Genomic DNA, 115343 nt, shown 5'->3' on the forward strand with positions numbered 1-115343 from the left:
CATAAAGGCGACACGCTTGAAAAAGGTGAAGAGATGGCATATTTTACGTTCGGCTCAACTGTCGTCCTTCTGTTTGAAAAAGACACGTTTGTAACAACAGGGAAACTGAAACTTCCACTTCCAATAAAAATGGGTGAAAAGCTAGGCTTCCTAAAGCCATAAGTAAGAAAAGCGAAAGCGCCCGTTAATGCGCGATAAAGGAAACACGAAAAGCGAAAGCGCCCATTAAGCGGCGTATGAGCTGGAGCGTTAAGGATTGAAACGAAAGAGTAAATGCTATCCTATAAAAAGAAAACGCCTTCTAGGCGTAGAGGTTTTAGGAAGTATATCTGATTTTATGAGATAATGAACGTCTCTGGATTTCCGACTCAATAAGGCGTATAAAATCAAGGTTTAAGTTTAGTTCTCTTGCTTTATAATATGACTCAATCAACAGGTCATCAGAAAGCTTTCGCATACCAGCCATTCACCCCCAAACTAAAGTCGTACAACTGTTGTCGTATACATGAAATGGTAAGCTAATAAGTTGTACCCATACTCTATCAAAATTAAACGAATAGAACAACTGTTCTTTTATCCACAGAAGGCCGTGGATAACCTGTGATTAGTTTGTTCATAATTGGGAAAATACTAAACAATTCACTCTTTAAAATGTGAATAAAGTTATCCACAGGAAGAGGGTAGCGAACTTTTTGTCGAAAAATTTATTTCTCGGAAAATTCATGAAAACAAACCTTTTGTGGCGCATGATGATTGCTTTGAAACAAGCGCCAAAATTGGTATGATGATAACGGTGCAACAGGAATCTTTTTAATGAGGTGTAATGACATTGCTAAAGCATTTTTTGCCTGACCAGCATGTGAAAAGTATATTTGAGATCACGCCGGAAAGTTTAAAAGAAAAAGGGATAAAAGGGATCATCACCGATCTTGACAACACACTTGTCGAATGGGACCGACCATCCGCGACACCGAAATTGATAGGCTGGTTTGAAGAAATAAAACTGAGTGGTATCCAGGTTACTATTGTTTCAAATAATAGTGAAAACCGGGTTAAGTTCTTTTCGGATCCGCTTGGCATCCCCTATATTTTTCAGGCGAGAAAACCTATGCGCAGAGCATTCCACAGGGCAATCAAGGAAATGGGCCTGAAAAGAGAAGAAACTGTGGTAATTGGGGACCAGCTTCTTACGGATGTCCTCGGCGGAAACCGCGGTGGATTCCATACCATTCTTGTCGTGCCTGTTGCACAGACGGATGGCTACTGGACGAGGTTCAACCGGAAAATAGAAAGAAGGATTCTGAAGTCGTTCAGAAAACAAGGAAAGCTTAATTGGGAGGACTAAGTCTTGAGTGAACAACAAATGATCTGCACAGGATGCGGTGTGAAGATTCAAACAGGCGATATGGATGGTCTTGGCTATGCACCTCCATCGTCCCTGGAAAAAGAAGTAATTGTCTGCCAACGATGCTTCCGTCTAAAACACTATAATGAAGTCCAGGATGTCAGCCTAACAGATGACGATTTCCTGAAAATCTTGAATGGAATTGGTACAAAAGATGCGCTGATTGTCAAGATTATTGATATTTTTGATTTCAATGGGAGCTGGCTCCCGGGAATCCAGCGTTTTGCGGGGAAAAATCCAGTCATCTTGATTGGAAATAAAGCTGATATTCTTCCGAAGTCTGTCAAACAGAATAAGGTAATTGACTGGATGAAGAAGGAAGCAAAAGAAAACGGGCTTGTTGCAAAAGATGTATTTCTTGTCAGCGCCTCAAGAGGGCATAATATGAGGGAAGCAGCAGAAATGATTGACAAATACCGGAACGGCAAGGATGTATTTGTTGTCGGCTGTACGAATGTGGGAAAATCAACGTTTATTAACCGGATTATCAAGGAAGTAACTGGGGAAGGCGACGTGATTACCACTTCACACTTTCCGGGAACGACGCTCGATATTATAGAAATCCCTCTTGATGACGGGAAGTCTCTCACTGATACTCCGGGAATCATTAACCACCATCAAATGGCTCATTATATTGATAAGAGGGATTTAAAAATCATTACGCCTAAAAAAGAGATCAAGCCGAGGGTATTTCAGCTGAATGAACAGCAAACGCTGTTTTTCGGCGGTCTTGCAAGATTTGATTATCTTTCCGGAGGAAGAAAATCATTTACCTGCTATTTATCAAACGAACTTGCGATTCACCGTACGAAGCTTGAGAACGCGGATTCGCTCTATGAAAAGCACGCAGGGGAAATGCTGACACCTCCAAGGCCTGAACAGCTTGGAGATTTTCCTGAACTCGTCAGGCACGAATTTACCATCAAGCAAGCAAAGACAGATGTTGTTTTTTCAGGTCTGGGCTGGGTTACGGTCAATGACCCGGGAACAATCATCGCTGCACATGTTCCAAAAGGGGTACAAGTCCTCTTAAGAAAATCACTAATTTAGGGGGATAAAGTGTTGAAAAAGCTGTACGGGGTGATCGGTGATCCGATTGCCCATTCTATGTCGCCAGTCATGCACAACGACTTGTTCAGCTTCTATAACATTGACGCACACTATTTTCCCTTCAAGGTTAGCGAGAGAAATCTCCGGGAGACTGTGTTGGGATTCAAAGCCATCGGTGCAGGAGGATTCAATGTCACCATTCCGCACAAAACAAGAGTGATGGATTGTCTTGACAGGATCGATCCCCTTGCCGAAAGTATTGGTGCAGTGAATACAGTGGTGGCGGAAAATGGGGAGCTGACAGGCTATAACACAGACGGTCCAGGGTTTGTCAGGGGTCTGGAAGAGCAACTCTCTGACCTTACCGGCAAAAAGACGCTTATCATTGGTGCTGGCGGAGCTGCCAAAGGGATTTACTATTCCCTTGCAAAGGCAGGCGTCAATGAAATCGACATTTGCAACAGGACGCTAATAAAAGCAGAGGAAATGGCTTCCGCTTGTCCGTTTGATGTAAATTCAACGATCCTGGAACCCAACAGCGCTGAACTTAAAATGGGGGAGTATGAGCTTGTGATCCAGACGACATCCATAGGCATGAGCCCTAAAACGGGTGTCACGCCTCTCTCCCTTGACAGGCTGCAACCAGGAAGCTTTGTCAGCGATATTATATATAATCCATCCGCCACTGCCTTTCTTGCAGAAGCAATAAGCAAGGGGGCCGGGGTACAGAACGGGCTTGATATGTTTGTCTACCAGGGGGCTCTTGCGTTTGAGAAGTGGACAGGGATTTTCCCGGATACTGTAAGGATGAAAAACAATGTTATGAACCAACTAGGAGGACCATCATGTTAACAGGTAAACAAAAGCGTTTTTTAAGATCGAAAGCCCACAATCTCAGCCCTATTTTTCAAGTCGGCAAAGGCGGGGTAAATGAAAATATGGTAAGCCAGATTGCTGATGCGCTTGAAGCACGTGAGTTGATTAAAGTCAGTATCCTGCAGAATTGCGATGAAGACAGGGACACTGTCGCAGCGCATATTTCCAAAGGGGCCGGCGCTGAGCTTGCCCAGGTAATCGGAAATACAATTGTCCTTTATAAAGAATCGAGGGAAAACAAGCAGCTTGAACTACCTCGCTCTTAGGATGGAGGTGCACATTTGCGAAGAATTGGCATACTTGGTGGCACTTTTAACCCGCCCCATACAGGCCATCTCGTCATTGCCAATGAAGTATTAAGTATGATTGGCTTGGACAAAGTTTGGTTTATGCCCAACCAGGAGCCGCCGCACAAAACAATGGCAGGGAACACAACGAGTAAAGACCGCTTGGCGATGCTGAAACTTGCCATCGAGGGAAATCCCGGTTTTTGTATCGAGACGATCGAACTCGAGAGAAAAGGGCCTTCCTATACACATGAAACCATGAAGGTTTTGAGTGAAAGACACCCTGATTGCGAGTTTTATTTCATTATTGGTGCGGATATGGTTGAATATCTTCCAAAGTGGAAGAATATTGATGAACTTGTGGAACTCGTGAAATTCGTTGGGATAAACAGGCCTTCCTACCGCAGAGAAACACAGTATGACATCCAATCTGTGAACACACCCTTGATTGATATTTCATCAAGCGATATCAGAAAGCGGCTGAAAGAGAAAAGGACCGTCCGCTACCTTATCCCGGAACCTGTCAGAAGGTATATAGAGGAGAATGGTTTATATGATTCGTGAAACAGCACTCGCGCTTGTAAAGGAACAGCTGACAGAGCATCGCTACAAGCATACTATCGGCGTGATGGAAACGGCCATCAAGCTTGCGGAAAAGTACGGTGCTGACTGTCAAAAGGCTGAACTTGCAGCAATATTCCATGATTATGCCAAGTTCCGCCCAAAAGATGAAATGAACAAAGTAATTCTTGAGCAGTCTATGCCAAAAGAGCTGCTGAATTTTAACAGTGAACTATGGCATGCGCCTGTAGGAGCTTACCTTGTTGAAAAAGAAGCCGGTATTTCGGACAGGGAAATACTTGATGCTATTCGGTATCATACTTCCGGAAGGCCCGGCATGACACTTCTTGAAAAAATTGTGTATCTTGCCGATTACATCGAGCCCGGAAGGCATTTTCCAGGGGTCGAGGATGTCAGGCAACTGGCGGAATCTGATCTTGATGGTGCTTTGATCCAGGCAATGAAAAATACGATTTCATTCTTGATGAAAAAAAACCAGCCAGTATATCCCGATACATTTCATACTTATAACAGTCTTATACAATCTGGGAGGATTGATTGAATGAAGGAACGCCAATTGCTAGAGACGGCAGTGAAAGCTGCAGATGACAAAAGGGCCGAGGATATTTTGGTCCTGAACATGAAAGGGATTTCCCTTGTTTCCGACTATTTCATCATTTGTCACGGTAATTCTGATAGGCAGGTGCAGGCAATTGCCCGCGAGATTAAGGAAAAAGCCGAAGAACTTGGCTATACAATCAAACGGATGGAGGGCTTTGAAGAAGCACGATGGATCCTGATAGACATTGGTGATGTTGTTGTCCATGTCTTCCACCGTGACGAAAGAGGCTATTACAATCTTGAAAGGCTGTGGGGAGATGCTCCGCAGGAACGAGTCGGTCAATGAGTTATGCCGGTTTCGCCTATCTCTATGATGAACTGATGGACGATGTTCCATATGGAGACTGGGTTAAATGGACAGAGTGTGCAGCTGCGCAGCATAAGGCTGAAGGAAAGCGCCTGCTCGAAATTGCCTGCGGTACCGGAGAGCTTTCCGTCCGGTTTGCAGAAGCCGGATATACGGTTACCGGATTGGATTTGTCTGAAGATATGCTTGCCGTTGCAAGGAGCAAAGCTGATGAGTCAGGGTATAATATCCCTTTTTATAGGCAGGATATGTCAGAGATGGAAGGGCTCGGCGAATTTGATGTTGCCGTTATTTTTTGTGATTCTTTGAATTATCTGGAAAGTGAAGAACAAGTCCTTAAGACCTTTGAAGGCGCCTTCGTTCATCTGAAAAAGGGCGGCCTGCTATTATTTGATGTACATTCTGTTTTTAAAATGAATCATATTTTTGCAGACAGTACTTTTACCCTGAATGATGAGCATATTTCTTATATATGGAACAGCTTCCAGGGTGAATTTCCTGACAGTGTTGAGCATGAACTTACTTTTTTCGTACAGGATGAAAAGACAGGGCTTTACAGAAGGCTGGATGAAAGCCATTTTCAGCGAACCTATTCCCCCGAAAATTACTGTAAGCTGCTGGAAAAGGCGGGATTCAATGTCTTTTCTGTTACAGCTGATTTTAAGGCTGAATCTCCAAGTGAGTGTTCGGAACGGATATTCTTTGCTGCCGGGAAGCCATCTGCTTAAGTGGAAAACTGGAGGCGTCAGTTTGCCGACTTTTATATGGTGATTTTGCCGCAGCTCTTTCGGGCTGCGGTATTTTTGTGAGAGAAAATGAATAACCCGTTTTGCAGATGTCGCACCCAAAAAAAAATCCGGCAGCACAATCGTTGCCCGGCCGGATTTTTTTCATGATCAGGGATTCGCCAACTCGCTATTGATACAGCTTTGAAAGGGTGATAAGATGAAAATAGAGGCTGCATGTCAGCTGTTAATATTTGATCCGAATTGTTCACTGGATTTATTAAGGTCCTCCCTGAATTTTAAATGGGTTGCCCTGAACAAAAGCTCGAACATATCCTCTGTTTCTTGCTCCAGCACCTTTATTCCTTCCCCTGTGATGCCACCTTTGACACATACTTTTTCCTGCAATGCCGGCAATGTAAAGAATCCTTTTCTCAGAAGCTCTCCAAGCCCTATCAGCATCTCACCCGCAAGGTTTGTCGCCGTCTCCTTATCAATCTCTGTTTCGTTTACAGCCGCGTCAATAAACCGCTGTGTCAAATAGCTGAAAAATGCTGGCCCGCAGCTGACGATATCCGACGCCACCCTTGTAATATTTCCGTTTATCTCTAAAGGCTTTGATATCTTCTCAAACATCTTGTTGATTTCATGTTTCCAGTATGGACTGCAGTTTTTCCCATAGGTGAATAGTGTTACGCCTGCCAGCGCCCTGTTCGTAATGCTCGGAATTACCCTTGCAGATGAACATTCCACAACGCTCTCGATTTCCTCCACACTGATTGGACTGGTAATAGAAATCACGCATTTCTCTCTGTCCAAAACCCCTTTAATCTCCTGAAGGACGCCATATACATCATGCGGTTTCACGCATATAAAAATGAGGTCTGAGCAGGCTGCTGCTTCTACTGCCCCTTTTGCCACGCGTATTTCAGGATAGATCCTCTGGATTTCCTTAGCTTTTGACAATGTGCGGTTTGTAATAATCATCGAGGAGGGGGAAATGGCATTCCCGTCCATCAGGGCCTCAGCCAATATCCTTCCCATGTTTCCGGTACCAATCATCCCTATTCTCATAATCCCTTCCCTCCTTATTGCATTCATTTCTCGTATAAAAGTATGAATGAAACTGTTTATTTATTACTGAATGAAAGGTGGTTTTCGAATGGCTGACTGGTTGAAAGAGCATAAAATCCACATCCTTGCTGGAACTGTGGCTCTGATGTTTGTGCTTGTTGGATATTTTAAAGACGAGGGGGGACTAGAGGCTCCCTCAGCATGGACTGGAGAGGACAGGCCAATAGAGGCATTTGCCTCAAATGGTGATGGGCAGCAGCCAGCTCCGGCTGGTGACGCAAACAATGATCCCGGACAATCCAGCCCCATGGAAGTGGCATCGCAGGCAGATATGATGGCAGATATAAAAGGCGCGGTCAGAAAGCCAGGAGTCTACAATATCCGCTCCGGAGACAGGATGGCTGACCTTGTAGAAAAAGCTGGAGGAGTAACAGAGGATGCAGAGACTGCAGCGATCAACTTTGCCATGAAGGTAACTGACGAAATGGCTGTTTATATCCCAAGGAAGGGAGAAGAAAGCATAATGCCTGCACCTGGCGGAGAAGCATCCCCGCAGGGAGGCGGAGGGCAGCAAGTTAACCTAAATACAGCAACCGAAACCGAGTTGGATACACTGCCGGGAATCGGACCCGCAAAAGCAGCTGCCATTATTGAATACAGGGAGACAAATGGTCCATTTAAAAGTACGGAAGGCTTAAAGGAAATCAGCGGAATCGGAGATAAGACGTTTGAGAAACTGGCCAGCCAGATTACGGTGAACTAATTTCAAATTGCAGCATGCAGAGGAAAGCATTAAACTGATAAAGTATGATATATAAGATCAAAGCTAAAGAAGGGAAGAAGCGCAGTGGACCGCATTTCATGGAATGAGTACTTTATGGCACAAAGCCGCCTGCTGTCATTCAGGAGCACTTGTACAAGGCTGGCGGTAGGGGCAACAATTGTAAGGGACAAACGGATCATAGCAGGAGGATATAATGGCTCCATTGCTGGAGGAGACCATTGTATTGATGAAGGCTGCTATGTGATTGACAATCATTGTGTCCGGACCATTCATGCTGAAATGAACGCCCTTTTGCAATGTGCGAAGTTTGGGGTTCCGGCATCCGGAGCAGATATTTATGTTACGCACTTTCCTTGCCTGCAATGCTGCAAGGCTATCATCCAAGCAGGGATCAAGACCGTTTTTTATGCAATGGATTATAAAAACCACCCTTACGCAATTGAACTATTCAACAAGGCCGGGGTGAAAGTAGAACAGGTTGCCAGTCTGCCAATTACGATTGGAGGAAATGATGAAGAAAAGCAGAAGCTAGTCGAATCATTGATCGGCCTGTTGAAGGAAAATGGTTTGGACGAAACGACCGCGGCATATTTCGATGATAAGTCAAAGAGCTTATTTCACACCTAATACGGAAGCAGGCATCCTACCGGAATGAGGGGAGGAGCAATGAAAGGGAAGCTCATTTATTTTTCTGCGGCTGCCCTAGCTGGGCTGCTAAGTGTTTTTGAAAACATGTTCATGTTTTCGGCTTTTTTCATGATTGTAAGTCTTTATATCATCCTGGCAAAAAAAATCCCTGCCCAGGCTCTTTTTCTGCTTTTTATCGTATATATAGTCTTTTTTGGGACTGCCAGTTTTTCTGTAGCTTCTTTAAAATCTGGGTTTAAAGGTTCGGAAAAGGAATTAGAGGTCCAGATTGACGAGGCAGCAGCAGACGGCGATATGTTAAAAGGCATCGGGAGGGCCGGGCCTTATGGCGAGAAGATTGTTTTTCGCTACAGGATTAAATCAAAAAATGAAAAAGCGTGGTTGAAGAAAAATGCACTCCCAGGAACCTCGCTCCGATTGACTGGGAAGCTGCAGGTTCCGGAAACAGCTACGAATCCAAATGCTTTTGACTATCGTACTTACCTTGCCAGGAAACAAATTTTTTGGGTTTTCCGTACTAGCTCTTTGAACGTAAATCCTTATTCACAGAGTCATAGCAGCATAGTGACAAGCATAAAACGACTCCGGCAGAGACAGGTTATCAGTCTTGAAGAAAATTTGAGCAAGGATACTGCAGCGATATCTGCCGCCCTGCTTTTTGGGAACCGGGAACTGATGGATTCGGAACTCCAGAAGTCCTACCAGAAAACAGGGACCATACATCTTTTATCTATTTCGGGACTTCATGTCGGATTGCTGGCAGGTTTGGTATATTACCTGCTCATTCGTATCGGGTTCACAAGAGAAAAGGCGCAAATCCTTTTAATCGCGGCATTGCCATTCTACGCGGTACTCACGGGGCTTGCTCCCCCGGTCAACAGGGCGGTAATCATGCTCTTGATTTATTTAGCAGGGCAGAGGTTTAGCGTTAAAATATCGTCACTTGATTCTCTGTCACTTGCCTTTATGCTGCTGCTTCTTGCTGATCCATTCTCCTTATATAACCCCGGTTTCCAGCTATCGTTTTTGGTAAGCTTTTCAATCATTGTCTCGTCTTCCTCAATATTAAAGACCTTTAAATCAGCTGCAGGAAAACTGGCAGGGGTTTCTGTCATTGCCCAGTTGTCCGGCACCCCTGTTATCCTTTTCTCTTTCTATGAATTTTCTTTTATTTCCTTCGCTGCAAACCTAGTATTTGTCCCCCTGTTTTCTTATGTCATCCTTCCGCTTGTCATTGCTGATTATCTGCTCGCCTGCACTTTTCCTGTTGCTGCCATATTCGTAGAGGGAATTCTTGAATTGAGCGTTCGTTTTGCTGGTAAGCTGTCGGGGCTGCTCGCTTCGCTGCCGTGGTCTTCAGTGGTCTTTGGAAAACCCTCGTTCTTGATGCTGACATTCCAGTCAGCCGCCATTTTGCTTTTTTTTCTGCTGCTGGAAAAGGACCCCGTTCCAGTGCGGATGGCAAGGTTAATGATTTTGCCTGCAATTCCGCTTGCCTTCCAGTTTTTCCTTCCTTATTCCTCGTCCGAAGGGAAAATTGTCTTTCTGGATGTCGGACAAGGCGACAGTATCCTCATTGAACTTCCTTACCGGCATGGGACGTACATGATTGATACCGGAGGAAGTCTGGCTTTCAGCAGGGAAGCATGGCAGGAAAAACGGAATTCTTTCAATACAGGCGAAGATATCCTCCTCCCTTATTTAAAAAGCGAAGGTATTAGATCTATAGACAAGCTGGTATTAACACATGGGGATGCCGATCATGTCGGAGGGGCTGTTTCTCTTATGTCAGGTATGGATGTAAAAGAAGTCTTGCTCCCGCAATTTGCACAGGAGAGCGATCTTGAAAGAAAGATTATTGCGGCTGCAAGGGAAGATACCCGTATGGCGAGGATTGAGGCCGGAAATAAATGGGTGGCCGGAAATGCTCAGTTCCAGGCGCTTTGGCCTGCATCAAAACAAAAAGATAAGAATGATGGCTCCATTGTTCTATGGGCGAGCATTGGCGGAAAAACATGGCTCTTCACTGGTGATCTCGGTGAAAAGGGAGAACAGCAGCTGCTGAAAAACTACCCTGACCTTAATATTGACGTTCTGAAAGCAGGACATCACGGAAGCCGCCATTCAAGTTCAGAAGCATTTATAAACCAGGTTACCCCAAATATTGCTGTTATTTCGGCGGGCAGGAACAACCGTTATGGACATCCCCATAAGGAAGTCCTCATGGAGCTTCAAGCAAGGAATGCCCGCGTTTTAAGGACAGATACTAACGGAGCAGTTATATTTTCTTTCAGGGGAGAATCTGGAACCTTTTCATCATGGAACCCATAGGATGATATCAGGAAAATGAAAAAGGGACCGCAATGATGCAGTCCCCCAGATTTCCTCTTATGTAGCCGTCCTTATCTTCCGATGACTTGAACGACTGTCGCAATGATGAACATGGTTGCAAAAAAACCAAATGAAACGATGAAACCGACAGCGGAGTCTGTCGCATCATTACGCTTGATGATCTCCTTTTCAAACTGATTCACAGTCAATCCCCCCTATTTCCATTATAGTATAAGCGATTTCATTTAAAAAAGCCAGCAAGCTAATATACCTTTTATCCGTAAAAGATAAAAGCGGCCTGCGTCAAAATTAAAGCGGTCGAATCTTGCAACCTCATACATGTTGTACCGCTTCTCTATAGGATTCCCGGGCCTTATGGAGCAGCGTTCAAATATAAAGGAGCCGTCCTCGTGGCCGGCTCCCATGAAAGAACACGGTGGACAAGCAAGGTTCCAGCATTTTCTGTTGCTAAAACTCCGTGTCTTCTTTACCATAGTAATTAAGCAAATAGCATGTGATCGGAGAGAAGGCATTGGTGCTGGATATTTGGAAACAAATCAAACAAAAACAGATACAGCCAATCTATTTGGTTTATGGAACAGAGTCATTTCTCATAAATGAAACAAAGCAGCTTCTGATAGGAAATATACTGGATGACGAAGAATTGGATTTCAACCTGTCAGTGTACGACCTTGAAGAAACTGCTCTTGAAGAAGCGCTTGAAGATGCTGAGACATTGCCCTTTATTGGAGAAAAGCGTCTGGTCATCCTTCAAAACCCGGTTTTTTTGACCTCGGAGAAATCAAAGAAAGCGGAGCATAACGTTTCGAAGCTTGAAGCGTATATTAAGGAACCTGCTCCTTACACTGTTCTCGTCTTTTTAGCGCCGTATGAAAAGCTCGATGAAAGGAAAAAAGTAACAAAGGAGCTTAAGCGAAATGCTGTTGTAGCAGAAGCCAAGCGTCTGACAGAGCCAGAGTTGAAGAAGTGGATAAAAGAGAGAGCTGTACAAAATTCCGTGGAATTTTCAGAAGGCGCGATTGAATTGATGCTGACGCTTGCAGGGACGAATTTATCGATGCTCACAAGTGAAGTGGACAAGCTTGCACTCTATGCGGGGAAAGGTTCCAGGATTGAAGCAGATGTTGTTGACAAGCTGGTTTCAAGATCTCTTGAGCAAAATATTTTCAATCTCGTTGAAAAAGTGGTCCACCGGAAAATCGGGGATGCATTGATCATCTATCATGACCTTTTAAAGCAAAACGAGGAACCATTAAAAATCCTTTCAATAATAGCCGGCCAATTCAGGCTGATTTATCAGGTCAAAGAGCTGACCCGCAAAGGGTACGGGCAGCAGCAGGCTGCTGGGATTTTGAAGGTTCACCCATTCCGGGTAAAGCTGGCGGCAGGACAGGCACGGTATTTTTCTGAGCAGGAGCTTGCCGAGATCATGGGAATGCTGGCGGATGGAGATTACCAAATGAAAACTGGAGGATTGAAAAAAGAGCTGATCATCGAAATGATTCTCTTTAAACTCAATCACGCATAATATTAGCTCAATAAAAGGAGCAAACAAAAAAACGGCCTGACAGGGCCGTTTTTTGTTTCGCAACGATTAGCCGTTAGCGTTCATTTTTTTCATCATGCGGGACTTTTTGCGAGCAGCTGCATTTTTATGGATAAGACCTTTAGTAGCAGCTTTGTCAAGCTTGCTGGCCGCAGTAGTGAATGCTGCAGTTGCTTCGCTGTCGTTGTTCATGATAGCTGCATCAGCTTTTTTGACTGCTGTACGCATTGCTGATTTTACAGTTGTGTTTTGGACATTTGCAGCTTCGCTTGTTTTCACACGCTTAATTGCAGATTTAATGTTTGGCATTCCGTTCACCTCCTAAAAAGCATCGAGATTTTATGGAACTCGATTTCCAGTACATTTTCTTATTTTAATAAAATTAGGAACAAATGATATTCTATCAAACACCTGTTGATATTGCAATACTCTTGATTAATTTCATCATGCTGGCAGAATGTTTTGGAAGGTCTATGGGAAAGATAGGAAATAAATAGTGAAGGAGGAAGCCGCCAATGAAGGAAGTTGATCTCAGTCAATATTCAATAAGGACCGATCTGGCTGTGGAAGCCCGAGAAATGGTGATTGCCGAAAAGGGCGGATCCGTAAATGAAGGCAAAAATCTGTCTGAGCTTGAAGGGGTAATCATCAAGGAAAAAGAGGAAAATGGCATTAAAGTTTCCCTTGTCCATGTTACCGAGCAAGGAGAAAAAACACTTGGAAAGAAGAAGGGGCAATACTTAACGATTGAGGGCCTTGGAATCCGCCAGCAGGACAGCAGTTTCCAAATGGATGTAGAGAGGGTGTTTGCATCAGAATTTGCCCATTTTCTCAAGTACCAAGGCATTAATAAGGACGCTTCGTGCCTGGTCGTTGGTCTTGGAAACTGGAATGTAACGCCCGATGCGCTGGGTCCGCTTGTTTGTGAAAATGTAATGGTAACCAGGCACTTGTTTGAACTGCAGCCGGGTAATGTGGAGGATGGCTATCGGCCAGTCAGTGCACTGGCACCAGGGGTAATGGGGATTACCGGAATTGAGACGAGCGATATTATCTTCGGAGTTGTGGAGAATACAAAACCGGATTTTGTCATCGTAATTGATGCGCTTGCATCAAGGTCAATCGAAAGGGTCAATAGCACAATCCAGATATCTGATACAGGCATTCATCCAGGGTCGGGAGTCGGGAATAAGCGAAAAGAAATCAGCCAAGAAACGCTTGGAATACCGGTTATAGCAATTGGTGTCCCGACAGTTGTTGATGCAGTATCGATTACCAGTGATACGATTGACTTTATCCTGAAGCATTTTGGGAGGGAATTGAGAGAAGGCGGCAAACCTTCAAGGGCGCTGATTCCCGCCGGTATGACGTTTGGAGAACGAAAAAAGCTGACTGACGAAGACATGCCTGAAGAAGAGCAACGCAACACGTTCCTTGGTATGGTGGGAACGCTCGATGAGGAAGAAAAGCGAAAGCTGATCTATGAAGTGCTTGCTCCGCTTGGGCATAATCTGATGGTTACTCCTAAAGAAATTGACGTATTCATTGAAGATATGGCCAACTTGCTTGCGTCGGGGCTGAACGCAGCGCTCCACCAGGCTGTTGACCAGGGGAATGCCGGTTTTACGGCGCACTAGGCCTGCAAACCGCTTCTATGTATTGACTAAAAGCATTTACTGAATATGAAAGAGAAGGTTCTACCTTTTTCAGCATGGTCATATGATTTACTAGACTTGCTGAAAGAGGTGGATGTTTTGAAACTGACGAGGGGTACAGGATTGATTGTATCGATCCAGGGGACAAGCCTTCTGAAAATCGCGCTCGGGCTAATGCTGTTTTTGGTAACCGTTTTTTCTTTGAGCGGACTATTGACATCAATCAGGCCTGAATATCGGCCAGCTTCCGTTTCGGTCAACCATGCGGCAAACCAAATAAATGGGAAATGGCTATACCGTTTGATTGGAATGGAAAACCACTCTTTCCTGGCAGCTCTTCCAGAAAAAGAGGATTCATTAAAACTTACAAATTTAGTATTTAGGCTATCGACTAATATCAGCCTCGATGACCCAAGAAGCCTGTTGGGCAGGGAACTCCCAGGTTTTTCATTGTTTGATGGGAAAATACTAGTGGCAGGGGAAGGGACAAATTATACTAATATGCCGATGGAGTCGGCTCCTCCTATTGAAGTTTTAAAAGCAGAACGGGAAGCGGCCCTCCAGAATACAGAGAACATTCCGGATGGAGAGAAAGGGACGGACACTCCAGCTCCGCCTACTACAACCGGTGACCGGAAAGTAGTCTACCTGTACTTTACGCATAACAGGGAATCCTACCTTCCCTATTTAAAAGGCGTAACAGATCCAGACAAAGCCTATCATACGCAAGTGAATGTAACCAAAATTGGGGACAGGCTGAAATCAACCCTTGAAAGCAAAGGGATAGGAACCACGGTAGACAAAACGGATATCACGAATAAGCTTAATGAGAAAAATCTTGGGTTCGGGAGATCTTACCAGGAATCGAGGTCAGTAGTCGCAGCGGCTATGAACCAGGATAAAAACCTGACTTATTTTATTGATATTCACAGGGATGGCTACCGAAAAGATAAAACGACTATTAGTCTTAATGGCCAACCGTACGCAAAGCTTGCCTTCGTTATTGGCGGGGAACACGCGAATTATGAGAAAAATCTCCGTCTGGCAACGGAACTCCACAAGCGCCTTGAGGAAAAATACAAAGGATTGAGCCGTGGTGTTATCGAAAAAAGGGGCGTTGATACAAATGGGAAGTTCAATCAGGATTTATCCCAGAATGCTTTGCTGATTGAGTTCGGAGGAGTGGACAATACATTTGAAGAGCTGTACCGCTCAGCGGATGCTCTTTCAGATGTGTTCAGTGAGATGTACTGGCAGGTGGAAAAAGTCAATGGACAGGTTTCTGATTAACCATTCTAAAAGCGGGGGCGTGTTAAATGAAAATGTTCATGTTAAAAGCATTTCTGCTCGCTTCCGTCATGTTTTTATGCGTGCTAGCGGGAATGCAGCTTGCAAATGACGGAATGGATAAAATGAGAGGCTATGAAGATCCTGAGTTCAAAAACGCTTTTACCGTTAATAAGGCTGCTGACGGCAAAGAGGAGGCAGCTATTCTTGGAACTGAGGTGTCATCAAATAATTTTGAAGAGAAAAAAGAAAAGCTCGAACAAATGGAGACGTACAACTTTTTTTCCAATCTAGGAAAAAACCTTGCCAACTTTGTATCAGCAGTAGTTGAAAATACAATTGAAGTGATAACGGGCAAAGATAAATCAGACTAGCGGGCTAATCATGCCCGTTTTTTATATGACTGCCAATTCGGCAGTCTCACTTTTTTTAAATTGAATCTTCATATCCGTACTGCTATAATCAATAGCAGTGTACATGTGCGAGTTTAACAGGAGTGAACCTAATGAATAGAGAAGAAAAACTGGCAAGGCAATCGAAAATACGCAATTTTTCCATTATTGCTCATATAGACCATGGTAAATCTACGCTGGCTGACAGGATCCTTGAAAAGACCAACGCGCTTACAGCGAGAGAAATGAAGGACCAGCTGCTGGATTCCATGGACTTAGAGCGCGAGCGCGGGATTACGATTAAGCTGAATTCCGTTCAGTTAAAGTACAATGCAAAAGATGGTGAATTATATACTTTCCATCTAATAGATACACCAGGGCACGTCGACTTCACCTATGAGGTATCCCGAAGCCTTGCAGCATGCGAGGGTGCAGTCCTTGTTGTGGATGCCGCCCAGGGAATTGAAGCCCAGACACTGGCAAATGTGTATCTTGCACTGGACAATAATCTTGAAATTGTCCCGGTTATCAACAAAATTGACCTCCCGAGCGCAGATCCCGAACGCGTAAGGGGAGAGATTGAAGATGTAATTGGCCTTGATGCCTCCGAGGCAGTCCTTGCCTCTGCAAAGGCTGGCATCGGCATTGAGGACATTCTTGAGCAAATCGTCGAGAAAGTCCCTGCGCCGGACGGAGATCCCGAGGCGCCTCTTAAGGCATTGATTTTTGACTCGCTTTACGATGCTTATCGAGGCGTTGTTGCCTATATCCGAGTGGTCGATGGTACTGTGAAGGTCGGAGACAAAGTGAAAATGATGGCGACTGGAAAAGAGTTCGAAGTCACAGAAGTCGGTGTATTCACACCAAAAGCGATTCCTGTTGATGCATTGTCCGCAGGCGATGTCGGATTCCTGACAGCTGCAATTAAAAACGTTGGCGATACACGTGTCGGCGATACGATCACCAATGCGAAAAAAGGCGCAACAGAGCCGCTCCCGGGCTATCGCAAGCTAAACCCGATGGTATATTGCGGTCTCTACCCAATTGATTCTGCACGATTCAATGATTTAAGGGAAGCACTCGAAAAGCTCGAACTGAATGATTCCGCACTCCAATTTGAGCCGGAAACTTCCCAGGCTCTTGGCTTTGGATTCCGCTGCGGCTTCCTTGGACTCCTTCATATGGAGATTATCCAGGAGCGGATTGAGCGCGAGTTTAAAATTGATTTAATTACAACGGCACCAAGCGTTATTTACCATGTGATCATGACGGATGGGACAGAGATTAAGGTGGACAACCCTTCCGATATGCCGGACCCGCAAAAAGTAGATAGAATTGAAGAGCCGTACGTTAAAGCATCGATGATGGCCCCGAATGATTATGTCGGGCCAATCATGGAGCTTTGCCAGGATAAACGCGGCATCTTTGTAGATATGCAATACCTTGATGAAACGCGAGTTAGTATCGTTTACGAAATTCCGTTATCGGAAATTGTGTACGACTTCTTCGACCAGCTGAAATCGAGCACGAAGGGCTATGCGTCATTTGACTACGAACTCATTGGTTATAAGCAATCGAAGCTAGTCAAAATGGACATCCTGCTCAATGCCGAAAAGGTGGATGCACTCAGCTTTATTGTCCATAATGATTTTGCCTATGAAAGAGGCAAAATCATTGTTGAAAAACTGAAGGAGCTCATTCCCCGCCAGCAGTTCGAAGTGCCGATCCAGGCTGCTATCGGCCAGAAGATCGTTGCCCGCTCCACAATCAAGGCAATGCGTAAAAACGTCCTTGCCAAATGTTATGGCGGCGATATTTCCAGGAAGCGAAAGCTATTGGAAAAGCAGAAAGAAGGGAAAAAGCGGATGAAGCAGGTTGGATCCGTCGAGGTACCTCAGGAAGCGTTCATGGCCGTACTGAAAATGGACGACAACACTCCGAAAAAATAATGTATGGAGGTTAGAAGACCTTGTTTCGCGACAGGGTACTCTAGCCTCTTTTTTCTCAATAGCAAGCTTTACAGGGTAAAGCACTGACAGGAAGTGATGAAGTTGGTCAAGGCAGCGTATATCCATATTCCCTTTTGCCAGCACATCTGCCATTATTGCGATTTTAATAAAGTACTGATGGACAGACAGCCAGTCGGGGAATATCTAGCCTCACTAAAAAAAGAATTTGCAATCACACTCGCTGAAACACCAGTATCTCCCCTTAGGTCCATTTTTGTGGGAGGAGGAACCCCTACAGCGCTTAACGAACATCAGCTGGAGTATCTTGTTGCTGCTGTCCGTGAACACCTGCCTTTTAACAGCGAAACCGAGTATACATTTGAAGCAAACCCTGGTGACTTATCTAAGGAAAAACTAAAAGTATTAAAGGCGGCTGGTGTGAACCGGCTCAGCTTCGGTGTCCAGTCTTTCAGTGATGAATTGCTTCGTTCAATCGGAAGGAGCCACAGGGCGGCCGATGTGTATAAGGCCATCAGTGATGCCCAGGACACTGGTTTTGAAAATATCAGCATTGATATTATTTACAGCCTGCCTGGCCAGACGATGAATGATTTTAAAGAAACGCTTGATGCAGCGCTAAGCCTGAATCTTGTCCATTATTCCGGCTACTCACTTATCATTGAGCCAAAAACTGTTTTTTATAATTTGATGAACAGAGGAAAGCTGGTTCTTCCTGCGGAGGAAACAGAAGCTGAAATGTATGAAATTTTAATGGAAGAAATGGATAGACATGGACTTAAACAATACGAAATCAGTAATTTTGCGATTCCGGGCTACGAGAGCAGGCACAATCTTACGTATTGGAACAATGAGGAGTACTTTGGATTCGGTGCTGGCGCGCACAGCTATGTAAATGGCTGCCGCAATTCCAATTACGGGCCTTTGAAAAAATATATGGAACCTCTTTATAAGGGGGGGTTACCTGTAATGGATACTCATAAAGTGACATTAACCGAAATGATGGAAGAAGAGATGTTCCTTGGCCTTCGAAAAGTGAAGGGTGTCTCCTTTCGACACTTTAATGAAAAATTTGGCAAAGATGCGGATGAGTTATTTAAGAACGAAATCGATAGGCTCAAATCTGCGGGACTGCTTGTAGAGGAAGATGGCTATATCAGCCTGACCAGAAAAGGCAGGCTGCTAGGGAATGAAGTTTTCCAGTCATTTCTATCATGATGAATGTTTTTATGAACTTTTATCAAGTATGTAATCATTGACATTGCCGCGCATTATTGATAATTTATTATTAGATTTAGCACTCATGTTGCCAGAGTGCTAACAGGGGTGATGAGTGTTGTTAACAGACCGGCAAGTGCTGATCCTACAGGTAATTGTTGATGACTTTATTCGTTATGCCCTTCCAGTAGGTTCGAGAAGCCTGTCGAAGAAAGAAGAAATTTCTTTCAGTTCTGCGACAATCAGAAATGAGATGGCAGATTTGGAGGAATTGGGATTTATTGAAAAAACCCATACTTCGTCCGGCAGGATTCCATCTGAGAAAGGGTACAGATATTACGTCGATCATTTGCTTGCTCCCCAAAAGGTAAAAACAGCAGACGTCCAGATCATCAAATCCATTTATGCAGAACGGATATATGAGCTGGAGAAAATCGTCCAAAAGTCTGCAAGAATCCTTTCGGAGATGACGAGCTATACATCGATTGTGCTAGGTCCTGCAGTTAAGGACAACAGGCTTAGAAGGCTTCAAATCGTACCGTTGAATGCTGATACAGCCATTGCTATCATTGTTACAGATACGGGCCATGTTGAAAACAGGACGTTCCATTTTCCGGCTAACATCAGTCCCGGTGAAGTGGAGAAAATGGTCAATATCTTAAATGAAAGGCTGGCTGGGGTCCCGCTTGTCGATTTGAACGCTAAAATTTATAAAGAAATTGCCGTGCTTCTGCGCCAGCATATCCAAAACTATGATTTAATGACAGAAGTACTGGCAGAAACATTCAAAATTCCTTCCAATGAGAAAGTATTTTTCGGCGGAAAGACAAATATGCTGAAGCAGCCTGATTTTACAGATCTGGATAAGGTAAGGGGATTGATGGCGATGATTGAGCAGGAAGAAGGCATTTCCGAAATGATCCGCCGCAACCCCGAAGGAATCAATGTGAAAATCGGACGGGAAAACAATAACTCAGTTATGGAGAATTGCAGCCTTATTACCGCCACCTATTCCATTGGGGCGGAAAAAATCGGCACCATTGCTTTGCTAGGTCCGACAAGGATGGAGTATTCCCGTGTTATCCCACTGCTTAAATTCATCAGTGCAGATATGTCAGCTGTTCTGACGACGCTGTATCAAAACGATTGACCATGGAAATAGTGGTAAGGGCTGAGGCGTATGCCCCGTCCCTTGTTCTTAAGGTGGAAAAGCAGCCGGCTTCATCTCGTTATGACCGATTCGCTTTTTTATATATTTATTTTTAATGATTTCTGGGAGGTGACTTACATGGAAAAAGAACAAAATTTGGAGCAGGAAGAAATGGTGGCAGCTGAAATCGATCCAGAGGAAACTGCAGAAGAAACAGTGCAGCAAAGTGAAAAGGGCAGCGAGGAGAATGGTAGAATCGCTGAACTTGAAAGCAAGCTTGAGGAAGCTGAAAACCGCTATCTCCGTCTCCAGGCTGATTTTGACAATTTCCGCCGCCGTTCAAGGCTGGACCTTGAGGCTGGCGCAAAATATAGAGCACAAAGCCTGATTTCAGACTTGCTTCCGGCCATGGACAATTTTGAGCGTGCTTTAAAAATGGAAGCTGACAATGACCAAGCTAAATCCCTTATGCAGGGAGTGGAAATGGTATATCGCAGCATTCTTGAAGCACTTAAAAAAGAAGGTGCCGAGCCGATTGAAGCAGAGGGAAAAGAATTTGACCCGAATATGCACCAGGCGGTCATGCAGGTCCAAGAAGAAAACTTTGGATCAAACATCGTTGTCGAAGAATTTCAAAAAGGCTATATCCTGAAGGACAGAGTGATCCGCCCTTCAATGGTGAAGGTCAATCAATAGGACTACATATCACAATTTGGAGGTATGAACATGAGCAAAATTATCGGAATTGACTTAGGAACAACAAACTCCTGCGTCGCTGTTCTTGAAGGCGGCGAGCCAAAAGTAATCCCAAATCCTGAAGGAAACAGAACAACTCCATCCGTTGTTGCATTTAAAAATGGAGAACGCCAGGTTGGAGAAGTAGCAAAACGCCAAAGCATCACTAACCCAAATACAATCATGTCCATCAAACGCCATATGGGTACATCCCATACGGAAGAAATTGAAGGCAAAAAGTATACACCGCAAGAAGTTTCAGCTATCATTCTCCAACATTTGAAAGCATATGCGGAAGATTACCTCGGCGAACCAGTAACGAAAGCTGTTGTTACTGTACCCGCTTATTTTAACGATGCTGAACGCCAGGCAACAAAAGATGCCGGTAAAGTAGCAGGTCTTGAAGTAGAGCGGATCATCAATGAGCCTACAGCAGCGGCTCTAGCTTACGGCCTCGACAAAATGGAAGAAGACCAAACTATCCTTGTCTATGACTTGGGCGGCGGAACATTTGACGTCTCTATTCTTGAACTTGGCGATGGCGTATTTGAAGTAAAAGCGACTGCTGGTGACAACAGGCTTGGCGGCGATGACTTCGACCAAGTCATCATCGACTATCTTGTTGAGCAGTTCAAAAAAGAAAACGGCATTGACCTTTCAAAAGATAAAATGGCTCTCCAGCGTTTAAAAGATGCGGCGGAAAAGGCGAAAAAAGACTTATCCGGTGTAGCATCCACGCAGATTTCCCTTCCGTTCATCACTGCAGGCGAAGCAGGCCCGCTTCACCTTGAAGTGAATTTGACAAGAGCTAAATTCGAAGAGATTTCTTCAAGCCTTGTTGAACGCACAATGGGACCGACTCGCCAGGCGATGAGAGACGCAGGCCTGAACGCTTCCGAAATTGACAAGATTATCCTTGTCGGCGGCTCAACCCGTATTCCTGCTGTACAGGAAGCAATCAAGAAAGAAACTGGAAAAGAGCCGCATCGCGGCGTCAACCCTGATGAGGTTGTTGCAATGGGAGCTGCCATCCAGGGCGGCGTTATTACTGGAGATGTGAAGGATGTTGTCCTTCTGGACGTTACCCCGCTGTCACTTGGAATAGAAACAATGGGCGGAGTATTCACAAAGCTGATCGAACGGAATACAACAATTCCGACATCCAAATCACAGGTATTCTCGACTGCTGCTGATAATCAGACAGCAGTTGACATTCATGTTCTTCAGGGTGAGCGCCAGATGGCTGCCGACAACAAAACGCTCGGCCGTTTCCAATTGTCGGATATTCCTCCTGCACCGCGCGGAATTCCACAAGTCGAAGTTACTTTTGATATCGACAAAAACGGTATCGTCAACGTTAAAGCAAAAGACTTGGGTACCAACAAAGAGCAGGCTATTACAATCAAATCTTCAACTGGATTGTCTGACGAAGAAATTGACAGAATGGTAAGGGAAGCGGAAGAAAACGCTGAAGCAGATAAAAAGCTCAAGGAAGAAGTTGAGCTTCGTAATGAAGCAGACCAGCTGGTTTTTGCTACCGAAAAGACATTAAAGGATCTTGAAGGTAAAGCGGATGAAGCTGAAGTTGCAAAAGCGAATGAAGCTAAAGAGGAACTGAAGGCTGCCATCGAGAAAAATGACCTTGAAGAAATCCGTGCGAAGAAGGACGTTTTACAAGAAATTGTTCAGAACCTGACGGTTAAGCTTTATGAGGAAGCAGCAAAGCAGGCACAGGCGCAACAGGGTGACCAAGGTGCTGAAAAAGCTAAAGACGACAATGTCGTTGATGCTGAATTCGAAGAAGTAGACGATAACAAGTAAGAAACAAGGAAACATCTAAGTCAAAGTCAGGACGTTCTTGGCTTTGACTTTTTCTTTGAACTCCGGAGGCAAGTTCATTCGGGAAAATGTTCTTCCTCATGAAATCATTGCGTTATTTCAAAGTTGAGTGTTAAAATAATTTTTATGTGAAAAGATGCGGGAGTGGTAATCATGTCCAAAAGGGATTACTATGACGTTCTTGGTGTCAGCAAGAGTGCGTCCAAGGACGAAATAAAAAAGGCTTATCGAAAGCTGTCCAAAAAATATCATCCGGATATCAACAAAGAGTCGGATGCCGATGAGAAATTTAAAGAAGTTAAAGAAGCATACGAAGTATTAAGTGACGAACAGAAGCGCGCGCACTACGACCAGTTCGGCCATACTGATCCCAATCAGGGCTTTGGGGGCGGAGATTTTGGCGGTGGCTTCGGCGGGTTTGAAGACATTTTTAACACGTTTTTTGGCGGTGGAGGAGGAAGGCGCCGGGATCCCAATGCACCAAGGCAGGGGGCAGACCTTCAATATACAATGACCCTAAAGTTCGAGGAAGCTGTGTTTGGCAAAGAAACAGAGATTGAAATTCCTCGTGAAGAAACATGTGACACATGCGGCGGGTCAGGGGCAAAGCCTGGTACAAAGCCTGAAACCTGTAAACATTGCCAAGGTAGCGGCCAGCTCAATGTAGAACAGAATACGCCGTTTGGAAGGATTGTAAACCGTCGTTCCTGTCCATACTGTGAAGGGACCGGAAAAGAAATCAAGCACAAGTGCACAACGTGCTCAGGTTCTGGCATGGTACAGAAGAGACGCAAAATCACTGTCAAAATCCCAGCAGGCGTTGACGATGGCCAGCAGCTGAGAGTTGCGGGCAAAGGTGAACCTGGTATAAATGGGGGGCCTCAAGGCGACCTGTATATTGTTTTCCATATTCGGACTCATGAGTTTTTCGAAAGGGATGGGGACGATATTTACTGCGAAATGCCAATCACGTTTGTGCAGGCATCGCTTGGGGATGAAATTGAGGTTCCAACCCTGCATGGAAAAGTCAAACTGAAAATTCCTGCAGGAACACAAACAGGCACCAGATTCCGATTAAAAGGCAAAGGCGTACCAAATGTAAGAGGATACGGAACTGGTGACCAGCATGTAATTGTCCGGATTATGACACCTACAAAGCTTACCGATAAACAGAAGGATCTCCTCAGGGAATTTGCGGATGTCAGCGGGCAGACACCACTTGGTGAGCATGAAGAAAGCTTCTTTTCGAAAGTGAAGCGTGCCTTTAAAGGTGACTAAGATTGGAGCTGCGTTTTAATGAAATGGTCAGAAATCAGCATATTGACGGCAAATGAAGCGGTTGAACCTATCTCGAATATCCTGCATGAGGCAGGGGCAAGCGGGGTTGTAATTGAAGACCCGTTTGAACTTCATAAGGAGAGGGAAGATCAATTCGGTGAGATTTATCAGCTTGACCCTGCAGATTATCCTGCTGAAGGAGTCATCGTAAAGGCTTACTTGTCGGTAAACAGTTTTCTTGGAGAAACAGTTGAAGAAATTAAAGAAGCGATCAATAATTTGATCCTCTATAATATTGATATTGGGAAGAATAAGGTGACCATCAGCGAGGTCAACGAAGAAGAATGGGCTACAGCCTGGAAAAAGTACTATAATCCTGTGAAAATATCGGAAAAGTTTACGATTGTTCCGACATGGGAAGAGTACACGCCCGTAAACAGCGATGAGCTCATTATCGAACTTGACCCGGGAATGGCTTTTGGCACAGGTACTCACCCCACAACTGTGATGTGCATCCAGGCGCTTGAACGGTCTGTTCGCCAAGGAGACAGAGTTGTTGATGTAGGAACAGGTTCAGGAGTATTGAGCATTGCGGCAGCCAAACTTGGAGCAAGCAAAGTGGAGGCACTTGATCTTGATGAGGTCGCAGTCAATGTCGCGCGGCTCAATATAAAGCTGAACAAGGCTCAAAATGTGACGACAGTCCGCCAGAACAATCTCCTCGATGGAGTGGAAGACGGAGCGGATATCGTTGTGGCCAATATCCTTCCGGAAGTGATTCTTCGGTTTGCCGATGAAGCTGGCAAAGTGGTCAGGCCGGGCGGTAAGTTTATTGCTTCTGGCATTATTCAGCCAAAAAAGGAATTGGTAAAAGAAGCGCTTATTAATGCTGGTTTTGTGATTGAGGAAGTCCTTTCGATGGAAGACTGGGTCGCAGTCATTGCGGCCAGAAAATAAGCTTATGCAGAAAAGGGGCATTGCTTTACCCCTTTTTTCTGTGTTTAAAGCGTTGTTCTGAACTTCTGCGGTCAGCAGCCATTATGTTTGTGGAGGTGTTTTTCAATGCAGCGATATTTTGCAAAACAAGGTTCTGAAGACGGGCGTTTCACCATCTCAGGCGATGATGCCCGCCATATTGCGAAGGTAATGCGAATGGAGAAAGGTGACCGTATATTTTGCGTAAGCCCAGACGGCCGGACAGCGCTTTGCGAGATTGAAAATATTACCGGTGAAAACGTAGAAGCAGCCGTTGTAAAATGGGAGGAAGGGTCTTCCGAGCTTCCGATTTTGATTACCATTGCGAGCGGTCTGCCTAAAGGGGATAAACTTGAATATATTATCCAAAAAGGCACAGAGCTAGGGGCTTTTGCATTTGTCCCTTTCATTGCATCCCGCTCGGTCGTGAAATGGGATGAAAAAAAGGCAGCAAAAAAGACAGAACGGCTTATGAAAATCGCCAAGGAAGCTGCGGAACAGTCGCACCGCAGCCATGTTCCAGACGTAGCATCCCCCACAGGGCTGAAGGAGCTTGCCGAAATGGCAAAATCATATTCACACAAACTGGTTGCTTACGAAGAGGAAGCGAAGCGGGGAGAAAAATCCGCACTCGCCGAGGTGCTAGGAAATATGTCGTCAGGTCAAACCCTTTTTACGGTCTTTGGGCCTGAAGGTGGGCTTTCTGAACAAGAAGTCTCTTTCCTTAAGGAACAGGGCTTCCGAGAGTGCAGCCTTGGCCCCCGTATACTGCGGACAGAAACAGCACCGTTATATTTGCTTTCAGCCGCATCCTACCAAACTGAATTAATGAGGTGAAGAATATGCCCAACGTGGCTTTCCATACACTTGGCTGTAAAGTCAACCACTATGAAACCGAAGCAATCTGGCAGCTGTTTAAAGACCAGGGCTATGACCGGGTCGAGTTTGACTCTGCCGCAGATGTTTATATCATCAATACATGTACTGTAACGAACACTGGCGATAAAAAGAGCCGCCAGGTAATACGCAGGGCTGTCCGCAAAAATCCGGACGCTGTCATTTGCGTAACAGGCTGCTATGCACAGACATCACCTGCTGAAATCATGGCAATTCCGGGAGTGGACATTGTTGTAGGTACTCAGGACAGGACTAAGATGCTCGATTATATCGAACAGTTTAAAAAAGAACGCCAGCCAATCAATGGCGTGCGCAATATCATGAAAAACCGCGTTTACGAAGAGCTTGATGTTCCGGCATTTACAGACCGTACAAGGGCCTCACTTAAGATTCAGGAAGGCTGCAACAATTTCTGTACTTTCTGTATCATTCCTTGGGCTCGCGGCCTCATGCGATCCCGCGATCCGCAGGAAGTCATCCGCCAGGCACAGCAGCTAGTCGACGCTGGATATAAGGAAATTGTCCTGACTGGAATTCATACAGGCGGATATGGAGAAGACATGAAGGATTATAACTTTGCTTCGCTTCTCCGCGATCTTGAAGCTGAAGTGAAAGGACTAAAGCGGCTTCGCATATCGTCAATTGAAGCAAGCCAAATCACTGATGAAGTAATTGAAGTAATCGACCAGTCAAACATTATCGTTCGTCATCTCCACATTCCTCTTCAATCGGGTTCAAATACCGTTTTGAAAAGGATGAGGCGCAAATACACAATGGAATTTTTTGCAGAGCGCATCGACAGGCTGAAAGAAGCCCTTCCTGGCCTTGCAGTGACTTCTGATGTAATTGTCGGATTCCCGGGAGAAACGGAAGAAGAATTTATGGAAACTTATGATTTTATTAAAAAACATCAGTTTTCCGAACTTCATGTCTTCCCATATTCAAAAAGGACGGGCACTCCTGCTGCGAGGATGGAAGACCAGATCGATGAGGATGTGAAAAATGACAGGGTACACAGGCTCATAGCCCTTTCAGACCAGCTCGCAAAGGAATATGCATCCAAATTTGAGGACGAGGTGCTTGAAGTCATTCCGGAAGAGCCATTCAAGGAAGGCGAAGCAGGCCTTTATGCGGGATATACCGACAACTACCTGAAGGTTGTCTTCCCGGCAACCGAGGAAATGGTAGGGAGTATCGTGAAGGTGAAAATCACTGAAGCGGGCTATCCGTATAATGCGGGCGAATTTTTGCGAGTCGTTGAAGACCGCCATGACAAAACAGGAGCAATACTATAAAGAGAGAAAGGGAATGCTCTTAGCAAACCCTTTCTTTTTTTGCTGAAATACTAGGATGTAATGAAATTCACTGCTGATTTTGTGCCCTCAAAATGAATAAAAAATAGAGCACATCCAAAATACTCGCGGTGGAGTCAATCATTTTTCTTTCTGCCATGGAGCAGCACCACCATTTTCGCGAACTTGTCCGCAAACGGCAGGACGGCGAGGGATGATACAAGGTTGAAAAAGACACTTGCATGTGCGAGCTGGACTTCTGGCCTGTCTGCTGTCACTGGGGCAAAGGCTGCGTAGCTGTCAATGAAGGGATAGAAGAAGAGCATGCCACCGATGTTCAGCCATAGGTGGGCATAAGCGGTGAGCCTTGCTTCCTTTCCAGACCCGGCTGCTGCGAGCAGGGCTGTTGCGCACGTACCAACATTGGCTCCAAGCATTGCAGCGAGAGCGGCATCGAATCCTAACAATCCCTGTGAAAGAAAACCCATAACAATTCCTGTCATCGCCGTACTGGACTGAATGATAGCCGTAATGACAGCAGCACAGAGGATGGCCCAGAAGTGGCTGCTGTCCATTTTTTCGAGCAAGGCCCCTACGGCAGGCAAATTGGTCAGAGGACCGGCAAGATAAGAAAACCCTCTCATTGCTGCAAACACTGCAGCTATTCCGAAAGAAATTTTTCCGGTATTCCTGACAGTGGCTTTGCTGGCAAGCATAAGGCCCGCTCCCAAGACGGCAAGCGGAACAATAAATATATCAATATTGATTGTGATAAGTTCAAGGGTGAAAGTTGTTCCGATATTCGATCCCAGTATTACCCCGATCGACTGGCGGAAAGTGAGCATGCCTGCAGATATGAGGCTGATGGTGATCACCATAACAGCGGAGCTGCTGTGCAGGAATGCTGTAACAAGGCTTCCGGCAGCCAGTCCCTTTAAAGGGGTGCCGGTGACCCTAGCCAGATGTTTCTTCAGCGAGCTTTCCGAAAGGTTGAACAGTCCCAGTCGTAAAAGTGACATCCCGCCGATAAAAACAAGCACGAAAATAATGAATAGTGAAAAATGAATCATAGATATCATCCTCTCCCTTTATATTTCTATGAAAACTTTGTACAGACATGCAGCGATTTGAAAAAGTGGGAAAAATGCTATATAAACTTTCAGGAAAGGGCTAATTTCAGTTGACCTGACAATGGTGTTATATTATAATTGCAAAGTACATGGTTTCCATGTTTTTTGATGTAAGTGTGTTGTGCTCGGAGGGAGGGAAAGAGAATGTCTAAAACTGTCGTTCGCAAAAACGAATCGCTTGAAGATGCTCTTCGACGCTTCAAACGTACTGTTTCTAAATCCGGTACTATTCAAGAAGCTAGAAAGCGCGAATTCTATGAAAAGCCTAGTGTAAAGCGGAAGAAAAAATCTGAAGCTGCAAGAAAACGCAAGTTCTAAGAGAGGGTGGGAATTAATTGAGTCTTCTCGAGCGTTTAAATAAAGATATGGTCCAAGCGATGAAGAACAAAGAAAAAGACAAACTCACAACAATTCGGATGATTAAGTCTTCTTTGCAAAACGAAGCTATCAAGCTCGGGAAGCAAGAGCTGTCCGAAGAGGAAGAGTTGACCGTACTTTCTCGCGAAATGAAACAGCGCAAAGATTCCCTCCAGGAATTTGAAAAAGCAGGTCGCGAAGACCTTGTGGAAAAGTTGCGAACAGAAATAACCCATGTGGAAGTTTATATGCCGCAACAGCTCAGCGAAGAGGAATTAACGGAAATCGTTAAGGAATCCATTGCCGAGACAGGTGCAGCTTCAAAAGCAGATATGGGAAGAGTGATGGCGGCAATCATGCCTAAAGTTAAAGGCAAGTCTGACGGCTCACTCGTAAACAAACTTGTACAACAACACCTTTCATAAAAAATGCGCACAAAGGCCTCAAGCATTAGCTTGGGGCCTTTTTACAAACAATCATTCATTCAAAGAAATGAAAAGCTTTATTCTGGAGTATATGCTATATTGAGACTATACATAATTTTACAGAGTCGCAAAGAATTTGTAAAATAGGCGGAACCTTTTTGGATGAAATACGTATGGAAAGATAACACAATTCATCTTAGAAAGGGGAGGTGTGGGTGAAAACCAAAAAACTGCTGGCCCTTTTATTTTTTGGGGTTATGCTGGCAGTCTCCGTGTTCCAGGGGACTGTGGAAGCTAACAGGGAGAAAGTCTATGTCATCCCGGTTGAGGATACAGTAGAAAAGGGAATGTACGCTTATTTAAAAAGGGCAGTTAACACCGCGGAAGAAGAAGGCGCGGCTGCTGTTGTTCTGGATATCAACACGCCGGGTGGGGCAGTTGATGCAGCAGCGGAAATAGGGAAGCTGCTTTCAGACACAGAAATACGTACCGTTGCGTTCGTCCATAAGCAGGCGCTTTCCGCAGGGGCCTATATTGCACTTAATGCAGATGAAATCTATATGGTCCCCGGTTCAGTAATGGGGTCAGCCGCAATTATTGACCAAAATGGGAATACTGCGGGAAAAAAAGCGGAGTCATACTGGCTTGCTGCGATGAAGACGGCGGCAGAAGAGCAAGGCAGAGATCCTATCTATGCTCTTGCGATGGCAGACGAGAGCATTGATCTGCCAGAATACGGAGCCGGAAAAGGTAAGCTTTTGACGCTGACATCAAACCAGGCATTGAAGGCAGGCTATTCGGAGGGAACGGTCAATAATCTTGACGGATTGCTGGAGAAACTCGACCTGGAGGGGGCAGATGTTAAAAAAGTGGATGAAAGCTTTGCCGAGAAAGTGGCAAGATTTCTGACCCATCCTGTTGTCATCCCGATACTTATGACGATCGGAAGCCTAGGCCTTGTACTTGAACTGTATTCCCCAGGCTTTGGAATCCCGGGCTTTATGGGTTTGACAGCACTTCTTTTGTTCTTTTACGGCCACCTGGTCGCCGGTCTTGCGGGATATGAATCGATCATCATGTTTGCTGTTGGCATAGGGCTGGTGATTCTGGAGTTCTTTGTTGCGGGCGGCATTGCGGGGGCGATAGGCCTTATCTCAATTGTTTCAAGCTTTTTTCTTGCATCCGGAGATGTTGTCCAAATGGGAATATCGCTTTTAATTGCATTGGTGGCATCCATTCTTGTAAGCATATTGATGATAAAGGTGTTGGGAAAGAGAATGAGGCTATTTGGAAAAATCGTCCTGGCTGACTCGACCAGTACGGAAAAAGGTTATGTTTCTAACGCAAACAGACATGAACTGGTAGGTATTGAAGGAGTTACACTTACCCCGCTCCGTCCTGCCGGGACAATCAGGATAGGGGATGAGCGGATTGATGCTGTCAGTGAAGGCGCATTTATTCAAATGGGTAGAAGAATCACTGTTGTCAAAACAGAAGGGGCCAGAATCGTGGTCAGGGAAAATGAGGAAGAACCAAAACAATAACAGTAATGGGGGACAACTACAATGATAACAACAAGCAGTGCTTTTATTATCATCGCAGTAGTGCTAGGCTTGATCTTGCTCGGCATACTGTTCACTTTTGTGCCGGTAATGCTTTGGGTATCAGCCCTTGCCGCTGGTGTGAAAGTTAGCATATTTACTCTGATCGGAATGCGTTTGCGCCGGGTTATTCCAAGCAGGGTGATCAACCCGCTGATCAAAGCGCATAAAGCGGGCTTAAACGTGACAACGAATCAGCTTGAAAGCCATTACCTTGCAGGGGGAAATGTCGACAGGGTCGTGAATGCCCTGATTGCTGCACACCGTGCGAATATCGAGCTTTCATTTGAAAGGACCGCGGCAATTGACCTTGCAGGCCGGGATGTCCTGGAAGCAGTCCAAATGAGCGTCAACCCTAAAGTGATTGAAACTCCATTTATTGCCGGTGTTGCAATGAATGGTATTGAAGTGAAGGCAAAGGCAAGAATTACGGTACGAGCCAATATTGAACGCCTTGTGGGCGGAGCTGGTGAAGAAACAGTTGTTGCCCGTGTAGGTGAAGGGATTGTCTCCACAATTGGTTCATCAGAAGACCATAAAAAAGTATTGGAAAATCCTGATTTGATTTCCCAGACGGTCCTTGCAAAAGGCCTTGATGCTGGAACAGCATTTGAAATTCTCTCGATCGATATCGCGGATGTTGATGTTGGCAAGAACATTGGAGCCGAGCTTCAGACCGAGCAGGCTGAAGCAGATAAAAATATTGCCCAGGCGAAGGCGGAAGAACGGCGTGCAATGGCTGTGGCGCAGGAACAGGAAATGAAGGCCCGAGTCCAGGAGATGAGGGCAAAAGTGGTCGAGGCGGAAGCCACAGTACCGCTTGCGATGGCTGAAGCACTTCGTGAAGGCAATATCGGCGTGATGGACTATATGAACTTCCAGAACATCTCTGCTGATACAGATATGAGAGGATCCATAGGCAAACTCGGAGGCGGCAAAAAAGGCGATAGCAAGGATGAGTAGCAAAGTGGCTGTATCATGCAAAGGAGGGCTGATCCATGGAGGAACTGCTTGATAATCCAATAATCATTGCAATCGTTATCGGATTTATTTCAACCATTTACAGCAAATTCAAACAAGCTGGCCAGGATCAGCCTCCTGCGCGAAAAGAAGAAAAAGTGCCGCAAGTAAATAAGGTAGAGCGGGCTGAGCACTCAGCGAAAAAACAAAAAAACGTCAATAGAACGGGAAATCTTAATCCAAGAGCTACTGCTACCAGAGCGGATATCAGCAGGAATATCGAAGAGAAAATGCGGGTTTCTGAGCAGAGGTCAAGGATAATGGCTGCGGAACCCAAAGTTTCGGTTAAAGAATCTTCTTATAAGCCTCAGCTTGAATTCAAATCTGATTCCGATAGTCTTGTGAACGGATTGATCTGGTCGGAGGTCCTTGGTCCCCCGCGGTCGAAAAGTCCGCGCAGGACGCATCGATAGAAGATAGGCGCCTGTAGGGCGGAGAGTTAAAAATAAGTGCTAGAACCCCCTTTCATTTCATACATATGAGATGAAAGGGGGTTCTTTTTTATGGCAAAAAAATGGGGCCAGCGAATAAGGAACTGGATGACCCAAAAGATGGACCTTCCGCAAGATGTCATGATGGATCTCCCCCGCGTCACAATGATTGGGCAAATCCATATTTATATTGAAAACCACCGCGGCCTTTTGGCTTTCTCCGACCGTGAATTGCGGCTGCTCTTGAAACAGGGGCAATTGATCGTAAAGGGGAAAGCGTTTGTCATAAAGACCATTATGCCCGAAGAAATCCTGCTTGAAGGGAAAATCGACCAGGTAATATATATAAATGATAATCCGGGAGGCTCTTAATGAAAAATCAATGGTCGGCAATTTTTACGGGGACAACGAAAGTGAAGGTATCTGGAAGAGGAATTGAACGGTTTTTGAATCAGCTGACAAGAAGCGGAATCAGTATATGGAATGTAAAACGGCATGGTGCAGAAGCAATTACTTTTCAAATGGGCCTTAAAGATATAAATCAGCTGCGGGGACCAGCTAGAACCAGTAAATGCAAAATACGCTTTATCGAACGGGCTGGAGGCCCTTTCTTTTTAAAGAAACTTTGGACAAACAGCGGTTTTCTGCTGGGAGGGGCAGCATTCCTGGCAGTCATTATCATCCTCTCGAACATGGTTTGGGGTATCGAGATTAACGGTGCAAGCCCGGCGACTGAGCATAAAATCCGGAAAGAATTATCCCAGCTGGGCGTGGAGAAAGGGAAGCTTCAGTTTACGGTGGAAGGCGTTGATGAAATCCAGCGTGACCTGACTGACAACATTAAGGCTTTGACTTGGGTAGGAGTTGAACTGCAGGGGACAACCTATCATTTACAGGTCGTGGAGAAAAAAGAGCCGGAGAAACCGGAAGTCCTCAAGCCGCAAAACCTGGTTGCCAAAAAGAAAGCGCTCGTTGTCAAGATGTTTGTCGAGGAAGGCGAACCTGCTGTGGAGCTAAATGAATATGTCCGGCCTGGCCAGCTGCTGGTGTCCGGGACAATTGGGAAAGAAGATGAGACAAAGTCTGTTCCGGCCCGCGGGGAGATACTTGGGGAGACATGGTACAAGACACATGTAGATCTTCCGCTTAACAGTACTTTCAAGGTGTTCAGCGGCAAAGAGAAGCGGAACTATTATTTGGGAACCGGGGGGAAGGATTTAAAAGTATGGGGATTCGGGAAGCATCAATTCAAACAGTCTGAAACGGAATCAAACCAAAATCCCATTAAAATTTTCAAATGGGAGCTCCCGCTTTCGGTGAAGAAAGAGACGATCCGGGAGCGGGAGGTGGTGGTTCGCATATACAGCGAAAAACAGGCTGTCCAAGTGGCGAAGGAATTGGCCAGGAGAGATATAAAAAGCCGCCTGCCTGAAGATGCTATAATAAAAGGGGAAAAAATTTTACATCAGTCAATCGAGAATGATAAAGTAAAACTAATCACATATTTTCGAATCATAGAGGATATTGCAGCAGGACAACCAATTACTCAAGGAGACGAATGAATGACAGAAGACTTGACAACCATGGATGTACAAATTAAAAATACAGAGGAAGCAGTTTCTCTGTTCGGTAACGCTGATGCGAACCTGAAGGTGCTTGAACAAGAACTAGGCGTTGCTGTTATAACAAGAGGAGGAAGCCTGAATGTAACGGGGCCGCAGGAAGCCGTTGAAACAGCACACGCGGTCCTTAAGAACCTCCTTTCAGTTGTCCGCAGGGGAATCAGCATCAGTCAGAGGGATGTCATCTACGCACTTGAGATGGCCAGAAAAGGTGCACTTGATTTTTTTGATGACCTCTACAATGAAGAAATCACGAAAAACGTAAAAGGCAAGGCAATCAGAGTGAAAACGCTTGGCCAAAGCCACTATATCAATGCAATCAAAAAGCATGACCTGGTATTTGGCATGGGGCCTGCCGGGACAGGCAAAACGTATCTTGCAGTTGTCATGGCTGTCAACGCTCTTAAAAACGGGAACGTAACGAAGATTATCCTGACAAGGCCTGCAGTTGAAGCGGGAGAAAGCTTAGGCTTCCTGCCGGGAGACCTGAAGGAAAAAGTGGACCCTTACCTTCGTCCGCTGTACGATGCTTTGCACGATATTCTGGGGATGGAGCATACCGCCCGACTGATTGAACGTGGAACCATCGAAATTGCTCCGTTGGCGTATATGAGGGGCAGAACTCTCGATGATGCTTTCGTCATTCTTGATGAAGCACAGAATACAACTCCAGCGCAAATGAAAATGTTTTTGACAAGGCTGGGGTTTGGATCCAAGATGGTGGTGACAGGCGACAGCACACAGGTCGACCTTCCAAAAGGAATTAAATCTGGATTGCTTGTCGCAGCGGATATACTGGATGGGGTCAAAGGCATCTCGTTCATCAGGATGGAGCAATCAGATGTGGTCCGCCACCCGCTTGTCGGCAGAATTATCTCTGCTTACGAAAAAAATGAATAACACAATGAAAGAGTTCCGCCGCCCTCGAAGATTGCAGGGCGGTGTTTTTTTGCCTCTCTTTGTCCTATCGCCCTTCATGTGTTTAGTTTCGAAGGTGAAAGTTGCGGTAAAAACTGATATGATGTAACATAATCCCAGTTTATTTAACGAACGATGGGTGATAATAGAATGTTTTGCCGGGACAGGAGGACAAGGAATGGAGAAGCTGCAGCGGCAAATGTCGGCAGTTTTAAACCTATTGAAGCTAACACCTTTCAAGATCCTATTATTTGCATTGCTTGGAATGATCATGTTTTTTGCCATGTACAGCAATGTTAAGCCTGAAAAGCTGGACCTTTCGCTTTTTTCGGTTGCAGACAAGACAATCCGCTCCCCAATCACGGTAGAAGACAGGGCTCAAACAGAGAAAAAGAGGAAAGAAGCAGTGGATCAGGTCGAGGATGTGTATATCTTGAAAAAGGAATATACACAAAACCGCGTAGACTTGCTGAATTCCATTTTTGACTCAGTCTCCGAAGTGGATGATGAAGCAAATAAAAGCATAAAACCAAAAGAAGATGGCAGTCTCCCGGACCAGGGATCACCTGAAGTCAGGCTGGACAGTTTTAAGAAAAAACTGACGGACAACGTCACCAAAAACATTTCAGACCAGTCGTTATTATCAATCCTTGCCGCGGCTAAAGACGAACTGGACATTGCCCGCGATCTTTCAGTGACTGCGGTCAATAATGTCATGGGCAAACGCATACCAGCCGATGATGTGGAGAATGCAAAAAAACGCGTGGAAGAGGAATTGAAATATACAAGTTTGAACACGGATTTAAAGGATGCCGTAATTGAACTTGGCCGCTATGCGGTAATCCAGAACGAATTCTATGATCCAGCTGCTACTGATGAATTGCGCCAGCAGGCAAGGGACAATGTGGATCCTGTGAAAATTCTTGAAGGACAAATTATTGTTGAAGAGGGTCAGTTGATCAGCAGGGATATGTACAAACAGTTAAAGCTTACAGGACTTCTTGAAAGCGAAAACTCCATCCTGCCCTTTGCCGGTCTGGGAATGCTGATTTTTATTATCCTTGCCGCGCTTTATTTCATTTTTGCAGAGAAGGAAACAAATGATAAGTCGCAGAAGGACTTGCTGATTTTCAGTATTCTTTTTATCCTGTCACTTTTGATCATGAAGCTTTTGAGTATCTTTGAGGAATTCAATTATACAGAAACGGGATATTTATTTCCCGCGGCAATGGGAGCCATGCTAGTGAAGCTTCTTATAGACGAGCGGGTTGCAATTTTTCATACTGTTGCTTTAGGTATTTGCGGAAGCATCATCTATAATCAAGGAATAACTGGTGCATTGAATGTAACTGTAGCAATTTATATCGTAGCCAGTGGGCTGTCTGCAGTCCTTTTTCTTAGGAAACATAACCAAAGAGACAAGATTTTGCAGGCAGGGCTTGTCGTGTCCCTTGTTAATATTTTTGTTCTTATGGCACTTATGTTTATTCGCAACACCCACTTATCCGGAGGTGAATACGGATTTTACTTACTGGTTGCATCGTTGTCGGGTATCAGTTCAGCAGTTTTGACAATAGGGCTGCTCCCTTTCTTTGAAGCCGGATTCGGTTTTCTTTCAACCATGAAGCTGATTGAATTAGCCAATCCGAACCACCCGCTTATCAGAAAAATCCTAACAGAAGCCCCGGGGACATACCACCACAGCGTAATGGTGGCGAACCTTGCTGAAGCTGCCTGTGAGGCAGTAGGCGCTGACGGGCTTCTTGCCAGAGTGGGATGCTATTATCATGACATTGGAAAAACAAAACGTCCCCAATTTTTTATTGAGAACCAGATGAATATTGAAAATCCGCACGACCATCTGCCGCCTCTGACAAGCAGGGACATCATCATTGCCCATGCAGTAGACGGAGCCGAAATGCTGCGGAAGCACAAGCTGCCTAAAGAAATCATCGACATCGCCGAGCAGCACCACGGGACAACGCTGCTGAAGTTTTTTTACTATAAAGCCAAACAGGCAGAGATGGAAGTAAAGGAAAGCGATTTCCGGTATCCCGGGCCAAGGGCGCAAACAAAAGAAACGGCTATCATTGGCATTGCTGATAGTGTGGAAGCGGCGGTCCGGTCGTTATCGCATCCGACCAGCGAACAAATTGAGTCGCTTGTGAAAAATATTATTTCTGACAGGCTCCAGGACGGGCAGCTGAATGAATGCGATCTTACATTGAAAGAGCTTGACAAGGTGGCCCATTCCCTGTGCGAGACTTTAAAAGGAATTTTTCACTCGCGGATTGAATATCCAGAAATGACAAAACAGAAGGTGAAAGAGGCATGAGTTTGGAAATTGATCTTTTTGACGAAGTGAATGCGCTGTCTGACGAGGAGCAGAACATAGTTCTTGAGCTCTTGAATTTAGCAGCGAGAATGGAAAAGGTAGAAGAAGGAAGCGAGGTTTCACTGACGATTGTGAGCAATGAGCGCATCCGGGAAATCAACCGCGATTACAGGGGGAAAGACATGCCTACGGATGTCATTTCGTTTGCGCTAGAAGAGGCGGGAGAAGGCGAAATGACAGTGATCGGGGAGGGACTTCCCAGAGTGCTTGGCGATATTGTGATTTCCGCAGCAAAAGCAAGGGAACAGGCAGCTGAGTACGAACACTCTTATATACGTGAACTTGGATTTCTTGCAGTCCATGGTTTTTTGCATCTGCTCGGGTATGACCATATGACAGATGCGGAAGAAAAGGAAATGTTCTCCAGGCAAAAGGAGATTTTAGATGAATATGGACTCACGCGGTGATCAGGAGGAGAAAAGTCACAGCTTGCACGTGACCTTTGGCTTTGCCCTTTCAGGCATTGTTTCAGCCGTAAGAAACGAAAGGAATATGAAGATCCACTTGTTTATTTCTGTGATGGTGGTGGTGCTTGGAGCAGTCCTCACCCTCACTAGGCTCGAATGGCTATTCATTTTGCTCGCTATTGGCGGGATGCTCGCAGCAGAAATGATGAATACCGCAGTGGAGAGGACTGTGGATCTTTGTACAAAAGAAATACACCCTCTCGCAAAGCAGGCTAAGGATATAGCGGCTGGAGCAGTGCTGATTTATGCCATTATGTGCGTTATGATCGGTCTGATTATTTTTATCCCGAAAATTTCAAGATTGATTCATTTATAGCTGTCCTTAAAGGACAGCTGTTTTTGCTGCCAAACCAACTTGTTTTTCGGTTCGTTGAAAAGGGATGATAATTTCAGTACAATGGCATAGCGGTACATAAGAAGAAGAATGTTTTTAGAAAATTTAAAATTTTTTATCTTATTTTTTGCTAAAGACAGTGAAATCAGAGGGAGAATAAGGTAAAATGAATGGAAGGAAGTTGAAGTATGAAACATCATTTTATTACAGAAGAAAGCAAAAAAAATTTGGCAATGGTTTTGGCCAGCCTTAAAGTGGATATTAAAGAGCTAATAATGATGCAGCACGAAGCTCGTTCTATGGAGGCTCTCCATGAATAATCAGAACAGCCAAGGTTTTAAATCTGGATTTGTTTCCATTATTGGCAGGCCAAATGTAGGAAAGTCGACATTCCTGAATCAGGTGATCGGACAAAAAATCGCCATCATGAGCGACAAGCCGCAGACAACCAGGAATAAAGTACAGGGTGTGCTTACGCAGGACGATTCCCAGCTGGTGTTTATTGATACGCCGGGCATTCATAAACCAAAGCATAAACTCGGCGATTTCATGATGAAGGTGGCCCAGAATACATTAAGGGAAGTTGACCTGATCCTGTTCATGGTCAATGCAGCGGAAGGGTTCGGACGGGGCGAGGAATTTATCATTGATAAATTGGAGTCTGTGAAGACACCGGTCTTTCTAGTGATCAACAAAATCGACCTTGTCAGTCCTGATGAATTGCTGTCATTGATTGATGGCTATAAAGAGAGATACAGCTTTAAAGAAATCGTGCCAATCTCTGCGCTGGAAGGAAACAATATCGACCGACTCCTTGAGCAGATTAAAGAATACATGCCAGAGGGGCCTCAATATTATCCTGCGGACCAGGTCACAGACCATCCAGAAAGGTTTATTGTTTCGGAACTCATCAGGGAAAAAGCATTGCATTTAACCAGGGAGGAAATTCCTCATTCCCTGGCTGTAGTAATTGAAAAGATGGAACGGGACCATGGCAGAGACTTGATCCATGTAATGGCGACAGTCATCGTGGAAAGAGATTCACAAAAAGGGATTGTCATTGGGAAGCAAGGAAAACTGCTGAAGGAAATAGGCCAGCGTGCCCGGGCTGACATTGAGAACCTTCTCGGTTCTAAGGTATACCTGGAACTATGGGTCAAGGTTCAGAAAGACTGGAGGAACAGGCCGTCCCATTTGCGGGATTTTGGGTTTCGTGTTGACGAATACTGATTTAGCTTTAACAGCCTGAAATGAGGGAGCCATCCATAACTTATTTGGAAAAACGAGGATTTATTCACGAAAGTCATTGACAAATTTTTTTCAACATGAAAATCTGGCTTGCAGGCAAATATATTGGTAAGGATTTGGGATGAAAACGCTAGTGAATATTTGAAAGGTGGGGTTTTCGATGTTGGATTTTACCTGGAAATTCTTTGTCCAGACAGGTAATATTGACACATATCTTCTCTTCAAGGAAATGGAGAAAGAAAGAACAGAAATACCCGGAAATCATGAGGAAGAGCTAGCTGAAATCGATTTTCCCATCTCGTAGCTTTTCCTGCAGCACTGGACGGTGAGTGAAGAAGATGCTCGAAAAATGCGAAGGAATTGTAATCAGAACGACTGATTATGGAGAAACAAATAAAATTGTAACTTTATATACGCGTGAATGGGGAAAAGTTGGCGTGATGGCAAGAGGCGCAAAAAAGCCAAATAGCAGGCTCTCCGCTGTCACCCAGCTTTTTACATACGGTTATTTTCTAGTCCAGCGGGGCAGCGGGCTAGGCACCTTACAGCAAGGTGACATGGTTTCATCGATGAGAAGCATACGCGAGGATATTTTTTTGACGGCTTACGCCAGCTATATTGCTGAATTAACGGATAAGAGTACAGACGAAAAAAAACCCAATCCTTTTTTATTCGAACTTTTGTACCAAACGCTTCAATATGTTAATGAAGAGTATGATCCGGAGATACTGGCAAACATTTATGAAATGAAGATGCTGAATGTTTTAGGACTGTATCCTGTTCTTGATAAATGTGTGAATTGCGGAAACAGGGAAGGGGTCTTCGCTTTTTCCATCAGGGAAGGCGGATTGCTCTGCCACCAGTGTCTTGGAATAGACCCGTATCACTTTAAGATTTCGTCGGGTGCTGTGAAGCTCTTGCGCCTTTTCTATATGCTGGACCTTTCCCGCCTCGGGAATATATCGGTAAAGGAAGAGACGAAGGCGGAATTGAAGAAGGTCATAACAGCTTATTACGAAGAATATTCAGGCCTTCATTTAAAGACCAAAAGGTTTCTTAACCAGATGGGCGGTTTAAAAGGTAAGCTTTAGCGTATTGACAACGCTTCAGGTTTTCGTTATGATTCAAAGTAATATTGCATATGTTGCTGAGATGGAGAAGAGTACTTATCCACCCTGTAAAAGCGATCCCGGGATGGTGTGAGCCGGGTTGCAGAGGAATAAGGAAGGCGTTCCGGAGCGACTGGTATTTAAAGAGGCTGCATTTGCAGCAAATAGGGTGGAACCGCGGGTAACTCTCGTCCCTATGCCATAACTGGCATAGAGACGGGAGTTTTTTGATTTTAAAAAAATTTTTGGTTCTGCTATTGCAACATAAAACCCTATGGAGGTGTCACAATGAATATCCAGAATATGATTCTAACATTGCAGAAGCACTGGTCCCAACAAGGCTGTATATTAATGCAGGCATATGACGTCGAAAAGGGTGCCGGAACAATGAGCCCTTATACTTTTCTTCGTGCGATAGGCCCTGAGCCATGGAGCGTGGCCTATGTTGAACCATCTCGAAGGCCTGCAGATGGACGTTACGGTGAAAACCCGAACCGCCTGTACCAGCACCACCAGTTCCAGGTCATCATCAAGCCATCTCCTGACAATATTCAGGAACTTTATCTTGATTCCCTTAAGGCGCTGGGCATTGATCCGCTTGAGCATGATATCCGGTTTGTTGAGGATAATTGGGAGAACCCTTCCCTCGGCTGTGCTGGATTGGGCTGGGAAGTATGGCTGGACGGAATGGAAATTACCCAGTTTACGTATTTTCAACAAGTAGGAGGGCTTGAATGCCGGCCTGTTTCTGTAGAAATTACTTATGGAATTGAGCGTCTTGCGTCCTATATTCAGGACAAAGAGAATGTGTTTGACTTGGAGTGGACGAATGGCTTCACGGTCAGGGACATTTTTGGACAGCCTGAATATGAACATTCCAAATACACATTTGAAACGTCTGATATGGAAATGCTCTTTAACCTCTTTAACACCTATGAGAAAGAAGCGCACAGGCAAATGGATGAAGGACTTGTCCATCCAGCGTATGACTATGTCCTGAAGTGTTCCCATGTGTTCAACCTGCTTGATGCGAGGGGAGCCATCTCTGTGACCGAAAGAACGGGCTACATTGCCAGATGCCGAAACCTTGCAAAGAAAATTGCAAAGACTTTTTATGAGGAAAGGGAAAAGCTTGGTTTTCCTATTTTAAAGCGGAAGGAGCAGGCAGAGCATGAATAAGCGAAATTTGTTGCTTGAAGTAGGCCTTGAAGAAATGCCGGCCAGATTTATCGATAACTCAATCCGTCAGCTTGGAGAGAAAATGACAGGCTGGCTGGATAAAAAAAATATCAGCTACGGCAAGGTTCAGTTGTTTTCTTCTCCTCGCCGCCTCGCTGTCCTTGTATCTGACGTTGCTGAACGGCAGGAAGACAGCCATGAGGAAGCAAAAGGACCGGCTAAAAAAATTGCCGTTACTCCCGATGGACAATGGTCGAAGGCCGCTGAAGGGTTTACCCGCGGACAGGGAATGACTGTTGAAGATATTTTTTTCAAAGAAATCAATGGGGTTGAATACGCCCATGTGAAAAAATTTATTGAGGGACAGGAGACATTTAGTCTTCTCGCTGAAATAAAAGGATTGATTACTTCCCTGAATTTTCCTAAAAACATGCGGTGGGGTGATGAAGAACTCCGGTTCATTCGCCCGATCAAATGGATTGTGGCATTATTTGGCCAGGAAGTCATTCCTTTTTCAGTTGCCGGCGTAAATACCGGGAAAGTAACGAGAGGCCATCGGTTCCTTGGCTCAGAAACGGTTCTGGATTTGCCGGAAGGCTATGAAGAGGCATTGCTGGGCCAGTATGTTGTCGCGGACGCAGAAAGCCGCAAGCAAGCTATCTTGTCGCAGCTTGAAAAGATCGAAGAAGAAAACGGCTGGGTTATTCCAATCGATGCCGATTTGCTTCAGGAGGTCACGAACCTTGTGGAATATCCAACCGCACTTTATGGGAAATTTGAGGAAGAATATCTGGAAATCCCGGAGGAAGTACTTATTACATCAATGAAGGAGCATCAACGCTACTTCCCGGTTAAGTCAAAGAGCGGTGACCTGCTTCCTCGCTTTGTGACAGTAAGGAATGGAGACCATCTCCATATAGAGACTGTTGCACGAGGGAATGAAAAGGTTCTTAGGGCAAGGCTTTCAGATGCCGCTTTCTTCTACCGTGAGGATAAAAAGCTACGGATTGAAGATGCATTAAAGAAATTAGGAAACATTGTTTACCATGAAGAAATCGGAACTCTTTCCGAAAAGACAGCAAGAGTCAGGAAATTGGCCAATCTGATCGCGGAACGTACAGGCATTGATGAGGAAGCTGCAAAAGCTGCAGACAGGGCAGCTAAAATCTGCAAATTCGACTTGGTCACGCAAATGGTGTATGAATTTCCTGAACTGCAGGGAATCATGGGTGAAAAATACGCTGTCCAAAAGGGAGAGTCTGAAGCAGTTGCTCATGCAATCAATGAACACTATATGCCACGGAATGCCGATGACAGCACGGCAGAAAGTGATGCTGGCGCTGTAGTGGCCATCTCTGACAAATTAGATACAATTGTATCTTTCTTTGCAATTGGGGTGATTCCGAGCGGGTCACAGGATCCTTACGCTTTGCGGAGGCAGGCGGCCGGTATTGCCCAGACACTGGTAGGGAAAAACTGGGGTGTTCCGCTAGAGTCCCTGATCGGGCTTTCACTCAGCCTGGTTAGCGAAGCAGGCATAGCCAAGAGAGATAACGAGGAAATTTATAAGGATTTATGCCAATTCTTTAAGCTGAGAATCAAGCATCTGCTTCAGGAGCAGGGCATTAGTTATGATATTATTGATGCTGTTTTGGGCGGAGAGCTTGGTTCAATACCAGGACTGATGAAAAAAGCGGCTGTCATCCAGGAGCACAAAGACGAAGCCGGATTTAAAGAGAGTATGGAATCATTGAGCAGGGTGCTGAATATTGCCGCCAAAGCAGAAGTAATGGGGGATATAGATCCTAATCTGTTTGAAAATCCTTCCGAAAATGTTTTGCATGATAAATATATCGATGCAGCCCGAAAAGCAGAAGCGGGAATCGAAGCCGGAGATCTCTATCAAACATTGATTGAACTTAAGCCATTTATAAATGATTATTTTGATCAGAATATGATTATGGCTGACAATCAGGGTGTAAGGGAAAACCGTTTGAATTTGATGGCAGCAATCTCGGTGCTGATTATGAAGCTTGCAAAAGTGAATGAAATCATCGTGAAGTAAAACGGTTATGCGCCTGCCTCTTAAAGGCAGGCCTTTCCGTACAGGAAGTATGTTTTTGGGTGAAAAATGTGGCCTGTTATTGAAACATACGGTCAGGTGGTGAGTCAAATAGAACTGAATAAGCGCCAAGAACTAATTCTGGAAATTGTCAAGGAAAGCGGTCCAATTACAGGCGAGCATATTGCTGACAGATTAAACCTTACCAGGGCAACACTAAGGCCGGACCTGGCGATTTTAACAATGGCTGGGTTTCTTGATGCAAGGCCGAGAGTAGGTTATTTTTACACAGGGAAATCAGGGACCCAGCTTTTAACAGAAAATCTGAAAAAGCTGTTTGTGAAGGACTATCAGTCAATCCCGGTCGTTATCAGCGAAAATGTATCAGTTTACGATGCGATTTGTACGATGTTCCTTGAGGATGTGGGGACACTCTTTGTTGCTGATGGAGCATCCCATTTGGCAGGTGTTCTTTCAAGAAAGGATTTGCTGAGGGCGAGTATTGGCAAACAGGATCTGAATCATTTGCCTGTCAATATAATCATGACAAGGATGCCGAATATTACCTTCTGTGAGCGCGATGATCTCCTGATAGAGGCTGCGAAAAAGCTGATTGAACGGCAGATAGATGCATTGCCTGTCGTCAAGGAATCTCCAGGAGGCCTCGAAATCGTTGGAAGGCTGACCAAGACAAACATTACGAAAGCTTTTGTAACGCTCGCCGATGAATAAAGGATGCCATGAAATGAGGAGCTGGGTCTGGAAATGAATCAACAGACAACTATTTATGTCGTTTCCGATTCTGTCGGAGAAACGGCTGAACTGGTAACGAAAGCCGCTGCCAGCCAATTTGCGGCTTCAAATATTATTATAAAAAGGTTTCCGTTTGTTGAAGATACTTCAAACGTAGAAGAAGTCATCACGCTGGCGAAACTGGATGGCGGGATGATTGCATATACCCTTGTGAAACCTGAAATCAACGAACATATGAGATCAGCGTCATTAAGGGAAGGAGTTCCTGCTGTCGATATTCTTGGTCCCTTAATGAAAAAAGTTTCGGATTTAAGCGGAGAGGTTCCGATGTTTGAACCAGGACTTGTCCGCAAGCTTGACGAGGATTACTTCAGAAAAGTCGAAGCGGTAGAATTTGCCGTAAAGTATGATGATGGAAGAGACCCGAGGGGAATCATGAAGGCGGATATCGTTTTGATCGGAGTTTCAAGGACATCTAAAACGCCATTGTCCCAATACCTTGCTCATAAAAGGCTGAAGGTTGCCAATGTGCCAATCGTTCCCGAGGTCGACCCGCCTGAAGAGCTATTCCGGGTACCGAAGGAGAAATGCTTTGGTTTGAGAATTTCAGCCGGCAAGCTAAACGAAATACGGCGCGAAAGACTTATATCCCTCGGACTGAATGATACAGCAAGTTATGCAACTATCGAACGTATCAATGAAGAAGCAGTATATTTCGAAAGTGTTGCCAGCCGGATTGGGTGCCCGGTTATCGATGTAACCAATAAAGCTGTGGAAGAAACAGCCAATGTAATTTTATCCCTAATACACAAAAAAACTTCGACTATCTAGCACATTTTTCTATGTGCTCTTCTTTTTGCAGAAAAGTCTTTTTGTCAAGAAAAAATAATAGCTATTTTGCCTTTTCTATACTATAATAAAAAATTGTGATAAAAAGGCCAAGATAGGGTTTAGACTTGGCAAATAACGAATAAACTATTTATTGTCACATGTCAAGAAAATAGCGACAAAAAAAATCGACAAAATTCTATTCTAAAATTTCCGGGCTTAAAGAAGGAGTTTGCGGAGTGATGTAGAATAAATACTAGTAAATTAAAGAGCCGGACTATTTTGGTTGATGCTGATTCGTGTCCGGTAAAAAAAGAAATTGTCGAAATAGCTTCATTGCATAATGTTCAACCTGTCTTTGTTGCTTCATATGACCATATGCTGACTGAATCCGGTCCAGAAACATGGATATACGTGGACCCTGGAAGCGATGCAGCGGACCTGTATATTATGAACCATGCAAACAGGGGAGACATTGCAGTAACTCAGGATATTGGGCTGGCTGCTGCCTTGCTTGGGAAAAAGGTTTATGTCCTTTCACCAAGGGGGATGTTGTATGAGGAAGATGAGATTCAATTGCAGCTCGAGATTCGCCACCTGTCAGCAAAGGCTAGGAGGCAGGGGCATTTCGGGAAAGGGCCCAGAGCTTTCCGTTCGGAAGACAGGGAAAGATTTGTGAAGGAATTGGCAAAGCTTTTGTCGAATAGTGACTAATACACCTGGGAAATGAGTAACAACTGAAAATGGAGCGGTGATCATGGCGGAGAGGATTGCCGAAGAAAAACTGAATGAAGTCCGGCAGGCAGTAGAAATTGTTGATATTGTGGGTGAATACGTCCAGCTCAAAAAGCAGGGCCGCAACTATTTTGGACTCTGTCCTTTTCATGGGGAAAATTCACCATCGTTTTCTGTTTCTCCAGATAAGCAAATTTATCACTGTTTTGGCTGCGGTGCGGGTGGAAATGTTTTTTCTTTTTTAATGGAGATTGAAGGGCTTTCTTTTCAGGAAGCAGCAATCAAGCTTGCTGAAAGGGCAAATATCCAGCTTGGCCTTGAAGCAGCAGCTCCAGCGGGGAAGAGGAAAGTTCCTGAAAATATTCGCTCAATGCTGGATGCACATGAACTGCTGAAGAAGTTTTACCATCACTTGCTTGTCAATACCGCGGAAGGCCAGCATGCGCTTGAGTATCTTCTTAACCGCGGCTTTTCAAAAGAGTCCATTGAGAAATTTCAGATTGGATATTCTCTTCCATCATGGGACTTTGCAGCAAACCTCTTGAAGAAAAGAGGTTTTGAGCAGGACGTGATGGAGAAATCCGGCCTTGTCATCAAAAAGGAACGGGACGGGACTTACTTTGACAGGTTCAGGGACAGAATTATGTTCCCGATTTTCGACCATCAGGGCAGTACGATTGCTTTTTCCGGAAGATCCCTTGGGGCCGATGAGCCCAAATATTTAAATAGTCCGGAAACAGCGATCTTTAATAAAAGCAAAATTTTATACAACTTCAGCCGTGCCCGTCCAAGCATAAGAAAGCAGCAGCAAGCCGTCTTGTTTGAAGGGTTTGCCGATGTAATTGCGGCGGACAGGTCAGGAGTTGAAAACGGTGTTGCCACAATGGGAACATCTCTCACAGACGAGCATATTTCAATTCTAAAACGAAATGTCGAGTCTGTAATAATCTGCTACGATTCCGATAACGCCGGAATTGAGGCTGCCTACCGGGCTGCAACAGCGCTCGGGGAAGCAGGCTGTACTGTAAAGGTCGCCGTTATGCCAGAAGGGCTTGATCCTGATGACTACATCAGAAGGCATGGCGACGATAAGTTCAAGAAAGATGTAATTGGTTCAAGCCTTACGCTAATGTCTTTCAAAATGCTGTACTTCAGGCGGGGAAAAAACCTTCAAAATGAAGGAGATCGCCTGCAGTATATAGAAGAAGTATTAGCTGAAATTGCAAGGCTTGAAAAAGCGGTTGAGAAGGATTTGTACCTTCGGCAGCTGGCGGGCGAGTTCTCGTTATCGCTTGATGCGCTTAGCCAGCAGGTCAAAGAAGTACAGAGCCCGCCTTCCGGGAAGGAGAAAGGCTCCCGGCGGGAAAAGGTAAGTTTCGCCCCTGTCAGGCAGACCGGCTTAAAACCGGCCTTTTATAATGCTGAAAGGCATCTGATCGCACACATGATGAGAGATGCCGACATTGCTTATAAAGCCAGGGAAATGCTTGGGGGCAGCGTATTCAATATTGATGAACATCAGGCAATCATTACCTACTTATTTGGTTTTTATGAAAAAGGGCTTGACCCCGACCCGGCAGCGTTCTTAAATTATCTTCAGGATAATAAGCTAAAAAGGGTTGTTGCTGACATTGAAATGATGTCCATCTGCCCGGAAATCAGTGAGCAGGAGTTATCTGATTATATCAAGCAGGTGTTGAATTATCAAAAAATGTTAAAAATAAAAGAAAAAGAAGCAGAGGAAAAAGCAGCGGAACGAGAGAATGACTTTGTGCGCGCAGCCTCAATCGCAATGGAAATCATCCAGATGCGAAAAACATTATAGATGATGCGGATTATGTTTTGATTCTTGGAAGGAGGGGGACATATGGCTGAAAAGTCAGCCCGTTCTAAAGAGGTCGACCCAGAAGTGACCCTTGAACATGCAAAAGACCAGTTAACGGAACTGGGCAAAAAAACCGGAGTCCTTGCTTATGATGATATTGCCGAAAGACTGGCAAGTTTTGAACTCGATTCGGATCAGATGGATGAGTTCTATGAGTTCCTTGGCGATCAGGGAGTGGAGCTAGTCGGGGAGAGTGAAGAGGCTGACCCCAACGTACAGCAACTTGCGAAAAACGAAGAGGAATTTGATCTCAATGATTTGAGCGTTCCTCCGGGTGTGAAAATCAATGACCCTGTAAGAATGTACCTGAAAGAAATCGGGCGCGTCGACCTTCTTTCTGCTGAGGAAGAAATTAGCCTTGCAAAGCGGATAGAACAAGGGGACGAGGAAGCAAAACGCCGTCTCGCGGAAGCAAACCTGCGTCTCGTTGTCAGTATTGCCAAGCGCTATGTTGGCCGCGGAATGCTGTTTCTTGATTTGATTCAGGAAGGAAATATGGGGTTGATCAAAGCTGTTGAAAAGTTTGACTATAGAAAAGGCTACAAGTTCAGCACATACGCTACTTGGTGGATCCGTCAGGCTATCACTAGGGCGATTGCGGACCAGGCCAGGACAATCAGGATTCCGGTCCATATGGTTGAAACGATCAATAAGTTGATTAGAGTCCAAAGACAGCTTCTGCAGGATCTTGGAAGAGAGCCTTCTCCGGAAGAAATTGCAGAAGATATGGATCTAACGCCTGAAAAAGTGAGGGAGATTCTGAAAATTGCGCAGGAGCCTGTATCTCTTGAAACGCCTATCGGCGAAGAGGATGATTCCCATCTGGGGGATTTCATCGAGGACCAGGACGCAACATCACCTTCAGAACATGCTGCTTATGAGCTGTTAAAAGAGCAACTTGAAGATGTTCTTGACACGCTGACGGATCGGGAAGAAAATGTTCTCAGGCTTCGTTTCGGGCTTGATGACGGACGCACACGTACACTTGAAGAAGTAGGAAAAGTATTCGGTGTTACCCGTGAGCGGATCCGCCAGATTGAAGCAAAGGCATTAAGAAAGCTAAGGCATCCAAGCCGCAGCAAACGTTTAAAAGACTTTTTAGAATAGAATGATGACAGGGAATAATTTGCTTTCGTATGGAAAGCAAATTATTCCTTTTTTATTTTCTTTACATTGCTCCGTTAGATGGCTGCAGGATGTAGCAGCGCTTGCAATTTTCTTTTTATCGAACTTTCATCGTGTTATTCTGCATTTTTACTCTATTTTACTGAATTGTCTCTCATTTTGCAAATGGAGATTAAATTTGAGTGCTGAATTCACGTTTAAATTAATATATATTTTTCATGTTATTGTTATCGTTAAATAATGATTTAATATTTGAATATTTTTAAATGTTGAGAAAAGTTAGTCAACCCTTATATAATAGAATTGCAAACGCATTCATACAGCTTAAGGGGGATGGAAATGAATTTTGATTTAACACAGGAACAGGAAATGATCAGACGGACTATCAGAGAATTTGCCGTTGAGGAAGTTGCTCCCGGAGCTCTCGAACGTGACCGTACAAAGGCATTTCCTAAGGAAATATTCAAAAAATTAGGCGATATGGGCATGCTTGGCCTTCCTTTTCCGGAAGAGTATGGCGGTGCCGGTGCAGATACAATTAGCTTTGCCATTGTGACTGAGGAATTGAGTAAAGCATGTGCTTCAACAGGGATCACTTATTCGGCTCATATATCTCTTGGCGGTGCTCCGCTCAACTTGTTTGGCACAGAAGAACAGAAGCAGCGATACCTTGCTCCAATATGTAACGGTGAATCCCTTGGAGCATTTGGCCTTACAGAACCGGGTGCGGGGTCCGATGCAGGGGGAACAAGAACAAGGGCGATAGAGGAAAATGGCGAATTCATCATCAATGGAAATAAATGCTTCATCACCAATGCCAGTTACGCGAAACACCTGGCACTTACAGCTGTCACTGATGAGAAAGAGGGAAGGAAAGAAATCAGTGCCATCATAGTCCCAACTGATGCCGATGGGTTTTCTGTCATCGACAACTACGAGAAAATGGGATTGCACAGCTCTAACACAACAGAGCTGGTGCTTGAGGATGTCAGGGTTCCTGTTGGCAATCTTCTGGGGAAGAAAGGGGAAGGCTTTAAACAGTTCCTCATCACTCTTGACGGTGGCAGGATTGGCATCGGTGCCATGGCTGTGGGCATTGCGGCGGCGGCATTAGAAAAAGCGCTCCAGTATTCTAGTGAAAGAAGGCAGTTTGGCCGTTCTTTATCCGAATTCCAGGCAATCCAGTTCAAGCTGGCAGATATGGCGATGAAAGTTGAGCTTGCGAGAAACATGGTGCATAAAGCAGCGTGGCTGAAAGACCAGGGCCGCCCTTTCACAAAGGAAGCTTCCATGTGCAAGCTCTATGCCTCTGAGATTGCCATGGAAGTCGCTGATCAAGCTGTACAGATCCACGGGGGGTATGGCTATATGAAAGAGTACCATGTGGAACGTTATATGAGAGATGCAAAGTTGTTGGAAATTGGCGAAGGAACTTCCGAAGTTCAAAGGATGGTCATTGCTAGGCTTTTAGGCTGTTAATCTGAAAAACTTCATCCTCGGATGAGGTTTTTTTGTCTAAATTATGAACTAGTGTGACAAAGTTTGCTTTTTTGCTTTTCCTCGCAACATTTTTCAAGTAAAATAAAAGTGTTTGCAATTGTTATAGAACGATGGGAAAGCCATACATAAAAAAGGAGGGGTATATTATGAACCGGAATCCAATCATGCCGTTTGTTGTAATTATGGTAATGGGGATCGTCCTAATGTTCGCGCTGTCATTTAAAGGTCTTGGAGATGCCAAGCAAGTGGCGGAAGAAAAGAAGGATGGGGGAAAGAAAACTGAAGAGGTTGCTGCTAATCCTGAGGATATTTACAAGCAGTCCTGTGCAAGCTGCCACGGAGATCAGTACCAGGGTGTTGTCGGTCCTAGCCTGAAAAAGGTCGGCGGAAAATATTCCAAGGATCAAGTTAAGGATATCCTTGTTAATGGTAAAGGCTCTGGCATGCCAGGCGGCCTTGTTGCTGGTAAAGAAGAAGAAATGGCAAAATGGCTTTCTAAAATGAAATAATTTATTTTGTCACGTCCTTTGCAACTGCAAAGGACTTTTTTTATACTAGTATAAAGCGGGGAATGCTGTCCGGCGCTTTATTTTGGGATTAGTAGGTGGAATTAATGAATACGGAAAAGTTATCAGAGCGGCTGACAGCAGTCGCAGAATATATTCCTTCAGGGAGCAGGATTGCTGATATAGGATCGGACCATGCCTATTTGCCGTGTTATGCTGTCAAAACAGGGGCAGTTTCTTTTGCTGTGGCAGGAGAAGTAGCAAAGGGGCCTTATCTGTCAGCAGCCAGCCAGGTCAAGAAGGAAGGGCTGACCAAGAAAATTGATGTTAGGAAAGGGGATGGCCTTGAGGTTGTAACCCCCGGAGAAGTGGACTGCATAACAATCGCCGGAATGGGGGGCGCCCTTATTGCCAGCATCCTTGAGAATGGAAAGGATAAGCTTGGAGAAGTTAAGAGGCTGATTCTGCAGCCCAACGTAGGCGCATTCGCTGTAAGGGAATGGCTGATCAGAAACAAATGGGAACTGATATCTGAAAGAATTTTGAAAGAAGACGGAAAGATTTATGAAATCCTTGCAGCCGAAAGAGGCGAGCCTCTACGGCCTTACACTGAGGAGAATTTTACGGCGGAAAAATTTTTCGGCCCGTTCCTGCTGAAGGAATGCAATGAATCATTTAGGGAAAAGTGGAATGCTGAATTGTTGAATTGGGAGAGAATCCTGGAGCAGCTGAAGGAAGCGGGACACAGCGAAGGTACGGAAAATAAAAAGCAGGAAATTCAGGCGAAAATCTTGATGACAGAGGAGGCCCTAAGCCAGTGAAAAAAGTGAATGGACATGAAATCATTGCCCTTTTTGAACAGTTTGCGCCAAAAGCATATGCAATGGAAGGCGATAAAGTGGGCCTTCAGGTTGGTTCCCTTAAGGGAACCGTAAAGAATGTCATGGTAACGCTGGACGTTCTTGAAGATGTTATTGATGAAGCGATTGAAAAAAATGTCCAGCTAATCATTGCCCACCATCCGCCTATTTTCAGGCCGCTTCAGAAAGTAACTTCCGATACTGCCGCCGGCCGAATTGTAACCAAGCTAATTAAACACGACATCGCGGTATACGCTGCGCACACGAATCTCGATGTTGCGCCAGGAGGAGTCAATGATCTGCTAGCATCAGCGCTGGGGCTCCGTGATGCGGAGGTTCTTGTCCCTACTTTTGAGGATAAACTGAAGAAGCTAGTGGTTTACGTACCCAATGAACATGCAGAAACGCTGCGTGAAGCGCTCGGAAGGGCTGGTGCAGGAGCTATAGGGGACTACAGCCACTGTTCGTTCTCCGCCGATGGAACAGGAAGATTCCTTCCGGGGGAAGGAACAAATCCTTACATCGGAGAAAAGGGAAAGATTGAAGCTGTAGGTGAAACAAGGATTGAGACCATTTATCCTGAAAGCATCGAAAAGAGAGTGCTGGGGTCCATTCTCCGCGCCCATCCTTATGAAGAGGCAGCATACGATGTGTATCACCTCGGAAACAAAGGTGAGGAACTTGGGCTTGGCCGGATTGGAAAAGTAGACGAAATGACACTGCAAGAATTTGCCGAGCATGTGAAGCAGGCGCTTGATGTGGAATCCCTCCGGGTTGTCGGTGACCTAAATGCAAAAATCAACAAAGTTGCTGTGCTTGGCGGAGATGGAAACAAATATTTTTCGCAAGCAAAGTTCAGGGGTGCCGACGTATATGTCACAGGGGACATTTATTATCATACTGCTCACGATGCGCTCATGGCAGGATTGAATATGGTTGACTCGGGGCATCACGTGGAAAAAGTCATGAAGGCCGGGACGGCAAAAGTGCTCACCGATTTGTGCATTGAAAAAGGGTACGATGTTTTTATCTTTCCTTCGCAAATAAATACCGATCCATTCAAGTTTCTTTGACATTATGACAAAAAAAATCCCGGACCATTCATTTGGCCGGGATTTTTTTTAGTTACGGGTAACGTTTTTTTAGACTTCCTTTAGTCGTGACGGTGTGCTCCAGTCCATACGGCGCTTAACGTGCGCTTCCGCTTTTCTTTGTCTAGCTATAGCGCCCAGCGCCTAGTGGACTTCGCCCACCTCCCTACGATAAGTCAACATCGAATCGCTCCGCTCTTCGTGTTTCCTTTATCTCAGTCATTAAAAGGCGAGGCGACTGTCCAGCCCCGACAAGCATAAGATGGACTGCGGCGTGGCGTAGTTTGCCACAAAGCAGTACAGCTTATGACCTCGAGGGGCTAGGAGCCGCAGCTAGATTGGGTGTGCTCCAGTCCATACGGCGCTTAACGGGCGCTTTCGCTTTTCTTTGTCCAGCTGTAGCGCCCAGCGCCTAGTGGACTTCGCCCACCTTCCTACGATAAGTCAACATCGAATCGCGCTGCTCTTCGTGTTTCCTTTATCTCAGTCGGTGTGCTCCAGTCCATACGGCGCTTAACGGGCGCTTTCGCTTTTCTTGACTTTCGGTAGGATTTTATTCAGTGGCACTTTCTTTTCCTTTGCCCATGTACTTTCATCTTCCTCACTGTACTGTTCCAGAAAAGTGATGACTTCCTTCGTGATTGGCGTCGGGGTAGAGGCGCCTGCTGTTACGGCGACTGTTTTTGCGCCTTTTAGCCAATCCAGTTTCAGTTCGGATATATCGGCAATCCTGTAAGCTTTTGTACCTGCTATTTCTTCCGAGACCTGGGCAAGCCTGTTGGAGTTGTTGCTCTTAGGGTCTCCAACCACTATTAGCACGTCGGCATTTTCAGCCTGTTGGGCTACCGCTTCTTGGCGGACTTGGGTGGCCATGCATATTTCCCTGTGGACTTCGGCCTGAGGGTATTTTTCTTTCACCCTTTCCATAATGTCCGCGACATCCCATTGGCTCATTGTTGTCTGGTTCGTCACAATGAGTTTTGGTGACTGAACATCGAGTGCCGAAGCATCGGCCTCCGTTTCTACAAGATGCACGTGATCAGGAGAAACGCCTATCGCACCTTCCGGCTCTGGATGGCCTTTTTTACCGATATATATAACCTCATATCCCTCTGCTGTTTTTTCAAGGATTAAATCATGGGTTTTGGTTACATCCGGGCATGTGGCATCAATTGTAACAAGTCCCTTTTTAACAGCAAGCTCCCTTACTTCAGGGGAGATTCCGTGTGCGGTGAAAATCACTGTCCCGTTCTCAACTTGGTCAAGAATTTCCATTCGGTTATTTCCGTCGAGCGTGATGATTCCTTCTTCTGCGAACGCATCGGTCACATGTTTGTTATGAACGATCATTCCAAGTATATAAATAGGCCTCGGCAGGCTTTTATCCAATGCCGCGTTCCTAGCTATAACCATGGCGTCTACAACCCCATAGCAATAGCCTCGCGGCGAAATTTTGATTACATTCATTGGCCATCCTCCTGGAGATAACTCTGTTTCCATGCCCTTATTATATAAAACTTAAAAACAGAATACAAAAATACTTTTCTCCAGGCGGGAATTGCAGGTTTTTAAACGTAAAGTTTAGGAAGAGAAGCTCCTCTTGCCTTAGCTTGTGTTTTTCCTTTTTTTTTCGGGGATTCCATTTTATGCACTTCTTTGCTATGTGCTATCTCGGCTATGTCAGGGCTTAATGTTTCTGCCCCTTTATCCTCATTGTCCTGGCCTTCACTATCATGATCGGGAGCGTTCTTCAGCTCTCTGTAAAGCTTCCACATCGATGGCAGGTTTCGTACAAGCGGCCCGTATTGCTTAACCATGGGGCCGAATGTCTGTGCTGTCCTCAAAACCTGCTGGGTATTTGCCAAAAATCCATTGATGGATCCAGGATTGGCAAATGCTTGCAACAACCCTCCGCCTGTTCTTCCTGCCGCGCCCGCGCCAGGGAAACTTGCCATTCCTCCTGACGGGTTCCCCCTTCCGAGCAGTCTTGCAAGAAGGCCTCCGCCTTGTCTTGCCCGCCTGCCCATCCCCGCCAGGGGACCTGCTCCTGGCATCCTGCCTGAGGGGAAGCCTAGTCTTGCGCTGCCTGGGCCAAACCCGGTATAACCCGGTCCAATGAAGCCTGGAGACGGGCTCATCATCCCTGGCCCTATTTGCATCCGGGGTCCGTATCGCATCTTCACTCCTCCTTTTCAAAATGTCTCTCATTTTAGAATATGCATTTTCATCCATTTGGTTTGGGAAAATGAGGGACAGCAGTGGATATATAGGTTTGTTTTTTTCGGGATAACGGTTAAGATAAACTTAATTGGAGATTTCCTCAGTTGTTTATTATAATGATGTGATGGACCTGCAAAATTCGACCAGTGCATGAACTCCAGAAACGAATTAAAAGGAGCTTGTAATATGAATGATACAAAGTTTGAGAAATACCGGTTTCAGCCATTTATCATAGAGGCAGTCAGAGAGCTTGGCTTTTATGAACCAACCGAAATCCAAGAACGGATAATTCCAGTCATTTTAAAAGGCGTCAGCGCGATTGGCCAGTCACAGACGGGGACAGGGAAGACCCACGCATATATTCTCCCGGTCATTGAAGGGATTGACCCTTCTAAAAATGAGGTTCAGGCTGTAATTACTGCACCGACAAGGGAGCTTGCAAACCAGATTTACCAGGAAATCCTGAAGATAACAGAGTTTGCGCCGGAGAGTGGCAAAATTACGGCACGTTGTTTTGTAGGCGGTACGGATAAGCAGAGAATGATCGACAAGCTGAAGACTCAGCCGCATATCGTCGTTGGAACGCCGGGAAGGATCAATGACCTTGTGAAAGAACAGGCACTAAATCTCCATAAGGCATCGTTTCTAATCGTGGACGAAGCGGATCTGATGCTCGACATGGGATTTATTCATGATGTTGACCAATTTGCCGCGAGGATGCCAGAAAAGCTGCAAATGCTTGTTTTTTCTGCAACTATCCCTGAAAAGCTGAAGCCTTTCCTGAAAAAGTACATGGAGAACCCTAAATACATTCAAATAGATCCGAGCCAGGCGGCAGCCCAAAATATTGAGCACTTGATCATGCCGACAAGGCACAGGAATAAAACAAGCCTTATCCATTCTGCTCTTACAGCATTCAATCCATATCTGGCAATTGTGTTCACAAACACGAAGAAAAAAGCAGATGAAGTAGCAGATGCGCTGCTTGCACAGGGAGTGAAGGTCGGCAGAATCCATGGTGACTTAAATCCGCGTGAACGCAAAAGAGTCATGAAACAGGTCAAAGACCTGGAGTTTCAATATATTGTCGCAACAGACCTTGCTGCAAGGGGAATCGACATTGAAGGCGTCAGCCATATCATCAACTACGAGCTTCCTCCTGATCTTGATTTTTATATTCACAGGGTGGGAAGGACAGCAAGGGCAGGTCAATCTGGGATTGCCCTCACCGTTTATGAAACCTCTGATGAGGATGCCCTAAACAGGCTGGAAAAAATGGGAATCACCTTTAAGAGCGTTGATATCCAAAAAGGTGAATGGGTAGAAATCGGTGAAAGAAACAAGCGGAAAAAGCGGAAAAAGCAGGATGACGAAACAGATGCGCGGGCGCAATCCCTTGTCCGGAAACCGGCAAAAGTTAAGCCAGGTTACAAAAAGAAAATGCAGGCTGATATTAAGAAAATAAAAAAACGTGCGAGACGGCTTCAAAATAGAAAATAGGCGACAAACAAACGCCTTCCAGTAAAAGGGAGAGATGGAATAGTGAAAATCGGTTCGCATGTATCAATGAGCGGAAAGAAAATGCTCCTTGCCGCAAGTGAAGAAGCGGTATCCTATGGTGCCAACACCTTCATGATTTACACTGGGGCACCTCAAAACACTAGACGAAAAAAGATAGAAGACCTTAATATTGAAGCTGGAAGAAGGCATATGGAGGAAAATGGGATTGAAGAAATCATCGTCCATGCCCCTTACATCATCAATATTGGAAACAGTGAAAATGCCAGTACATTTGAGTTGGGCGTCCGTTTCTTGCGCAGTGAAATAGAACGGACGGAAGCCATCGGCGCCAAGCAGATCGTTCTCCATCCAGGAGCACATATCGGCGCGGGCACTGAGACTGGGATTAAAAAGATCGTTGAAGGGATCAATGAGGTGCTGACAGGAAATGAAAAGCTCCAGATTGCCCTCGAAACGATGGCCGGAAAAGGATCGGAGTGTGGAAAAAACTTTGAAGAGCTTGCCATGATTATGGATGGGGTTACCTATAATGATAAGCTTTCGGTTTGTTTCGACACCTGCCATACGCATGATGCAGGATATGATATTGTTGGCGATTTTGACGGTGTTTTGGAAGAATTCGATAAAATCATCGGTCTTGACAGGCTGAAGGTCCTTCATATCAATGACAGCAAAAATGCGAGGGGAATGAAAAAAGACCGCCACGAAAACATTGGTTTCGGTCACATCGGGTTTGAGGCATTAAGCTATATCGTTCATCATCCCCGGCTTGAGAATATCCCGAAAATCCTTGAGACTCCGTATGTCGGAGAGGATAAAAATAATAAAAAAGCACCATATAAAAATGAAATTGAAATGCTTAAGAACAAGAAATTCGAAGAGAACCTGCTGAATTTGATTCTGCAGGGATAAAGATAACCAAAAGGGAAAAGGTGCCTGTTGGCAGCTTTTCCCTTTTTTTTGTCGCTTTATTGCTTTTTTGCAAACTGAAGAAACAGTTTGTTCACTTCTCTGGCTGTTTGGGGGCCGGCAACGACGGCAATTTGTTTAACAAGAGAAGTCCGTTCCTGGTCATCAAAAATATTGACGTCTTTCCCCCTGAGATAATCAGCAAGTTTCACTGCCTGCAGCCTGGTAATCTTAACATCGAATTGGGAAGCATACTTCAACAATTCTTCTGCAGTAATGGTGTTTATTTTATGATTAATGATGGTCTCAAAAATTTTCAATATCATCACTCCTCATAGAAGCGTATGATGCGTTTGGTGATTGCGTGACTAAAAAAGCAAGCCTGGTAAAAAATTTTTCTGTTTGGCCGATAGACCGGGCCAGACAGTTTACAAACAGTGCTTATTCCGTTATACTACAGAATGTAAATCGTAATGATTCTTATTTTGCGGGTGAATGATATGAAAAAGAAATACCCATTGATCGAGATAAAAGGTTTATCGTACCGTTATGATAAAGAAAACGTACTTGAAAATGTAAATCTTGAAATAGAAAGAGGAACCTTTCTTGCGGTTGTCGGACCGAATGGCTCCGGGAAATCAACGCTGTTAAAGCTGATTCTGGGACTTCTGAAGCCGCAAAAAGGTGAAATCAGGATGTTTGGTAAAGATATCAGCCAATTCAGGGAAAGGCAAAAAATAGGTTTTGTATCCCAAAAAGCGAATTCTTTCAATTCTGGTTTTCCTGCAACGGTTTTTGAAGTTGTTTCCAGTGGTTTGACAAAGAAAATGGGGCTGTTTCGCTTCATGAAAAGGGCGGACCGCGAAAAGGTTGACCTGTCCATTTCAGCTGTTGGAATGGAGAAATTCGCCGACAGGAATATCGGGGAACTCTCGGGAGGACAGCAGCAAAGAGTGTTTATTGCCAGGGCGCTTGTGAGCGAGCCTGAACTGCTCGTTCTGGATGAACCTACAGTGGGTGTTGATGCCAAAAGTGTGCAGTCGTTTTATGAATTGCTTGGCAAGCTAAACAAGGATAAAGGCCTTACGCTGTTGATGGTAACCCATGACATAGGAGCTGTATCCGACAAAGTAACAACCGTCGCTTGTTTGAACAAGGAACTGTTTTTCCACGGAAGCACGAGGGAGTTTGAGGAGCAGAAGATGGAGGATTTGTCTGGAATTTACGGACACGGTGTCCGTGTTCTCTCTCATGACCATCATAATGGGAAAAATGGGGAGGACATAAAGTGATTACAGGATTAATGGAATATGAATTTTTGCAAAATGCTTTTTTGGCAGGCATGGTCATTGGGGTAGTTGCCCCGCTTTTAGGTGTTTTTGTTGTCGTACGAAGGCTTTCGCTTATTGCTGATGCCTTAAGTCATGTGACGCTTGCAGGAATTGCGTTCAGTCTTCTTCTCGGCAAACAAACAGTCGTTTTCAGCGGCATTAACCCGCTGTACATGGGTATGGCTTTCTCTGTTGCAGGTTCGCTTTTTATAGAAAAATTGCGTACTGTTTACAAGCACTACCAGGAGCTTGCAATACCGATCATTCTGTCAAGCGGAATTGGACTTGGGGTTATATTCATATCCCTTGCAGACGGCTTCAATACAGATTTATTCAGCTATTTGTTTGGCAGTGTGAGTGCCGTCAGCAGGACAGACCTGTGGACAGTTGTGCTGATCAGCATCGCTGTCATTGCGGTTATCGGTTTATTGTATAAAGAACTGTTCCTGCTTTCATTTGATGAAGAATATGCACGCGCAACGGGAATTCCAGCAAAAGCTATCCACTTTATTTTTATTGTAATGGTTGCGCTGGTCATTGCGGCATCTATGAGGATCGTCGGTGTCCTTCTTGTTTCATCTCTTATGACCCTCCCAGTTGCGGCCAGTATCAGGATTGCCAAAGGATTCCGTCAGGCCATTCTCTATTCCGTATTGTTCGGGGAAGCTGCGGTGCTAGGCGGACTTGTCCTTTCCTACAATCTCGACCTTGCACCAGGAGGAACGATTGTCATGATAGCCGTGCTGATTCTGGTCATTACGGTATTGTGGAAAAAAATGCGAACCTCAAGTGCTGTATAAAACGGGGGTGATGAAATGAATGTAAATGAAGCGATGAACCTGCTGAAAGATAAAGGCTATAAACACACCGGGAAAAGGGAGGAAATGCTCCAGCTGTTCTCGGAAAGCAATAAATATTTAACAGCGAGAGATGTGCTAGAGAAAATGAAGGATCAGTACCCTGGCCTGAGCTTTGATACCATCTACCGGAATCTTTCTTTATTTGCTGAACTTGGCGTCCTGGAGATGACAGAGCTGTCGGGGGAAAAGCACTTCCGCTTTACATGTTCTCATGATCTTCATCATCATCATTTTATTTGCCTTGACTGTGGAAAAACGAAAGAAATTGAAATGTGCCCTATGAAGGCGCTGCCTGATAATCTTGGTGGTTACGATATCTCGGGACATAAGTTTGAGATTTACGGACGCTGTCCTGAGTGTCATTCTTGATTTTAAGGCCATTCTAAAAGCCGCACATTAAATAAAACAGCCCTTGCCATGAAGTTGGCAAGGGCGTTTTTATATTCTTAAGTGTTATTGCGCAACCAGTTTTCAACCCAAACATTCGCTTCCTCCCAATTATTCACTCTTGCTACTCCATCTGGAATTGGCTCCTGGTTATAGGGAGTATTAAAGAGAATGACTGGAATGTTGCATTCTTCATTGATTGTAACAGCGTTATCGTGCTTGTCTTCAAAAAAGATGTCTACTTCAAAAGTTTTAGCAGCCGCGACTTTATCGTGGCTCCCAATCAGTTCAATATGGTGATACAGCAGTTCATTGCTGCTGAACCAATCTTTTGTCAGTTCAAGGAGGTGATTGCCCCTTGCGCTTATAAAGTACAGTTCGTGCTGTTTTTCCCAGGATCGCAAGGTTTGTTTCGCTCCCTTGGCTAAAGGGGAAGTACTGTAGATGGCTGGTTCGTTTTTCACGAACCATTCCGCAAATTCTTTCCGGCTTACTGTCACTAATGGCAGCAAATCATATTGTTTGATGTCCTGGAGTGTGATATTCAACTGGAAGTCCCTGTTAAGAAACGGAACCATGGAAGAGGGGCAGGTTACTGTTCCGTCAATATCGATGCCAAACCTTTTTTTCATCCGAGATGTCTCCTTGAATGTATGTTTTAGTCTATTTTATCAAAAAAACCTGCTGTCCCATACAAAGTCTTCCGCTTTTCTTCAAACGAGTTAAACATTGACATATTAAATCAATGACGGTCTGTAAACAATAAGACTGCTCCACAATGAAAGCGAGGGATTAGAGTGGCAGATCAAAACCGGAACAATGATAAGCAGCAATATATAAACGAACCAAAACTTTCCAGCGGTAGAACTTGGGGCACTGAACCGGGTGCAGGCTACCAGTCTTCAGACACTGGATATGGCACAGGCAATTATGACACAAGCAGCACTGACTCAGGCAAGAGCTCTTCTTCAATTGGCAAGGGCTCTAATAACTCAAGATCTGGGACAAATAATAGTTCTGGACGCATGGGTTCAGGCTTTGACTCAAACAACCGTTCATCAACGGGCGGTGGCGGCTTTGGCACAAGTAGCTCATCCGGGACGGATTTTAGCTCTGGGCGGATGAGTTCAAGCTCTGATTCAGGCAGCCGTTCATCCGCTGGGGACAACTCAGGAGCGAGCCAATTGTCATCAGGGACCGGCTCAAACATAAGCTATACGTCATCTAGTATGTCCGGGAGAAATATCTCTTCAGAATCTGATATACCTGATTCAGCAGAATTTGATCAAATCTCTGTTACGAACCAAAATGGAATTCGTGACCGCCAAGATGGGTACCGAGAAGAGACTGCAGCCGAAATCGCTGCGCCTGTAAGCGGCCTGCGGGAAAGAACAGCAAAACAAGAAGGATCAGCTGAAACAGATACCGAGAACAGCGGCATGATAATGGGATTTTCCGCACTTGCGCTGTCTATCCTTTCTTTATTCGTATTGCCTGTTTTTCTTGGAATCGCAGGGATGGTGCTTGGTTACGTTGCTATAAAAAGAGGAGCACGTTCACTTGGAGGTTGGGCTATTGGGGTTGGGGCAGTATCAATTATTATTGGTCTGTTCATCCTGCCGTTTTACCGATAGATAATGTGGAGCAAAAAAAGCCCGGGATTGTTCTCCGGGCTTTCTTTTATGAATTAGCCATTTCTGCCAGCTTTTCTGCTGCAATCTTGTCAATTTCCTTTTTCAATTCATCAACAAGCTGATCTTCAGGAACCTTTCGGACAATCTCTCCTTTGCGGAACAGAAGGCCTTCTCCACGCGCACCTGCAATGCCTATATCCGCCTCACGGGCTTCCCCCGGGCCGTTTACGGCACAACCAAGTACAGCGACTTTTATAGGTGCTTTAATCGTACTGATATACTCTTCCACTTCATTGGCAATACTGATCAAGTCAATCTCAATTCTGCCGCATGTCGGGCAGGAAATGAGGGTAGCGGCGTTTGCAGCAAGACCGAAGCTTTTCAGCAGCTCCCGGGCCACTTTTACTTCCTCGACAGGATCAGCGCTCAGACTGATGCGGAGCGTATTTCCAATCCCCTTACTTAGAATGGCACCTAAACCGGCTGCACTTTTTACAGTTCCGGCAAACAGTGTGCCTGACTCCGTAATGCCAAGGTGAAGCGGATAATCAAAAGCTTTGGCTGCCTTTTCATATGCTTCGATGGCCAGATTAACGTCTGATGCCTTCATCGAAACGATAATGTCATGAAAGTCGAGGTCTTCAAGAATCTTAATATGATGAAGGGCGCTTTCAACCATTCCGTCAGCCGTTGGGTAGCCGTATTTTTCAAGAATCCGGCGTTCCAGCGATCCGGCATTCACGCCAATCCGGATAGGGATTCCGCGCTCTTTTGCAGCATTGACCACTGCTTCAACCTTTTCGCGCTTACCGATATTGCCGGGATTAATCCGGATTTTGTCGGCACCGCCTTCAATTGCTTTCAATGCCAGCCTGTAATCGAAATGGATATCGACTACGAGCGGGATATTGATCTGCTTCTTGATGTCTGCAATGGCGTTTGCTGCCCGTTCATCGGGGCAAGCAACTCTGACAATCTGACAGCCGGCTTCTTCGAGGCGCTTGATTTCAGCAACCGTTGCCTCGACGTCATGTGTTTTGGTGGTAGTCATGCTTTGGATGATCACTTCATTATTCCCGCCTATCGTAAGGTTTCCTACTTTGACAGGCCGTGTCTTGGTTCGATGTATGATTTCACTCAATGGTGATTCGCTCCTTTGTGAACGTTAAATGGACTTAAAGATAAATGTCCTGACTCTATTTTATCAGTGTATCCCAAACCTTGACAAGGAATGTTAACTGCGTCCCTCTTTAGTCGGCCTGGCCGTAATCTGGAAATTTGTATGTCTTACCGAAATTTATATTCTCAGGTCTTTTCCCGTTTAATTTTTGGAAATCATCTACCGCTTTCGTCACAGGTACGGGAAGTGGCCCGCCGATTTGTTTTTCGAGAACGGAAAGAACAGTATCGCCGGGCTTTACTTTATAATTGAAGTAGGCTAAATTGCTTGTTCCTTCAGGCTTTGCATCCGTTTGTTGGATGCTTGCAGGTTTAGAGCCGCCCACGACTGTTGGAATGGTGCCAACGGTTAAATCGATATATATTGAATAAATTAGCATCAACAGTAATAAAAGGCCGCCAATCCGCTTCATCGAAAATTACCTCCTAAATGGGGTTTGTCCATTTTATGCAGGAGGGAGGAAAAATAGAACAAAAAAACACCCGAAATTCGGGTGCGTTTATTGCTTTTTAGCTTTTTTTGAAGCTGGAACTTCCTTTATAGCCAGCAATAAAATGGTCGCTGAAACAAACCAGTTAATCATGAAGCCTGACGGCACCTGCGTTTTCAGCAGTGCCATAATGGTGAAAAATGTGGTGGACATGGTGATGCTGTATGCAGACATTCTCCAGAGATGCCTGTATTGGAGTTTTCGGCCCGCAAGGTTTTTTAACAGCAGTCCGAAAAATGCCAGGAATGTCACTTCGATGAATTTCATCCCTAAGTATGTAATATAGAGCGTCAGAACCAGAATGGGAATGAAAATAGCCAGGGAATCATTTGCGAACGTGAAAAAGCTTTCGACGTCTTTATTGCTGAATGGCGCACCTGCAAACATAGTATAGGGAATGGTTTCATTCTTACCGCCAACAGTCCAAACCAATTCATTCTTTAAAAAAGCGAGTGTCTCACCCATTGCCCGAATATCGGAAGGCTCCAGGGCTCCGCTGGAATCAACGACAATGCCAAGGTCTCCTTTTCTTTCACTGTAAGGTTCCTTGTTCTCTGAACTCAGCACGCCATCTTCAATGACGAAGGAAGGGACATCTTCGCTGAAGGACTCTTTAACCGCCGACACACTTGTCGCAACTTCTTTGCTGTAATATACCATGTCGGGAAGAGAGAATATGAGTGTGAGAAGGAAAACGTAAAGGATTGACTTTCCAATCCCCTGAAAACGAAACATAGCTATATCTTTTGGGGAGAAAAGGCTTTTATAATACTGTTTGAAGATATTCAATCATTTCACGTCCTTTACTAGATTCAGGCTTTATTTTATCCCTAAGGGGGCGGATTAACAAGTAATAAATGGGTGTTCAAACTTCTTGGTAAAATAAGCGGAGACTGATAAAATAATGTTGTGCTGTGTCCTGTTTGAAAATGGAAACGCAGCTTAATACGGTATGAGGAGTATGGAATGGATTATCTTTATTGGGGTATAATCATCATTTTGTTTATTGCAGCGTTTGCAGCGCTTGTTATTCCCATTATTCCGGGGGTTCTGGCTTTGCTGGGCGGTTTTATTCTTTACGGGGTATTTTTTACTTTCGAACCATTTAACTGGCTGTTCTGGACAATACAGGGGCTGTTTGTCATCCTGTTATTCGGCGTGGACTATGCGGCTAATATGCTTGGGGTGAAAAAGTTCGGTGGATCAAAGGCCGGGATATGGGGAAGCACGATTGGGCTACTCATCGGCCCGTTTGTGGTCCCGCTTGCGGGAATCATAATTGGTCCATTTCTCGGGGCCACACTTGCGGAAATGATTGTCCATAAAAAAGGGATCACTGAAGCGGCCCAAATTGGTATTGGATCTGTTGTCGGGTTTATCAGCAGTGTTGTGACAAAGGGTGTCATCCAGGCTGCCATGCTGATTTATTTCTTTATACTCGTTCTCTAAGCAGAAAAGGATCGCCCTAATGGGTGATCCTTTTTTAAGGGGATTAATTCAATCCGCAAATTTCATACGGACAGTTCTGGCAATCCACTTCCCGTTTCAGGTAGGCCAGATCTTTAACTGTGAATTTAAGCTGGTCGTAGGAGATTACCCCAAGTTCCCTTAGTTCTTTCAGCATTCGCTGGACAACTTCCCTTGTCCCAAATGTAAGGTTGGCTAGTTCCTGGTGGGTCAATGGCAAATCGATGAGAATGCCGTCGCTGGTCATAACACCATAGCTGTTACAAAGCCTGATTAAGATGGAGTATAGGCCGCCTTTTTTCCCATTCATAATCAGGTCCTGGCATTTCATCTGTGCTTTCAGGTAACGAGTGCCAAGCCAGCTGACAAGTGCATTCATAGCAATTTTTTCACTTTGGACGAATTCCTCGAAAAGCTCTCTTTTCACCGTGATCACTTCACAGTCGGTTAAAGCCTTGGCGGAGAAAAAGTAGCGTGGGGAATGTTTGAAAAGGTCGTACTCGAGCATCATTTCTTCCCCGTTCAGGATCTTCATGATGAATTCCTTTCCTTTCATATGAACACGTCCAATGGAGATTGCTCCGCTCACAATGACATAGACATGCTGGACGGGTTCACCTTCCTGGAAAAGGATTGTATCGCCTTTTATCTTCTGGATAGGTTCCTTATCTATAAAGTGCTGCAGCATTAGGCTGTATAAAGATATGCTTTTTTCCATGAGGATCTTCTCCTTACATTATGCTTTACAATTATGATTTAAAAGAATTGTTCGTACTATGTCAATAGTGTTATGGCAATATGTGGGAGATCATTTCCTTTCCTTGCGACATAAATCATTGACAGTGCTAGCGTGGGTATAATATTGACAACTTTCCGAAATGTAATTACGGCTTCTTAAATCGTATCATTTGTAATCAGTTATTGTTCTTTGGTAATCTAAAGCTAAGATCCTTAGAACAATTCTAATGTCAGAATTGATGACAAAAGGCTTGTTGCGAAGGAAATACACACAATACATAGGAGGATGTTAAAATGGCTTTTGAACTTCCACAATTACCTTATGCTTATGATGCCCTAGAACCAAACATTGATAAGGAAACAATGAATATCCACCACACAAAGCACCACAATACGTATGTAACTAACCTGAACAACGCATTGGAAGGAAACACAGAACTTTCTTCAAAGTCTGTTGAAGAAGTCATTTCGAATCTTGACAGCGTTCCAGAAGCTGTCCGTACGGCAGTTAGGAACAACGGCGGCGGCCACGCAAACCATTCTCTTTTCTGGCAAATTCTTTCTCCTAATGGCGGCGGCGAACCAACAGGCGAAATCGCTGAAGCAATCAACCAAAAATTCGGCGGATTTGAAGGATTTAAAGAAGAATTCGCAAAGGCTGCAACAACCCGTTTCGGATCTGGCTGGGCTTGGCTTGCTGTTAACAATGGCGAACTTGAAGTTACAAGCACTCCAAACCAGGACTCTCCGCTAATGGATGGTAAAACACCAGTACTAGGTCTTGACGTATGGGAGCATGCCTACTATTTGAAATATCAAAACAGAAGACCAGAATACATCAATTCATTCTGGAATGTCATCAACTGGGATGAAGTGAATAAGCGTTACGCTTCTGCGAAATAAATCTTCCCTTCGTGGAATGGGGGCAGGCCGTAAAACGGTCTGTCCTTTTTTATTTCTCTGTGAATAGAGCTACCTCTATTGTAGGAAACTACCTCTTGAAGAAAAGGGGAGTCGAACAATGAAAAAAATGCAAAATCTGCTCGGTGATATTAAACTGACAAGGGAATTAGGCCTGCTATTGTTTATTGGGGGCCTTTATTCATTAAGCGTTGCCTTATCGAACACTTTTGTGAATATTTACTTATGGAAGCAATCCGGAGATTTCAAGGATCTTGGCCTTTATAATCTGTCAATTGTCGTTCTCCAGCCGCTAACCTTTATTCTTGCCGGAAGATGGGCCAAAAAAATTGACCGGGTGATCGTTTTGCGGATTGGGGTCATTTTTTTAGCTATCTTTTATCTTGCTGTACTGTTTTTTGGAACGAGAGCTTCTGACTTTATTTGCGTGCTAGGTGGGCTGCTTGGGATAGGCTATGGTTTTTACTGGCTGGCTTTCAATGTCCTTACATTTGAAATTACGGAACCTGAAACGAGGGATTTTTTTAATGGTTTCCTTGGAATTCTTTCTTCCATTGGGGGAATGGTAGGTCCAGTAGCGGCAGGGCTGATTATATCAAGGCTCGAAAAGTTCACTGGGTATAAAGTTATATTCGGCCTTTCCCTTTCTTTGTTTTCGGTAGCTGTCTTTCTCAGTTTTTTCCTGAAGCGCCGACCCGCAAGCGGGAGCTATTTATTTACGTCCATCATTAAGGAGCGGAGCAATAACAAAAACTGGAGGATGATCACAAACGCACATTTTTTTCAGGGGCTTCGTGAAGGAACCTTCGTTTTTATCATTTCTGTTTTTGTATTTATTGCCAAAGGAAGTGAAATGGCACTTGGGACGTTTGGGTTGATTAATTCGAGTGTAGCTTTTATTACATATTATTTTGCTTCAAGGCTATTGAAAAAAGAATATAGAAAAAAAGCGATTCTCTTTGGCGGCTTGCTGCTTTATATGGCGATTTTCCTAATTGTATTCGAGCCTACATACTCTAGGCTCCTTCTCTATGCTGCTGTCATTGCTGTGGGATATCCATTGCTTCTTGTCCCTTACATGTCGCTTACATATGATGTAATTGGGAGAGGACGGAATGCTGCTGACATGAGGATAGAATATATCGTCGTGAGGGAATTGTTTTTAAATTCGGGTCGGATTATTTCTATTCTGCTTTTTCTTGCGAGTGTTCTCTTGTTCAACCAGGAGGAAAGCATCCCCATCCTGCTATTGATTCTTGGAAGCGGCCATGCGGTTATTTATTACTTTATCAGGCAAATCCACTTTTCTCCGGCTTCCTGACAAGATACAAGTCCTGCTTTTAGAAGGAAAATTAAACCACTAAGGATTATGATAGCAAAAAAGGGCGTTTTCCTTTAAAATAACAGGTAGTGAAATTTGTCATGTACAAGCGTCATATAGAAGGGTGAGGGGAAGCCTTGAATAATAAGAAAAAAAAGAGAGCACAGGTGCCGTTCAGGCTGAACATGCTTTTCTTTGTTGTTTTTGTTTTGTTTTCCATGCTGATTTTAAGACTGGGAATTGTCCAGATTGTTTATGGGGAGGATTTCAAACGGGAAATTGAACGGACGGAGGATGTCACGGTCAATAATCCGGTACCGCGCGGAAAAATGTATGACCGAAACAGCAAAACCATTGTAGACAATGTGCCGAATGATGCGATTACTTTCACGAGAAGCCAGTCAACGAAGCCCGAGGAAATGCTGAAAGTGGCAGAAAAGCTGGCGGGGATGATCGAGATGGATACGAAAAAAGTCCGTGATAGAGATAAGAAGGACTACTGGATTCTCCGCCATCCAAAAGAGGCCAAGAAAAAAATCACAAAAAAAGAATGGACTCTTTACAATCAAAAAAAGCTAAATGATAAGAAAATTTATGATCTCCAGTTGGATAGAATCACACCAGAAGAGTTAAACCTTCCAAAAGAGGAACTCGAGATCCTGGCGATTTTCCGGGAATTCAACAGCGGATATGCCCTGGCTCCGCAAATTGTGAAAAAGCATGTGACGCCTGAAGAACTGGCGAGAGTCAACGAAAACCTAGAAGACCTTCCGGGCGTCGACACAACGACAGACTGGGAACGCCATTATGCTTTCGACAAGACGCTGAAATCAGTACTTGGAAAAGTATCCGGCTCTGATGAAGGCCTCCCGAAAGAGCGTATTGACTACTATCTTTCAAGGGATTACAGTCGCAATGATCGCGTAGGCAAAAGTTATCTTGAATTGCAATACGAAGATGTGCTCCACGGACAGAAGGCAAAAGTGAAAAATAAAACAGACAAAGCCGGAAATGTGCTTGATACAGAAATTGTTTCAGAAGGCGCAAGAGGAGAAGACCTCATGCTGTCCATTGATATGGACCTCCAACTGGCAGTAGAAAAAATCATTGAAGAAGAATTGATGAGAGCCAAACAAAACGGTTCCACTGGCCTTTTGGACCGAGCGTTTGTCGTCTTGATGGACCCTCACACCGGCGAAGTACTGACAATGGCCGGCAAGCGTCTTGAGCGCGATGAGGAAACAGGCCGTACCGTCATGCAGGACTTTGCGCTCGGGAATATCACGACATCGTACAATGTCGGTTCCACTGTCAAAGGCGCGACTATCCTTACAGGCTTCAAAGCAGGGGCAATTGCGCCAGGTACGTCGTTCTACGATACACCAATTTTAATCAAAGGTACGCCACCTAAAAAGTCTTGGAAGCAGGGCCTTGGAACGCTGAATGATGTCAATGCATTGAAAGTATCATCGAACGTTTACATGTTCAGGACAGCCATCAATATTGGTAAAGGAAATTATGTACCGAACCAGTCTCTAGTAGTCAGCGATGATGCGTTCGAGATATTCCGGAATTCGTTTGCCCAGTTCGGTCTTGGCGTCAGAACGGGAATTGATCTGCCAAATGAAATGGTTGGCTTCAAAGGAAATGATAAAAGTCCGGGAAGAACAGGTTTTCTTATGGACTTTTCTATTGGACAGTTTGATACGTACACACCAATGCAGCTAGCCCAATATGCCTCTACAATTGCAAACGGGGGAAGCAGGATCCAGCCTCGCCTTGTGAAGGAAATCCGGGAACCAGTGCTTGACAGTAATGAAGTCGGACCAGTTCTTAAAAGGTTTGAACCTGTAGTTCTGAATCAGGTTGATACGACTCCGGAATGGATGGGGCGTGTTCATGACGGGTTCCGTAAGGTCATGCAGGAGCCGGGCGGAACCGCCTACGGGTCGTTCGGTAGTGCTCCATATCATCCTGCTGGAAAAACAGGTACTGCAGAAGCGGTATATGATGGTCCTTTACGTAAACAGTTTAATGGCCCAAAGCTAACGATGAACCTAAGCCTGATTGGCTATGCCCCGCACGACAATCCAGAGGTTGCGATGTCGGTCATGGTTCCGTGGGCATACGATAGCGATACGGGTCACCATGCTAACAACGATATCGGCCGCCGCGTGCTTGATACGTACTTTGAATTGAAAAAGAAACGACAGGAAGAAAAAATGAATCTCGTCCAGCCTGAGCAGAAAGTGGAAGAGAAAGAAGAAGGAGAAGAACTTCTTCAGGAAATCTCCGGCTGACAACTATATATGAAGAGAGCTGCCTTTCCCGAGGCAGCTCTTTTTTTATACGCGAAAGGAGCAATTTACAAAACCTTAACATTGCGTTTATACCTCATTAAAACTTGAGATGTATTCTTAGGTTGTAGGACAAACAACCACAACTCTAGGGGGAATTGAGGAATGAAGCGTTCTAAAAAGTTTAGCCTGCTAGCCTTGCTTGCAGCGATCATGGTGTTTACAGCTGCTTGCGGCAGTGGAGAGCCAGCCAAGGGAGAGGGCAAAGGCGGAAATGAAAAGGCTGAACTCGAAGGCAGCGTCGTCATTGACGGCTCAGGGACTGTCTACCCATTCATGGCTAAAATGGCTGAAAATTATATGACGAATGAACAGGAAGGCGTATCGGTTGAAGTGAGCCGCGCCGGTACATCTGCAGGGTTCAAGAAATTTCTTGTAAAAGACGGCACAGACTTCAACAATGCATCCCGCGAAATAAAAGATGAAGAAAAAACAGAAGCTGAGAAGCTTGGAATTGAAGCACATGAAATGAAAGTCGCTCTTGACGGTTTGACCTTTGTTGTCAACAAAGACAATGATTGGGCGGATGATCTGACACAGCAGGAAATTGTTGATATTTTCCTTGCTGAAAAAGATAAGAAAAAATGGTCTGATGTACGCTCAGACTTCCCGGATGAGCCGATTAAAACTTATGGCCCTAATGAAAACCACGGAACATACGAATTCATGTTTGAAAAGATCCTTGAAGAAAAAGCATTGCCTGAAAAAATCAATCTTCAGCAAGACTACTCGACACTTGTCGACCTAGTATCAAAAGATAAGAACGCGATTGCTTTCTTTGGATATGGATACTATGCCAGCAACAAAGATAAGGTGAATGCAGTAAATGTTGACTTTGGAAAAGGCCCGGTTGAGCCTAAAGTCGAAACAATTGCGGAGGATGGAGACTATGCTCCATTCACACGCCCGGTGTTCACTTACCTAAATAAAGGCATGGCAAAAGAAAAGCCGCAGGTGCTTGACTACGCGATTTACACTATGAACAATTCACAGGAAGTCGCAAAGGAAACCGGATTTGCGCCGCTACCTGATGAAGATGTAAAAGCTACTGTGGAAGCGTTGGAAGGTCTGAAATAATTTCAGAACAAGCTTGAAGCGGGAAAACCGTGGAAGATGAGAGGCCAGCCCTTCTCATCTTCTTGCGTGTGTCTTGCCGGCTGTAAGCTTCTTGGATATGAAGGATGAAAGGGGTTTTACAAAGTGGAAAAATCCGTAGTGCCAGAAAGCGGAACCGGGTTGGATGTCAGGGGAATGATTGCTAAAAAAAGGAAATCAGCCAGTATACGGACAGTTGTAGAAAAGCTCGTTCCGCGCATTTTATTCGGGATTGCTGCGATTTCCGTCCTGACGACAATCGGAATCCTGCTGACATTGCTGACAGAAACAGTTATTTTTTTCGAGCGCGTCCCATTCCTTGACTTTTTTACGGGAACTAAATTAAAGCCGTTAGGAGAAGAAGCCGTTTTCGGCGTGCTGCCGTTATTGACAGGTACCCTTCTTTCCTCGGCGATTGCGATGGTTGTAGCCATACCAATCGGCTTAATGACAGCCATATTCCTTAGTGAATATGCCTCTGAAAAACTGAGGAGAACCCTTAAGCCGCTGCTGGAAATTCTTGCGGGCATACCGACTATCGTTTATGGTTTCTTTGCTTTTACGTTCGTCACGCCTCTCTTAAGATCTTTCATACCTGGTCTGGAACCGACGAATATCCTTAGCCCGGGTATCGTGATGGGAATTATGATTATCCCGATGGTTGCTTCTTTATCTGAAGACGCAATGAGTGCTGTTCCGAATGCAATGAGGGAAGGGGCTTTGGCACTGGGAGCCACGAAACTTGAGGTAACTTTAAAGGTTGTCGTTCCTGCAGCTATCTCCGGAATCATTGCATCCTTCGTCCTTGGAATTTCCCGGGCGATTGGGGAAACGATGATCGTGGCGATTGCTAGCGGAAGCTCAAAGAATTTCACTTTTGATGTTACACAATCGATGCAGACCATGACAGCTTATATCGTTGAAGTAACCGGCGGTGAAGCTGCAGCTGGTACGACACTTTACTACAGCCTGTATGCGGTTGCCATGACACTGTTTGTGTTTACGCTTGTCATGAACCTCGTTGCCCAATATATTTCCCGTAAATTCAGGGAGGAATATTAAGATGAAATATGTAGACGCTGCCCAGGTACAAAAGAAGATGGGAACCCGCCTTTTGGCGAATAAGCTTGCAAAGAATCTGTTCTTTCTCTCAACCTTATTCGGATTGATCGTTTTGGTTATCTTGATTTATCGGGTTGTTGCCCAAAGCATCGGCTGGATTGATGCAGACTTCATATTTAACAAGCTCTCGACTGATCCGGAAAAAGCCGGGATTATGGGGGCCATACTTGGAACATTATGGCTGATGGCCGTTGTAGCGCCAGTCACGATGGTTCTTGGTGTTGGTACGGCCATTTACCTGGAGGAATACGCAAAAAAAAGCCGCCTCCAGGGATTTATCCAAACGAATATTTCCAACCTTGCTGGAGTTCCGTCAGTCGTGTTCGGAATTCTTGGTCTGACAGTGTTTGCACGTGCCCTTGACTTAGGGTCGGTCGTTCTTGCAGGCGGATTGACAATGGCACTGCTTGTGCTCCCGGTTGTGGTAGTGGCCAGCCAGGAAGCGATCCGGGCTGTACCACAGTATTTGCGGGAAGCTTCCTATGGGATGGGTGCAACAAAATGGCAAACGATTAAAAACATTGTTTTGCCGGCATCCCTTCCCGGTATTCTGACGGGCGTCATCCTTGCACTTTCGCGGGCAATCGGCGAAACTGCGCCGCTAGTTGTTATCGGTATTCCTGCGCTGCTAATTCCTCTGCCAGATGGGGTTTTAGATAAATTCACCATCCTGCCCGTCCAGGTTTACTACTGGACAACGGATTCCGCACTTGTTGCCGAATATGCCAATCTGGCTGCTGCGACAATTGTGATTCTGTTGATTGTCCTTTTTGCGATGAACTCAGTAGCGATACTGATCCGAAATAAATTTCAGAAAAGATTTTAAAAGGGGGAGGAAAAGAACATGGCAGTTTTAACGATGACAGAAACTAAAGGCAAGCTTGCGGAAGAACAAGAATTCAGCCAGGCGGAAAAGAAAATCGTATATGGCACGAAGGACCTCAATTTGTGGTATGGCGGAGACCAGGCTTTGAAAAATATTAATCTAGATATTTATGAAAATGAAGTGACTGCAATCATCGGCCCCTCTGGCTGCGGCAAGTCTACTTATATCAAGACATTGAACAGAATGGTTGAATTGATTCCGGTTGTACGGGTTTCAGGAGAAATACTGTATCGGGAGCGGAATATCCTCGATAGGTCTTATAAGGTGGAGGATTTAAGAACGAACGTTGGCATGGTGTTCCAGAAGCCAAATCCATTCCCAAAGTCCATTTATGAGAATGTGGCCTATGGTCCGAAAATCCATGGAATCAGGGATAAGAAAATCCTTAATGAAATCGTCGAGAAAAGCTTGAGAGGGGCAGCCATCTGGGATGAAGTAAAAGACAGGCTGAATGAGAATGCCTATGGTCTCTCTGGGGGCCAGCAGCAGCGTCTGTGCATTGCAAGGGCGCTGGCGATCGAACCCGATGTCATCCTGATGGATGAACCAACCTCAGCACTGGATCCTATATCAACCTTGAAAGTCGAGGAACTGGTACAGGAACTAAAAAAAGATATTAGCATCATCATTGTGACACATAATATGCAGCAGGCTGCCAGGATTTCCGACAGGACTGCTTTCTTCCTGAACGGCGAAGTTGTCGAATATACAAATACGAATAGCATTTTCTCCAATCCTTCTGACAAGCGGACAGAGGATTATATTACCGGCCGCTTTGGTTGAGTTTTTGAAGGCAGACGAGAAAAGGGAGCAGCACTTTTAAGGTGCTGGACAGGAAGGGAGCAGGGCAATGGTAGTGAGAGAAAAGTTTCATGACGATTTAAAAGAACTTCAGACTAAAATGCTGGAGCTGGGAAGTCTTGCGTCAGAACAATTGACAAAATCGCTTCAGGCACTTGAAACTGGTGATATAGAGCTTGCTTTGAAAATCATGGACGATGATATCAAAGCAGATATGCTTGAAGAAGATATCAATGACTGCGCCATTCTTCTGATTGCAAAGCAGCAGCCTGTTGCGGTGGATTTAAGGAGAATTATTGTTGCGATTAAAATAGCAACCGACATTGAAAGAATTGCTGATTTTGGTGTCAATATCGCCAAATCGGCTATCAGGATTGGAAATGAGCCCCTGGTCAAACCCATTGAGCATATCAGGCAAATGCACAGGCTAACGCTAGAAATGCTGCAGCTCTCGCTCGATGCTTTCAAAGAAGAGAATGTTGCGAAGGCAAAGCAGGTTGCCGAAATGGATGACCAGGTGGATGAACTGTACGGTCAAATGATCCGCGATTTGCTTGAGCTGAACAAGGAAACTCCAGGCTATTTGTCGCAAATTACCCAGCTGTCTTTCGTCTGCCGCTATCTTGAGCGAGCAGCAGACCATACGACAAATATTGCTGAAAGCATTTTTTATCTCGTAAAAGGCAAGCGTTACGACTTAAACAACTAATAAAAAACCCAGTGTAGCTATGTGTCTTCAGGATGCCGGAAAACACGGGAATGAATAGAAAATGATTACGATAAAAAATCGGCAGCTTGCCTTGATAGCTGCCGATTATTTGTGTTTAGGGAAGTGGAATCTTTTAACTGGTGTTACATAGTTGGCTGAAATATTGTTTTTGTAGATGGCAAAGGTTTGTTTTCTATTTAATCCTGTACTGCTTTGGGTTTTTATGCCGGTATTTAACAACACAACGGCAAAGGTCCAGAAAAAAGGCTGCCATGTACTTAGCGATATTGCTAAGTACATGGCAGCCTTTACATAAGTAATTGGCATTTTTAAAGGGAGGTTCCAAACCAAACTGGACTCCCTCCAATAACTAAGGAGCAGGGAACCCCCTGCTCCTTAGTTATTTTTTGTAATTACTCTTGAGACTGTGGAGAAATCCATCTTCGAATTCAATTTGTAGGTACCGATTTGAATATCAGTATGGTAATCGTTGTCAATCAAGTACTTTTCAAATTTATCGGAGTCTTTTATGATTCCATTGGATTTAAGCTGGGAAGCGATTTCTCCCGGGCTCATTCCATCGGTGATTTTCAGTGTGAAAGTTTTCTCCGCATTTGCTTTCTTTTCTGCTTCTGCTTTTTCTGCAGCTTCTTTTTTAGCTTTTTCTACAGCTTCTTTTTCTTTATTTACCTTCTCTGTTTGTTCTTTGTCTTCTGGTTTTGGCTTTGAAGGGGTTACTTTTTGAGGCTCCGCTGGCTTTGGCTTTGCAACTTGATTCTCTTGCACTTTAGCTGTCAGCTTTGCATATTCTTCCTTCGTAAGCACTTTATAGTCTTCTTTCTTGAGCAGTGCTTTTGCATCAGTCACTGTGGGCTTTGGGGCTTCCTTCGGGCCGGCAAAATACTGGGCAGGCCAGACAATCAGCAGCGTGAACATCATGCCGAGTGCAAACATCCTTGCCGTGCGCATATTCATTGAATCTGCCCCCGTTCCATGAATTCCTTGATGATCTGCTCTACCTCGCCAGCGGAAAGAGAAGATTGGGCGGCAATCTGTTCAACATCTTTCCCTTGCTGGGCAAGTGACCATACCTGGTTTTTAATGATTTCATGGATTTCGCGTTTCTCACCGTAAGCCGATTCTTTGCCAATCATGTTATCTGTGCCGACTAAAAGCTCTTCTTCCAATACTTTTACTTTCTTTTTAATCTGGAATAGTTCCTGGACCTGCTGTATGCTCAGCTGGTCAATTTCCTCACGTAATTCTCCGTATGGGTCTTTGAGAAAGAATGAAAGGATAAAAAGAACAACAGAAAAGGCTAGAAGGCCCATCATTATGTATTCCACTTGTATAACCTCCATGCCAAATTTGCTTACCAGCTTATTCTATCACTTTATTCGACAAGTTTCGATTCGTATTTTTTACCTATTATTTATGGGTATTTTAACCTATCATTTAGCATTTTTATGGTTAATTTTAATTTTAATAGGTAGATTAGCGTGTGCCGGCGGATGATGTATCGTAATGAATTGTGAATGTTGTACCTTTTTAAGGAGAATACAAGATACGACAAAATGCGTTCATTGTGGTGTACAGTGCTTGATGCTAACATAATATTAGAATGATGCCGGGCTGAAGACATATGATGTTTTTCAGAAAAAATGGTGAAAAAAAACTAAAAAAGGTGAATGACATGACCATGATAATGAACCTGATTAACAATGTCGGACAATACAGTGTCAATAAGACCGAAACTGACTTTCTCGAAATGGTTCCTGGTTTATGGATTAATGGCGAGATGCACTGGATGCGGGAAAATATATTGTATCTTCCTGAAGCAGGGGTGTCCGCACAGTGTGAAAAGATTGATATCCTTCCAGATGTCAATTTTTTCGAGATCCTTGTTCACGGGAAGGCTGAAATGCCAGTGAAGGGCAAGCTTGTCATCATGTACAGGCAGAGGGACGTATCTGCAAACTCATTTGCTTTCATTTCGCCATCAGAGAATGTTATTTTTCACCTTCACCATGATGCTGTCTATCTTGTTGACGGAACAAATGGGACAGAAAATATCCAGCAATGCACGGTCCTCCCTTATTCAAAGGTGGAAACTGGTGATATTTGGAGCAGCCAGCCAGAAGGCAGCCTGTATTATCAGCCCATGTCACAGGGGGCGTTCGCAAGCCTTCATTCTTTTGAGTTGAGATTTGATGGAAGTGAGACTGTTTCATATAGAACCTGGTGCATTCGCGGGACAGAAAAAGAAGCCTTATTAAAAATCAATCGCAGCTTTTAAAAAACACACTAGCATTTCCAAATGAAAAGTGATATTATAGAAAAGTCGTATGAACGAACCTAGTTTGATCAGTTTGGAGGGATATCACATGCGTGTAAACATTACTTTAGCTTGCACTGATTGCGGAGACCGTAACTATATTTCCAAAAAAAATAAACGCAATAACCCAGATCGTCTTGAGCTTAAGAAATATTGCCCAAGAGAAAAGCGTGCAACTGTACATCGCGAAACAAAATAAACAGCTCGGGAAATTTTTCCCGGCTGTTTTTTTTTGTTATGCTAAAAAAAAGGGATCTTTCACGGCATGGGGGATGAATCAATATGGATGGGAAAAAGCTGTTTAGAGAGCAAATGATTACCAAGCTGAAGGGATTATCATTGGCAGACTATGAAGAGCGTTCAAGCAGGATAGCAAACGACCTTTGCCAAAACTGTATGTGGCAGGAGGCTGGGACGATTGCAATCACGGTTTCAAGGTTTCCTGAGGTGGATACTTATCAGATTATCCGGAAAGCGTGGGAGCAAGGAAAGAAAATTACTGTCCCAAAATGTTTTCCTGCAGACAGAACAATGATTTTTCGGTCGCTGGATAAGTTTGAGCAGCTTGAGCAGGTGTATTATGGTCTCTATGAACCCATAATAGAAGAGACAGAGGAAGTTACTTCCGAAAAAATCGGGCTAATGGTTGTGCCGGGACTAGCTTTTACTCCGCAAGGCTTCAGACTTGGCTTTGGAGGGGGATATTATGACCGATATCTCGAAGGTTATAGGGGGAGAACGGTATCGCTCGCTTTCTCGGAGCAGGTTGTATCAGGATTGCCGGTTGAACCGCATGACATGCCTGTAGAGTGTGTGATAACCGAAATGGGGATTGTTGGACGTGGAAATTGAACCGTTCCTCTCTGCCGTGCTTGTTGTTGTTTCAGCTGCTGCCGCTTACTATCTGTCTTTTCTTACTCTTTCAGGGGCTGTGGCAGGCCTCGCAACGGGTGGGATGGTTGCGCTTGGCTTCGGGTTTCCAGGTCTCGTCCTTATGGGGGCATTCTTTATAAGCTCAAGCGTGTTGTCGAAACTTAAGGTTAATAAGAAACGCAGGCATTTTGAGAAGAACCTTCATGAAAAAGGATCGACCAGGGATTGGAAACAGGTTGCTGCAAATGGCGGGATTGCAGCAGCAGCAGCAGGAGTTGGCGCTTTTGTTACTGGCGATGATATTTGGGCCATTATTTATATGATCTCGCTTGCAAGTGCAACAGCTGACACATGGGCATCCGAATTGGGGCCTTTAAGTAAAGGTGATCCTGTTTCTATTCGCGGATTTGCTAAAGTGCCTCCGGGAACATCTGGAGCAGTATCATTTGCAGGAACCCTTGCTTCCTTTGCTGGTTCCATGATGATTGCTTTGTTGTCATCCTTCCTGTTCCATCCTGGTATGGCTCCTGTCATCCTGGTCACTTTGGCCGGCTTTTCAGGCTCTTTAATAGATACATGGCTTGGGGCTTATATACAGGCTCTCTACAGGTGCGGAGCATGCGGCATACATACTGAAAAACGAAAGCACTGCAAGAGCAGCACACGGCTTGTGAGAGGATTCTCCTGGCTCGATAATGATGCTGTTAATTTCTTTTCAGGCTTTGGTGCTGTCCTTTTTGGAATTATTTTATTGATGGTGTTTTAAAAACCGATATTGTAGTAAAAAGTAAACTGTACAATCATAAGCGGAAACCCAAATAAGAGGAGGAGTTATTTTGAAAGGTAAAGTAAACCGTGTTGTATTAGTTGGTACAGGGTTTGTAGGATCAAGCTATGCATTTGCCATGCTGAATCAACGCGTTACAGAAGAGCTGGTATTAGTTGATTTAAATAAGGAAAAATCTGAAGGGGACGCAATGGATTTAAACCATGGTATGCCATTTGCCCCTTCTCCGACAAAAATTTGGTTTGGAAGCTACGCTGACTGCAAGGATGCGGACCTCGTTGTCCTTTGTGCAGGCGCCAACCAGAAGCCTGGTGAAACACGGCTGGATTTGGTGGAGAAAAATACAAGGATATTCAAAGGGATTGTGGAACAGGTGATGGGGAGCGGATTTGACGGTATTTTCCTCGTAGCGACCAATCCTGTGGATATCCTAACATATGCTGTCTGGAAGTTCTCGGGCCTTCCTAAGGAAAGAGTCATTGGTTCTGGAACTATTCTTGACACCGCGCGCTTACGCTTCCTCCTCGGCGACTACTTTAACGTTGACACGAGAAATGTCCATGCCTATATTATCGGGGAACATGGAGATACAGAGCTTCCTGTCTGGAGCCATGCTGATATTGGCGGAAAGCCGATTTTGGATATAATGGCGGAAAAGGATGAGTATAAAGTAGAAGATCTCCAAGGGATATTCACGAATGTACGTGATGCTGCTTACCACATCATCCAGCGTAAGGGTGCCACCTACTATGGAATTGCAATGGGACTTGTGCGCCTTACAAAAGCAATCCTTCATAACGAAAACTCTATCCTGACCGTTTCAGCCTATCTTGACGGCGAATACGGGCAAAGTGATATATACATTGGGGTGCCTGCCATCGTCAACCGGGATGGAATCCGCGAAGTCCTTGAGCTGATACTTAATGAAAGTGAACAAAAGCAGTTTGCACACTCTGTCGATGTTCTCAAGGAAATCAAAGATCCGTTTTTTAACGGCCAATAAATCTTGTATGATATTGATTGAATTCCCCCGGTAACCGTGGTTTTTATAGAGTCTTTTCCTGGGAATAAAAAGGATCCTTCTGCTTCAAACTATAAATGGAGGGATCACAATGGGCAGGAGATTGCTGACAATTACCTTTACGTTATTTGCAGGTTATTTTGCATATCAAAATCGCTTCAGGCTTATGAACAGCCTAATGAGAAGGCCGGGCCTCAGGCGGTTGGTCGTAAGTTCGTTAATGGGTGTTCCATGGGCAAGAAAAAAACTGCTGGGATCTGTTTTTGCGGGTCCTTCTGACTGGAAATAAAAATGAGGGCCGTTTCCTTAGAGTGCGGCTTGAAATGATCGAAGAAAAGAGGCAGCCCTCCTTGTAAAGGTTGCCTCTTTTTTTTGCATCTATATTACAGATAATTACCATTAGCAATTTTAATGAAAACAGGTAGCCATCGATTAATTTTGAGAAAAAATGATTTTTGTGCGCTCTATTTTGTGCGCTCTAATAGTACTCTCTTGATCAGTGTTCCCTATAACCTGTACCACCACAATATTTCAACATAGGTAAACGTTGAAAAACAGTTTATCTCCAGTTAGTCTAAATATATGTCGGGTAATGGTGATTTAGGAAGTTCGATTTTCCTGACAGCTTAAAGGCTTTTATCAGTCTTTTTCTTTTTCAAATCAATTATGGGGGATTGCAGGTCTAAACTTTCTCATCTGTTTTGGTTTAGTTTATAATATTCGTAATGCATAAAACAGCTGGTGGACTGTTTTTAAAAAAGACGCCCGAAATATTCTTGGGCGGGAAGGCAGGGGAAAATGAATTATTTAGAAGAATACCGCCTTTGGAGCACAGCCCATTTTCTGATAGCAGATGCCGGATATGAGCTTGGTGATGTGGTAGAGGATGGACAAGAGCTACTTCTTGTGAACCCCGAAAACAGAGGAGCACAGATGGTTAGACTCGTTCTCTCAGATCTAAATTGGGCAAATCAACTTAGACGTGAAATCGAGTTCATGCTCGACAACGCAAAGAAGCTAAAAAGAGAATTAGGGGCAAAGGATCTTAAAATCCTTAATGTTTACTATACGCAATATTCTCCAGTAGATGATTTTGAAGAGCTTTTAGCCCAAAGTAGGAATGGAATGGATATAGATACTATTATTGTTGACAGTGAAACAGGAATTACTGCACTGGCAAAGATTCGACAAAGGTTTGGTGCGAAACAGGAGTATGTGGAACAAGAATCATATTCCGAAGATGAAGTTCGCGCTATGATTGATTTAACCTTGTCGGAAGCCGGTAAAAAGGCCAAGAAAAACTTAGCACCAGAACAGGGAAAACCGTGGGTTTCCTATCTTTTGATCGCCATTTCTGTTTTAGTGTTTCTCGCCATGACAGCCGCGGGAGGAAGCACAGATACTCAGAACTTAATTGAATTTGGAGCTAAATTCAATCCGCTCATCCTTGATGGTGAGTGGTGGAGGTTTTTTGCCCCTATCTTTATTCACATTGGACTCCTGCATCTTTTTATGAATTCCCTTGCACTCTATTACCTCGGCCCAGTCGTGGAACAAATTTACGGTCATGCAAGGTTCTTGTTTATTTATATTTTTGCCGGGTTTGCCGGTGTGCTGGCAAGCTTTCTATACAGCCCTAACCTGTCAGCGGGGGCGAGCGGTGCAATATGGGGCTGTTTCGGAGCCTTGTTATACTTTGGTGTTAATAACAAAAGAATATTCTTTAAGACAATGGGATCGAGTATTTTGACTATCCTGGCAATTAACCTTGCTTTTAGCTTAACCGTGCCGGGGATTGATATTTCTGCCCATCTTGGCGGGCTGGCAGGAGGATTTGCGGCTTCTGCTGTTGCCCACTTCCCTGGAAACCAAAAACGGCTTCAGCAGTTCGCAGTTCTTGCCGCATTGGCACTTTCAGTATCAGGTCTGCTCTACTATGGATTCAGCCAAAACTATGCGCTCGTTGACGAAAAGAGCATGCTTATGTTCGCCCAGGAGAAAATACAAAAAGAGGAATATCGCAGTGCTGAGCAAGCATTGTCTGAATATACCGTGGATGAGGGAGAGTCGGCTGATACACTATTTCTACTTTCTTTTGCCGAAATCAGGCTAGGAAAAATTGAGGAAGCAAAAGAGCACCTCCACAGTGCTCTCGAATCCAATCCTGATTTTCATGAAGCATCCTATAATCTCGCCCTTGTATACATGGAAGAAAAGAACTACAGGAAGGCAAAGGATTATGCAGAAAAAGCAGTGGCCCTAAAGCCGGACAATAAGGATTACATGGAGATACTGAATACGATTAACGACTATCTTGAATCTCCTGCTTCAGGATGACTAGATCACCATCGGCTGGCTGGATTAGTACCAGCAGGATTTTCTTGTCTTTAGATAGAAGAATGACTGGGATTGTACTGTCAACAGGATTAATGACAGTGCCATCCCTTTTTTTAATTCCAAGAAAATAGTTTTTATAGAGGCCTTCCCACAGCCTTCCAATCGCTTTATCCGTAGCCTGTCTGCTGAATCCCGGAAATGGACTGGTCTCAAAGCGGGCTAATTCCGTCAACCGGAAAATATAATAGTCATTTTTATTTATTCCGTATGAGTCGGCTGCCTTATTGAGGGTGTTTTCGATTAGCATCTCCACACCTTTGTCAAGAATTCCTTTCCACTGCACATCTTCTTGCCGGAAGGGAACACGAAAGGCTGACACTGGGCTTATAGGGGAACTGACTGTGTAAATAAAATCGCTGGACATCATTTGTGCACTGAATATGGATTCCTCATTCTTGTGTATTTCCGAGTAGTGGAATGAAACAGCAGAGTATAAAGCGGATTCTTTTTCCTGAAGAACCTCCTCCTGAACAATTCTGTCCGTATTAGGCTCCCATTTCCCCATTTTTTCTCTAAGCCGTCCATCTTTAAAAACAAAGCTGAGATCCTGCCTTAAATAAGCATGCCGGTCAAGAACCGAGGCAGATCTTAACCTAACTGAGTATCCCCCCGGAGCAAGAGCATTTGAAGCTGTTAATGAGGTGTTGGCTGTGACGTAAGCTGCCGATCGGTCAATCGGGAAAAAAATAATTGTTTCCTTTATATCTTCTTTTTCAAAAATAAGAAAAGCGATAATAAAAATCGTGAAAATTCCACATACGGCAAACATATATCGCAATTTCATTTTTCATCCCTCGAGTCCTTATTACTGACTGATCCATACTATATCACCACTATATGCACCTAGGCCCCGGGACATGCCAGAAAGGTATGTTTATCTTCAATGATGTCAATGATGGAGGAAGTAAAAGAGGTTGATGACGGTAAAAATTGAGGTGGGTCATGAAGCAGTCTATTAAACACCCTGTAAAAGAAAAGCTCGGGGAAAATGTTGCTTTTTTGCGGGAAGCGCTAGGAGTGGGAAAAAGCTTTGACATCGTACAGGTTGATGCTGAATATGCAGGACGGGAAATGGCCATGTTTCTTGTGGATGGTTTCGTTAAAGATGATATCCTTCTTCATTTAATGAAGCTGCTGGCAAAGCTAGACAAGGAAAAACTTGAGCCTGATGCATTAAAGAAGCTTGTTAAAACTTATTTGCCTTATGTTGAAATAGAGACATCAAATGATTTGGACAAAGTGGCCGACACTGTACTCGCAGGACCGACTGCACTTGTTGTGGATGGTGTAGTAGAGGTTATACTGATTGACGCCCGGACGTACCCGGTTAGGGGACCTGAGGAGCCTGATATCGAAAGAGTTGTAAGGGGGGCGCGTGACGGCTTTGTCGAAACGATCGTATTCAATACCGCCTTGACAAGAAGGCGCGTCAGGGACCGGACGCTCAGGATGGAGTATATGCAGGTAGGGCGAAGGTCAAAGACTGACATTGTTGTATGCTATATTGAAGATATAGCCAACCCTGATATGGTTGCCAAGACAAAAGACTCTCTCTCAAAAATTGATACGGACGGACTGCCGATGGCGGAAAAAACGATTGAAGAATATATTTCGGGAAGGCATTGGAACCCATTTCCTGTTGTAAGATATACAGAGAGACCAGACACCGCAGCAGTACATTTATATGAAGGCCATGTCTGTATCATGGTTGATGGCTCTCCGAGCGTTATGATCACTCCGGCAACATTCTGGCATCATCTTCAGCATGCCGAGGAGTATCGCAACAAACCGCTTGTCGGAGCCTACCTCCGCGCGGTGCGGTTCTTAGCAGTATGGGCGTCGATTTTCGTGCTGCCATTGTGGTATTTGTTTGCGGCCAATCCGGAAACAATTCCTGGAAAACTTTCATATATTGGACCCAAGGATCCGGGGCAAATACCACTGTTTCTCCAGTTTCTGATTATTGAGGTCGGAATAGACGTCTTGAGGATGGCTGCAATTCATACTCCGACATCGCTTGCGACTGCGCTTGGACTTATTGCGGCACTGATGATCGGCCAAGTTTCCGTTGAGGTCGGTTTGCTGACAAATGAAGTCATCCTTTATTTGGCTATCGCTGCGATTGGAACATTTGCCACGCCAAGCTATGAGCTAGGTCTAGCTAACAGGCTGACAAGACTTTTGCTGCTATCTGTTACTGCACTTTTCGGCATATTTGGATATGTAGTCGGCACCATGCTCCTTATCATTGGGCTTGTACGGATGAAATCGTTCGGCATCCCTTATTTATGGCCTTTCATTCCGTTTAATTTCCGCTCATTCCGGGATGTGCTTGTACGCTCACCGATACCGCTAAAAAATAAGCGACCTGGTGTGTTAAGGCCACAGGACCCTGACAGGTAAGCTTTCCCCCTGAACACTTGAGGACATTGTCCTTATCGATTATACTTATGGCGGATATGATCGATTATTTTCGTAAAGCTGAGGGGAAGAATTTTGAATACTATTTATGATATACAGCAATTCCTGAAAAGGTTTGGAACGTTCATTTACATAGGGGATAGAGTTGCTGATCTTGAAATGATGGAAGAGGAATTAAAAGAACTTCATCAGTCACAATTAATCGAAACAAAAGAATTCCAGACAGCGCTAATGCTATTGCGCCATCAAATCAGGCTGGAGAGAGAAAAAAGACAGTAAACCAGGGGAAAGGTGAACAATATGCCGCAAAAATGGCTTGTGGGCGTGGATCTTGGCGGGACTGCAACAAAGCTTGGAATCACTGATGATAATGGGAAAATGATTCATAAGTGGGAAATTCCAACTGATGTATCAAATGAGGGAAAGAACATTACTGGACAGATTGCTTACTCGATTCAGCAAAAATTAGCGGAGACAGGACTTCAGAAACATGATGTAAAGGGAATCGGAATTGGAGCACCAGGACCGGCAGATCCTGAAACGGGTGTTATATCTGAAGCGGTGAACCTTGGCTGGAAATGTGAGTATTCCTTAAAAGAAATTTTGGAAGCTGAAACATCATTGCCTGTGTTTGTCGACAATGATGCAAACTGTGCGGCATTAGGCGAAATGTGGAAAGGCGCCGGGAGCGGTTCCAAGGACCTTGTCTGCGTCACCCTTGGTACAGGGGTCGGCGGTGGTATTATTGCAAACGGACAAATTGTCCATGGCAAAAACGGGGCGGCTGGTGAAATCGGACACATCATTTCCGTTGCTGCAGGCGGGGCATCATGCAATTGCGGAAAGACAGGGTGCCTTGAAACGATTGCTTCTGCAACAGGGATTGTCAGACTGGCATATGAGCAATTAGCTGCACAAGGGCAAACAGGTCAGCTTGCAGGAATTCACAGCAAACTAGGCCGCTTGTCAGCAAAGGATATATTTGATTCCGCCAAAAGCAATGATACTGCAGCAATCACAGTCATCGATACAGTTTCTCTCCATCTCGGCATAGCGCTAGCGAATATTGCCAATACGCTCAACCCCGAGAAAATCATTGTCGGCGGCGGTGTATCCATGGCAGGGGACATCCTCCTGGATCCCCTTAGGAAGTATTTCACAATGTACTCTTTTCCAAGGGTTGCACAGTCTTCTGAAGTTACTTTGGCTACTCTTGGAAATGACGCGGGTGTCATTGGTGCATCCTGGCTAGTGAAAAATGGATTTTAATAGCAGGGACTGGAAAGCCTCTTGTTTGGAGGCTTTTTTTATAAGGTAAGAAATTATATTATTTTCAACAAAGATAAGTGTTCACCGCCTAGCGTTATAGGACAACATCGAATCGCTACGCTCTTCGTGTTGTCCAGTTGTAGCCCCTAGGGACTCAAGTCATAAGCCAATCCGTCAAGAAGGTCAAAGAACGACCTTCCTGCCGTCTCGACTTATGCTTGTCGCTCCTGAGCAAGACGCTTCCTCATTTAATTTTCCTATATCTCGTGCCGGTGTGCTCCAGTCCATACGTCGCTAGACGGTCGCTTCCGCTTTTCTAAAAAAAAGGCCTAGCCTTGAAACTTTTTCCGGTTTGAGACGTCTATAACAGTGTGGGATATGAGATTCCCTTAAATTCCAATTTTACCAATAAGTCGTTGATCAAGGTTTGCTTTTTTGTAAAAAAAGTATTAAGATTATGATTCTCAGGAAGGAAATTTACTTAAAATTCCCATTTCTGTTATTTATAACAGGGAGGTACTTATGATGAATGCATGGAAGCGGTCCAAAGTTTCCTTTGTTGCCGCTGCAACAATCCTGCTTTGGCTCAAAACGTATATTGTCTATAAAACTAGCTTTGAAATTAAAATTGAAAATTTCAGGCAGGAATTGATCCTGCTTATTAATCCCTTGAGTTTTTTGATGTTTGTTCTGGGCATCAGCCTGTTCATGAAAGAAAAGCACCAGAAGCGCTTCATATTGGGAACAAGCTTTTTAATCTCGGCTATCCTATTTGCTAATGTTGTCTTTTACAGGTTTTTTAACGACTTTTTGACAGTCCCGGTCCTGTTCCAAACAAGCAACATGAGCGATTTGGGAAGCAGTGTGAATGAACTGGTGAATGTGACAGATCTTTTTTATTTTGCTGACTTCCTTATCCTTGCAGTTCTTATAAAGTGGAAACCGCATTTTATGGAATATCCTGTATATACAAAGATTGGCCGAAGGGCCTATTTCCTTGTCGCTGTTGCAATTGCCTTTTTTAATCTTGGCCTTGCTGAAGCGGAACGCCCGCAGTTGTTGACAAGGACATTTGACAGGGAAATGCTTGTGAAGAACATCGGGACATACAACTATCATCTATATGATGTTTTCCTGCAGTCAAAGTCCTCTGCTCAAAGGGCAATGGCAGATGGGAGCGAGCTTGCTGAAATCGATAACTATGTACGTGCCAACCATAAAGAACCAAGCAGTGATATGTTTGGCATTGCAAAAAACAAAAATATTATCCTGATTTCCATGGAATCGACACAGAGCTTTGTCATAAACAATACAGTGAATGGCGAGGAAGTCACACCGTTCCTAAATGATTTTATTAAAGAGAGCTATTACTTTGATAACTTCTACCACCAGACAGGCCAGGGGAAAACATCAGATTCCGAATTCGTTGTTGAAAATTCCCTTTATCCGTTAAGTAGGGGAGCAGTCTTTTTCACCCATTCCGGAAATAAATTCAATGCTACACCGAAGATTCTAAGTGAAAAAGGGTATTACACCGCATCCCTGCATGCTAATAACAAAAGTTTCTGGAATCGCGATATTATGTATAAAACGCTTGGCTACAAACGCTTCTATTCATTGCCGGATTATGAGGTGAATGAGGAAAACTCCGTTGGCTGGGGCATGAAGGATGTTGATTTCTTCCAGCAGTCCGTCGAACATCTGAAAGAAATGCCGAAACCTTTTTATGCGAAGTTCATTACGCTTACAAACCACTTCCCATTTGACCTTGATGAAGAAGATCGTTACATCGAGCCATACACATCAAATGACAAAACAGTGAATAATTATTTCCCTACGGTCCGCTATACTGATGAGGCCCTTAAGCTTTTCATTCAAAAGCTTAAAGATGAAGGTTTGTATGATGATTCTGTCATCATCCTGTATGGCGACCACTACGGAATATCGGAGAACCACAACCGGGCCATGTCTGAATACCTCGGAACGGAAGTAACGCCATTTGTTTCTGCACAGCTCCAGCGTGTCCCCCTTATTGTTCATATACCAGGACAAAAAGGCGGAACCATATCTACTGTATCGGGACAGATTGACCTGAAGCCTACCATTCTGCATTTGCTTGGAATTGAGACGAAAAACGATCTTGAGTTTGGAACGGACCTGTTTGCAAAAGACCGCCCAGATTTTGCCGTCCTGAGGGATGGAAGCTTTATAACGAAGAACCATGTATATACGAGGGAAACTTGCTATGACAAGATTACCGGGGAGCCGGATGAGGGGAGTGCCTGCCAGCAGTTTATGGAAAAATCAAAGAACGAGCTGGAGTATTCCGACAAGATTATATATGGCGACCTGCTTAGGTTTTACGGCCGACCAGATGGTACAGGGAAAGAAATTACCGGTAAAACCAACTAAAAGGCTTGCGCTGTGTGCGCGGGCCTTTTCTCTTCTTTTCCCTTTATGCTTAAAAGAATCACGGGAATAACTTTTTTATGGTTTTCATGAAACATTTTACTATTTGGAACGTACTTTTATATACGAGAGAAAAGGTGGTGCAAAGGTGGGCAAGAACGGAAAAGTATACATACATACTATTAGGCAGATTCTTATTTTTGCTTTCTTGCTTATTTTTGCAGCAAGTGTTACCGGATGTGAAAAAGGGGAGCCTGCTGGTTCAGGACATAGAGAAGCGGTGGAAGAAAAGATTGTGAATGACGCAAAAGAGGCATTGACGGCCAAACTGCCAATAGAGGGCTTTGAAGGAGATTTTAACAAGGCAGCTGGCTGGCTGGATGAAAGCTCTATTTTGTTTTACAGCGATAGTGGCAAAAACACAGGAATTTATAAATATAATCTCGCATCAGGGAAAAAAAGCCTGCTGTTGACAAGTGACTTTCCGGTAGTGAATGCTATTATCAGCCCATCAGGAAGATATATCCTTATCCACTCAGCGCCTTCCACCTATGAGGGAATGCTGACAGTTATAGATCAAGAAGGAAAACAGCACTATCAGGAAAAAGTCAGCTCCTACGAACTTTCCCTTGAATGGAGTCCTTATAATGAAGAAAAGGTGTTGGTGTCCACTTTTGATGAATCATGGAATTACCAAACTTCAATTCTGAATATTAAAGAGCGAAAAATCCAGACGGTAAAACTTCCACAGCCTTTTGCATGGTGGCTGAATAAGGATGAAATCCTCTATCTGGATTGGGATAAAGAAAATCCTGCCCTGACAGCTCCTCTGCTAAAGATGTCTTACTTGGGCAGCGGGCAAAAAGAAATTGCCCCTGCAGTTTATCACGTCGATACCTCAAAAAAATGGGTCCTGTCCATTTCTGATGAAAAAAGCGAACCTGGAATGGCTGCTTATCATTTATATAACAAAAAAATGAAGAAAGTTTCGGGAATCAATGTGCCCCAATTATCCACTTTTTCAGGCTGGCTTGTTCCTTCTTACGCTTTTATCGATAACGATGATACCTTCCTGTATTTCTCTCCGGTAGAAAGCGGTGAGGCTGACCTTTATAACAAGGGGTTTATTTTAAAAGAATACAGCATGAAAACAAAGAAGCAGTCCAATGTTCTTAAGGATGTTCCGAACGAGCCATTATCATGCTCGCCTTCCGGGGACTACTGCCTCTATGGGCATAATTTTGAGAAATTAATAAACCTAAGGGAAAAGACGGTAACAACGCTAATGAAGTCACAATAACAAAGGGGGCTGCTTCCAAGATGGAAGCAGCCCCTTTGTAAATTAAATTCCGCGGGATTCCAGCCATGTTGATCAAAGGAATCCAGCACCCCTTTGGGCAGCCTTATTAGTGTGCTGCCGGAAAACCGCTGTACAAAACAGTCATGACTGTAAACCAGCCAAAGACGGCCAGTGAGCCACCGCCGAATACGATGCCGAGAATATTTTTGTTTTTAAGTGCGGAGAATGTGCCAACTGCGGCAAGCAGTGTCACTATACCAAAAATAATGACCAAACCCATGAAATAGCCCCCTTCATTCTTGTGTTAACCAGGCACATTGCCTGTTATGTAAACGTTATTATACATTCCCTACTATTTTATAGTTTTTTTTTCATTTTGTCGAGATTTATCATGGAAGCTGAAGGAGGAAACTTCACTTAAATCCTTGAGGTGAATGGTGTAGAATAGAACTGTCTTGAAAAATTAAAATTAAACAGGGGTGAGTTTTATATGGAATGGAGCCAAATTCCGCTTGGACCACTACAGACAAATTGCTACATTTTGTCCAGCAGTGGCAAAGACTGTATTGTAATTGATCCTGGTGAAGAAGGTGGCCGGATCATTGAGTTTCTGGAGGACCAGGGGCTAAAACCTATTGCCATCCTGCTTACCCATGCCCATTTTGATCATATTGGAGCTGTGGATGAATTAAGGGACAGGTACGAGATCAAGGTATATGTTCATGAAAAGGAAGCGATGTGGCTTCTAAATCCAACGTTGAATGGCTCGCAATTTTTTATGATGGGACAACTTGTCAGGGTAAAGCCCGCAGATGTCATCATTGCGGAAGAAGGGGAAATGTCAATTGGATCCTTTACCTTCAAGGTGCTTGAAACTCCCGGCCATTCGCCAGGAAGTGTTTCCTTCTACTTTCCTCAGGCTAGCTTCGTAGTTGCTGGAGATGCGTTATTTGCGGGAAGCATTGGAAGAACAGATCTTCCGGGGGGAAACCATGAAGAGCTTTTGAATAGCATTCATGATAAGCTCCTTGTTCTTCCTGAAGAAACTGTTGTATTGCCTGGGCACGGTTCTGTAACAAGCATCGGGCAGGAAATGGACGCAAACCCATACTTAAACGGTTTCTGATCAGAGGAAATGGATAGGTGAAAATGAAAAACTACATGGAAGATCTTATTCAAAATAGCCCGCGGGGGGTAATCAGCTATGCCGACTATATTGGGGCTGCTCTCTACCATCCTGAATTAGGGTATTACATGCGCGATAATGTAAAGATTGGCACTCACGGGGACTTTATTACATCAAGCAATTTTTCGGATGTTTACGGAAATATCCTTGCAAAGTGGTACGCCAACAATTACCGAACATTAGGCCTGTCAGCTGCAGTCTGTGAAATGGGAGGCGGAAACGGAAGGTTTGCAAAAGCCTTTCTTGATGGCTGGAAAAAGCATTCACAGGAAAAATTAACGTACTTTTTGATTGAAGCAAGCCCTTTTCACCTCCAGCTTCAAAAAGAACAGCTTACAGGCTATGAGGAGATCAGATTTGCAGGATCACCAACAGAGCTACAGGATTTTAAGGGCTTATTTTTCTCCAATGAATTGTTTGATGCCCTTCCTGTCCATGTTGTAGAGAAACAGAGCGGAACAGTCATGGAAGTAATGGTGGGAATGGACAATGGCATGCTGACGGAGCGTTTTGTTCCGCTTGAAAACAGTGAACTGGAAAAATTTCTGGATCGTGAAGGCTATAACCTCGCTGAAGGGCAGAGGTTAGAGGTGCCTCTTGAGATGAACAAGGTACTTGAATCCATTTCCTGTTTGGTAACAAAAGGCCTTGTACTAACAGTTGACTATGGATACCGCAAAACGGAATGGATGGAGCCGGCAAGATTTCGGGGAAGCCTGAGAGGATACAGGCAACAAAGGATGGTCCACGATATTTTGCAGGACCCAGGGAAGATGGATATTACAAGCCATGTTCATTTTGATGCATTGATAAACAGCGGCGAGGAATTGGATCTTCATTTTGTGACGATGAAGCCTCAGGATAAGTTTTTAATTGAGATTGGCATACTAGATGAATTAGCTGAAAACTATAATCCAGATCCTTTCTCTGGAATTAGCAGGCGAAACCGGGCAGTAAGAAGCCTTATCATGCCTGGGGGCATCAGTTCTGCATTCCACGTGATTGTCCAGGAAAAAGGACTGGAAATCCCTGTGGGATTTTTGGACAGCAAAAAAGCGATGGGATAATCCATCGCTTTTTTGCTGGTGAAGTGATAGGTTTAATGTCCTCCAGCACCCGGCACCATCATAAAGGTTGTCCAGTAAGTAAATCCTGCAAAGAAAACTGTTAAGTATGCGCCAAAGACATAAATATACATGCGTTCGGACAACTTTAAGTAGCCAAGAAGCAAGAAAAACCCCGTCTGGCCGAAGAAAATCAAGGACGTCGTATACATGTCCCCCAAATAAAACATAACCGCAAAAATTCCTGTCCAGAAGCCTAAAACTCTGTACATCCGATCCAAAGCCATCCCTCCTTTTACCCTTTGAGTCCATCACTTAAATATTATAAAGGAAAGAGGAGGGAAATGTAAACAAGGATTGTCTATTGGGCTACCACTGCCTGATATGAACAGGAGTCACAGCCTTTAATCAAATTCTCTTTTTCTATCAGTTCAATCTCTCCGAAAAGCGATTCGAACATTCCACGTAAAAATTCATGATGCATATTGCATACAGATTCCGTATGATCAATGGCCACTTCTTTGAAAGGACAGTTAAAAATTTGGAAGAAAATTTTTGTCTGGTCTTCATTTGTTTCGAATTCTGGATAAAAGCCTGCAATCGTAGCAGCGCTTCTTACAATATTCAACTTTTGCTCGAATGAAAGGACATCTGACACATGTGGGTGCAGAGCGATTTCCTGGTCAATCAGTTCAGCGCCAAGGCGCTTGCCTGTTTGATACAAGGCTTTCTTTCCTTCTTCTCCAAGCGACATCATTGTCACCATTGCTATTTTAGAGAGAAGCTGATAGTCCCTGAAAGGGAAACTGAGCTGAATGACATCTTCTGATAATCGATACAGCCTGCTTGGCCGACCGCCCTTGCCCGTTTTTTTTGTTTCGGATACGAGCATATTGACATCTTCCAGCTTTGAAAGGTGTAATCTTGCCACATTTGGATGTATATCAAAATGATCCGCAATTTCCTGTACGGTTACATCCTTGTGCCTTTTGGTTATATATTGGTAAATGTAGTAACGTGTAGGGTCAGATAAGACACTTGTAATTTTTAATGTTTGTTCCACCTTATTCACCTCAGGAGACTTTAATTTCCTTTATTATAATACAGCTCCCATACGTTGAATATGGGGTTAACACTGTAAACACTATATGTTTAGAAAATGTTCACAACTAAGTGGCGAATTAATGAACAAAATATTGTGCATTCATTATACAAATATTATACAATATCAGTAATTAAAACTATTGAAAAGGTGGGGAACCTTTGGGAAAGTTAACTTTTTTACATATCCCAGTTGTACATCGTGCAGAAAAACGAAGACATGGCTGACCGCCAATCAAATTAAATTTTCAGGGAAACTCCCTCGGCTAAAGAAATACTGAAACTGCTTATCTTTGACTACTGAAGGATTGGATGAACTGCTGGCCAAGAGAAGTGGAACAAATAAACAGCTTAATCTTGATGTAAATAAACTGTCCCTTTCGGAAAAGGTCAATTTGCTGATTGATGAACCAAAGCTTCTTCGGAGGCCGATCCTTACAGATGGCAGGAAGCTTGTGATAGGCTATAATCCAGACGCGCTAAAAGGAATGACAGCAAACTAAACATAAACATGTAAAGGCAGCCATTGACGGCTGCCTTCTTTTTTTTGCAAACTGGGCTAGCTGGATTCGAACCAGCGCATGACGGAGTCAAAGTCCGTTGCCTTACCGCTTGGCTATAACCCATTGATATTGCTCTTTTAAGTATGGACTAGGGCCAATGAGTTTATGCATCACTTTCCGTAATCCGCACACCTTCAAGATCCTTTCGTATATATTGATGATGTATTTGACTGGATGGAATGATGGCTTTGTATGGAGGGTAGCACTCTGGAGAAAAAACGAGGTGAAAGCTGATGCAAATTTCCCCTAACCTGGTGTTGTCCATGGTGGTGAGGAACGAAGAATGTCACTGGCCAGTAAATCGGCAATTGTTGCGGTTGCACCAGTCAGGCCTGGAAGCGTTCCCACAGCGAACTGAATTTTTTCTCCTTCGGCATTTAAAATATGAGCAAGACCCAGTTCTTCCAGGGCAACTGAAGCTAGCAACAGGTTGATAGCGTCATCTCTATCGATTGTGATAATCGGGGGAATATTCGGTATGTTTGCTTGTGACATACTAATCTATCCTCTAAGTGTATTTACGGGATATCGTATGTCGGGCCAGTGATACTTGCATTAGGTCATGCGCTATTTTTTTGTTTTTTTATCGCGTGAAAAATTGTCACGATTCCTTCACAAATATCGTAGGGGAATGGAAGGGGAGCAGTGAACAGCTGGCGAATTTATAGTTTGAAAATAAAAGAGGTGGTGATTGGTATTGAAAACTCTATAGAAAGCCTCGCGGACAGTTTGTTAAAGACAGCCCTTCAAAAAGGGGCATCGGACCTTCACATTGTCCCGCATCGGGTTGGCGGAATGGTCAAACTTCGTATTGGCCATCATCTCTATCCTGACTTCCCCCTTGAAAAGAACGTTTTTGAACGCCTGCTTGCCCATTTTAAGTTCACAGCCTCAATGGACATAAGTGACAGAAGGCGTCCACAAAGCGGGGCGTATTCGATCCAGTACAAAGACAGCACCGTCGGCCTCAGAATTTCGACTCTCCCCGCAAACAAAAGTGAAAGCATGGTTATCCGCCTCCTCTACCAACAGCACGAAATCCCTTACTATCAATTATCTTTATTCCCTGACGTGTCAGACAAACTTGTTTCCCTCCTCGATCATGCCCATGGCTTAGTTGTGTTTACAGGTCCAACTGGAAGCGGCAAATCGACCACCCTTTATTCCCTTCTGTCAGAAACCACACGCATCACAGGCAGAAATGTAATTACCCTAGAGGATCCCATTGAAAAACAAAGCGATACAGCGATTCAGGTCCAGGTGAACGAGAAGGCTGGAATCAGCTATGCTTCGGGTTTAAAAGCCATCCTCCGGCATGACCCGGATATTATCATGATAGGAGAAATCAGGGACGCCGAGACAGCCAACACTGCAGTCCGCGCAGCGTTGACAGGGCACCTCGTTTTTACGACCATGCATACGCGGAATGCAAAAGGAGCTATTTACAGGCTGCTTGAATTTGGTATCTCCTTGCAGGAAATTCAACAGACCCTCATTGCTGTAACGGCACAGCGTCTTGTTGAGCTCGTCTGTCCATACTGCGGGGATTCTTGTTCACCTTTATGTCATAGCATGGGAAGGGCAAAGAGGGGGAGTGTGTTTGAAATACTTTCAGGTAGAGGCATAGAGCGTGCCATTCTCGAGGCGAAGGGGGAGGGAAAGCCCTATGCCTTCAAGACATTGAGGGACTTCATCATCAAAGGGATTGCTTTAGGCTTTATCAAAGAAGAAGAGTATAGAAGGTGGGTATTCGATGAGATGGAGGGATAAGTGGACCGTACAGGAACAGGCAAGGTTTTTAAAAAGAACGGGTGAACTTCTCTCAAGAGGATACCCTCTTGCCGAAGCGGTCCATTCTTTATCGTTTTATATGGAACCAGTCAGGAAAAAAGATATCCAAAAATGCCTAGCGGATTTGCGGGAAGGGCATCCTTTCTTTCGAACGCTGGAGGATTTGGGATTCAAACGGGAGCTCGTGAGCTATGTTTATTTTGCCGAACAGCATGGAGGCCTTGCGGAAGCAGTCATGGATGGGAGCGATATGGTCCTTAAGCGCCAGAACGATTACCGGAAGCTGCAACAGCTCGCAGCATATCCATTGTTTTTGGCTTTCCTTACAGGTGTGCTTTTCTATTTTGTTCATCATACATTGCTTCCGCAGTTCACCACGCTTTACGACAGCATGAATGTGAAGCAGGGATGGTATGCAAGCTTTATCTATTTTGCAGGAGAGTATTTTCCTGTAGCAGTTTATATCTTTTTGTTTATCGCCCTTTCAGGTTTTATCTATTTTCAGTACATCTTCGGGCGGTTGCCAGTTATTCAGCAGAGGGAGAAGCTGATCAGGCTTCCAGTGGCAGGAGGACTTCTGAAACTCCTGTACACGCAGTCGTTTTCCACTCACTTAAGTTTTTTATTTTCGGGTGGGCTTTCTGTGTATGAGGTGTTGAATATATTTGAAAATAACCTAGGTGAACCATTTTCAATGGAAATTGGTTCAAGCATGAAGAAAAGTTTGGCTGATGGTCATGAGCTTTATCAGGCGGTTGCAGCATTTCCTTTTTTCGAGGAAGAGTTCTACAGGGTGGTCAAGCATGGGCAGGATAATGGGAAGCTAGGCCAGGAATTGTATTTTTACAGCAGATTTTGCCTTGCCGAGATTGAGGGACGGGCAGAAAAGGGATTAAGAATTATCCAGCCAGTATTGTATAGTTTGATTGGGCTCTTGATCATTTCACTGTATCTTGCCATCTTGCTTCCAATGTTCCAGCTTATCCAAGGAATATAATAATTCAGAAAGGAATGATTCGATGAAAAAAGAGCAGGGGTTCACACTGATTGAAATGATGATTGTCCTCCTGGTGATTTCGGTTCTGCTGATCATCACTGTGCCGAATATCACGAAGCATAACTCTAATATCAACACAAAAGGCTGTCAGGCATATATCAAGATGGTTGAAGCGCAAGTACAGGCATTCCAGATAGATAAAAAGAGGCTGCCTGCTTCTATCGATGAACTAAAGACCGAAGGATATTTGCGGGATGGCTCAGCCTCCTGCCCTGGAGGAAACAATATTTCCATTTCGGCGACTGGAGAAGTAACAAGCGAAGGGTCGCCGTGATGAGTGGCCAAAAGAATGGGTTTACCCTTGTTGAGATCTTGATAGTACTATCGATTTTTATTGTCATGTCCTTTGCTTCGCTCATGGTTCTCAAGCCACAGTTTTTTCTCCTTGAAAAAAACCTCTTTTTTTCCGAGTTAACAACGGACCTTCTCCTTGCCCAGCAATATGCTTTATCCCACCATCAGGAAGTCACTGTCAATATTTCACCTTCCTCCCATTCCTACTACATCCGCAAAAGGGGAGAAGAGAATTTTATTATCCGGCGCCAGTATTCGAAAAGTATCAATATCCGCGAAGGAACCATGCCAAGTTCCTTTCAGTATTTGCCGGATGGCAATACGAATAAATTTGGTTCGTTTTTTGTCTATATTGGTGACAAGGCATATAGGGTAACTTTCTTGATAGGGAGCGGGCGGTTTTATGTTGTCGAAGCGTAATGGCTTCTTTCTGGCTGAACTTCTTCTGTCTATATCCGCATGGCTCATCGCAGCTGCATTCCTGCTTCCACTTGCCATGTTCCTGGTTGGCGAGGGCGAACAACTGAGACAGGAGGGAGAAGCTCTCAGGATTGTATATGATGAACTTTCTCGCCAAAAAGTCAGCATGAATGGGACTGTCTATCATATCAGCATGCTGCAAGGGATAGACGGGAAAAACGGGGAGGTGTGCGTAAGGTTTGATGGCTATCGAAAAAAAGAGTGTTCAATATGCCGGTTTGTTGAATGAAAGGGGTTTTACCCTTGCGGAGATGCTTTTGGCTTTAACTGTGTTTTTTGTCATCATGTCCATGCTACCAGCAGGGCTGAATACTGTTTTGAAAGATGGGTTCTCAGCCAGAAGGATTCAAGGGTTCGAATGGAAAGTTTTTAACAGCCAGATGAAAAGGGAATTAAGAGAAGCCGAACTGGTGACGGTCAAAAAAGAAAAATTAATCGTTCAAAAAGGAAGCAATATCATTCTCTATGAAAAATACGGAAACAGCATCAGACGTCGCGTTAATTACGCGGGACATGAAGTCATGCTCCAAAATGTTTCGCAGATGAAGTTTTCAGCAGCTGAAAATGGAGTCGGGATATACGTCAAGGATGGATGGGATAAGGAATATTCTTCAAATGTAAGGTCATTTATCACTCTGGAGGTAAGGGAATGAAAAAAGAAAGTGGATTCACATACCCTATCTCTATTTGTCTCTTGATGTTTTTCTGTACTTTTTTACTGATTCATACCCAATTGTTCAGGACAGAAACTCTGTTGTCCGCTGAAACAGAGCGAATCTATATACAGGAATATTATTTGCTGTCATCAGTCAGGAAAGCTGAACAGCTGTTGTCACAGGGAAAGCTGCCTGTAATGGGCGAATTTCTGTATAGGGAAGGAAGTGTGGAGTACAAGGTCCAAGCGGTGTCTGCTGCTACTGATTCGGTCAGCTTCACTCTTAAAATGAACGCTGGGGAAGAAACGCAGGCTGTCTCCCATTATGACAAGACAAAGAAAATGATGGTAAAATGGTACGAAAAACACTAAACAGGAGATCTAGCGTATGAAGTCAATCTATATGACGGGATTCATGGGCGCAGGGAAATCAACTGTTTCCCGGCTGCTTGCTGAGGAAATGGGGCTGGCCCATCATGACACAGATGAGGAAATTGTAAATGCGGCCGGTAAAAGCATCAACAGAATTTTTGAAGAAGATGGGGAAATTGTATTCCGGAAGCTGGAATCGGAAATTTTGCATGTACTTCCGAAAGAAAATGCGGTAATTGCAACTGGCGGAGGCATCATCGTTTCTGAAGAGAACAGGATATTTATGCGGAGGAATGGAATCGTCATTTTTCTCTATGCTTCTATCGAGGAGATTCTTGAAAGGCTCAAAGAGGATACTACCCGGCCTTTGCTGCAGGGGGATAACAAGGAGAAGGCAGCATCGCTCTATGAAATGAGGCTTCCGCTATATCGGGAAACGGCAGACATTTGTGCTGAAACCGGAGGCAAACAGGCAGAAGAGATTGCATCTGACATCAAACATTGTTTGAAAGGAGCAGGGCTCGGACATACTTGCTAAGAGAAGAAGGCAGGTGTGGCAATGAAAGCGAATGACTATGTCAAGTATTTGACTGAAACGGTTGTCAAATATATTGAGCAGCCGAAGGATATCAGGCAGAAAGGCAGGCGTGAGAGACTGGATGCCAGGCCATCTATGCTGTACAGATGGTTTGGACCAGCTCCGTACCTGATCAAGGATATGTTAAAGAAAAAGCGATAACCAATGGGCCCTGCTGCATCATATAGCAGGGCCTTATTTAAATTGCTGTGCCGGTCAGGTAGAACAATCCCCCATTAATAACTGAAATATTGATTTTAGGTTCATATTGCTCTTTTAAAGCAGTTTTTTCAGTTTCAAGGCTTTCGGGCATTTCTTCATTTCCTTCATAAAAGTGATCAAGCAGGTCGAGGTCCTCTTGCCAGCGTTTTCTTGCATCCTCTGCCCAAGAATGGTCTTCTTTCCTAATCCCTTCTTTTAGCAAGTTCTGGATTCTAGCCAAACCGCTTTTGGGCAAAATGAGCGGTGATAAAGTAAACGAGTAATCAGGGATTTTTGGCGTCAAATTCATTTCCACTAGTCGCTCATGGAAGTCGGATACCATTCGTCCGTTGATTAGCTGAAGTCCGATTGACTGATACACATCCCTTTTCCTGTCGCACTGGTAGCTGATTTTCAGGTTAACGCAAAGCCATGGTAGCAATGGGGTCTGCTGGCCAGCGGGCGTGCCGTTATTTTCATAGAGGCGCACATAGCCGGCTAGTTTCTTTGCTGATGTAAATAGCTGATGCAAACGCGGTGAGCCAAAATGAATGAATTCTCCTTTTTCATCAGGAAAAGCCTCCCTATCCGTAAGAAAGGTGAGTTTCATTGGATTTGGGATTCCGCCGGTCTTTTCAAGATAATGCCAGTAAAAGGGGCGGTTCGTTAGTTCTCTGTCTAGTTCCTCGGTTAGTTGGACAGTCAGTTTTCCAGGAAGGCTTTCCTCGAAATCACATCCATTTGACGAAAAATACCTTATCAGAAAATCATGGATTTCCGGTTGCTGCACGAGGCTCCCCTCCTTTCATATCTTCCGCGAATTTCACCATTGCCGATAAATTGTCCAATTTGATTTTCATTTCGCCCTCGGACCCAGACTGGCTAAAAATATCAGCAAGGTGTTCTTCTACGCTGCCAAGTTCCAACCTTGTCAAAATATCGTCCAATTCACCAATTACTTTCTCAAATAAGTCTATCTTCTCGTATAACAGTTTTAATACATGCTCTTCTACCGTATTTTTTATGGCAAAGTTATAAATCTCCACGTCTTTTTTCTGACCTAGGCGGTGAATCCTACCAATCCGCTGTTCAAGGCGCATAGGATTCCAAGGAAGGTCGAAATTTATGATACTGCTGCAGAATTGAAGGTTGATACCTTCTCCCCCAGCTTCTGTTGCAATGAGCACCTGGGCTTTTTTCTCAAACAACTCTTTCATCCAGTCTTTCTTGCCTCTCTTAAAACCGCCTCTAAAAGGCACAGACGTAATTCCGTGCTGCCTTAAAAACCACTGCAAGTATAGCTGCGTCGCCCTGTATTCTGTAAAAATGATCACTTTATCATTGATTTTCCTGATTAATTCAAGCGCCTTTTCTGCCTTGGAGTTGGTGCTGATTCTCTCAATTTTTCTGATGAGATCTCCAATCAAGTCCTCATAAGCCTGGCTCTTTGTTTCCTGACGTTCGAGCATATTCCTTAATGTGAAATAAACAGCTTCCCGACTGCTGCATGCTTCTCGTTGTAGCGTGATGAGTGAAAATTGGCTTGAGGTTAAACCTCCTGCTTCATGCCGCATGGAAGATATGGCATCATACAGTTCTCTTTCCTCTGTTGTAAAGGTTATCGGAATTGTTTCAACATGCCGTTTTGTCCATTCAATTCCCGTATCTCCCCGCCGGTTCCTGATCATCACCTTATTGACAAGATCGCGGAGATGATCATCATCATGGACAGAACGGGCTGCTTTTTTGTATTTTTCAAAAAACGCAGATTCGCTCCCAAGATGTCCTGGCTTCAATAGGGAGACGAGATTAAAAATCTCTTCAATTCTGTTCTGAATAGGTGTTGCTGTAAGCAGGAGGCAGAACTTCTTTTTTAGGCTTTGGACAAATTCGTAGTTTTTGGTTTTGTTGTTTTTAAGCTTATGAGCTTCATCGATAATGACAAGATCATAATCTTGTTTATAAATGATATCCCGGTGCGGATTCCGCTTGGCCGTGTCAATCGAAGATACAACGACATCGCACTGCTCCCAAACATAGCTTTTTCTCTGGGCGGCTGCCGGAATATAAAATTTGCTGTTCAATTCTGCGGCCCACTGCGAAACGAGGGAAGCAGGAACGAGAATAAGGGCTTTTTTGACAAGGCCCCTAATCATGTATTCCTTGAGGATCAATCCGGCCTCAATCGTCTTTCCGAGTCCTACTTCATCGGCAAGGATTGCTTTGCCATTCATATGTTCAACGACTCTTTTGGCTACTTCAAGCTGGTGGGGAAGAGGGGTTAGCTGCGGAAGCCGCCCTGGTGCCTGCAAACCTTCAAAGTCAGGGATGAGTGTTTGCTTTTCTGCCTCCACCGCAAGCTTGAACAAGTCCCAGTTTGCCCATGGCCCATCGTTGGAAACCCTGTCGGCCAGCCCGTCCTGCCAGGAGGAATCAAAGTGAATCTGTGCCGTCATTTAGTACACCCTTCCAAATAGAAAATATATTGCCCAAAAACACGGTTTAATGATAGGATATAGATAGCTTAGAATGTTTAGAAATTTTTCACATTATGCTGAATGACTAAGCAATATTGCTTAGCATGCCCAGTGATGAAAAGAATAATGCGGATGATGGCAAGGGGAGAGACTACATTTTGTAGCGCCGAAGGAGCAAGCAGGGATGTGAATCTCTCAGGCAAAAGTACTCTTGCAGGACGCGGCTCTGGAGAGAGCTTCCATGTTACGGAAGCCACCAAAGGGGAAAGCCTTTTTACAAAGGTAAAACTTTCAGGTGCAAGGACAGAGACCCACTCAGTTTTGAAGGGGGTCTTCTGTCCTTTTTTATGCCTTCGGGACAGGCAGCATCAAAAAAGCAAAGGGGGATACATAGATGAGTGAACTAAAGCGTACACCGCTGTTCGAAATTTACAGCGAGTATGGCGGGAAAACGATTGACTTTGGAGGATGGGAGCTTCCGGTGCAATTCTCCGGCATAAAAGAAGAACACGGTGCCGTCCGGACGAAAGCAGGGCTGTTTGATGTATCGCATATGGGTGAATTTGAGGTAACAGGAACAGGAGCTTTGGACTATCTGCAAAAAATGATGACAAATGACGTATCGCGCCTTAAAGAAGGGGGAGCTCAATATACCGCCATGTGCTATGAAAATGGCGGAACGGTAGATGACCTCCTCATCTATAAGCTTAGGGAAAACCATTACCTGCTGGTTGTGAATGCATCCAATATAGAGAAAGATTTTGAATGGATGAATTCCCGCCTTACAGAAAATGTCGAACTCAAGAATCTGTCCGGTGATATGGCTCAGCTTGCACTTCAGGGGCCTGCTTCTGAAAAAGTGCTTCAAAAGCTTGCGAGAGATACGGACATTAGTACAATCGGTTTCTTCAAGTTCATTGATGGCCTTGATCTGAATGGGAAGAAAGCGTTGGTGTCGAGGACGGGATATACAGGAGAAGATGGTTTTGAAATTTATTGCCGTCCCCAGGATGCAGAATCCCTTTGGAAGGAAATTCTGGAGGCTGGCAGCGAAGAAGGTGTGATTCCATGCGGCTTGGGAGCAAGGGATACACTCCGATTCGAAGCAAATCTTGCTCTCTATGGGCAGGAACTCTCAGCGGACATCAGCCCGCTTGAGGCTGGAATCGGTTTTGCTGTCAAACTTGCAAAAGAGGATGACTTTATTGGAAAGCAGGCTCTCAGTCAGCAGAAAGAAAACGGGGTTCCCCGGAAGTTGACGGGAATTGAAATGATTGACCGCGGCATTCCGCGCCATGGCTATCCAGTTTATAAAGAAGGAAAGCAAATTGGCAAAGTGACAACAGGAACCCAGTCGCCAACCCTGAAAAAAAATATTGGGCTTGTTTTGCTGCAGAGCGAGTTTGCTTCACAGGGAACAGAAGTGGAAGTTGAAATCCGCGGCAAACGCCTGAAGGCTGTTACAGTTCCAACACCATTTTATAAACGGGAAAAGCAATAATAGGAGAGAGAGGGAAAAATGATGAAGCATCGCTACCTTCCGCTTACTGAAAGTGATAAAAGCTCAATGCTCGAGACAATTGGCGTATCGTCGGTGGATGAACTTTTCAGTGATATTCCTGATAAAGTTCGTTTCAACGGTGAATACAAGATCAAGCCTGCCAGTCCGGAACCTACACTGGCGAAGGAACTTGCAAGAATGGCTGGGAAAAATGCCGATTTAATAAACTATTCATCGTTTCTTGGTGCTGGCGTATACGATCACTACGCACCGATTATTGTGGACCATGTAATTTCCCGCTCTGAATTTTACACGGCCTATACACCATACCAGCCAGAAATTTCCCAGGGCGAACTTCAAGCGATTTTTGAATTCCAGACAATGATATGTGAACTGACAGGGATGGAGGTCGCGAACTCTTCCATGTATGATGGGGGAACAGCTCTTGCCGAGGCAGCAATGCTGAGTGCTGGACATACAAGAAAGAAGAAAATTTTGATTTCAGCGGCAGCCCACCCGGAAGCGAAGGCTGTTGTAAGATCGTATGCAAAAGGGCAATACATAGCAGTGGAAGAAATTCCTCATACCGACGGTGTTACCGATCTTAAAGCATTGAAAGAAATGATGAACGGGGATGTTGCAGGGGTTATTGTACAATATCCAAACTTTTTTGGCCGGCTTGAGCCAATGACAGAGCTGGAAGAAATCGTCCACTCTGAAAAGTCGCTGTTCATAGTATCGAGTAATCCTCTTGCGCTTGGGGCGCTGACGCCTCCAGGAAAGTTTGGTGCGGACATTGTTGTAGGAGATGCACAGCCTTTCGGCATCCCGGCAGCATTCGGCGGACCTCACTGCGGTTATTTTGCCGTCACTTCAAAGTTAATGAGAAAGGTTCCTGGCCGGCTTGTCGGACAGACAAAGGATGACCAAGGACGCCGAGGTTTCGTGCTGACGCTCCAAGCGAGAGAACAGCATATCAGGCGTGATAAAGCCACTTCCAATATCTGTTCCAACCAGGCATTGAATGCACTTGCGGCATCTGTTGCCATGACTGCTCTTGGGAAGAAAGGCGTGCGCGAGATGGCTGCTGCCAATATCCAAAAGGCTCACTATGCCAAGAAAGCTTTCATTGAACACGGCTTCGAAATTGCTTTCGATGGCCCTTGCTTCAATGAATTTGTTTTGAAGGTAAACCGCCCTGTGAAAAGTATCAACGAGGAACTTATCGATAAAGGGATTATCGGCGGCTATGACCTTGGCCGGGACTATCCGGAGCTTGAGCAGCATATGCTTGTTGCCGTGACAGAACTAAGGACAAAAGAAGAAATTGATGCCTTCGTGGAAGAAATGGGGGATTGCCATGCATAATGAAGACCAGCCGTTAATTTTTGAAATTACAAGTACTGGCCGGATCGGTTACAGCCTGCCGGAAATGGACATTCCGGTAACAAATCTTTCCGACTTGATCCCAGAAGGATTTATCAGGGAAGAGGAACCAAACCTTCCTGAGGTATCGGAACTTGATATCATGCGCCATTATACGGCTTTATCAAAAAGGAACCATGGTGTTGACTCAGGATTCTATCCTCTTGGTTCATGCACCATGAAATACAACCCGAAAATCAATGAAGCTGTTGCCCGCTACAACGGGTTTGCTCACATCCATCCGCTTCAGGATGAAAGCTCTGTGCAAGGTGCGCTTGAATTGATGTATGATCTTCAGCAGCATTTAAAGGAAATTACCGGTATGGACGAAGTCACTCTTCAGCCGGCAGCAGGTGCTCACGGCGAATGGACAGGTCTTATGATGATCCGTGCTTTCCATGAAGCGAACGGGGATACGAAACGGACAAAAGTCATTGTCCCTGACTCTGCACATGGCACGAATCCTGCTTCAGCAACAGTCGCAGGTTTTGAGACGATTACGGTGAAATCCAATGATAATGGCCTCGTGGACCTTGAAGATCTAAAGAAGGTCGTCGGTGATGATACAGCTGCTTTAATGCTGACAAATCCGAACACATTGGGGTTATTTGAAGAAAATATTGTGAAAATGGCTGAAATCGTGCATGGAGCTGGAGGAAAGCTATACTATGACGGAGCCAACCTCAATGCAGTGCTTTCAAAAGCGCGCCCAGGCGATATGGGTTTCGATGTTGTCCATCTTAATCTTCATAAAACATTTACTGGCCCGCACGGAGGCGGCGGACCTGGGTCAGGGCCTGTTGGTGTAAAATCCGATTTGATTCCGTACCTTCCAAAGCCTGTCATTGACAAGAAAGACGGACGCTTTGTGTTCGATTATGACCGGCCGCAATCAATAGGTCGGGTCAAGCCTTTCTATGGGAACTTCGGAATCAATGTCCGTGCCTATACGTACATCCGCAGCATGGGCCCTGACGGTCTGAAAGCTGTAACGGAAAATGCTGTACTGAATGCGAACTATATGATGCGGAGACTTTCCGAGCATTACGACCTGCCATTTGACAGGCACTGTAAGCATGAATTCGTACTGAGCGGCAAGCGCCAGAAAAAACTTGGCGTGCGGACGCTGGATATTGCCAAAAGACTTCTGGACTTTGGATACCATCCGCCAACTATTTACTTCCCGCTCAATGTGGAGGAATGTATCATGATTGAGCCTACGGAAACGGAGTCCAAGGAGACGCTTGACAGTTTCATCGATGCGATGATCCAAATTGCGAAAGAAGCGGAAGAAAATCCGGAAATTGTCCAGGAAGCACCGCATACGACCGTTGTAGGGCGGATGGATGAGGCTACAGCTGCCAGGAAGCCAATCCTAAGGTACCAAAAATCATAAAGCATAGAATAGCCTCGCCAGGCTGTTAAGGGGCTTCTCTCCCGGCTGGCGTCAAAAATCAAACCCCCTCAAAAATTGAGGGGGTTAATTTATATTGGTCATTAAATTATTTCGCTTTGACCTTGCCTGTCCACTTTTTGAATCCGCCTTGAAGATGATAAAGCTCCTTGTATCCTTTTCGGTAAAGCATCTGTGCCGCACGGCCGCTTCTTGAACCGCTTTGACAATAAAGGTATACTGGCTTGTCCGGACGAATTTCCTTCATCCTCGTCTTTAATTGTGTCAGTGGAATGTTCCGGGAGCCAAGGATATGGCCTGCATTGAATTCATTTGGTTCGCGCACATCAATTAACTGGGCTTTCCGATATCCCGCTTTGAATTCTTCTTCAGTTAAAATCTTCACAATCCGGCGCTGGTGCAAATAAACGAAGATGGAGTAGGTAATTAAGCCCCCAGCCAGGATGAGTAAAATATAAAGTGTGTCCAATATGATGTCTCCTTTCAACTATCTGAGCCAACTACTATTATATAAGTGATTATGTCTGAGGGCAAAGGGAATTCACTTTTAGAGAAATTAAAATTTGTAATTTAATCCTTTTAAACAAGCTGCTTTGCTTTTAAAAACAGTTTTGGTAGACTAAGAAACGCAGAAGGCAATAAACAAATAAATGGGGTTGCATAATGGAGAAAGAAACATGGGGATATATAGATTCAGGCAATGGTTCGCCAGCGTTCAATATGGCGCTCGATGAAGCGCTCCTCGACTGGCACAGCAATGGACTGATTCCACCTGTTATCCGTTTTTACGGTTGGGATCCTCCTACATTGTCAATTGGCTACTTTCAAAAATATGAAAAAGAGATAGACATGGAGGCAGTGGATAGGCATGGTCTCGGGTTTGTGCGCAGGCCTACAGGCGGCAGGGGCGTCTTGCATGAGCACGAACTGACCTACAGCGTTATTGTCACAGAGGAGCACTCCCGCATGCCAAAGACCGTTACAGAAGCCTACCGGGTCATCTCAGAGGGGATATTGAAAGGTTTCCGGAATCTGGGGCTTGAGGCATACTTTGCTGTGCCTCGAACAGAAGAAGAGAAGAGTGCTTTGAAAAGCCCGCGCTCATCAGTCTGCTTTGATGCTCCGAGCTGGTATGAACTTGTCGTAGAGGGCCGGAAAGTCGCAGGAAGCGCCCAAACAAGGCAAAAAGGAGTAATCCTTCAGCACGGCTCAATACTGCTCGACCTGGATGAAGATAAGCTGTTCAGTCTTTTTAAGTATCCAAGTGAGCGAGTGAAGGAGCGTATGCAAAAGGCGTTCAAGTCAAAAGCTGTAGCTGTTAATGAAATAAGCAGCAGGACAATCGGAATGGAAGAAGCAAAAGTAGCTTTTAAGGCCGGCTTTGAAGAAGGTTTGGAAATCAATCTACAACCGTTCATATTGACAGAAAGCCAAATCACCGAAGTGAATGAATTAGCTGAAAATAAATACAAGTCAAAAAATTGGAATTTTAAAAGATAAAAAGCGGCTTAGGTTCGCTTTTTATACTTTTCCCAGATATTTCAACAGGTTGGCTGATGCCGGGAAATTGCAAGGGGCGAAATTTGTTAAAATTTCTTGTTTAATGGGGAATAACTGACTTTCTCTCTTTTATCCTCATTTTTTTAATTGATTGCAGGTTTGACAAAACAAAAACCATTTGACCTAAAAATCAATATATAGTATTAATCAAAATAAAAACTACACTATATATTGATTTTTTGGGTTTTAATATGATAACGTAAGGGTAATTCAAATACGACCGGAGTTTAAGGCTGGAAGCTTTCAACCTAGTAAACTTAATAGGATTGTATTAATTTTTACTAAGGAGTTGTAATCATGTCTGTTGAGCTTGGCAAAAAAATGAGTATTAATATTGAGAACCTGAATAAGGACATTAATTTATTCCCTCAGGTTCATAACATTACCTCCAATATGAAAATGACCCATAAAGGGGTATCCCGGCTTGTCATGCTTGACCGCTATGCTTTTAAGGATACTGAGAAAGTAACATTGGCAAAGGGGGACTTTGTCGTTCTTACGATCAAGGAGGATCCAAAGTTTCCAGCGAGAGGCCTGGGGTTCATCCTGGATATAGACTGGGAAAACAAAAGTGCATTCGTACAGGTTGAGGAGGAATTCCGTGGCGTGCTCGATGACCCGGAGGAAGCGAAGACAGGCATCATAAAGAAATCACTTGATGTTATTGAGAAGCCGCTTGAGGTTTTCTATGAGCAAATCGCCAAACGGAACGCTGCTGGACTTGCATCTGTTGAAACGACTGAAGAGAAGCGAAAAGAATGGTTTGAGAAATTTTATAATGAACTCGCTGGCTTGAACTTCATTCCTGCAGGGCGTGTTCTTTATGGCGCAGGGGCCGATACGGATGTTACATACTTTAACTGCTATGTAATGCCGTTTGTCCAGGATTCACGCGAGGGGATTTCTGAACACCGCAAGCAAGTGATGGAGATTATGAGCCGTGGCGGGGGAGTCGGTACAAATGGTTCCACGCTGAGGCCGCGTAATACTCTGGCAAAAGGAGTGAACGGCAAATCCTCGGGATCTGTATCCTGGCTCGATGACATTGCAAAGCTGACACACCTTGTGGAACAGGGTGGTTCACGCAGAGGTGCCCAGATGATCATGCTTGCTGACTGGCATCCTGATATTATTGAATTTATCATTTCTAAAATGCAAAATCCCCGTATCCTTAGGTTCCTGATTGAAAATACCGAGGATGAAACAATCAAGAAATATGCGAAGGACAAGCTGAAATTTACCCCGCTGACATTGCAGGAAGAGGCGATGTATCAGGGGATCGTAAATTATAATAATATTCCTGGCTACGGCGGTTTCAGTGCCGAGATTATTAAATCAGCCGAAGAAAAGCTTACGACAGGCGGCAATTACACCGTTCATAACTCTGAGTTCCTCACAGGCGCAAACATTTCTGTCTGTCTGACAAAAGATTTTATGGAAGCAGTTGAGAATGACAGCGAATATGAACTTCGCTTTCCTGATGTCGAAAGCTATGACGCTGAAACAATGAAAACATATAATGAGGATTGGCATACAATCGGAGATGTCCGTGAGTGGGAAAAGCTTGGCTATAAGGTCCGAACATACCGAAAGATCAAGGCTAAAGAATTATGGAATCTTATCAATATTTGTGCAACATACTCCGCAGAACCTGGTATTTTCTTCATTGATAATGCCAACGACATGACAAACGCCCAGGCTTACGGCCAAAAAGTAGTTGCAACAAATCCATGCGGTGAACAGCCGCTGGCGCCATACAGCGTCTGCAACCTTGCGGCAGTAAATCTTGCGGAAATGGCGGACAAGGAAACGAAAACCGTTAACTTTGACAAGCTGAAGCGTACAGTTGAAGTGGGCGTGCGTATGCAGGACAATGTCATTGATGCGACTCCATACTTCCTTGAAGATAATAAGACCCAGGCTTTAGGTGAGCGCCGTGTCGGGCTGGGCGTCATGGGTCTGCATGACTTGCTGATCTACTGCGAAACAGAGTACGGTTCTGAAAAAGGCAATGAGCTAGTGGACAAAGTGTTTGAAACAATTGCAACAACAGCATATCGTGCTTCTGTTGAGCTTGCAAAGGAAAAAGGCAGCTTCCCTTTCCTGGACGGAGAGACAGGGGAAGAGACAAACAGCTTGCGAAATGCCTTTATTCACACAGGTTTCATGCAAAAAATGCCTGAGGACATTCGCGAATCCATTCTCAAGCACGGAATCCGGAACTCGCATTTACTTACAGTAGCACCAACAGGGTCAACAGGTACAATGGTTGGCGTATCAACAGGATTGGAACCTTACTTCTCCTTCTCCTACTTCCGGAGCGGACGCCTAGGGAAGTTTATTGAAGTGAAGGCTGATATCGTCCAGGAGTACCTTGACAGTCATCCGGAAGCAGATGCAGAGAATCTTCCACACTGGTTTGTCACTGCGATGGAGCTTGCACCTGAAGCACATGCAGATGTTCAATGCGTAATCCAGCGCTGGATCGACAGCTCCATCAGCAAAACCGTCAATGCGCCCAAAGGTTACAGCGTGGAGCAGGTAGAAAAAGTTTATGAGCGCCTTTATAAAGGCGGAGCAAAAGGCGGTACGGTTTACGTCGATGGCTCCCGTGACACTCAGGTACTGACTTTAAAGGCGGAAGACAATACTTTCGAAGAAGATGGAGCAAGCAAAGGCGAGAAAGCGAAGCAGCATGTTGTGCTTGTTGATACCATCAGCGAACTTCGTTCAACAAACGTAACCATCGGGTCAGAGGTCGGGAACACTTGCCCGGTCTGCCGCAAAGGAACCGTCAAGGAAATCGGCGGCTGCAATACTTGTACGAACTGCAACGCCCAGCTTAAGTGCGGGCTGTAAGATAAACAAAAAAGGCGCGGATTCCTCAAGCGGAATTCCGGCGCTTTTTTTGCTCCTCAACAAGGTTACTCTAAACGATAATAATGGCAAAAATAAATGATTCGTACTTTCTTTTGAAAATCGAATGAATCCTGTCTATATCACAACGAAAACATATGTAAACTTTGGTCATTGTTTTTTTGACTGCCTGAGAATGGAAACATTTTTTCCATTCTCTTTTTTTGATTTAGTCCATACTATCCTTAACCATCACTGATGAAAAGGGGGATTTTTCTGAAACCATTTATACCGCAGCTTGTGTATATTGAGCCCAATGCCCTTGATTACCCGCTTGGGCGTGAATTGAAGGAAAAGTTTGAGCAGATGGACGTTGAAATCAGGGAAACGACCTCGCACAACCAAGTCAGGGGAATCCCTGGTGAAACGGACTTGCAAAAATACAGGAATGCTAAATCAACCCTCGTAGTAGGCGTGAGGAGAACGTTGAAATTTGATACCTCCAAGCCATCGGCAGAGTATGCCATTCCGCTAGCTACAGGCTGCATGGGACACTGCCATTATTGTTATTTGCAGACAACGCTTGGCAGCAAACCTTATATTAGGGCGTATGTGAATCTCGAGGAAATTTTTGAACAGGCCTCCAAGTACATAGAAGAAAGAAAACCGGAAGTCACAAGATTTGAGGCAGCTTGTACGTCGGATATTGTCGGGATTGATCATCTGACACACGCCCTCAAAGAAACCATTGAGTTCATAGGTAAAACAGAGTACGGCAGGCTGAGGTTTGTCACAAAGTATCACCATGTGGATCACTTGCTTGATGCCAAGCATAATGGAAAGACACGTTTTCGTTTCAGCGTCAACAGCAGGTATGTCATCAAAAATTTCGAGCCTGGTACTTCTTCTTTCGACGAACGCCTTGAAGCGGCAAGAAAGGTGGCTGCTGCCGGCTACCCTCTTGGATTCATTGTAGCTCCGATTTACAGGCACCAAGGATGGGAGGAAGGATACAAGGAATTATTCGAGCGGCTTAAAGACTCCCTGGACGGCGTCAACCTTAAGGAACTGACATTCGAACTAATCCAGCACCGCTTCACGAAGCCGGCTAAAAACGTCATTATGAAAAGATATCCGAAGACAAAGCTGGAGATGGATGAAGAACAACGCAAATACAAGTGGGGCAGATATGGAATTGGCAAATACGTTTACAAAACCGAGGAGGCAGAGGAACTGGAAACAATGATTCGAGGATATATCAGTGTCTATTTTCCACAGGCTGAGGTTCAATACTTTACTTAACAAAAGCGTGGCCCTAAAAAAAATTGCCCGGCATAACCTGTACGCCGTACTATTTTTCACACTATCCGCTTAAAAATGTAACATGGCAGTTACTGACGGGAGTGGGCGGTCATGTATATAGACGGTGTCTTCTCAGGAGGCGGAATAAAAGGATTTGCTCTTATTGGGGCCTGCGAAGTAATTGAAGAAAAAGGGCTTCGCTTTAAGCGAGTAGCAGGGACAAGTGCCGGATCTATGATAGCGGCAATGCTGGCTGCTGGATACTCTCCCACTGAGGCGGGCCTGCTTGTGGATGAAATCGATTTAAAAAGTTTTATGGACCTAAGAAGTGCCCTCATTCCTGCACCACTTGCAAAATGGCTTCTGCTCTATTGGAGACTTGGGCTTTACAAAGGAATCACCCTGGAAAATTGGCTTTACGAAAAGCTTTCGGCTAAGGGTCTAAGGACATTTGGGGATATCCCGCCTGGAACTCTCAGGGTCGTAGCATCGGACCTGACAAATGGGAGGCTGATGGTCCTGCCGGATGACTTGCCGAGATACGGGGTCGATCCGAAGTCATTCTCTGTGGCAAAAGCTATTCGCATGAGCTGCAGCCTTCCTTTTTTCTTTGAACCTGTAAAAATAAAGGATCCTATCGGGAATAATATTATTGTTGACGGCGGCGTACTTAGCAATTTTCCGATGTGGCTGTTCGACAAAGAGAATGTCAAAAAAGTACGGCCGGTTCTCGGAATTAAGCTCAGCCATAACCTTCATGAACATCCGAGACATAAAATTAGCAATGCGATTCAAATGTTTGAGGCCTTGTTCGAAACGATGAAGGATGCCCATGATTCAAGGTATATATCGCGGCGGCACGAAAAAAATATCATTTTTGTCCCGGTTGATGGGGTTTCTTTTACCGACTTTGGAATGACTGACGAGAAGAAAGAAAGTTTAAAACAGCTCGGACGGCAATGTGCAGAAAAGTTTTTGCGCAAATGGGGCTATTGAAAAAAGGAAAGAAAAAAAATCGGGCCTAAAATGAGGCCCGATTTTTTTTCTTTCCTTTTTTTCCTTCAATTACTGTTAAATGCGGTGCATCCTTTTTCTTTTTTCTAGCCGCCGAAATGGAACCGACAGAGGAGCGCTTTGAAGTAAGGGGTTGACTTTTCGTCTGAAAACGCTTCTTTGACTGTTTGGCTGCTTTATGGAAAGAACGCTGCTCTTGCTTCATAGGGTTAGCTTTGTAAAAACGATTTACAATGAAAAAGATAACTGCAGCAATCAATACAAATCCGGCGATTGTCTGCAAAAAGACAATTGGATCACTGACTAGGCTTTGGGTCACCCCGATTCCCGCTAGGATGATTAATCCGAGCACAATATAAAAAGAAGTCCGATTATACAAGAATGCCACCTCCCTATGAGCATCATGAGCAATTTTTCGAGCTTTTAAACTTATTGCTGCCCTAATTATACAATTTCTTCAGATTCTGCCACTTCTCCTGCTTCCTTTTCCTTTTTTAGCAGCATATTAAACGATGAGATAGCTACTTCCACTTGTTCATCATCCGGTCCCCTTGTTGTAAGGAGCTGAAGCCATAATCCGGGGAGGCCTAAATATTTCAGGACAGGAATATTCCGGACTTTGTTTGTCAGCTGAAGCACTTCAAAAGATATTCCCAGAACAACAGGAATAAGGGCTATGCGAGTAAGGACTCTCACCCATAGCAGGTCCGTCGGGAAGAGAAAATACAGGAACATTCCGACAATTACCGTGAAGAGAATGAAACTGCTCCCGCAGCGGTAATGGAGCCTGGAGTGGGCCTGGACGTTTGCCACGGTCAATTCCTTGCCGTTCTCATACGTATTAATTACTTTATGCTCAGCCCCATGATATTGAAACACCCTTTTTACGATTGGGGTCAGCGAAACAAAGTAGATATAGGACAGGAGCAGCATGAGCTTGAAGATGCTTTCTATCAGGATCTGCGCCGTTTTACCGGGAAAGGCAGGCTTCGCTAGGTCGGCAAGGAAGACAGGTATCAAAGTGAAAAGGACCTTTCCAAAAAGAAAGGAAATCACACCGATTGTGGCAATTCCAAGGATCATATTCAGCTTTGATGGCTGTTCCTCCTCGATCGTATGGTCATCGCCCGGGTCGAGGTCATACCTTTCTGTAGAGAAGTTTAAATGTTTGGAGCCATTTGCGCTAGCTTCAACAATCGCAATGATTCCACGTATAAACGGAATCTTCTTCAATTTTGAAAGGGAGCTGTTTGTCTGTCTCGGTAATTCAAAAAAATCAATTGAATGATCTTTTCTCCTGACAGCGGTAACAGATAAGTGTTTTCCGCCAAACATGACGCCTTCCACTACTGCCTGGCCGCCATATACCGGTTTTTGGTCTTTGGTCATGTATACACCAGCCTATTTTTTATTCTGGGGAAAACAGCCAATTTTCTGATACTGGATCTCCCTTACCTTCATTTTACTAAAAAAACAAAAAAACCTCTATATGATTCCGACCGGATTACCAAAAGATAAAGAAATTTCAATGACTATTTACCAAAATGCAAGAAAAGCCTTGTACGGGGCATACTAAAATCGGAGGTGTATCAAATGGAAGAAGAAAAGGGAAAGCTCGAGCAGGAGAAACATGAAGAGCCAATGACCTTTATCGGCATGGTTGCGATTACCGGATTATTTGGAGGTATATTGTGGAGTGCACTTGCCCAGCTGGCATGCTATTTTAACTTTACAGATATTCGTGTGAATGTCATTCTCGAACCATGGGCACTTGGGGACTGGAAGAAGGGATGGATCGGAACAGTTTTCTCCATTTTGACAATCGGGGTTATATCAATAGGGGCATCATTTATATACTACTGGACAATGCGGAAGATAAAAAGCATGTGGGGCGGAATTGGATTCGGTCTTTTATTGTTTTTGCTTGTTTTCTACGTTTTGAATCCAATCTTTCCTGGAATTAAGCCGTTTTGGGAACTATCAAGGAATACAATCATCACATCGGCGTGCTTTTATCTTTTATATGGCGTTTTTATCGGCTATTCCATCTCCTTCGAGGAATCGGAGAAAAAATACAGGGAAAAGAATATAAACGGTACTGCCTCATAATAGAATTAAAGTAGTGTTGGAGAAATCAGTTATGTTAGAATGTTCTTATTGAACATTCTTTTTTTAGCAGGTGCAAAAAATGAAAAAATTTTTATTGTTAAACGGCCCAAACCTTAATTTGCTTGGAAAAAGAGAACCTGGGATATACGGTGCAGAGACGCTTCAGCATCTTGAGGAACGCCTTGTCAAGCTGGCTGCCTCACATGGGGAGGAATTGACGTGCTTTCAATCCAACCATGAAGGCGAACTGATTGACAGGCTGCATGAAACAATGGAAGCAGGCATAAACGGGGTTATTTTCAATCCCGGGGCTTTCACTCATTACAGCTATGCATTGAGGGATGCCATTGCAGGAATCGACTGTCCGGTAATCGAAGTACATATTTCTAACATTCATTCACGCGAGCCTTTCCGGCATATTTCAGTTACAGCGCCAGTGACCGCGGGCCAGGTCATCGGGCTGGGCTTTAAGGGATATGAACTTGCGTTCGAGGCTTTAAGGGAGATTGTAAAGGAGAGGGAAATCTAATGGAGAAACTGAAGAAGCTTCGCAGTCGTTTCGAAGAACTGAATATTAAGGGCATGTTAATTACAAGTGAGTACAACCGTCGGTTTATTTCCGGATTCACGGGGTCATCCGGAGCAGTGCTGATTACTGAAGAGAAAGCTTTGTTCATTACGGATTTCCGTTATACAGAACAGGCAGCGAAACAGTGCGAGGGATTTGAAATTGTGCGTCATAGCGGAGCCCTTCTTGAAGAGGCCGGCATCCAGTCCGGTAAGCTCGGAATCGGAAGGCTTGGATTTGAAGAGGAACATATGTCTTTTTCCTCCTATAGGGTATTGGATAAAAAAACAGAAGCAGAGCTAGTGCCGGTTTCAGGCGAAATTGAAAAGTTGCGCTTGATTAAGACGGATGCAGAGATTAAGATATTAAAGGAAGCGGCTGAGATTGCCGACCGTGCATTCGAGCATATTATCAAGTTCATCCGTCCAGGTTTAACAGAACTTGACGTATCAAACGAATTGGAGTTCTTTATGAGAAAGCAGGGAGCTTCTTCGTCTTCCTTTGATATTATCG

General features: G+C 44.5%; 125 protein-coding genes, 1 tRNA gene, 1 pseudogene and 2 riboswitches (2 of these 129 only partly in view). Of the genes and pseudogenes, 100 read left to right on the plus strand and 27 right to left on the minus strand.

Annotated features, from left to right (window positions below):
* Positions 1-162, plus strand: partial view of a phosphatidylserine decarboxylase gene (locus D1970_RS14265; RefSeq protein WP_119113547.1) — the 3' portion only. The gene continues 621 nt to the left of window position 1, outside the view; the window shows 162 of its 783 coding nt (coding positions 622-783); its start codon lies beyond the left edge, outside the window; the stop codon is at positions 160-162.
* A gap of 154 nt (positions 163-316) precedes the next feature.
* Here D1970_RS14265 and D1970_RS14270 read toward each other — a convergent pair whose 3' ends face one another.
* Positions 317-457 carry a sporulation histidine kinase inhibitor Sda gene (locus D1970_RS14270; RefSeq protein WP_119113744.1) on the minus strand — a complete coding sequence of 47 codons (141 nt, stop codon included), beginning with the start codon at positions 455-457 and terminating at the stop codon, positions 317-319.
* A gap of 366 nt (positions 458-823) precedes the next feature.
* Between D1970_RS14270 and D1970_RS14275 the strand changes: the two genes are divergently transcribed.
* From D1970_RS14275 to D1970_RS14310, 8 genes are read left to right on the plus strand one after another with little or no spacing between them, the layout of a single operon-like run.
* On the plus strand, positions 824-1345 hold the full coding sequence (locus D1970_RS14275; RefSeq protein WP_181213202.1) for a YqeG family HAD IIIA-type phosphatase: 522 nt from the start codon (positions 824-826) through the stop codon (positions 1343-1345).
* A gap of 18 nt (positions 1346-1363) precedes the next feature.
* Entirely contained in the window at positions 1364-2455 is a 1092-nt protein-coding gene (gene yqeH / locus D1970_RS14280) for a ribosome biogenesis GTPase YqeH (protein ID WP_374978558.1), read from the plus strand.
* A gap of 12 nt (positions 2456-2467) precedes the next feature.
* The gene (aroE, locus tag D1970_RS14285) at positions 2468-3307 is read left to right on the plus strand and encodes a shikimate dehydrogenase (RefSeq protein WP_119113549.1); all 840 of its coding nucleotides are present in this window, start codon (positions 2468-2470) and stop codon (positions 3305-3307) included.
* Complete coding sequence (yhbY, locus tag D1970_RS14290) at positions 3301-3597, plus strand: ribosome assembly RNA-binding protein YhbY (RefSeq protein WP_119113550.1); 297 nt, start codon at positions 3301-3303, stop codon at positions 3595-3597. The genes aroE and yhbY overlap by 7 nt, the downstream gene beginning before the upstream one ends.
* Before the next feature lie 15 nt (positions 3598-3612).
* Positions 3613-4182, plus strand: a complete 570-nt coding sequence (locus D1970_RS14295; RefSeq protein WP_119113551.1) for a nicotinate-nucleotide adenylyltransferase — start codon at positions 3613-3615, stop codon at positions 4180-4182.
* A complete protein-coding gene (gene yqeK, locus D1970_RS14300; RefSeq protein ID WP_119113552.1) occupies positions 4172-4741 on the plus strand; it encodes a bis(5'-nucleosyl)-tetraphosphatase (symmetrical) YqeK in 570 nt (189 codons plus the stop codon). The genes D1970_RS14295 and yqeK overlap by 11 nt, the downstream gene beginning before the upstream one ends.
* A complete protein-coding gene (gene rsfS / locus D1970_RS14305; protein WP_119113553.1) occupies positions 4742-5086 on the plus strand; it encodes a ribosome silencing factor in 345 nt (114 codons plus the stop codon). It begins immediately after the preceding gene.
* Positions 5083-5835, plus strand: coding sequence for a class I SAM-dependent DNA methyltransferase (locus D1970_RS14310; protein WP_119113554.1), 753 nt, complete (start codon positions 5083-5085; stop codon positions 5833-5835). Before rsfS ends, D1970_RS14310 begins: the two co-directional genes overlap by 4 nt.
* A gap of 237 nt (positions 5836-6072) precedes the next feature.
* Here the strand turns inward: D1970_RS14310 and comER are convergent, their stop codons facing one another.
* Positions 6073-6906 (minus strand): late competence protein ComER, encoded by an 834-nt coding sequence (comER, locus tag D1970_RS14315; RefSeq protein WP_119113555.1) that lies wholly within the window; start codon positions 6904-6906, stop codon positions 6073-6075.
* Positions 6907-6994: 88 nt separating this feature from the next.
* Between comER and D1970_RS14320 the strand changes: the two genes are divergently transcribed.
* From D1970_RS14320 to D1970_RS14330, 3 genes are all read left to right on the plus strand, one after another.
* Entirely contained in the window at positions 6995-7669 is a 675-nt protein-coding gene (locus D1970_RS14320) for a helix-hairpin-helix domain-containing protein (RefSeq protein ID WP_119113556.1), read from the plus strand.
* A gap of 84 nt (positions 7670-7753) precedes the next feature.
* A complete protein-coding gene (locus tag D1970_RS14325; RefSeq protein ID WP_119113557.1) occupies positions 7754-8317 on the plus strand; it encodes a ComE operon protein 2 in 564 nt (187 codons plus the stop codon).
* A 39-nt stretch (positions 8318-8356) separates the two neighbouring features.
* Positions 8357-10669 (plus strand): DNA internalization-related competence protein ComEC/Rec2, encoded by a 2313-nt coding sequence (locus tag D1970_RS14330; protein WP_181213203.1) that lies wholly within the window; start codon positions 8357-8359, stop codon positions 10667-10669.
* A gap of 71 nt (positions 10670-10740) precedes the next feature.
* Here the strand turns inward: D1970_RS14330 and D1970_RS14335 are convergent, their stop codons facing one another.
* Positions 10741-10872 (minus strand): YqzM family protein, encoded by a 132-nt coding sequence (locus D1970_RS14335; protein WP_119113559.1) that lies wholly within the window; start codon positions 10870-10872, stop codon positions 10741-10743.
* Between the two features lie 329 nt (positions 10873-11201).
* Between D1970_RS14335 and holA the strand changes: the two genes are divergently transcribed.
* The gene (gene holA / locus D1970_RS14340; RefSeq protein ID WP_119113560.1) at positions 11202-12218 is read left to right on the plus strand and encodes a DNA polymerase III subunit delta; all 1017 of its coding nucleotides are present in this window, start codon (positions 11202-11204) and stop codon (positions 12216-12218) included.
* Between the two features lie 66 nt (positions 12219-12284).
* Here holA and rpsT read toward each other — a convergent pair whose 3' ends face one another.
* Complete coding sequence (gene rpsT / locus D1970_RS14345; RefSeq protein ID WP_119113561.1) at positions 12285-12545, minus strand: 30S ribosomal protein S20; 261 nt, start codon at positions 12543-12545, stop codon at positions 12285-12287.
* 206 nt (positions 12546-12751) lie between these two features.
* On the opposite strand from rpsT, the gene gpr reads away from it, so the two are divergent.
* From gpr to mtaB, 12 genes are all read left to right on the plus strand, one after another.
* On the plus strand, positions 12752-13873 hold the full coding sequence (gene gpr / locus D1970_RS14350; protein WP_119113562.1) for a GPR endopeptidase: 1122 nt from the start codon (positions 12752-12754) through the stop codon (positions 13871-13873).
* A gap of 117 nt (positions 13874-13990) precedes the next feature.
* Complete coding sequence (gene spoIIP, locus D1970_RS14355) at positions 13991-15181, plus strand: stage II sporulation protein P (protein ID WP_246370001.1); 1191 nt, start codon at positions 13991-13993, stop codon at positions 15179-15181.
* Between the two features lie 26 nt (positions 15182-15207).
* Positions 15208-15552, plus strand: coding sequence for a YqxA family protein (locus D1970_RS14360; protein ID WP_119113564.1), 345 nt, complete (start codon positions 15208-15210; stop codon positions 15550-15552).
* A 131-nt stretch (positions 15553-15683) separates the two neighbouring features.
* Complete coding sequence (gene lepA / locus D1970_RS14365; protein ID WP_119113565.1) at positions 15684-17519, plus strand: translation elongation factor 4; 1836 nt, start codon at positions 15684-15686, stop codon at positions 17517-17519.
* A gap of 102 nt (positions 17520-17621) precedes the next feature.
* Entirely contained in the window at positions 17622-18755 is a 1134-nt protein-coding gene (hemW, locus tag D1970_RS14370) for a radical SAM family heme chaperone HemW (RefSeq protein ID WP_119113566.1), read from the plus strand.
* A 118-nt stretch (positions 18756-18873) separates the two neighbouring features.
* Complete coding sequence (hrcA, locus tag D1970_RS14375; protein ID WP_119113567.1) at positions 18874-19905, plus strand: heat-inducible transcriptional repressor HrcA; 1032 nt, start codon at positions 18874-18876, stop codon at positions 19903-19905.
* Between the two features lie 138 nt (positions 19906-20043).
* A complete protein-coding gene (gene grpE / locus D1970_RS14380) occupies positions 20044-20601 on the plus strand; it encodes a nucleotide exchange factor GrpE (protein WP_119113568.1) in 558 nt (185 codons plus the stop codon).
* Between the two features lie 30 nt (positions 20602-20631).
* Positions 20632-22461, plus strand: coding sequence for a molecular chaperone DnaK (gene dnaK, locus D1970_RS14385; protein ID WP_119113569.1), 1830 nt, complete (start codon positions 20632-20634; stop codon positions 22459-22461).
* Positions 22462-22632: 171 nt separating this feature from the next.
* Complete coding sequence (gene dnaJ, locus D1970_RS14390) at positions 22633-23757, plus strand: molecular chaperone DnaJ (RefSeq protein ID WP_119113570.1); 1125 nt, start codon at positions 22633-22635, stop codon at positions 23755-23757.
* A gap of 18 nt (positions 23758-23775) precedes the next feature.
* Entirely contained in the window at positions 23776-24714 is a 939-nt protein-coding gene (prmA, locus tag D1970_RS14395) for a 50S ribosomal protein L11 methyltransferase (protein WP_119113571.1), read from the plus strand.
* A gap of 105 nt (positions 24715-24819) precedes the next feature.
* Positions 24820-25569 carry a 16S rRNA (uracil(1498)-N(3))-methyltransferase gene (locus D1970_RS14400; RefSeq protein WP_119113572.1) on the plus strand — a complete coding sequence of 250 codons (750 nt, stop codon included), beginning with the start codon at positions 24820-24822 and terminating at the stop codon, positions 25567-25569.
* Positions 25570-25574: 5 nt separating this feature from the next.
* Positions 25575-26924: a tRNA (N(6)-L-threonylcarbamoyladenosine(37)-C(2))-methylthiotransferase MtaB gene (gene mtaB / locus D1970_RS14405; protein ID WP_119113573.1), complete on the plus strand. Its 1350-nt coding sequence runs from the start codon at positions 25575-25577 to the stop codon at positions 26922-26924.
* A gap of 134 nt (positions 26925-27058) precedes the next feature.
* Here mtaB and D1970_RS14410 read toward each other — a convergent pair whose 3' ends face one another.
* On the minus strand, positions 27059-27991 hold the full coding sequence (locus D1970_RS14410) for a Na/Pi symporter (RefSeq protein WP_119113574.1): 933 nt from the start codon (positions 27989-27991) through the stop codon (positions 27059-27061).
* Positions 27992-28195: 204 nt separating this feature from the next.
* On the opposite strand from D1970_RS14410, the gene rpsU reads away from it, so the two are divergent.
* The 26 genes from rpsU to D1970_RS14535 all read left to right on the plus strand — a co-directional run bounded on the left by rpsU (position 28196) and on the right by D1970_RS14535 (position 52484).
* Positions 28196-28369 (plus strand): 30S ribosomal protein S21, encoded by a 174-nt coding sequence (gene rpsU / locus D1970_RS14415; protein WP_015595024.1) that lies wholly within the window; start codon positions 28196-28198, stop codon positions 28367-28369.
* A gap of 17 nt (positions 28370-28386) precedes the next feature.
* Positions 28387-28833, plus strand: coding sequence for a GatB/YqeY domain-containing protein (locus D1970_RS14420; protein ID WP_119113575.1), 447 nt, complete (start codon positions 28387-28389; stop codon positions 28831-28833).
* 257 nt (positions 28834-29090) lie between these two features.
* Complete coding sequence (locus D1970_RS14425) at positions 29091-30377, plus strand: NfeD family protein (protein WP_119113746.1); 1287 nt, start codon at positions 29091-29093, stop codon at positions 30375-30377.
* A gap of 21 nt (positions 30378-30398) precedes the next feature.
* Positions 30399-31397 (plus strand): flotillin-like protein FloA, encoded by a 999-nt coding sequence (floA, locus tag D1970_RS14430; protein WP_119113576.1) that lies wholly within the window; start codon positions 30399-30401, stop codon positions 31395-31397.
* A gap of 35 nt (positions 31398-31432) precedes the next feature.
* A complete protein-coding gene (locus D1970_RS14435; protein ID WP_119113577.1) occupies positions 31433-31867 on the plus strand; it encodes a YqfB family membrane protein in 435 nt (144 codons plus the stop codon).
* A gap of 90 nt (positions 31868-31957) precedes the next feature.
* A complete protein-coding gene (gene yqfC / locus D1970_RS14440; protein WP_119113578.1) occupies positions 31958-32257 on the plus strand; it encodes a sporulation protein YqfC in 300 nt (99 codons plus the stop codon).
* A complete protein-coding gene (gene yqfD, locus D1970_RS14445; RefSeq protein WP_119113579.1) occupies positions 32257-33447 on the plus strand; it encodes a sporulation protein YqfD in 1191 nt (396 codons plus the stop codon). The genes yqfC and yqfD overlap by 1 nt, the downstream gene beginning before the upstream one ends.
* Positions 33448-34407 carry a PhoH family protein gene (locus D1970_RS14450; RefSeq protein WP_119113580.1) on the plus strand — a complete coding sequence of 320 codons (960 nt, stop codon included), beginning with the start codon at positions 33448-33450 and terminating at the stop codon, positions 34405-34407.
* 196 nt (positions 34408-34603) lie between these two features.
* Positions 34604-36760, plus strand: coding sequence for an HD family phosphohydrolase (locus D1970_RS14455; protein WP_119113581.1), 2157 nt, complete (start codon positions 34604-34606; stop codon positions 36758-36760).
* Complete coding sequence (gene ybeY / locus D1970_RS14460; RefSeq protein ID WP_119113582.1) at positions 36757-37227, plus strand: rRNA maturation RNase YbeY; 471 nt, start codon at positions 36757-36759, stop codon at positions 37225-37227. The genes D1970_RS14455 and ybeY overlap by 4 nt, the downstream gene beginning before the upstream one ends.
* A complete protein-coding gene (locus tag D1970_RS14465) occupies positions 37205-37603 on the plus strand; it encodes a diacylglycerol kinase family protein (protein WP_119113583.1) in 399 nt (132 codons plus the stop codon). The genes ybeY and D1970_RS14465 overlap by 23 nt, the downstream gene beginning before the upstream one ends.
* 206 nt (positions 37604-37809) lie before the next feature.
* Positions 37810-37941, plus strand: coding sequence for a hypothetical protein (locus D1970_RS23055; protein ID WP_259339673.1), 132 nt, complete (start codon positions 37810-37812; stop codon positions 37939-37941).
* Positions 37934-38851, plus strand: coding sequence for a GTPase Era (era, locus tag D1970_RS14470; protein ID WP_119113584.1), 918 nt, complete (start codon positions 37934-37936; stop codon positions 38849-38851). The genes D1970_RS23055 and era overlap by 8 nt, the downstream gene beginning before the upstream one ends.
* A gap of 178 nt (positions 38852-39029) precedes the next feature.
* Positions 39030-39173: a YqzL family protein gene (locus tag D1970_RS14475; protein WP_119113585.1), complete on the plus strand. Its 144-nt coding sequence runs from the start codon at positions 39030-39032 to the stop codon at positions 39171-39173.
* 34 nt (positions 39174-39207) lie between these two features.
* Positions 39208-39960 (plus strand): DNA repair protein RecO, encoded by a 753-nt coding sequence (gene recO, locus D1970_RS14480; RefSeq protein WP_119113586.1) that lies wholly within the window; start codon positions 39208-39210, stop codon positions 39958-39960.
* Positions 39961-40266: 306 nt separating this feature from the next.
* On the plus strand, positions 40267-41157 hold the full coding sequence (gene glyQ / locus D1970_RS14485) for a glycine--tRNA ligase subunit alpha (protein ID WP_119113587.1): 891 nt from the start codon (positions 40267-40269) through the stop codon (positions 41155-41157).
* Positions 41150-43222: a glycine--tRNA ligase subunit beta gene (glyS, locus tag D1970_RS14490; RefSeq protein WP_119113588.1), complete on the plus strand. Its 2073-nt coding sequence runs from the start codon at positions 41150-41152 to the stop codon at positions 43220-43222. The genes glyQ and glyS overlap by 8 nt, the downstream gene beginning before the upstream one ends.
* A gap of 66 nt (positions 43223-43288) precedes the next feature.
* Positions 43289-43951 carry a transcriptional regulator CcpN gene (gene ccpN / locus D1970_RS14495; RefSeq protein ID WP_219915586.1) on the plus strand — a complete coding sequence of 221 codons (663 nt, stop codon included), beginning with the start codon at positions 43289-43291 and terminating at the stop codon, positions 43949-43951.
* 33 nt (positions 43952-43984) lie between these two features.
* Positions 43985-44803, plus strand: coding sequence for a pyruvate, water dikinase regulatory protein (locus D1970_RS14500; protein WP_119113589.1), 819 nt, complete (start codon positions 43985-43987; stop codon positions 44801-44803).
* 279 nt (positions 44804-45082) lie between these two features.
* Entirely contained in the window at positions 45083-45514 is a 432-nt protein-coding gene (locus D1970_RS14505) for a YaiI/YqxD family protein (RefSeq protein WP_219915587.1), read from the plus strand.
* A 43-nt stretch (positions 45515-45557) separates the two neighbouring features.
* Complete coding sequence (gene dnaG, locus D1970_RS14510; RefSeq protein WP_119113591.1) at positions 45558-47360, plus strand: DNA primase; 1803 nt, start codon at positions 45558-45560, stop codon at positions 47358-47360.
* A 42-nt stretch (positions 47361-47402) separates the two neighbouring features.
* Positions 47403-48527: an RNA polymerase sigma factor RpoD gene (gene rpoD, locus D1970_RS14515; protein ID WP_119113592.1), complete on the plus strand. Its 1125-nt coding sequence runs from the start codon at positions 47403-47405 to the stop codon at positions 48525-48527.
* A 357-nt stretch (positions 48528-48884) separates the two neighbouring features.
* Positions 48885-50024 (plus strand): acyl-CoA dehydrogenase family protein, encoded by a 1140-nt coding sequence (locus tag D1970_RS14520; RefSeq protein ID WP_119113593.1) that lies wholly within the window; start codon positions 48885-48887, stop codon positions 50022-50024.
* A gap of 167 nt (positions 50025-50191) precedes the next feature.
* Positions 50192-50554, plus strand: a complete 363-nt coding sequence (cccA, locus tag D1970_RS14525; RefSeq protein ID WP_119113594.1) for a cytochrome c550 — start codon at positions 50192-50194, stop codon at positions 50552-50554.
* 104 nt (positions 50555-50658) lie between these two features.
* Positions 50659-51372: a tRNA (adenine(22)-N(1))-methyltransferase gene (locus D1970_RS14530; RefSeq protein ID WP_119113595.1), complete on the plus strand. Its 714-nt coding sequence runs from the start codon at positions 50659-50661 to the stop codon at positions 51370-51372.
* Positions 51369-52484, plus strand: coding sequence for a Nif3-like dinuclear metal center hexameric protein (locus tag D1970_RS14535; RefSeq protein ID WP_119113596.1), 1116 nt, complete (start codon positions 51369-51371; stop codon positions 52482-52484). The genes D1970_RS14530 and D1970_RS14535 overlap by 4 nt, the downstream gene beginning before the upstream one ends.
* Before the next feature lie 531 nt (positions 52485-53015).
* On the opposite strand, the gene D1970_RS14540 is transcribed toward D1970_RS14535, so the two are convergent.
* Positions 53016-53969, minus strand: a complete 954-nt coding sequence (locus tag D1970_RS14540; protein WP_119113597.1) for a 4-hydroxy-3-methylbut-2-enyl diphosphate reductase — start codon at positions 53967-53969, stop codon at positions 53016-53018.
* Between the two features lie 101 nt (positions 53970-54070).
* Positions 54071-54679, minus strand: a complete 609-nt coding sequence (gene vrrA, locus D1970_RS14545) for a VrrA/YqfQ family protein (RefSeq protein ID WP_246369975.1) — start codon at positions 54677-54679, stop codon at positions 54071-54073.
* Between the two features lie 229 nt (positions 54680-54908).
* Here vrrA and D1970_RS14550 point away from each other — a divergent pair, with 229 nt between their 5' ends.
* Positions 54909-56222, plus strand: coding sequence for a DEAD/DEAH box helicase (locus D1970_RS14550; RefSeq protein WP_119113598.1), 1314 nt, complete (start codon positions 54909-54911; stop codon positions 56220-56222).
* Positions 56223-56261: 39 nt separating this feature from the next.
* Positions 56262-57155 carry a deoxyribonuclease IV gene (locus tag D1970_RS14555; protein WP_119113599.1) on the plus strand — a complete coding sequence of 298 codons (894 nt, stop codon included), beginning with the start codon at positions 56262-56264 and terminating at the stop codon, positions 57153-57155.
* A gap of 56 nt (positions 57156-57211) precedes the next feature.
* On the opposite strand, the gene D1970_RS14560 is transcribed toward D1970_RS14555, so the two are convergent.
* Positions 57212-57472, minus strand: a complete 261-nt coding sequence (locus tag D1970_RS14560; protein WP_119113600.1) for a DUF2624 domain-containing protein — start codon at positions 57470-57472, stop codon at positions 57212-57214.
* A gap of 180 nt (positions 57473-57652) precedes the next feature.
* On the opposite strand from D1970_RS14560, the gene D1970_RS14565 reads away from it, so the two are divergent.
* Genes D1970_RS14565 through zur form a run of 3 tightly spaced genes read left to right on the plus strand, consistent with a single transcriptional unit; the run spans position 57653 to position 59712 of the window.
* Entirely contained in the window at positions 57653-58444 is a 792-nt protein-coding gene (locus D1970_RS14565) for a metal ABC transporter ATP-binding protein (protein WP_119113749.1), read from the plus strand.
* 11 nt (positions 58445-58455) lie between these two features.
* A complete protein-coding gene (locus tag D1970_RS14570; protein ID WP_219915603.1) occupies positions 58456-59283 on the plus strand; it encodes a metal ABC transporter permease in 828 nt (275 codons plus the stop codon).
* A 15-nt stretch (positions 59284-59298) separates the two neighbouring features.
* Positions 59299-59712, plus strand: a complete 414-nt coding sequence (gene zur, locus D1970_RS14575; RefSeq protein ID WP_119113602.1) for a zinc uptake transcriptional repressor Zur — start codon at positions 59299-59301, stop codon at positions 59710-59712.
* Positions 59713-59789: 77 nt separating this feature from the next.
* Here the strand turns inward: zur and D1970_RS14580 are convergent, their stop codons facing one another.
* Positions 59790-60362, minus strand: a complete 573-nt coding sequence (locus D1970_RS14580; RefSeq protein WP_119113603.1) for a hypothetical protein — start codon at positions 60360-60362, stop codon at positions 59790-59792.
* Positions 60363-60527: 165 nt separating this feature from the next.
* Between D1970_RS14580 and D1970_RS22060 the strand changes: the two genes are divergently transcribed.
* Complete coding sequence (locus D1970_RS22060; RefSeq protein ID WP_142921020.1) at positions 60528-61364, plus strand: DUF308 domain-containing protein; 837 nt, start codon at positions 60528-60530, stop codon at positions 61362-61364.
* Between the two features lie 46 nt (positions 61365-61410).
* Here the strand turns inward: D1970_RS22060 and ispG are convergent, their stop codons facing one another.
* The 3 genes from ispG to D1970_RS14605 form a co-directional block, all read right to left on the minus strand.
* Complete coding sequence (ispG, locus tag D1970_RS14595) at positions 61411-62496, minus strand: flavodoxin-dependent (E)-4-hydroxy-3-methylbut-2-enyl-diphosphate synthase (protein ID WP_181213223.1); 1086 nt, start codon at positions 62494-62496, stop codon at positions 61411-61413.
* Between the two features lie 118 nt (positions 62497-62614).
* A complete protein-coding gene (gene yqfZ, locus D1970_RS14600) occupies positions 62615-62956 on the minus strand; it encodes a protein YqfZ (RefSeq protein WP_119113607.1) in 342 nt (113 codons plus the stop codon).
* Positions 62957-63043: 87 nt separating this feature from the next.
* Positions 63044-63823, minus strand: coding sequence for a DUF1189 domain-containing protein (locus D1970_RS14605; RefSeq protein ID WP_119113608.1), 780 nt, complete (start codon positions 63821-63823; stop codon positions 63044-63046).
* A 177-nt stretch (positions 63824-64000) separates the two neighbouring features.
* On the opposite strand from D1970_RS14605, the gene D1970_RS14610 reads away from it, so the two are divergent.
* The gene (locus D1970_RS14610) at positions 64001-64483 is read left to right on the plus strand and encodes a DUF456 domain-containing protein (RefSeq protein WP_119113609.1); all 483 of its coding nucleotides are present in this window, start codon (positions 64001-64003) and stop codon (positions 64481-64483) included.
* A gap of 43 nt (positions 64484-64526) precedes the next feature.
* Here the strand turns inward: D1970_RS14610 and D1970_RS14615 are convergent, their stop codons facing one another.
* Positions 64527-65219 (minus strand): Crp/Fnr family transcriptional regulator, encoded by a 693-nt coding sequence (locus tag D1970_RS14615; protein WP_119113610.1) that lies wholly within the window; start codon positions 65217-65219, stop codon positions 64527-64529.
* 314 nt (positions 65220-65533) lie between these two features.
* On the opposite strand from D1970_RS14615, the gene D1970_RS14620 reads away from it, so the two are divergent.
* From D1970_RS14620 to phoU, 8 genes are all read left to right on the plus strand, one after another.
* Complete coding sequence (locus tag D1970_RS14620; protein ID WP_119113611.1) at positions 65534-66142, plus strand: superoxide dismutase; 609 nt, start codon at positions 65534-65536, stop codon at positions 66140-66142.
* Positions 66143-66260: 118 nt separating this feature from the next.
* On the plus strand, positions 66261-67481 hold the full coding sequence (locus D1970_RS14625) for an MFS transporter (protein ID WP_119113612.1): 1221 nt from the start codon (positions 66261-66263) through the stop codon (positions 67479-67481).
* A gap of 137 nt (positions 67482-67618) precedes the next feature.
* Entirely contained in the window at positions 67619-69781 is a 2163-nt protein-coding gene (locus D1970_RS14630; RefSeq protein ID WP_119113613.1) for a penicillin-binding transpeptidase domain-containing protein, read from the plus strand.
* 162 nt (positions 69782-69943) lie between these two features.
* The gene (locus tag D1970_RS14635; protein ID WP_119113614.1) at positions 69944-70915 is read left to right on the plus strand and encodes a PstS family phosphate ABC transporter substrate-binding protein; all 972 of its coding nucleotides are present in this window, start codon (positions 69944-69946) and stop codon (positions 70913-70915) included.
* A gap of 174 nt (positions 70916-71089) precedes the next feature.
* Positions 71090-71995, plus strand: coding sequence for a phosphate ABC transporter permease subunit PstC (gene pstC, locus D1970_RS14640; RefSeq protein WP_119113750.1), 906 nt, complete (start codon positions 71090-71092; stop codon positions 71993-71995).
* A gap of 1 nt (position 71996) precedes the next feature.
* Complete coding sequence (gene pstA, locus D1970_RS14645; RefSeq protein ID WP_119113615.1) at positions 71997-72881, plus strand: phosphate ABC transporter permease PstA; 885 nt, start codon at positions 71997-71999, stop codon at positions 72879-72881.
* Positions 72882-72914: 33 nt separating this feature from the next.
* Positions 72915-73724 carry a phosphate ABC transporter ATP-binding protein PstB gene (pstB, locus tag D1970_RS14650; RefSeq protein ID WP_246370005.1) on the plus strand — a complete coding sequence of 270 codons (810 nt, stop codon included), beginning with the start codon at positions 72915-72917 and terminating at the stop codon, positions 73722-73724.
* 67 nt (positions 73725-73791) lie between these two features.
* Positions 73792-74451, plus strand: a complete 660-nt coding sequence (gene phoU / locus D1970_RS14655; protein ID WP_119113617.1) for a phosphate signaling complex protein PhoU — start codon at positions 73792-73794, stop codon at positions 74449-74451.
* Positions 74452-74556: 105 nt separating this feature from the next.
* On the opposite strand, the gene D1970_RS14660 is transcribed toward phoU, so the two are convergent.
* The 3 genes from D1970_RS14660 to D1970_RS14670 are packed head-to-tail and all read right to left on the minus strand — an operon-like array spanning position 74557 to position 75797.
* Positions 74557-74802 (minus strand): hypothetical protein, encoded by a 246-nt coding sequence (locus D1970_RS14660; protein WP_119113618.1) that lies wholly within the window; start codon positions 74800-74802, stop codon positions 74557-74559.
* 45 nt (positions 74803-74847) lie between these two features.
* Entirely contained in the window at positions 74848-75426 is a 579-nt protein-coding gene (locus tag D1970_RS22455) for an endolytic transglycosylase MltG (protein ID WP_181213204.1), read from the minus strand.
* A complete protein-coding gene (locus D1970_RS14670; protein WP_181213205.1) occupies positions 75423-75797 on the minus strand; it encodes a hypothetical protein in 375 nt (124 codons plus the stop codon). The genes D1970_RS22455 and D1970_RS14670 overlap by 4 nt, the downstream gene beginning before the upstream one ends.
* Before the next feature lie 347 nt (positions 75798-76144).
* Between D1970_RS14670 and D1970_RS14675 the strand changes: the two genes are divergently transcribed.
* The 7 genes from D1970_RS14675 (at position 76145) to D1970_RS14705 (ending at position 81804) form a co-directional block, all read left to right on the plus strand.
* Entirely contained in the window at positions 76145-76747 is a 603-nt protein-coding gene (locus D1970_RS14675) for a hypothetical protein (protein ID WP_142921021.1), read from the plus strand.
* 88 nt (positions 76748-76835) lie between these two features.
* Complete coding sequence (gene rpmG, locus D1970_RS14680) at positions 76836-76985, plus strand: 50S ribosomal protein L33 (RefSeq protein WP_119113621.1); 150 nt, start codon at positions 76836-76838, stop codon at positions 76983-76985.
* 83 nt (positions 76986-77068) lie between these two features.
* Positions 77069-77638 carry a 5-formyltetrahydrofolate cyclo-ligase gene (locus D1970_RS14685; RefSeq protein ID WP_181213206.1) on the plus strand — a complete coding sequence of 190 codons (570 nt, stop codon included), beginning with the start codon at positions 77069-77071 and terminating at the stop codon, positions 77636-77638.
* Complete coding sequence (locus D1970_RS14690; RefSeq protein ID WP_181213207.1) at positions 77628-78425, plus strand: DUF92 domain-containing protein; 798 nt, start codon at positions 77628-77630, stop codon at positions 78423-78425. The genes D1970_RS14685 and D1970_RS14690 overlap by 11 nt, the downstream gene beginning before the upstream one ends.
* A 70-nt stretch (positions 78426-78495) precedes the next feature.
* Positions 78496-79449 carry an L-lactate dehydrogenase gene (locus D1970_RS14695; RefSeq protein WP_119113624.1) on the plus strand — a complete coding sequence of 318 codons (954 nt, stop codon included), beginning with the start codon at positions 78496-78498 and terminating at the stop codon, positions 79447-79449.
* A 109-nt stretch (positions 79450-79558) separates the two neighbouring features.
* Complete coding sequence (yqgO, locus tag D1970_RS14700; RefSeq protein ID WP_119113625.1) at positions 79559-79756, plus strand: protein YqgO; 198 nt, start codon at positions 79559-79561, stop codon at positions 79754-79756.
* A 509-nt stretch (positions 79757-80265) separates the two neighbouring features.
* Positions 80266-81804 carry a rhomboid family intramembrane serine protease gene (locus D1970_RS14705; RefSeq protein WP_119113626.1) on the plus strand — a complete coding sequence of 513 codons (1539 nt, stop codon included), beginning with the start codon at positions 80266-80268 and terminating at the stop codon, positions 81802-81804.
* On the opposite strand, the gene D1970_RS14710 is transcribed toward D1970_RS14705, so the two are convergent.
* The gene (locus D1970_RS14710; protein ID WP_119113627.1) at positions 81770-82648 is read right to left on the minus strand and encodes a hypothetical protein; all 879 of its coding nucleotides are present in this window, start codon (positions 82646-82648) and stop codon (positions 81770-81772) included. The two genes, D1970_RS14705 and D1970_RS14710, sit on opposite strands and share 35 nt — an antisense overlap.
* A gap of 158 nt (positions 82649-82806) precedes the next feature.
* Between D1970_RS14710 and D1970_RS14715 the strand changes: the two genes are divergently transcribed.
* The 5 genes from D1970_RS14715 (at position 82807) to D1970_RS14735 (ending at position 89263) form a co-directional block, all read left to right on the plus strand.
* Complete coding sequence (locus tag D1970_RS14715; RefSeq protein ID WP_119113628.1) at positions 82807-84267, plus strand: spore germination protein; 1461 nt, start codon at positions 82807-82809, stop codon at positions 84265-84267.
* A 93-nt stretch (positions 84268-84360) separates the two neighbouring features.
* Positions 84361-84564, plus strand: a complete 204-nt coding sequence (locus D1970_RS14720) for a YqgQ family protein (RefSeq protein ID WP_119113629.1) — start codon at positions 84361-84363, stop codon at positions 84562-84564.
* A 21-nt stretch (positions 84565-84585) separates the two neighbouring features.
* A complete protein-coding gene (locus D1970_RS14725) occupies positions 84586-85554 on the plus strand; it encodes an ROK family glucokinase (RefSeq protein WP_119113630.1) in 969 nt (322 codons plus the stop codon).
* A gap of 525 nt (positions 85555-86079) precedes the next feature.
* A complete protein-coding gene (locus D1970_RS14730; protein WP_119113631.1) occupies positions 86080-87966 on the plus strand; it encodes an LTA synthase family protein in 1887 nt (628 codons plus the stop codon).
* Positions 87967-88111: 145 nt separating this feature from the next.
* Positions 88112-89263 (plus strand): TolB family protein, encoded by a 1152-nt coding sequence (locus tag D1970_RS14735; protein ID WP_119113632.1) that lies wholly within the window; start codon positions 88112-88114, stop codon positions 89261-89263.
* A gap of 106 nt (positions 89264-89369) precedes the next feature.
* Here the strand turns inward: D1970_RS14735 and D1970_RS14740 are convergent, their stop codons facing one another.
* Complete coding sequence (locus D1970_RS14740; RefSeq protein WP_119113633.1) at positions 89370-89543, minus strand: DUF2759 domain-containing protein; 174 nt, start codon at positions 89541-89543, stop codon at positions 89370-89372.
* 210 nt (positions 89544-89753) lie between these two features.
* On the opposite strand from D1970_RS14740, the gene D1970_RS14745 reads away from it, so the two are divergent.
* Both D1970_RS14745 and D1970_RS14750 read left to right on the plus strand, forming a co-directional pair.
* The gene (locus D1970_RS14745) at positions 89754-90389 is read left to right on the plus strand and encodes an MBL fold metallo-hydrolase (RefSeq protein ID WP_119113634.1); all 636 of its coding nucleotides are present in this window, start codon (positions 89754-89756) and stop codon (positions 90387-90389) included.
* A 23-nt stretch (positions 90390-90412) separates the two neighbouring features.
* Complete coding sequence (locus tag D1970_RS14750) at positions 90413-91516, plus strand: class I SAM-dependent methyltransferase (protein ID WP_119113752.1); 1104 nt, start codon at positions 90413-90415, stop codon at positions 91514-91516.
* A gap of 32 nt (positions 91517-91548) precedes the next feature.
* On the opposite strand, the gene D1970_RS14755 is transcribed toward D1970_RS14750, so the two are convergent.
* Positions 91549-91794 (minus strand): DUF2626 domain-containing protein, encoded by a 246-nt coding sequence (locus D1970_RS14755; RefSeq protein WP_119113635.1) that lies wholly within the window; start codon positions 91792-91794, stop codon positions 91549-91551.
* Between the two features lie 80 nt (positions 91795-91874).
* On the minus strand, positions 91875-92576 hold the full coding sequence (locus D1970_RS14760; protein WP_119113636.1) for a helix-turn-helix transcriptional regulator: 702 nt from the start codon (positions 92574-92576) through the stop codon (positions 91875-91877).
* 181 nt (positions 92577-92757) lie between these two features.
* Here D1970_RS14760 and D1970_RS14765 point away from each other — a divergent pair.
* Positions 92758-93117: pseudogene (locus D1970_RS14765) on the plus strand (Spx/MgsR family RNA polymerase-binding regulatory protein).
* Positions 93118-93168: 51 nt separating this feature from the next.
* Here D1970_RS14765 and D1970_RS14770 read toward each other — a convergent pair.
* Together D1970_RS14770 and D1970_RS14775 are read right to left on the minus strand one after the other, a co-directional pair.
* Positions 93169-93240, minus strand: a tRNA-Gln gene (locus tag D1970_RS14770).
* 183 nt (positions 93241-93423) lie between these two features.
* Positions 93424-93672 (minus strand): alpha-helical endospore appendage domain-containing protein, encoded by a 249-nt coding sequence (locus D1970_RS14775; protein WP_119113637.1) that lies wholly within the window; start codon positions 93670-93672, stop codon positions 93424-93426.
* Positions 93673-93822: 150 nt separating this feature from the next.
* Here D1970_RS14775 and comGA point away from each other — a divergent pair, with 150 nt between their 5' ends.
* The 9 genes from comGA to D1970_RS14820 are packed head-to-tail and all read left to right on the plus strand — an operon-like array spanning position 93823 to position 98565.
* The gene (gene comGA / locus D1970_RS14780) at positions 93823-94947 is read left to right on the plus strand and encodes a competence type IV pilus ATPase ComGA (protein WP_310648623.1); all 1125 of its coding nucleotides are present in this window, start codon (positions 93823-93825) and stop codon (positions 94945-94947) included.
* Positions 94931-95965, plus strand: coding sequence for a competence type IV pilus assembly protein ComGB (gene comGB / locus D1970_RS14785; protein ID WP_119113638.1), 1035 nt, complete (start codon positions 94931-94933; stop codon positions 95963-95965). Before comGA ends, comGB begins: the two co-directional genes overlap by 17 nt.
* Before the next feature lie 22 nt (positions 95966-95987).
* Positions 95988-96299 carry a competence type IV pilus major pilin ComGC gene (gene comGC / locus D1970_RS14790; RefSeq protein ID WP_119113639.1) on the plus strand — a complete coding sequence of 104 codons (312 nt, stop codon included), beginning with the start codon at positions 95988-95990 and terminating at the stop codon, positions 96297-96299.
* The gene (gene comGD / locus D1970_RS14795; protein WP_119113640.1) at positions 96299-96739 is read left to right on the plus strand and encodes a competence type IV pilus minor pilin ComGD; all 441 of its coding nucleotides are present in this window, start codon (positions 96299-96301) and stop codon (positions 96737-96739) included. The genes comGC and comGD overlap by 1 nt, the downstream gene beginning before the upstream one ends.
* The gene (locus D1970_RS14800; RefSeq protein WP_119113641.1) at positions 96723-97028 is read left to right on the plus strand and encodes a type II secretion system protein; all 306 of its coding nucleotides are present in this window, start codon (positions 96723-96725) and stop codon (positions 97026-97028) included. Before comGD ends, D1970_RS14800 begins: the two co-directional genes overlap by 17 nt.
* Positions 96982-97452, plus strand: a complete 471-nt coding sequence (gene comGF / locus D1970_RS14805; protein WP_119113754.1) for a competence type IV pilus minor pilin ComGF — start codon at positions 96982-96984, stop codon at positions 97450-97452. The genes D1970_RS14800 and comGF overlap by 47 nt, the downstream gene beginning before the upstream one ends.
* Entirely contained in the window at positions 97449-97826 is a 378-nt protein-coding gene (comGG, locus tag D1970_RS14810) for a competence type IV pilus minor pilin ComGG (protein WP_119113642.1), read from the plus strand. Before comGF ends, comGG begins: the two co-directional genes overlap by 4 nt.
* Before the next feature lie 16 nt (positions 97827-97842).
* The gene (locus D1970_RS14815) at positions 97843-98364 is read left to right on the plus strand and encodes a shikimate kinase (RefSeq protein ID WP_119113643.1); all 522 of its coding nucleotides are present in this window, start codon (positions 97843-97845) and stop codon (positions 98362-98364) included.
* Positions 98365-98385: 21 nt separating this feature from the next.
* Positions 98386-98565 carry a YqzE family protein gene (locus tag D1970_RS14820; protein ID WP_119113644.1) on the plus strand — a complete coding sequence of 60 codons (180 nt, stop codon included), beginning with the start codon at positions 98386-98388 and terminating at the stop codon, positions 98563-98565.
* A gap of 37 nt (positions 98566-98602) precedes the next feature.
* Here the strand turns inward: D1970_RS14820 and D1970_RS14825 are convergent, their stop codons facing one another.
* A complete protein-coding gene (locus D1970_RS14825) occupies positions 98603-99394 on the minus strand; it encodes a YqhG family protein (RefSeq protein WP_119113645.1) in 792 nt (263 codons plus the stop codon).
* A complete protein-coding gene (locus tag D1970_RS14830; RefSeq protein ID WP_119113646.1) occupies positions 99372-101060 on the minus strand; it encodes a DEAD/DEAH box helicase in 1689 nt (562 codons plus the stop codon). The genes D1970_RS14825 and D1970_RS14830 overlap by 23 nt, the downstream gene beginning before the upstream one ends.
* Positions 101061-101213: 153 nt before the next feature.
* A riboswitch (glycine riboswitch) is annotated at positions 101214-101302 on the plus strand.
* A gap of 3 nt (positions 101303-101305) precedes the next feature.
* A riboswitch (glycine riboswitch) is annotated at positions 101306-101390 on the plus strand.
* A gap of 85 nt (positions 101391-101475) precedes the next feature.
* Here D1970_RS14830 and gcvT point away from each other — a divergent pair.
* The 3 genes from gcvT to gcvPB are packed head-to-tail and all read left to right on the plus strand — an operon-like array spanning position 101476 to position 105403.
* Positions 101476-102582 (plus strand): glycine cleavage system aminomethyltransferase GcvT, encoded by a 1107-nt coding sequence (gcvT, locus tag D1970_RS14835; protein ID WP_119113647.1) that lies wholly within the window; start codon positions 101476-101478, stop codon positions 102580-102582.
* A gap of 21 nt (positions 102583-102603) precedes the next feature.
* Positions 102604-103950, plus strand: a complete 1347-nt coding sequence (gcvPA, locus tag D1970_RS14840) for an aminomethyl-transferring glycine dehydrogenase subunit GcvPA (protein WP_119113755.1) — start codon at positions 102604-102606, stop codon at positions 103948-103950.
* Complete coding sequence (gene gcvPB, locus D1970_RS14845; protein WP_119113648.1) at positions 103943-105403, plus strand: aminomethyl-transferring glycine dehydrogenase subunit GcvPB; 1461 nt, start codon at positions 103943-103945, stop codon at positions 105401-105403. Before gcvPA ends, gcvPB begins: the two co-directional genes overlap by 8 nt.
* A gap of 106 nt (positions 105404-105509) precedes the next feature.
* Here the strand turns inward: gcvPB and D1970_RS14850 are convergent, their stop codons facing one another.
* Positions 105510-105890 carry a rhodanese-like domain-containing protein gene (locus D1970_RS14850; protein WP_119113649.1) on the minus strand — a complete coding sequence of 127 codons (381 nt, stop codon included), beginning with the start codon at positions 105888-105890 and terminating at the stop codon, positions 105510-105512.
* A gap of 194 nt (positions 105891-106084) precedes the next feature.
* On the opposite strand from D1970_RS14850, the gene lipM reads away from it, so the two are divergent.
* The 4 genes from lipM (at position 106085) to D1970_RS14870 (ending at position 112135) form a co-directional block, all read left to right on the plus strand.
* Positions 106085-106921: an octanoyltransferase LipM gene (gene lipM / locus D1970_RS14855; RefSeq protein WP_119113650.1), complete on the plus strand. Its 837-nt coding sequence runs from the start codon at positions 106085-106087 to the stop codon at positions 106919-106921.
* 357 nt (positions 106922-107278) lie between these two features.
* A complete protein-coding gene (locus D1970_RS14860; protein WP_119113651.1) occupies positions 107279-109840 on the plus strand; it encodes a vitamin B12-dependent ribonucleotide reductase in 2562 nt (853 codons plus the stop codon).
* 273 nt (positions 109841-110113) lie between these two features.
* Positions 110114-111139, plus strand: coding sequence for a spore photoproduct lyase (gene splB / locus D1970_RS14865; protein ID WP_119113756.1), 1026 nt, complete (start codon positions 110114-110116; stop codon positions 111137-111139).
* A 111-nt stretch (positions 111140-111250) separates the two neighbouring features.
* Positions 111251-112135, plus strand: coding sequence for a patatin-like phospholipase family protein (locus tag D1970_RS14870; protein ID WP_119113652.1), 885 nt, complete (start codon positions 111251-111253; stop codon positions 112133-112135).
* Positions 112136-112160: 25 nt separating this feature from the next.
* Here the strand turns inward: D1970_RS14870 and D1970_RS14875 are convergent, their stop codons facing one another.
* Entirely contained in the window at positions 112161-112541 is a 381-nt protein-coding gene (locus D1970_RS14875; RefSeq protein WP_310648625.1) for an SA1362 family protein, read from the minus strand.
* Between the two features lie 56 nt (positions 112542-112597).
* Positions 112598-113542 carry a DUF1385 domain-containing protein gene (locus tag D1970_RS14880; RefSeq protein WP_119113654.1) on the minus strand — a complete coding sequence of 315 codons (945 nt, stop codon included), beginning with the start codon at positions 113540-113542 and terminating at the stop codon, positions 112598-112600.
* Between the two features lie 204 nt (positions 113543-113746).
* Between D1970_RS14880 and D1970_RS14885 the strand changes: the two genes are divergently transcribed.
* The 3 genes from D1970_RS14885 to D1970_RS14895 all read left to right on the plus strand — a co-directional run.
* Positions 113747-114262 (plus strand): YqhR family membrane protein, encoded by a 516-nt coding sequence (locus tag D1970_RS14885; RefSeq protein WP_119113655.1) that lies wholly within the window; start codon positions 113747-113749, stop codon positions 114260-114262.
* Between the two features lie 79 nt (positions 114263-114341).
* Positions 114342-114791: a type II 3-dehydroquinate dehydratase gene (gene aroQ / locus D1970_RS14890; RefSeq protein WP_119113656.1), complete on the plus strand. Its 450-nt coding sequence runs from the start codon at positions 114342-114344 to the stop codon at positions 114789-114791.
* Positions 114791-115343 carry the 5' portion of a M24 family metallopeptidase gene (locus tag D1970_RS14895; RefSeq protein ID WP_119113657.1) on the plus strand. The gene runs 509 nt beyond the window's last position, so 553 of the gene's 1062 nt are visible here — the first part of the coding sequence; the start codon lies at positions 114791-114793; its stop codon lies beyond the right edge, outside the window. Before aroQ ends, D1970_RS14895 begins: the two co-directional genes overlap by 1 nt.

This window comes from Mesobacillus zeae, from assembly GCF_003570705.1.
GTDB lineage: Bacteria > Bacillota > Bacilli > Bacillales > Cytobacillaceae > Mesobacillus_C > Mesobacillus_C zeae.

What these genes read in the sequence shown, in the direction of transcription:
- D1970_RS14685 (WP_181213206.1), top strand. Translation starts at nt 77,069, where the DNA reads ATGGATGGGAAAAAGCTGTTTAGAGAGCAAATGATTACCAAGCTGAAG.
- D1970_RS14715 (WP_119113628.1), top strand. Translation starts at nt 82,807, where the DNA reads ATGAAGCAGTCTATTAAACACCCTGTAAAAGAAAAGCTCGGGGAAAAT.
- D1970_RS14870 (WP_119113652.1), top strand. Translation starts at nt 111,251, where the DNA reads ATGTATATAGACGGTGTCTTCTCAGGAGGCGGAATAAAAGGATTTGCT.
- era (WP_119113584.1), top strand. Translation starts at nt 37,934, where the DNA reads ATGAATAATCAGAACAGCCAAGGTTTTAAATCTGGATTTGTTTCCATT.
- gcvPA (WP_119113755.1), top strand. Translation starts at nt 102,604, where the DNA reads ATGAAGCATCGCTACCTTCCGCTTACTGAAAGTGATAAAAGCTCAATG.
- yqfZ (WP_119113607.1), bottom strand. Translation starts at nt 62,956, where the DNA reads ATGAAGCGGATTGGCGGCCTTTTATTACTGTTGATGCTAATTTATTCA.
- D1970_RS14750 (WP_119113752.1), top strand. Translation starts at nt 90,413, where the DNA reads ATGAAAAACTACATGGAAGATCTTATTCAAAATAGCCCGCGGGGGGTA.
- D1970_RS14475 (WP_119113585.1), top strand. Translation starts at nt 39,030, where the DNA reads ATGTTGGATTTTACCTGGAAATTCTTTGTCCAGACAGGTAATATTGAC.
- comGC (WP_119113639.1), top strand. Translation starts at nt 95,988, where the DNA reads ATGAAAAAAGAGCAGGGGTTCACACTGATTGAAATGATGATTGTCCTC.
- comGG (WP_119113642.1), top strand. Translation starts at nt 97,449, where the DNA reads ATGAAAAAAGAAAGTGGATTCACATACCCTATCTCTATTTGTCTCTTG.
- recO (WP_119113586.1), top strand. Translation starts at nt 39,208, where the DNA reads ATGCTCGAAAAATGCGAAGGAATTGTAATCAGAACGACTGATTATGGA.
- dnaJ (WP_119113570.1), top strand. Translation starts at nt 22,633, where the DNA reads ATGTCCAAAAGGGATTACTATGACGTTCTTGGTGTCAGCAAGAGTGCG.
- D1970_RS14860 (WP_119113651.1), top strand. Translation starts at nt 107,279, where the DNA reads ATGTCTGTTGAGCTTGGCAAAAAAATGAGTATTAATATTGAGAACCTG.
- D1970_RS14275 (WP_181213202.1), top strand. Translation starts at nt 824, where the DNA reads ATGACATTGCTAAAGCATTTTTTGCCTGACCAGCATGTGAAAAGTATA.
- D1970_RS14360 (WP_119113564.1), top strand. Translation starts at nt 15,208, where the DNA reads ATGAAAATGTTCATGTTAAAAGCATTTCTGCTCGCTTCCGTCATGTTT.
- D1970_RS14725 (WP_119113630.1), top strand. Translation starts at nt 84,586, where the DNA reads ATGCCGCAAAAATGGCTTGTGGGCGTGGATCTTGGCGGGACTGCAACA.
- dnaG (WP_119113591.1), top strand. Translation starts at nt 45,558, where the DNA reads ATGGCGGAGAGGATTGCCGAAGAAAAACTGAATGAAGTCCGGCAGGCA.
- D1970_RS14465 (WP_119113583.1), top strand. Translation starts at nt 37,205, where the DNA reads ATGAATATGGACTCACGCGGTGATCAGGAGGAGAAAAGTCACAGCTTG.
- glyQ (WP_119113587.1), top strand. Translation starts at nt 40,267, where the DNA reads ATGAATATCCAGAATATGATTCTAACATTGCAGAAGCACTGGTCCCAA.
- ccpN (WP_219915586.1), top strand. Translation starts at nt 43,289, where the DNA reads ATGTGGCCTGTTATTGAAACATACGGTCAGGTGGTGAGTCAAATAGAA.
- D1970_RS14330 (WP_181213203.1), top strand. Translation starts at nt 8,357, where the DNA reads ATGAAAGGGAAGCTCATTTATTTTTCTGCGGCTGCCCTAGCTGGGCTG.
- D1970_RS14570 (WP_219915603.1), top strand. Translation starts at nt 58,456, where the DNA reads ATGGAATATGAATTTTTGCAAAATGCTTTTTTGGCAGGCATGGTCATT.
- comGD (WP_119113640.1), top strand. Translation starts at nt 96,299, where the DNA reads ATGAGTGGCCAAAAGAATGGGTTTACCCTTGTTGAGATCTTGATAGTA.
- gcvPB (WP_119113648.1), top strand. Translation starts at nt 103,943, where the DNA reads ATGCATAATGAAGACCAGCCGTTAATTTTTGAAATTACAAGTACTGGC.
- D1970_RS14500 (WP_119113589.1), top strand. Translation starts at nt 43,985, where the DNA reads ATGAATCAACAGACAACTATTTATGTCGTTTCCGATTCTGTCGGAGAA.
- vrrA (WP_246369975.1), bottom strand. Translation starts at nt 54,679, where the DNA reads ATGCGATACGGACCCCGGATGCAAATAGGGCCAGGGATGATGAGCCCG.
- D1970_RS14565 (WP_119113749.1), top strand. Translation starts at nt 57,653, where the DNA reads ATGAAAAAGAAATACCCATTGATCGAGATAAAAGGTTTATCGTACCGT.
- D1970_RS14800 (WP_119113641.1), top strand. Translation starts at nt 96,723, where the DNA reads ATGTTGTCGAAGCGTAATGGCTTCTTTCTGGCTGAACTTCTTCTGTCT.
- D1970_RS14550 (WP_119113598.1), top strand. Translation starts at nt 54,909, where the DNA reads ATGAATGATACAAAGTTTGAGAAATACCGGTTTCAGCCATTTATCATA.
- D1970_RS14830 (WP_119113646.1), bottom strand. Translation starts at nt 101,060, where the DNA reads ATGACGGCACAGATTCACTTTGATTCCTCCTGGCAGGACGGGCTGGCC.
- comGB (WP_119113638.1), top strand. Translation starts at nt 94,931, where the DNA reads ATGAGATGGAGGGATAAGTGGACCGTACAGGAACAGGCAAGGTTTTTA.
- D1970_RS14705 (WP_119113626.1), top strand. Translation starts at nt 80,266, where the DNA reads ATGAATTATTTAGAAGAATACCGCCTTTGGAGCACAGCCCATTTTCTG.
- D1970_RS14530 (WP_119113595.1), top strand. Translation starts at nt 50,659, where the DNA reads ATGAATACGGAAAAGTTATCAGAGCGGCTGACAGCAGTCGCAGAATAT.
- D1970_RS14310 (WP_119113554.1), top strand. Translation starts at nt 5,083, where the DNA reads ATGAGTTATGCCGGTTTCGCCTATCTCTATGATGAACTGATGGACGAT.
- D1970_RS22455 (WP_181213204.1), bottom strand. Translation starts at nt 75,426, where the DNA reads ATGAATATGCGCACGGCAAGGATGTTTGCACTCGGCATGATGTTCACG.
- rpmG (WP_119113621.1), top strand. Translation starts at nt 76,836, where the DNA reads ATGCGTGTAAACATTACTTTAGCTTGCACTGATTGCGGAGACCGTAAC.
- D1970_RS14610 (WP_119113609.1), top strand. Translation starts at nt 64,001, where the DNA reads ATGGATTATCTTTATTGGGGTATAATCATCATTTTGTTTATTGCAGCG.
- lepA (WP_119113565.1), top strand. Translation starts at nt 15,684, where the DNA reads ATGAATAGAGAAGAAAAACTGGCAAGGCAATCGAAAATACGCAATTTT.
- phoU (WP_119113617.1), top strand. Translation starts at nt 73,792, where the DNA reads ATGGTAGTGAGAGAAAAGTTTCATGACGATTTAAAAGAACTTCAGACT.
- gpr (WP_119113562.1), top strand. Translation starts at nt 12,752, where the DNA reads ATGAAGGAAGTTGATCTCAGTCAATATTCAATAAGGACCGATCTGGCT.
- mtaB (WP_119113573.1), top strand. Translation starts at nt 25,575, where the DNA reads ATGCCCAACGTGGCTTTCCATACACTTGGCTGTAAAGTCAACCACTAT.
- comER (WP_119113555.1), bottom strand. Translation starts at nt 6,906, where the DNA reads ATGAGAATAGGGATGATTGGTACCGGAAACATGGGAAGGATATTGGCT.
- D1970_RS14450 (WP_119113580.1), top strand. Translation starts at nt 33,448, where the DNA reads ATGACAGAAGACTTGACAACCATGGATGTACAAATTAAAAATACAGAG.
- D1970_RS14885 (WP_119113655.1), top strand. Translation starts at nt 113,747, where the DNA reads ATGGAAGAAGAAAAGGGAAAGCTCGAGCAGGAGAAACATGAAGAGCCA.
- D1970_RS23055 (WP_259339673.1), top strand. Translation starts at nt 37,810, where the DNA reads ATGAAACATCATTTTATTACAGAAGAAAGCAAAAAAAATTTGGCAATG.
- floA (WP_119113576.1), top strand. Translation starts at nt 30,399, where the DNA reads ATGATAACAACAAGCAGTGCTTTTATTATCATCGCAGTAGTGCTAGGC.
- yqfC (WP_119113578.1), top strand. Translation starts at nt 31,958, where the DNA reads ATGGCAAAAAAATGGGGCCAGCGAATAAGGAACTGGATGACCCAAAAG.
- gcvT (WP_119113647.1), top strand. Translation starts at nt 101,476, where the DNA reads ATGAGTGAACTAAAGCGTACACCGCTGTTCGAAATTTACAGCGAGTAT.
- D1970_RS14625 (WP_119113612.1), top strand. Translation starts at nt 66,261, where the DNA reads ATGAAAAAAATGCAAAATCTGCTCGGTGATATTAAACTGACAAGGGAA.
- dnaK (WP_119113569.1), top strand. Translation starts at nt 20,632, where the DNA reads ATGAGCAAAATTATCGGAATTGACTTAGGAACAACAAACTCCTGCGTC.
- pstC (WP_119113750.1), top strand. Translation starts at nt 71,090, where the DNA reads ATGATTGCTAAAAAAAGGAAATCAGCCAGTATACGGACAGTTGTAGAA.
- pstB (WP_246370005.1), top strand. Translation starts at nt 72,915, where the DNA reads ATGACAGAAACTAAAGGCAAGCTTGCGGAAGAACAAGAATTCAGCCAG.
- D1970_RS14730 (WP_119113631.1), top strand. Translation starts at nt 86,080, where the DNA reads ATGAATGCATGGAAGCGGTCCAAAGTTTCCTTTGTTGCCGCTGCAACA.
- glyS (WP_119113588.1), top strand. Translation starts at nt 41,150, where the DNA reads ATGAATAAGCGAAATTTGTTGCTTGAAGTAGGCCTTGAAGAAATGCCG.
- yqeH (WP_374978558.1), top strand. Translation starts at nt 1,364, where the DNA reads ATGATCTGCACAGGATGCGGTGTGAAGATTCAAACAGGCGATATGGAT.
- D1970_RS14320 (WP_119113556.1), top strand. Translation starts at nt 6,995, where the DNA reads ATGGCTGACTGGTTGAAAGAGCATAAAATCCACATCCTTGCTGGAACT.
- yhbY (WP_119113550.1), top strand. Translation starts at nt 3,301, where the DNA reads ATGTTAACAGGTAAACAAAAGCGTTTTTTAAGATCGAAAGCCCACAAT.
- D1970_RS14400 (WP_119113572.1), top strand. Translation starts at nt 24,820, where the DNA reads ATGCAGCGATATTTTGCAAAACAAGGTTCTGAAGACGGGCGTTTCACC.
- comGF (WP_119113754.1), top strand. Translation starts at nt 96,982, where the DNA reads ATGGCTATCGAAAAAAAGAGTGTTCAATATGCCGGTTTGTTGAATGAA.
- D1970_RS14270 (WP_119113744.1), bottom strand. Translation starts at nt 457, where the DNA reads ATGCGAAAGCTTTCTGATGACCTGTTGATTGAGTCATATTATAAAGCA.
- D1970_RS14455 (WP_119113581.1), top strand. Translation starts at nt 34,604, where the DNA reads ATGGAGAAGCTGCAGCGGCAAATGTCGGCAGTTTTAAACCTATTGAAG.
- rpsU (WP_015595024.1), top strand. Translation starts at nt 28,196, where the DNA reads ATGTCTAAAACTGTCGTTCGCAAAAACGAATCGCTTGAAGATGCTCTT.
- prmA (WP_119113571.1), top strand. Translation starts at nt 23,776, where the DNA reads ATGAAATGGTCAGAAATCAGCATATTGACGGCAAATGAAGCGGTTGAA.
- D1970_RS14880 (WP_119113654.1), bottom strand. Translation starts at nt 113,542, where the DNA reads ATGACCAAAGACCAAAAACCGGTATATGGCGGCCAGGCAGTAGTGGAA.
- D1970_RS14425 (WP_119113746.1), top strand. Translation starts at nt 29,091, where the DNA reads ATGCTGGCAGTCTCCGTGTTCCAGGGGACTGTGGAAGCTAACAGGGAG.
- rpoD (WP_119113592.1), top strand. Translation starts at nt 47,403, where the DNA reads ATGGCTGAAAAGTCAGCCCGTTCTAAAGAGGTCGACCCAGAAGTGACC.
- yqgO (WP_119113625.1), top strand. Translation starts at nt 79,559, where the DNA reads ATGGGCAGGAGATTGCTGACAATTACCTTTACGTTATTTGCAGGTTAT.
- D1970_RS14520 (WP_119113593.1), top strand. Translation starts at nt 48,885, where the DNA reads ATGAATTTTGATTTAACACAGGAACAGGAAATGATCAGACGGACTATC.
- D1970_RS14775 (WP_119113637.1), bottom strand. Translation starts at nt 93,672, where the DNA reads ATGTCACAAGCAAACATACCGAATATTCCCCCGATTATCACAATCGAT.
- cccA (WP_119113594.1), top strand. Translation starts at nt 50,192, where the DNA reads ATGAACCGGAATCCAATCATGCCGTTTGTTGTAATTATGGTAATGGGG.
- yqeK (WP_119113552.1), top strand. Translation starts at nt 4,172, where the DNA reads ATGATTCGTGAAACAGCACTCGCGCTTGTAAAGGAACAGCTGACAGAG.
- zur (WP_119113602.1), top strand. Translation starts at nt 59,299, where the DNA reads ATGAATGTAAATGAAGCGATGAACCTGCTGAAAGATAAAGGCTATAAA.
- rpsT (WP_119113561.1), bottom strand. Translation starts at nt 12,545, where the DNA reads ATGCCAAACATTAAATCTGCAATTAAGCGTGTGAAAACAAGCGAAGCT.
- D1970_RS14540 (WP_119113597.1), bottom strand. Translation starts at nt 53,969, where the DNA reads ATGAATGTAATCAAAATTTCGCCGCGAGGCTATTGCTATGGGGTTGTA.
- rsfS (WP_119113553.1), top strand. Translation starts at nt 4,742, where the DNA reads ATGAAGGAACGCCAATTGCTAGAGACGGCAGTGAAAGCTGCAGATGAC.
- D1970_RS14820 (WP_119113644.1), top strand. Translation starts at nt 98,386, where the DNA reads ATGAAAGCGAATGACTATGTCAAGTATTTGACTGAAACGGTTGTCAAA.
- D1970_RS14740 (WP_119113633.1), bottom strand. Translation starts at nt 89,543, where the DNA reads ATGGGTTTGGTCATTATTTTTGGTATAGTGACACTGCTTGCCGCAGTT.
- grpE (WP_119113568.1), top strand. Translation starts at nt 20,044, where the DNA reads ATGGAAAAAGAACAAAATTTGGAGCAGGAAGAAATGGTGGCAGCTGAA.
- pstA (WP_119113615.1), top strand. Translation starts at nt 71,997, where the DNA reads ATGAAATATGTAGACGCTGCCCAGGTACAAAAGAAGATGGGAACCCGC.
- yqfD (WP_119113579.1), top strand. Translation starts at nt 32,257, where the DNA reads ATGAAAAATCAATGGTCGGCAATTTTTACGGGGACAACGAAAGTGAAG.
- D1970_RS14615 (WP_119113610.1), bottom strand. Translation starts at nt 65,219, where the DNA reads ATGGAAAAAAGCATATCTTTATACAGCCTAATGCTGCAGCACTTTATA.
- lipM (WP_119113650.1), top strand. Translation starts at nt 106,085, where the DNA reads ATGGAGAAAGAAACATGGGGATATATAGATTCAGGCAATGGTTCGCCA.
- D1970_RS14675 (WP_142921021.1), top strand. Translation starts at nt 76,145, where the DNA reads ATGACCATGATAATGAACCTGATTAACAATGTCGGACAATACAGTGTC.
- D1970_RS14435 (WP_119113577.1), top strand. Translation starts at nt 31,433, where the DNA reads ATGGAGGAACTGCTTGATAATCCAATAATCATTGCAATCGTTATCGGA.
- aroQ (WP_119113656.1), top strand. Translation starts at nt 114,342, where the DNA reads ATGAAAAAATTTTTATTGTTAAACGGCCCAAACCTTAATTTGCTTGGA.
- D1970_RS14815 (WP_119113643.1), top strand. Translation starts at nt 97,843, where the DNA reads ATGAAGTCAATCTATATGACGGGATTCATGGGCGCAGGGAAATCAACT.
- D1970_RS14635 (WP_119113614.1), top strand. Translation starts at nt 69,944, where the DNA reads ATGAAGCGTTCTAAAAAGTTTAGCCTGCTAGCCTTGCTTGCAGCGATC.
- ybeY (WP_119113582.1), top strand. Translation starts at nt 36,757, where the DNA reads ATGAGTTTGGAAATTGATCTTTTTGACGAAGTGAATGCGCTGTCTGAC.
- D1970_RS14745 (WP_119113634.1), top strand. Translation starts at nt 89,754, where the DNA reads ATGGAATGGAGCCAAATTCCGCTTGGACCACTACAGACAAATTGCTAC.
- D1970_RS14710 (WP_119113627.1), bottom strand. Translation starts at nt 82,648, where the DNA reads ATGAAATTGCGATATATGTTTGCCGTATGTGGAATTTTCACGATTTTT.
- D1970_RS14410 (WP_119113574.1), bottom strand. Translation starts at nt 27,991, where the DNA reads ATGATTCATTTTTCACTATTCATTATTTTCGTGCTTGTTTTTATCGGC.
- D1970_RS14620 (WP_119113611.1), top strand. Translation starts at nt 65,534, where the DNA reads ATGGCTTTTGAACTTCCACAATTACCTTATGCTTATGATGCCCTAGAA.
- D1970_RS14580 (WP_119113603.1), bottom strand. Translation starts at nt 60,362, where the DNA reads ATGAAAAAAAGGTTTGGCATCGATATTGACGGAACAGTAACCTGCCCC.